The organism is Pseudomonas sp. LPB4.O (assembly GCF_038383825.1).
In the GTDB taxonomy this organism is placed as follows: domain Bacteria; phylum Pseudomonadota; class Gammaproteobacteria; order Pseudomonadales; family Pseudomonadaceae; genus Aquipseudomonas; species Aquipseudomonas putida.
Genome location: NZ_CP151298.1, coordinates 5,688,185 through 5,803,527 on the forward strand (window position 1 = coordinate 5,688,185; position 115,343 = coordinate 5,803,527).

The 115,343-nt window shown below is 63.0% G+C and carries 101 protein-coding genes (2 of these 101 running past the window's edge); 46 read left to right on the plus strand and 55 right to left on the minus strand.

Translation table 11 applies throughout. The features are described 5' to 3' along the window. From ubiB to MRBLPB4O_RS25765, 9 genes are all read left to right on the plus strand, one after another. Positions 1-396, plus strand: partial view of a ubiquinone biosynthesis regulatory protein kinase UbiB gene (ubiB, locus tag MRBLPB4O_RS25725; RefSeq protein ID WP_341796972.1) — the 3' portion only. It extends 1,227 nt beyond the left edge of the window; the window shows 396 of its 1,623 coding nt (coding positions 1,228-1,623); its start codon lies beyond the left edge, outside the window; its stop codon occupies positions 394-396. A gap of 72 nt (positions 397-468) precedes the next feature. Next, the gene (hisI, locus tag MRBLPB4O_RS25730) at positions 469-861 is read left to right on the plus strand and encodes a phosphoribosyl-AMP cyclohydrolase (protein ID WP_019472588.1); all 393 of its coding nucleotides are present in this window, start codon (positions 469-471) and stop codon (positions 859-861) included. A gap of 1 nt (position 862) precedes the next feature. Continuing rightward, complete coding sequence (locus tag MRBLPB4O_RS25735) at positions 863-1,198, plus strand: phosphoribosyl-ATP diphosphatase (RefSeq protein ID WP_016489563.1); 336 nt, start codon at positions 863-865, stop codon at positions 1,196-1,198. A gap of 25 nt (positions 1,199-1,223) precedes the next feature. Next, positions 1,224-1,493, plus strand: coding sequence for a twin-arginine translocase TatA/TatE family subunit (locus tag MRBLPB4O_RS25740; RefSeq protein WP_341796973.1), 270 nt, complete (start codon positions 1,224-1,226; stop codon positions 1,491-1,493). Between the two features lie 3 nt (positions 1,494-1,496). After that, a complete protein-coding gene (gene tatB / locus MRBLPB4O_RS25745; RefSeq protein WP_258654238.1) occupies positions 1,497-1,874 on the plus strand; it encodes a Sec-independent protein translocase protein TatB in 378 nt (125 codons plus the stop codon). Further along, positions 1,871-2,659 carry a twin-arginine translocase subunit TatC gene (tatC, locus tag MRBLPB4O_RS25750; RefSeq protein WP_043198305.1) on the plus strand — a complete coding sequence of 263 codons (789 nt, stop codon included), beginning with the start codon at positions 1,871-1,873 and terminating at the stop codon, positions 2,657-2,659. Before tatB ends, tatC begins: the two co-directional genes overlap by 4 nt. Next, positions 2,656-3,363, plus strand: a complete 708-nt coding sequence (locus MRBLPB4O_RS25755) for a 16S rRNA (uracil(1498)-N(3))-methyltransferase (protein WP_341796974.1) — start codon at positions 2,656-2,658, stop codon at positions 3,361-3,363. Before tatC ends, MRBLPB4O_RS25755 begins: the two co-directional genes overlap by 4 nt. A gap of 101 nt (positions 3,364-3,464) precedes the next feature. Then, the gene (locus MRBLPB4O_RS25760; protein WP_341796975.1) at positions 3,465-5,381 is read left to right on the plus strand and encodes a methyl-accepting chemotaxis protein; all 1,917 of its coding nucleotides are present in this window, start codon (positions 3,465-3,467) and stop codon (positions 5,379-5,381) included. 199 nt (positions 5,382-5,580) lie between these two features. Then, positions 5,581-7,524: a methyl-accepting chemotaxis protein gene (locus MRBLPB4O_RS25765; protein ID WP_341796976.1), complete on the plus strand. Its 1,944-nt coding sequence runs from the start codon at positions 5,581-5,583 to the stop codon at positions 7,522-7,524. Positions 7,525-7,644: 120 nt separating this feature from the next. Here MRBLPB4O_RS25765 and MRBLPB4O_RS25770 read toward each other — a convergent pair whose 3' ends face one another. From MRBLPB4O_RS25770 to hutC, 14 genes are all read right to left on the minus strand, one after another. Beyond that, positions 7,645-8,379, minus strand: a complete 735-nt coding sequence (locus MRBLPB4O_RS25770) for an amino acid ABC transporter ATP-binding protein (protein WP_041168148.1) — start codon at positions 8,377-8,379, stop codon at positions 7,645-7,647. Next, on the minus strand, positions 8,372-9,334 hold the full coding sequence (locus tag MRBLPB4O_RS25775) for an amino acid ABC transporter permease (RefSeq protein WP_016501998.1): 963 nt from the start codon (positions 9,332-9,334) through the stop codon (positions 8,372-8,374). Before MRBLPB4O_RS25775 ends, MRBLPB4O_RS25770 begins: the two co-directional genes overlap by 8 nt. A gap of 77 nt (positions 9,335-9,411) precedes the next feature. Beyond that, positions 9,412-10,209, minus strand: a complete 798-nt coding sequence (locus MRBLPB4O_RS25780) for a transporter substrate-binding domain-containing protein (protein WP_024717349.1) — start codon at positions 10,207-10,209, stop codon at positions 9,412-9,414. A 280-nt stretch (positions 10,210-10,489) separates the two neighbouring features. Next, positions 10,490-13,063, minus strand: a complete 2,574-nt coding sequence (gene mdoH, locus MRBLPB4O_RS25785; RefSeq protein ID WP_341796977.1) for a glucans biosynthesis glucosyltransferase MdoH — start codon at positions 13,061-13,063, stop codon at positions 10,490-10,492. After that, on the minus strand, positions 13,056-14,795 hold the full coding sequence (locus MRBLPB4O_RS25790; RefSeq protein WP_341796978.1) for a glucan biosynthesis protein G: 1,740 nt from the start codon (positions 14,793-14,795) through the stop codon (positions 13,056-13,058). The genes mdoH and MRBLPB4O_RS25790 overlap by 8 nt, the downstream gene beginning before the upstream one ends. A 263-nt stretch (positions 14,796-15,058) precedes the next feature. Next, complete coding sequence (gene dtd, locus MRBLPB4O_RS25795; protein WP_049275031.1) at positions 15,059-15,496, minus strand: D-aminoacyl-tRNA deacylase; 438 nt, start codon at positions 15,494-15,496, stop codon at positions 15,059-15,061. Continuing rightward, a complete protein-coding gene (gene pip / locus MRBLPB4O_RS25800) occupies positions 15,493-16,464 on the minus strand; it encodes a prolyl aminopeptidase (RefSeq protein ID WP_016489576.1) in 972 nt (323 codons plus the stop codon). The genes dtd and pip overlap by 4 nt, the downstream gene beginning before the upstream one ends. A gap of 78 nt (positions 16,465-16,542) precedes the next feature. Further along, positions 16,543-17,346 (minus strand): N-formylglutamate deformylase, encoded by an 804-nt coding sequence (gene hutG, locus MRBLPB4O_RS25805; protein ID WP_341796979.1) that lies wholly within the window; start codon positions 17,344-17,346, stop codon positions 16,543-16,545. 10 nt (positions 17,347-17,356) lie between these two features. Continuing rightward, a complete protein-coding gene (gene hutI, locus MRBLPB4O_RS25810) occupies positions 17,357-18,562 on the minus strand; it encodes an imidazolonepropionase (RefSeq protein WP_341796980.1) in 1,206 nt (401 codons plus the stop codon). A 15-nt stretch (positions 18,563-18,577) separates the two neighbouring features. After that, entirely contained in the window at positions 18,578-19,981 is a 1,404-nt protein-coding gene (locus MRBLPB4O_RS25815; protein WP_016502004.1) for an amino acid permease, read from the minus strand. A 151-nt stretch (positions 19,982-20,132) separates the two neighbouring features. Next, positions 20,133-21,665, minus strand: coding sequence for a histidine ammonia-lyase (hutH, locus tag MRBLPB4O_RS25820; RefSeq protein ID WP_086978649.1), 1,533 nt, complete (start codon positions 21,663-21,665; stop codon positions 20,133-20,135). Positions 21,666-21,773: 108 nt separating this feature from the next. Next, entirely contained in the window at positions 21,774-23,447 is a 1,674-nt protein-coding gene (hutU, locus tag MRBLPB4O_RS25825; protein WP_016502006.1) for a urocanate hydratase, read from the minus strand. A 202-nt stretch (positions 23,448-23,649) separates the two neighbouring features. Then, positions 23,650-24,222, minus strand: coding sequence for a HutD family protein (locus tag MRBLPB4O_RS25830; RefSeq protein ID WP_341796981.1), 573 nt, complete (start codon positions 24,220-24,222; stop codon positions 23,650-23,652). After that, positions 24,219-24,929, minus strand: coding sequence for a histidine utilization repressor (gene hutC / locus MRBLPB4O_RS25835; protein WP_341798931.1), 711 nt, complete (start codon positions 24,927-24,929; stop codon positions 24,219-24,221). Before hutC ends, MRBLPB4O_RS25830 begins: the two co-directional genes overlap by 4 nt. Before the next feature lie 144 nt (positions 24,930-25,073). On the opposite strand from hutC, the gene MRBLPB4O_RS25840 reads away from it, so the two are divergent. Beyond that, entirely contained in the window at positions 25,074-26,438 is a 1,365-nt protein-coding gene (locus tag MRBLPB4O_RS25840; protein ID WP_341796982.1) for a formimidoylglutamate deiminase, read from the plus strand. Positions 26,439-26,554: 116 nt separating this feature from the next. Here MRBLPB4O_RS25840 and MRBLPB4O_RS25845 read toward each other — a convergent pair whose 3' ends face one another. From MRBLPB4O_RS25845 to MRBLPB4O_RS25865, 5 genes are all read right to left on the minus strand, one after another. Beyond that, positions 26,555-27,127 (minus strand): lipocalin family protein, encoded by a 573-nt coding sequence (locus MRBLPB4O_RS25845; protein WP_341796983.1) that lies wholly within the window; start codon positions 27,125-27,127, stop codon positions 26,555-26,557. After that, entirely contained in the window at positions 27,124-27,378 is a 255-nt protein-coding gene (bamE, locus tag MRBLPB4O_RS25850; protein ID WP_341796984.1) for an outer membrane protein assembly factor BamE, read from the minus strand. Before bamE ends, MRBLPB4O_RS25845 begins: the two co-directional genes overlap by 4 nt. Before the next feature lie 227 nt (positions 27,379-27,605). Further along, complete coding sequence (locus MRBLPB4O_RS25855) at positions 27,606-28,202, minus strand: DUF924 family protein (protein ID WP_019472569.1); 597 nt, start codon at positions 28,200-28,202, stop codon at positions 27,606-27,608. Positions 28,203-28,205: 3 nt separating this feature from the next. After that, on the minus strand, positions 28,206-29,216 hold the full coding sequence (locus MRBLPB4O_RS25860; RefSeq protein ID WP_012274595.1) for a class 1 fructose-bisphosphatase: 1,011 nt from the start codon (positions 29,214-29,216) through the stop codon (positions 28,206-28,208). 245 nt (positions 29,217-29,461) lie between these two features. Beyond that, the gene (locus MRBLPB4O_RS25865; RefSeq protein WP_341796985.1) at positions 29,462-31,912 is read right to left on the minus strand and encodes a glycogen/starch/alpha-glucan phosphorylase; all 2,451 of its coding nucleotides are present in this window, start codon (positions 31,910-31,912) and stop codon (positions 29,462-29,464) included. A gap of 184 nt (positions 31,913-32,096) precedes the next feature. Between MRBLPB4O_RS25865 and MRBLPB4O_RS25870 the strand changes: the two genes are divergently transcribed. Next, complete coding sequence (locus MRBLPB4O_RS25870; protein ID WP_003249225.1) at positions 32,097-32,501, plus strand: YkgJ family cysteine cluster protein; 405 nt, start codon at positions 32,097-32,099, stop codon at positions 32,499-32,501. Positions 32,502-32,604: 103 nt separating this feature from the next. Here MRBLPB4O_RS25870 and typA read toward each other — a convergent pair whose 3' ends face one another. Both typA and thiI read right to left on the minus strand, forming a co-directional pair. Beyond that, positions 32,605-34,428, minus strand: coding sequence for a translational GTPase TypA (gene typA / locus MRBLPB4O_RS25875; protein ID WP_016502013.1), 1,824 nt, complete (start codon positions 34,426-34,428; stop codon positions 32,605-32,607). Positions 34,429-34,555: 127 nt separating this feature from the next. Next, positions 34,556-36,010, minus strand: a complete 1,455-nt coding sequence (gene thiI / locus MRBLPB4O_RS25880; RefSeq protein ID WP_341796986.1) for a tRNA uracil 4-sulfurtransferase ThiI — start codon at positions 36,008-36,010, stop codon at positions 34,556-34,558. A 491-nt stretch (positions 36,011-36,501) separates the two neighbouring features. Between thiI and glnA the strand changes: the two genes are divergently transcribed. The 3 genes from glnA (at position 36,502) to ntrC (ending at position 40,782) form a co-directional block, all read left to right on the plus strand. Next, on the plus strand, positions 36,502-37,908 hold the full coding sequence (glnA, locus tag MRBLPB4O_RS25885) for a type I glutamate--ammonia ligase (RefSeq protein ID WP_016489592.1): 1,407 nt from the start codon (positions 36,502-36,504) through the stop codon (positions 37,906-37,908). A 355-nt stretch (positions 37,909-38,263) separates the two neighbouring features. Beyond that, positions 38,264-39,349, plus strand: coding sequence for a nitrogen regulation protein NR(II) (gene glnL, locus MRBLPB4O_RS25890; RefSeq protein ID WP_341796987.1), 1,086 nt, complete (start codon positions 38,264-38,266; stop codon positions 39,347-39,349). Continuing rightward, positions 39,346-40,782, plus strand: a complete 1,437-nt coding sequence (gene ntrC, locus MRBLPB4O_RS25895; RefSeq protein ID WP_341796988.1) for a nitrogen regulation protein NR(I) — start codon at positions 39,346-39,348, stop codon at positions 40,780-40,782. Before glnL ends, ntrC begins: the two co-directional genes overlap by 4 nt. Positions 40,783-41,224: 442 nt before the next feature. Here the strand turns inward: ntrC and MRBLPB4O_RS25900 are convergent, their stop codons facing one another. Then, positions 41,225-41,662 carry a hypothetical protein gene (locus tag MRBLPB4O_RS25900; RefSeq protein ID WP_341796989.1) on the minus strand — a complete coding sequence of 146 codons (438 nt, stop codon included), beginning with the start codon at positions 41,660-41,662 and terminating at the stop codon, positions 41,225-41,227. On the opposite strand from MRBLPB4O_RS25900, the gene trmL reads away from it, so the two are divergent. Then, complete coding sequence (gene trmL, locus MRBLPB4O_RS25905; protein ID WP_013974580.1) at positions 41,661-42,122, plus strand: tRNA (uridine(34)/cytosine(34)/5-carboxymethylaminomethyluridine(34)-2'-O)-methyltransferase TrmL; 462 nt, start codon at positions 41,661-41,663, stop codon at positions 42,120-42,122. The genes MRBLPB4O_RS25900 and trmL overlap by 2 nt on opposite strands. A gap of 74 nt (positions 42,123-42,196) precedes the next feature. On the opposite strand, the gene secB is transcribed toward trmL, so the two are convergent. Genes secB through MRBLPB4O_RS25920 form a run of 3 tightly spaced genes read right to left on the minus strand, consistent with a single transcriptional unit; the run spans position 42,197 to position 43,391 of the window. After that, a complete protein-coding gene (secB, locus tag MRBLPB4O_RS25910; RefSeq protein ID WP_016489596.1) occupies positions 42,197-42,682 on the minus strand; it encodes a protein-export chaperone SecB in 486 nt (161 codons plus the stop codon). A 39-nt stretch (positions 42,683-42,721) separates the two neighbouring features. Beyond that, a complete protein-coding gene (grxC, locus tag MRBLPB4O_RS25915) occupies positions 42,722-42,976 on the minus strand; it encodes a glutaredoxin 3 (protein WP_003249204.1) in 255 nt (84 codons plus the stop codon). Between the two features lies 1 nt (position 42,977). After that, positions 42,978-43,391, minus strand: a complete 414-nt coding sequence (locus tag MRBLPB4O_RS25920; RefSeq protein ID WP_016502017.1) for a rhodanese-like domain-containing protein — start codon at positions 43,389-43,391, stop codon at positions 42,978-42,980. Between the two features lie 206 nt (positions 43,392-43,597). On the opposite strand from MRBLPB4O_RS25920, the gene gpmI reads away from it, so the two are divergent. The 4 genes from gpmI (at position 43,598) to MRBLPB4O_RS25940 (ending at position 48,754) form a co-directional block, all read left to right on the plus strand. Further along, positions 43,598-45,133: a 2,3-bisphosphoglycerate-independent phosphoglycerate mutase gene (gene gpmI / locus MRBLPB4O_RS25925; RefSeq protein WP_341796990.1), complete on the plus strand. Its 1,536-nt coding sequence runs from the start codon at positions 43,598-43,600 to the stop codon at positions 45,131-45,133. A 142-nt stretch (positions 45,134-45,275) separates the two neighbouring features. Next, positions 45,276-46,583: a murein hydrolase activator EnvC gene (locus MRBLPB4O_RS25930; RefSeq protein WP_341796991.1), complete on the plus strand. Its 1,308-nt coding sequence runs from the start codon at positions 45,276-45,278 to the stop codon at positions 46,581-46,583. Positions 46,584-46,661: 78 nt separating this feature from the next. After that, the gene (locus MRBLPB4O_RS25935) at positions 46,662-47,978 is read left to right on the plus strand and encodes a S41 family peptidase (RefSeq protein WP_016502020.1); all 1,317 of its coding nucleotides are present in this window, start codon (positions 46,662-46,664) and stop codon (positions 47,976-47,978) included. Between the two features lie 8 nt (positions 47,979-47,986). Next, positions 47,987-48,754 (plus strand): divergent polysaccharide deacetylase family protein, encoded by a 768-nt coding sequence (locus MRBLPB4O_RS25940; RefSeq protein ID WP_341796992.1) that lies wholly within the window; start codon positions 47,987-47,989, stop codon positions 48,752-48,754. Positions 48,755-48,828: 74 nt separating this feature from the next. Here MRBLPB4O_RS25940 and MRBLPB4O_RS25945 read toward each other — a convergent pair whose 3' ends face one another. After that, entirely contained in the window at positions 48,829-50,775 is a 1,947-nt protein-coding gene (locus MRBLPB4O_RS25945; protein ID WP_341798932.1) for a BCCT family transporter, read from the minus strand. Between the two features lie 535 nt (positions 50,776-51,310). Here MRBLPB4O_RS25945 and betI point away from each other — a divergent pair. The 3 genes from betI (at position 51,311) to betA (ending at position 55,254) form a co-directional block, all read left to right on the plus strand. Beyond that, positions 51,311-51,967 (plus strand): transcriptional regulator BetI, encoded by a 657-nt coding sequence (gene betI / locus MRBLPB4O_RS25950; RefSeq protein WP_016502023.1) that lies wholly within the window; start codon positions 51,311-51,313, stop codon positions 51,965-51,967. A gap of 39 nt (positions 51,968-52,006) precedes the next feature. Continuing rightward, entirely contained in the window at positions 52,007-53,479 is a 1,473-nt protein-coding gene (betB, locus tag MRBLPB4O_RS25955; RefSeq protein ID WP_016502024.1) for a betaine-aldehyde dehydrogenase, read from the plus strand. A gap of 77 nt (positions 53,480-53,556) precedes the next feature. After that, a complete protein-coding gene (gene betA / locus MRBLPB4O_RS25960; protein ID WP_341796993.1) occupies positions 53,557-55,254 on the plus strand; it encodes a choline dehydrogenase in 1,698 nt (565 codons plus the stop codon). Between the two features lie 42 nt (positions 55,255-55,296). Here the strand turns inward: betA and MRBLPB4O_RS25965 are convergent, their stop codons facing one another. After that, the gene (locus MRBLPB4O_RS25965; RefSeq protein ID WP_341796994.1) at positions 55,297-57,447 is read right to left on the minus strand and encodes a DUF6543 domain-containing protein; all 2,151 of its coding nucleotides are present in this window, start codon (positions 57,445-57,447) and stop codon (positions 55,297-55,299) included. Positions 57,448-57,626: 179 nt separating this feature from the next. Here MRBLPB4O_RS25965 and MRBLPB4O_RS25970 point away from each other — a divergent pair, with 179 nt between their 5' ends. The 4 genes from MRBLPB4O_RS25970 (at position 57,627) to trxC (ending at position 64,790) form a co-directional block, all read left to right on the plus strand. Further along, positions 57,627-59,369: a potassium/proton antiporter gene (locus tag MRBLPB4O_RS25970; protein WP_041167927.1), complete on the plus strand. Its 1,743-nt coding sequence runs from the start codon at positions 57,627-57,629 to the stop codon at positions 59,367-59,369. Positions 59,370-59,404: 35 nt separating this feature from the next. Continuing rightward, entirely contained in the window at positions 59,405-62,713 is a 3,309-nt protein-coding gene (mscK, locus tag MRBLPB4O_RS25975; protein WP_341796995.1) for a mechanosensitive channel MscK, read from the plus strand. A gap of 45 nt (positions 62,714-62,758) precedes the next feature. Then, positions 62,759-64,219: a YdiU family protein gene (locus tag MRBLPB4O_RS25980; RefSeq protein WP_341796996.1), complete on the plus strand. Its 1,461-nt coding sequence runs from the start codon at positions 62,759-62,761 to the stop codon at positions 64,217-64,219. A 136-nt stretch (positions 64,220-64,355) separates the two neighbouring features. After that, positions 64,356-64,790 (plus strand): thioredoxin TrxC, encoded by a 435-nt coding sequence (trxC, locus tag MRBLPB4O_RS25985; protein ID WP_341796997.1) that lies wholly within the window; start codon positions 64,356-64,358, stop codon positions 64,788-64,790. Between the two features lie 3 nt (positions 64,791-64,793). Here trxC and MRBLPB4O_RS25990 read toward each other — a convergent pair whose 3' ends face one another. The 4 genes from MRBLPB4O_RS25990 to MRBLPB4O_RS26005 form a co-directional block, all read right to left on the minus strand. After that, complete coding sequence (locus tag MRBLPB4O_RS25990; protein WP_341796998.1) at positions 64,794-65,150, minus strand: transcriptional regulator; 357 nt, start codon at positions 65,148-65,150, stop codon at positions 64,794-64,796. Further along, positions 65,140-65,448 carry a type II toxin-antitoxin system HigB family toxin gene (locus MRBLPB4O_RS25995; RefSeq protein WP_016502032.1) on the minus strand — a complete coding sequence of 103 codons (309 nt, stop codon included), beginning with the start codon at positions 65,446-65,448 and terminating at the stop codon, positions 65,140-65,142. Before MRBLPB4O_RS25995 ends, MRBLPB4O_RS25990 begins: the two co-directional genes overlap by 11 nt. A 68-nt stretch (positions 65,449-65,516) precedes the next feature. Next, positions 65,517-66,290, minus strand: a complete 774-nt coding sequence (locus tag MRBLPB4O_RS26000) for a ParA family protein (RefSeq protein ID WP_016502033.1) — start codon at positions 66,288-66,290, stop codon at positions 65,517-65,519. Between the two features lie 76 nt (positions 66,291-66,366). After that, positions 66,367-67,266: a LysR family transcriptional regulator gene (locus MRBLPB4O_RS26005; RefSeq protein ID WP_016502034.1), complete on the minus strand. Its 900-nt coding sequence runs from the start codon at positions 67,264-67,266 to the stop codon at positions 66,367-66,369. 165 nt (positions 67,267-67,431) lie between these two features. Here MRBLPB4O_RS26005 and MRBLPB4O_RS26010 point away from each other — a divergent pair, with 165 nt between their 5' ends. Continuing rightward, the gene (locus MRBLPB4O_RS26010; protein ID WP_341798933.1) at positions 67,432-68,619 is read left to right on the plus strand and encodes an MFS transporter; all 1,188 of its coding nucleotides are present in this window, start codon (positions 67,432-67,434) and stop codon (positions 68,617-68,619) included. Positions 68,620-68,735: 116 nt separating this feature from the next. On the opposite strand, the gene MRBLPB4O_RS26015 is transcribed toward MRBLPB4O_RS26010, so the two are convergent. The 11 genes from MRBLPB4O_RS26015 to pilM form a co-directional block, all read right to left on the minus strand. Further along, the gene (locus tag MRBLPB4O_RS26015) at positions 68,736-69,083 is read right to left on the minus strand and encodes a NirD/YgiW/YdeI family stress tolerance protein (RefSeq protein ID WP_341796999.1); all 348 of its coding nucleotides are present in this window, start codon (positions 69,081-69,083) and stop codon (positions 68,736-68,738) included. Between the two features lie 117 nt (positions 69,084-69,200). Then, on the minus strand, positions 69,201-70,265 hold the full coding sequence (hemE, locus tag MRBLPB4O_RS26020) for a uroporphyrinogen decarboxylase (RefSeq protein ID WP_174371093.1): 1,065 nt from the start codon (positions 70,263-70,265) through the stop codon (positions 69,201-69,203). A gap of 237 nt (positions 70,266-70,502) precedes the next feature. Continuing rightward, complete coding sequence (locus MRBLPB4O_RS26025; RefSeq protein WP_341797000.1) at positions 70,503-71,921, minus strand: FAD-dependent oxidoreductase; 1,419 nt, start codon at positions 71,919-71,921, stop codon at positions 70,503-70,505. 123 nt (positions 71,922-72,044) lie between these two features. Further along, on the minus strand, positions 72,045-76,490 hold the full coding sequence (gene gltB, locus MRBLPB4O_RS26030) for a glutamate synthase large subunit (RefSeq protein WP_341797001.1): 4,446 nt from the start codon (positions 76,488-76,490) through the stop codon (positions 72,045-72,047). 374 nt (positions 76,491-76,864) lie between these two features. Then, positions 76,865-78,469, minus strand: a complete 1,605-nt coding sequence (locus MRBLPB4O_RS26035) for an AAA family ATPase (RefSeq protein WP_341797002.1) — start codon at positions 78,467-78,469, stop codon at positions 76,865-76,867. 15 nt (positions 78,470-78,484) lie between these two features. Further along, on the minus strand, positions 78,485-79,582 hold the full coding sequence (gene aroB, locus MRBLPB4O_RS26040; RefSeq protein ID WP_234226551.1) for a 3-dehydroquinate synthase: 1,098 nt from the start codon (positions 79,580-79,582) through the stop codon (positions 78,485-78,487). Between the two features lie 97 nt (positions 79,583-79,679). Continuing rightward, complete coding sequence (gene aroK / locus MRBLPB4O_RS26045; protein WP_024717571.1) at positions 79,680-80,198, minus strand: shikimate kinase AroK; 519 nt, start codon at positions 80,196-80,198, stop codon at positions 79,680-79,682. 4 nt (positions 80,199-80,202) lie between these two features. Continuing rightward, on the minus strand, positions 80,203-81,471 hold the full coding sequence (locus MRBLPB4O_RS26050; protein ID WP_341797003.1) for a secretin N-terminal domain-containing protein: 1,269 nt from the start codon (positions 81,469-81,471) through the stop codon (positions 80,203-80,205). Further along, positions 81,395-82,396, minus strand: a complete 1,002-nt coding sequence (locus MRBLPB4O_RS26055) for a pilus assembly protein PilP (RefSeq protein WP_341798934.1) — start codon at positions 82,394-82,396, stop codon at positions 81,395-81,397. The genes MRBLPB4O_RS26050 and MRBLPB4O_RS26055 overlap by 77 nt, the downstream gene beginning before the upstream one ends. Positions 82,397-82,407: 11 nt before the next feature. Beyond that, positions 82,408-82,944, minus strand: a complete 537-nt coding sequence (locus MRBLPB4O_RS26060) for a PilN domain-containing protein (protein WP_341797004.1) — start codon at positions 82,942-82,944, stop codon at positions 82,408-82,410. Next, the gene (gene pilM / locus MRBLPB4O_RS26065; RefSeq protein WP_341797005.1) at positions 82,941-83,822 is read right to left on the minus strand and encodes a pilus assembly protein PilM; all 882 of its coding nucleotides are present in this window, start codon (positions 83,820-83,822) and stop codon (positions 82,941-82,943) included. Before pilM ends, MRBLPB4O_RS26060 begins: the two co-directional genes overlap by 4 nt. Before the next feature lie 190 nt (positions 83,823-84,012). On the opposite strand from pilM, the gene MRBLPB4O_RS26070 reads away from it, so the two are divergent. Continuing rightward, on the plus strand, positions 84,013-86,466 hold the full coding sequence (locus MRBLPB4O_RS26070) for a penicillin-binding protein 1A (protein ID WP_341797006.1): 2,454 nt from the start codon (positions 84,013-84,015) through the stop codon (positions 86,464-86,466). Positions 86,467-86,622: 156 nt separating this feature from the next. Here MRBLPB4O_RS26070 and MRBLPB4O_RS26075 read toward each other — a convergent pair whose 3' ends face one another. From MRBLPB4O_RS26075 to rpmE, 3 genes are all read right to left on the minus strand, one after another. Beyond that, positions 86,623-87,891: a malic enzyme-like NAD(P)-binding protein gene (locus MRBLPB4O_RS26075; protein ID WP_016502048.1), complete on the minus strand. Its 1,269-nt coding sequence runs from the start codon at positions 87,889-87,891 to the stop codon at positions 86,623-86,625. 178 nt (positions 87,892-88,069) lie between these two features. Further along, positions 88,070-88,891 (minus strand): thermonuclease family protein, encoded by an 822-nt coding sequence (locus MRBLPB4O_RS26080; RefSeq protein WP_341797007.1) that lies wholly within the window; start codon positions 88,889-88,891, stop codon positions 88,070-88,072. Between the two features lie 2 nt (positions 88,892-88,893). Next, positions 88,894-89,109 (minus strand): 50S ribosomal protein L31, encoded by a 216-nt coding sequence (rpmE, locus tag MRBLPB4O_RS26085; protein ID WP_016489630.1) that lies wholly within the window; start codon positions 89,107-89,109, stop codon positions 88,894-88,896. Positions 89,110-89,276: 167 nt separating this feature from the next. Here rpmE and MRBLPB4O_RS26090 point away from each other — a divergent pair, with 167 nt between their 5' ends. From MRBLPB4O_RS26090 to MRBLPB4O_RS26100, 3 genes are all read left to right on the plus strand, one after another. Continuing rightward, a complete protein-coding gene (locus MRBLPB4O_RS26090; protein WP_341797008.1) occupies positions 89,277-91,496 on the plus strand; it encodes a primosomal protein N' in 2,220 nt (739 codons plus the stop codon). Positions 91,497-91,616: 120 nt separating this feature from the next. Beyond that, positions 91,617-93,353, plus strand: coding sequence for an arginine--tRNA ligase (gene argS, locus MRBLPB4O_RS26095; protein WP_341797009.1), 1,737 nt, complete (start codon positions 91,617-91,619; stop codon positions 93,351-93,353). Between the two features lies 1 nt (position 93,354). Then, positions 93,355-94,053, plus strand: a complete 699-nt coding sequence (locus MRBLPB4O_RS26100) for an SPOR domain-containing protein (protein ID WP_341797010.1) — start codon at positions 93,355-93,357, stop codon at positions 94,051-94,053. 65 nt (positions 94,054-94,118) lie between these two features. On the opposite strand, the gene MRBLPB4O_RS26105 is transcribed toward MRBLPB4O_RS26100, so the two are convergent. Continuing rightward, positions 94,119-94,535 (minus strand): TM2 domain-containing protein, encoded by a 417-nt coding sequence (locus MRBLPB4O_RS26105; RefSeq protein ID WP_016489634.1) that lies wholly within the window; start codon positions 94,533-94,535, stop codon positions 94,119-94,121. 166 nt (positions 94,536-94,701) lie between these two features. On the opposite strand from MRBLPB4O_RS26105, the gene MRBLPB4O_RS26110 reads away from it, so the two are divergent. Further along, positions 94,702-95,328, plus strand: a complete 627-nt coding sequence (locus tag MRBLPB4O_RS26110; protein ID WP_341797011.1) for a C40 family peptidase — start codon at positions 94,702-94,704, stop codon at positions 95,326-95,328. Positions 95,329-95,439: 111 nt separating this feature from the next. On the opposite strand, the gene MRBLPB4O_RS26115 is transcribed toward MRBLPB4O_RS26110, so the two are convergent. Continuing rightward, positions 95,440-96,438 (minus strand): PilT/PilU family type 4a pilus ATPase, encoded by a 999-nt coding sequence (locus MRBLPB4O_RS26115; protein ID WP_341797012.1) that lies wholly within the window; start codon positions 96,436-96,438, stop codon positions 95,440-95,442. Positions 96,439-96,503: 65 nt separating this feature from the next. Here MRBLPB4O_RS26115 and MRBLPB4O_RS26120 point away from each other — a divergent pair, with 65 nt between their 5' ends. The 9 genes from MRBLPB4O_RS26120 to MRBLPB4O_RS26160 all read left to right on the plus strand — a co-directional run bounded on the left by MRBLPB4O_RS26120 (position 96,504) and on the right by MRBLPB4O_RS26160 (position 103,062). Beyond that, positions 96,504-97,190, plus strand: coding sequence for a YggS family pyridoxal phosphate-dependent enzyme (locus MRBLPB4O_RS26120; RefSeq protein WP_341797013.1), 687 nt, complete (start codon positions 96,504-96,506; stop codon positions 97,188-97,190). Between the two features lie 38 nt (positions 97,191-97,228). Next, on the plus strand, positions 97,229-98,047 hold the full coding sequence (gene proC / locus MRBLPB4O_RS26125; RefSeq protein WP_341797014.1) for a pyrroline-5-carboxylate reductase: 819 nt from the start codon (positions 97,229-97,231) through the stop codon (positions 98,045-98,047). A 10-nt stretch (positions 98,048-98,057) separates the two neighbouring features. Beyond that, positions 98,058-98,648 (plus strand): YggT family protein, encoded by a 591-nt coding sequence (locus tag MRBLPB4O_RS26130; RefSeq protein ID WP_016502058.1) that lies wholly within the window; start codon positions 98,058-98,060, stop codon positions 98,646-98,648. Positions 98,649-98,736: 88 nt separating this feature from the next. Next, positions 98,737-99,876 carry a homoserine O-acetyltransferase gene (locus tag MRBLPB4O_RS26135; protein WP_341797015.1) on the plus strand — a complete coding sequence of 380 codons (1,140 nt, stop codon included), beginning with the start codon at positions 98,737-98,739 and terminating at the stop codon, positions 99,874-99,876. A 7-nt stretch (positions 99,877-99,883) separates the two neighbouring features. After that, a complete protein-coding gene (gene metW / locus MRBLPB4O_RS26140) occupies positions 99,884-100,504 on the plus strand; it encodes a methionine biosynthesis protein MetW (RefSeq protein WP_016502060.1) in 621 nt (206 codons plus the stop codon). Positions 100,505-100,526: 22 nt separating this feature from the next. Further along, positions 100,527-100,961, plus strand: a complete 435-nt coding sequence (locus MRBLPB4O_RS26145) for a DUF4426 domain-containing protein (RefSeq protein WP_341797016.1) — start codon at positions 100,527-100,529, stop codon at positions 100,959-100,961. Beyond that, a complete protein-coding gene (gene rdgB, locus MRBLPB4O_RS26150) occupies positions 100,958-101,554 on the plus strand; it encodes an RdgB/HAM1 family non-canonical purine NTP pyrophosphatase (protein WP_341797017.1) in 597 nt (198 codons plus the stop codon). Before MRBLPB4O_RS26145 ends, rdgB begins: the two co-directional genes overlap by 4 nt. After that, positions 101,551-102,726 (plus strand): radical SAM family heme chaperone HemW, encoded by a 1,176-nt coding sequence (gene hemW, locus MRBLPB4O_RS26155; protein WP_341797018.1) that lies wholly within the window; start codon positions 101,551-101,553, stop codon positions 102,724-102,726. The genes rdgB and hemW overlap by 4 nt, the downstream gene beginning before the upstream one ends. 9 nt (positions 102,727-102,735) lie before the next feature. After that, positions 102,736-103,062 carry a DUF3392 domain-containing protein gene (locus tag MRBLPB4O_RS26160; RefSeq protein WP_016502064.1) on the plus strand — a complete coding sequence of 109 codons (327 nt, stop codon included), beginning with the start codon at positions 102,736-102,738 and terminating at the stop codon, positions 103,060-103,062. Between the two features lie 629 nt (positions 103,063-103,691). Here the strand turns inward: MRBLPB4O_RS26160 and trmB are convergent. The 4 genes from trmB to MRBLPB4O_RS26180 all read right to left on the minus strand — a co-directional run bounded on the left by trmB (position 103,692) and on the right by MRBLPB4O_RS26180 (position 105,965). Continuing rightward, positions 103,692-104,414, minus strand: coding sequence for a tRNA (guanosine(46)-N7)-methyltransferase TrmB (gene trmB / locus MRBLPB4O_RS26165; protein ID WP_060516925.1), 723 nt, complete (start codon positions 104,412-104,414; stop codon positions 103,692-103,694). A gap of 9 nt (positions 104,415-104,423) precedes the next feature. Continuing rightward, a complete protein-coding gene (locus tag MRBLPB4O_RS26170) occupies positions 104,424-105,236 on the minus strand; it encodes a thiazole synthase (protein ID WP_003249091.1) in 813 nt (270 codons plus the stop codon). Between the two features lie 54 nt (positions 105,237-105,290). Further along, positions 105,291-105,491, minus strand: coding sequence for a sulfur carrier protein ThiS (gene thiS, locus MRBLPB4O_RS26175; RefSeq protein ID WP_341797019.1), 201 nt, complete (start codon positions 105,489-105,491; stop codon positions 105,291-105,293). Between the two features lie 102 nt (positions 105,492-105,593). Beyond that, complete coding sequence (locus tag MRBLPB4O_RS26180; protein ID WP_341797020.1) at positions 105,594-105,965, minus strand: DUF423 domain-containing protein; 372 nt, start codon at positions 105,963-105,965, stop codon at positions 105,594-105,596. A gap of 64 nt (positions 105,966-106,029) precedes the next feature. On the opposite strand from MRBLPB4O_RS26180, the gene mtgA reads away from it, so the two are divergent. Then, entirely contained in the window at positions 106,030-106,740 is a 711-nt protein-coding gene (gene mtgA / locus MRBLPB4O_RS26185) for a monofunctional biosynthetic peptidoglycan transglycosylase (RefSeq protein ID WP_341798935.1), read from the plus strand. A 133-nt stretch (positions 106,741-106,873) separates the two neighbouring features. Here mtgA and rpoH read toward each other — a convergent pair whose 3' ends face one another. The 4 genes from rpoH to ftsY all read right to left on the minus strand — a co-directional run bounded on the left by rpoH (position 106,874) and on the right by ftsY (position 111,107). Then, positions 106,874-107,728 carry an RNA polymerase sigma factor RpoH gene (gene rpoH, locus MRBLPB4O_RS26190; RefSeq protein WP_003249083.1) on the minus strand — a complete coding sequence of 285 codons (855 nt, stop codon included), beginning with the start codon at positions 107,726-107,728 and terminating at the stop codon, positions 106,874-106,876. Positions 107,729-107,839: 111 nt separating this feature from the next. Next, positions 107,840-108,865, minus strand: coding sequence for a permease-like cell division protein FtsX (gene ftsX, locus MRBLPB4O_RS26195; protein ID WP_019473971.1), 1,026 nt, complete (start codon positions 108,863-108,865; stop codon positions 107,840-107,842). After that, complete coding sequence (ftsE, locus tag MRBLPB4O_RS26200) at positions 108,862-109,533, minus strand: cell division ATP-binding protein FtsE (protein ID WP_012274659.1); 672 nt, start codon at positions 109,531-109,533, stop codon at positions 108,862-108,864. The genes ftsX and ftsE overlap by 4 nt, the downstream gene beginning before the upstream one ends. Before the next feature lie 2 nt (positions 109,534-109,535). Beyond that, positions 109,536-111,107: a signal recognition particle-docking protein FtsY gene (ftsY, locus tag MRBLPB4O_RS26205; protein WP_341797021.1), complete on the minus strand. Its 1,572-nt coding sequence runs from the start codon at positions 111,105-111,107 to the stop codon at positions 109,536-109,538. Positions 111,108-111,338: 231 nt separating this feature from the next. Between ftsY and MRBLPB4O_RS26210 the strand changes: the two genes are divergently transcribed. From MRBLPB4O_RS26210 to MRBLPB4O_RS26225, 4 genes are all read left to right on the plus strand, one after another. Continuing rightward, positions 111,339-112,694: a pitrilysin family protein gene (locus tag MRBLPB4O_RS26210; RefSeq protein ID WP_341797022.1), complete on the plus strand. Its 1,356-nt coding sequence runs from the start codon at positions 111,339-111,341 to the stop codon at positions 112,692-112,694. Continuing rightward, the gene (locus tag MRBLPB4O_RS26215; protein ID WP_341797023.1) at positions 112,687-114,177 is read left to right on the plus strand and encodes a pitrilysin family protein; all 1,491 of its coding nucleotides are present in this window, start codon (positions 112,687-112,689) and stop codon (positions 114,175-114,177) included. Before MRBLPB4O_RS26210 ends, MRBLPB4O_RS26215 begins: the two co-directional genes overlap by 8 nt. After that, on the plus strand, positions 114,177-114,779 hold the full coding sequence (rsmD, locus tag MRBLPB4O_RS26220) for a 16S rRNA (guanine(966)-N(2))-methyltransferase RsmD (RefSeq protein ID WP_019473221.1): 603 nt from the start codon (positions 114,177-114,179) through the stop codon (positions 114,777-114,779). Before MRBLPB4O_RS26215 ends, rsmD begins: the two co-directional genes overlap by 1 nt. Before the next feature lie 94 nt (positions 114,780-114,873). Further along, a protein-coding gene (locus MRBLPB4O_RS26225) for a pitrilysin family protein (protein ID WP_341797024.1) crosses the window boundary here: on the plus strand, positions 114,874-115,343 show its 5' portion. The gene runs 832 nt beyond the window's last position; 470 of the gene's 1,302 nt are visible here — the first part of the coding sequence; its start codon is at positions 114,874-114,876; the stop codon falls past the right edge of the window.

Here is a 115,343-nt window from a genome sequence, read left to right on the forward strand (position 1 = left end):
CTGCTCAACATCGAGGGCCTGGGCCGCCAGCTGTACCCCGACCTGGACCTGTGGAGCACCGCCAAACCCTACCTCGAACGCTGGATGCGCGACCGCTACAGCCCCAAGGCCGTGCTCGGTAACATTCATGGGCAGGTCGAGCAGTTGCCGCACCTGACCAACATGGCCCGCGACCTGCTCGAACGCCTGTCGCAACCGCACCTGAACGATCCGCAACTGCCGGAACGCCGCCGCCAGGGTGACCGCTGGGCCCTGCGCCTGCTGGGCGCCGGCCTGCTCGGTGGTGGCGCGGTGCTGGCCGCAGGCGCCGCCGAGGCCGCCAGCCTGGCCGCCCCTGCTGCCTGGCCGGCCTGGCTGATGCTGGCCGCAGGCCTTTACCTGATCGTGCGCCAATAGCCAGCCGCGCCTGTGGCTGGCACACTAGCGCAAAGGGCCCGATACAGGAGCGGGCCCGCTTTGGAGTCGACGATGAAAGACTGGCTGGACGAGATCAAGTGGAACAGCGACGGCCTGGTACCGGCAATCGCCCAGGACCACAAGACCGGACGCGTGCTGATGATGGCCTGGATGAACCGCGAATCGCTGGCGCTGACCGCCACCGAACAGCGCGCCATTTACTGGTCGCGTTCGCGGGGCAAGCTGTGGCGTAAAGGCGAAGAATCCGGGCACGTGCAGAAGCTGCATGAGCTGCGTCTGGACTGCGACGCCGACGTGATCATCCTGATGGTCGAGCAACTGGGCCATATCGCCTGTCATACCGGCCGTGAAAGCTGCTTCTACCGCGTCTTTGAAGACGGCCAGTGGAAAATCGTCGACCCGGTCCTGAAGGACCCGGATGCCATCTACAGCGCAGGACACTGACATGAGCGACACCCTCAACCGCCTGGCCGAAGTGCTTGAAGAACGCAAGCAAGCGGCGCCTGACAGCTCCTATGTGGCCAGCCTGTACCACAAGGGCCTGAACAAGATCCTCGAGAAGCTCGGCGAAGAGTCGGTCGAAACGATCATTGCCGCCAAGGATGCTGCCGTCAGCAAGGATTACAGTGATGTCATCTACGAAACCGCCGACCTGTGGTTTCATAGCCTGGTGATGCTCAGCGCGCTGGGCCAGCATCCACAAGCCGTGCTGGATGAGCTGGATCGCCGTTTCGGGCTGTCCGGGCACGATGAAAAGGCCGCTCGACAGCCTTCCGCTTGAGCACAACGAATTCTAGGAGAGCACCATGGGTATTTTTGACTGGAAACACTGGATCGTCCTGCTGGTTGTCGTGGTTTTGGTATTCGGCACCAAGAAGCTGAAAAACTTCGGCAGTGACCTGGGCGAGTCGATCAAGGGCTTTCGCAAGGCCATGAACGAAGAAGAGACCAAGCCGGCAGAGCAAACGCCGCCTGCCCAGCCTGTGCCGCCAGTGCAAAACACTGCCCAGCCGCAACAAGGCCACACCATCGAAGGCCAGGCCCAACCGGTCCAAGAGCCGCAGCGGAAAGACTGACCCATGTTCGGCATCAGTTTCAGCGAGCTGCTGCTCGTAGGTCTGGTCGCCCTGCTGGTGCTCGGCCCCGAGCGCCTGCCCGGTGCCGCGCGCACCGCAGGCCTGTGGATCGGCCGGCTCAAACGCAGCTTCAACAGCATCAAGATGGAAGTGGAGCGCGAAATAGGCGCCGACGACATCCGTCGCCAGTTGCATAACGAGCACATCCTGCAGATGGAAGAGGAAGCCAAGCGCATCCTCAACCCGATGACACCCCCTGCCCAGCCGCCGGTAACCACGGCCAGTGTGCAGCCACCTGCCGGGCTTGAGGCCAGGCCGGTCGAAGCACCTGCAACCCCGGTCGCATCCCCTGAACCGCCTCAACCGCCGCGAGCCCCATGAGCGAGAATCCGGAACACGACCAGCCGATGCCGCTGGTCTCGCACCTGACCGAACTGCGCACCCGCCTGCTGCGCTGTGTTGCCGTCATTTTCCTGATCTTTGCCGGGCTGTTTTCCTTCGCCCAGCAGATCTACACCCTGGTCTCGGCGCCGCTGCGCGACCATTTGCCGGCCAACGCGACGATGATCGCCACCGACGTGGCCTCGCCGTTCCTGACGCCGTTCAAGCTGACCATGATCGTCTCGCTGTTCCTGGCGATCCCGTTCATCCTGCAGCAGATCTGGGGTTTTATCGCACCGGGTCTGTACCGCCATGAAAGGCGCATCGCCATTCCGCTGCTGGTGTCGAGCATTCTGCTGTTCTACGCCGGTATGGCCTTTGCCTATTTCCTGGTGTTCCCGCTGATGTTCAGTTTCTTTGCCGCCGCCACCCCGGCAGGCGTGGCAATGATGACCGACATCGCCAACTACCTCGACTTCGTGATGACGCTGTTCTTCGCCTTTGGCGTCGCCTTCGAAATTCCGGTGGCAGTGGTGCTGCTGGTGTGGATTGGCGTGGTCGACGTGAAGTACCTGAAGAAGATCCGCCCTTACGTGATCATCGGCTGCTTCGTGGTCGGCATGATCCTCACCCCGCCGGACATCTTCTCCCAGACCCTGCTGGCCGTGCCCATGTGGCTGCTGTTCGAGGTCGGCGTGCTGTGCGGTAGCCTGATCCGCAAGCGCAGTGCCCACGACGAGGAAGCCAACGACCACAACGACCAGCCACCAGCGACCCAACCGTGAATCTGTTGCTCCTTGAAGAGGCCGACTTCGTCTCGGCCGACCGCGTCGTTCTTGCTGATCGGCGCTTTACCCACATGCAGGAAATCCACCGCGTCGCAGTGGGCGACAACCTGCGCGTGGGCCGAATCAACGGCCTGATGGGCAAGGCCACGGTGCTGCGCCTGGAACAGCACGAGGCCGAACTTGAAGTGGCCTTCGACCAGCAACCACCAGCCAAGCTGCCGTTGACCCTGGTGCTGGCGGTGCCGCGGCCGAAAATGCTGCGACGTCTGTTCCAGACCGTGGCCACCCTCGGCGTATCGCGGCTGATCCTGGTGAACAGTTACAAGGTCGAGAAAAGCTTCTGGCAAACGCCTTTCCTGCAGCCCGAGAGCATTCGCGACAACCTGATCCTCGGCCTGGAACAGGCGCGTGACACGGTGCTGCCCGAGGTGATCATCGAGAAACGCTTCAAGCCTTTCGTCGAAGACCGCCTACCCGCCATCGCCGCTGGCACCCTGGGCCTGGTCGGCCACCCCGGCCCCTACCCCGCCTGTCCACGCGCCGTGGAGCAATCCGTAACCCTGGCCATCGGCCCCGAAGGCGGCTGGATCCCCTACGAAATTGACCTGCTGGGCAAGGCTGGCCTGGCACCGGTGCAGCTGGGTGATCGCATCCTGCGGGTAGAGACCGCCGTCACTGCGCTGCTTTCGCGTATTTTCTGACGTAAACGCCGTTTTTTCGCCCATCAAGTTTCCCTCTCCGGAGCCGATGGCCTTGGCAACACAACAATTATTTGTGCTGCCAAGCCGCCGGGGAGTCGTACATGTACCAATGGTTAGCCCAATCGCTGGGCAATGTGAGCGTGAATCGCAAACTGGGGCTGGGTTTCGGCCTGGTGCTGCTGTTGACCCTGGCTATTACCCTGGCCGGCTGGCACGGCATGGACAGCATCATCGACCGTGGCGACAAGCTGGGTAACATCTCGGTCATCCAGCAGTACACCCAGGAACTGCGCATTGCCCGCCAGCATTACCAGCGCCGCAGTGATGACGCGTCGGTGGCCGAGCTGGAAAAAGCCTTGGCCAACCTCGACCGCCAGGTGCAGCTGATGCTCGGGCAGATCGAAAACCCCACCGACCGCCAGCGCCTGGAGCAGCAGCGCGAGGCCGTGCGCATTTACCAGCAGGCATTCAACGAGCTGAAGCAGGCCGGCCAGCGCCGCGAGGCCAGCCGTAGCGTGCTCGGCGACAGCGCTGACAAGGCTGCAGAGCTGATCGGCCGCGTGCTGCGGGGCCTGCTGCAAGGTGGCGATATCAACCAGTACCAGCACGCGGTAGACGTCAGCGCCCTGCTGCAACAAGCGCGTTTCCAGGTGCGTGGCTACACCTACAGCGGCAATGCCGAGTTCCAGCAAACGGCGCTGAAAGCCATCGACCAGGCCCTCGCCGAGCTGCGCGCATTGCCGGCCAAAGTGCCGGCCGAACATGCCGCCGGTCTCGACGATGCCGCCACCGCCATGGGCGGCTACCGCGATGCGGTCAGCCAGTTCGGCAATGCCCAGACCGCCAGCGAGCAGGCCCTGCAGCACATGGCCGAGCAAGGTACGCTGCTGCTACAGACCAGCCAGGCGATGACCACTTCGCAAACCGCCGTGCGTGACGCCGGCGCGACCCAGGCCAAGACCCTGCTCGCCGTGGCCACCGGGCTGGCCCTGGCCCTCGGCCTGCTGGCGGCATGGGCAATTACCCGGCAGATCATCATTCCCCTGCGCCAGACCCTGCGCGCCGCCGAGCGGGTAGCCAGTGGCGACCTGACCCAGAACCTGCAGGTAAACCGCCGTGACGAACTGGGCCAGCTGCAAGCGAGCATGCAGCGCATGACCCAAGGCCTGCGCGAACTGATCGGCGGCATCGGTGACGGTGTCACTCAGATTGCCAGTGCCGCAGAGGAGCTGTCGGCGGTAACCGAGCAGACCAGCGCCGGGGTCAACAACCAGAAGGTCGAAACCGACCAGGTAGCGACCGCCATGAACCAGATGACGGCCACCGTGCACGAGGTAGCCCGTAACGCCGAGCAGGCCTCGGAAGCCGCCCTGATGGCCGACCAGCAAGCCCGCGAAGGCGACCGGGTGGTGGGTGAGGCTGTGGCACAGATCGAGCGGCTGGCGGGTGAAGTGATCAACTCCAGCGAAGCGATGAACCAGCTCAAGGCCGAGAGCGACAAGATCGGCAGCGTGCTCGACGTGATCAAATCGGTGGCTCAGCAGACCAACCTGCTGGCCCTGAACGCGGCTATCGAAGCCGCCCGTGCCGGCGAGGCCGGGCGTGGCTTTGCCGTGGTGGCCGATGAAGTACGCAGCCTGGCCCAGCGCACCCAGCAATCGACGGAAGAGATCGAAGAACTGATTGCCGGCCTGCAAAGCGGCACCCAACGGGTGGCCAGCGTGATGGACAACAGCCGCCAGCTGACCGACAGCAGCGTCGAGCTGACCCGCCGCGCCGGCAGCTCGCTGGAGACCATTACCCGCACCGTGTCGTCGATCCAGGCGATGAACCAGCAGATTGCCACGGCAGCCGAGGAACAGACAGCCGTGGCCGAGGAGATCAACCGTAGCGTGATGAATGTGCGGGATATATCCGACCAGACCTCCGCAGCAAGTGAAGAGACGGCCAGTTCCAGTGTGGAGCTGGCTCGGCTGGGGACCCACCTGCAGGGGTTGGTGGGGCGGTTCAAGCTTTGATCTGAGGGATGAATCACCTGTACTGGCCTCTTCGCGGGTTTACCCGCGAAGAGGCCAGTGCGAAGAACTCTCCTACAGTTCGCAGCGAAATTTCCTACTTGGCTTTCAGGTCAAGTCCTACAGCTCCGCTGCCGATTGGCAGAGGTGAGATGCCAGCAATGCGCTTGCATCCCCTTTCTTGAATGGACGGAGACTCATCATGCTCGGATACCTCAACCGCAAGCTCGGCAACATCAGTGTCGCTGCCAAGCTGGCCCTCGGCTTTGCGGTGGTCCTGCTGCTTACCCTGGCCACCACCCTCAGCGGCTGGCGCGCACTGGATGGCGCCATTACCCGCTCGGAACAGCTGAGCGAGATCGGCCTGATCAACGACCTCACCAAAGACCTGCGCGCAGAGCGCATCACGTATCGCGTGCTTAACGACGACGCCAGCAAAGCACAAGTTACCCGCATCCTTGACCAGCTGGACGCCATGCTGTCCACGCTGCAGCAACGCAGCAACGTTGATGAGTCTCGCCAGTTACTGAGCGATAAGCTGGCGATGCTGCAGCGTCTGCGCGACACCTTCAGCGAGCTGCAAAGCAGCGTCATCAACCGAACTGCCCTGCGCGAAACCATGCAGGCACAGGAACATAAGCTAAACGAGGTCATCGAGAATCTACAGACCCAGGCCTTGCTGAACATGTCGGCCGACGGCCAGCGCAGTGCCGTGCTGAGCCTGATGGATAACCTCACCCGGCATGTCGATGGCGCTAACCAGCAAAGCCTGATGCCGGCCTATACCTTCTCCCCCGTCGAGGAATTCACGCGGGTGGGCGAACGTGCGCTGGACGCCGCCGATACCAGCCTTGGGCAATTGCTACAAAACCTCGAGCCGCTGGGCTTGCCACACGCGCTCACCGAGCAACCCGGTACCGAGTTGGCCAAATACCGGGCCAGCCTGGACCAGTACCGCCGCGCGGCCGTGCGGGTTGAGCAACTGCAGAATGCGATGGAGCAAATGGGCGATGAACTGGCCGCAGTGAGCGTGCAACTGGGTGAACGCAAGATCGAACAGCGCGACAGCGAAGCCTTGGCCGCCCGCTCGCTGCTGACCGGCGTAGCGCTGCTGGCACTCGCAATGGGGGTGTTGGCCGCCTGGCTGATCACCTTGCAGATCACCCAGCCATTGCGCCAGACGCTGGCCGTGGCTGCACGCATAGCCAAAGGCGACCTGAGCCAGGTTGACGCGGTGCAACGGCGTGACGAGATGGGCCAGTTGCAAAGCCGCATGCGTGAGATGACCTTGAGCCTGCGCGAGCTTATCGGGGGTATCGACCAAGGCGTCGGCCAGCTGTCACAGGCCGCCACACAGCTGGCAGCCAGCAGCGAGGACACCAAATTGAAGATCAACCAGCAGCGCGAGGAAACCGACCAGGTGGCCACCGCCATGAACCAGATGAGCGCCACCGTTCAGGAAGTGGCACAGAACGCCGAGCAGGCCTCGCTGGCTGCAACCAACGCCGACCAGCAGGCCCAGGTGGGCGACCAGGTCGTATCCGAAGCCATCGGCCGTATCGAGCAACTGGCCGGGCAGATGGACCATTGCCTGGCGGCCATGCAGCACCTGGCTGGCGAGAGCCAGCGTATTGGCAGCATCCTCGATGTGATCAAGTCGGTGTCCGAACAGACCAACTTGCTGGCCCTGAACGCGGCTATCGAGGCGGCACGGGCGGGAGAAGCCGGGCGCGGCTTTGCCGTGGTGGCTGATGAAGTGCGCGGTTTGGCCAAGCGTACCTCGACTGCAACCGAAGAGATTGGCCAGCTAATCGACAGCCTGCACAACGGTACCGACGAGGTGACCCGCTTGCTGGACAGCAGCAAGAACCTGACCGAGCAGAGCGTGGAGCTGAGCCGCAGGGCCGGGCATGCGCTGAGCCAGATCGCCGACACCGTGTCGAGTATTCAGGGCATGAACCAGCAGATCGCCACGGCCAGCGAAGAACAAAGCGTGGTGGCCGAGCAGATCAACCGAAGCGTGATCAATGTGCGGGATGTGTCGGATCAGACCAGTGCGGCCAGCGAACAGACGGCGGCCTCGAGCGGGGAGCTGGAGCAGTTGGGGCAGCAATTGCGGGGGATGGTTGGGCGGTTCAGCATTTAAGATTACCGGGGCTGCTTTGCAGCCCAATCGCCGGCAAGCCAGTTCCCACAAAAAGCAGGCCAGCGCCATACCCGTGGGAGCTGGCTTGCCGGCGATTGGGGCGCAAAGCGCCCCCGCTTTTTACAGCACCTGGCGCAGGAAAGCCTGCGCGCGCGGGTCTTTCGGCGCATCGAAGAACGCCCCAGGCGCGGCATCTTCCAGCAGCTTGCCATGGTCGAAGAACAGCACCCGGTCCGCCACTTCGCGGGCAAAGCCCATTTCATGGGTGACGCAGACCATGGTCATGCCTTCCTGGGCCAGGGTCTTCATCACGTCCAGCACTTCGCCGACCATTTCCGGGTCAAGCGCCGAGGTCGGCTCGTCGAACAGCATCACTTTCGGGTCCATCGCCAGGGCACGGGCAATCGCCACGCGCTGTTGCTGGCCGCCCGACAAGCGCGACGGGTACTCGTTGGCCTTCTGCGAAATACCCACCTTCTCCAGCAACGCCCGGGCCTTGGCTTCACGCTCGGCCTTGTTGCGCTTGCGCACCACCTTCTGCGCCAGGCACAGGTTTTCCAGCACGGTCATGTGCGGGAACAGGTTGAAGTGCTGGAACACCATGCCGACTTCGCGGCGGTAGGCGTTGATGTCGGTCTTCGGGTCGGCCAGTTGCAGGCCGTCGATGGCCACATGGCCTTGGTCGAAATGCTCCAGGCCGTTGAGGCAGCGCAGGAAGGTGGACTTGCCCGAACCCGATGGGCCGAGCACTACCACCACTTCGCCTTTGGCGACCTGGGTGGTGACGTTGTCCACAGCCCGTACCACTTGGCCACGGGTGTCGAAGACTTTCAGCAGGTCACGGACTTCAATCACTTTGCGCAAGCCTCCGCTCGAGCCGGCTGGCCAGGTGCGACAGCGGCAGGTTGATCAGCAGGTACAGGCCTGCCACGCAGAACCAGATCTCGAAGGTCGAGAACGAGGTGGTGATGGCCTCGCGGCCGCTCTTGGTCAGTTCGGTGATGGCGATCACCGAAACCAGCGAGGTGTCCTTGACCAGGCTGATGAACTGGCCAGCCAACGGCGGCAGCACGCGCTTGAAAGCCTGCGGCAGGATCACGTGGCGCATCGACTGGCCAGCGTTCAGGCCCAGCGAGCGCGCGGCTTCGTTCTGGCCCTTGGTGATGGACTGCACGCCAGCACGGACGATTTCAGCCACGTAGGCGCCCGTGAACAGTGCCAGCGCCGCCACCCCGGCGAACTCGCGGGACAGGTTGAGCACGGTGCCGATGAAGAAGTAGAAAATGAAGATCTGCACCAGCAGCGGCGTGCCGCGCACCAGTTCGACATAGACGGTTGAAAGGTCACGCAGGGTCGGGTTGCTGGACAATCGGCACAAGCCCGCGAACAAGCCGATGACCAGGCCCAGCGCGCCGGATACCACCGACAGCCACAACGTGGTCCACAGGCCCCAGGCCAGCGGGCCGGCGGCCCAATGGCGGGTTACGCCAATCTGGTCGCCTTCGGCCACATCGTCGCCGCGGCTCAGTTGCAGGCTGTCCTTGGCCACTTCGAGGACCTGCTCGTCACCTTGCTCGTCCTTCAGCGTGACGCGGGCGTTATCGCCGGCAATGACGATCTCCTGCACGGTGCCATAACCGGCAGCGCGCTGAACGTCTTCGGCCTTGTAGGCAAAGTACTGCGGTACGCGGTTCCAGCGCCACTCGTAGGACATCATCGAGGTGGCCATGTACAGGCTGATCGCCAGGCCAACCAGCACCAGGGCGGTCAGCCCGTGCCAGGGCCACTGGGCTTTCTTGTGTTTGATCACGTGGGGTACTTCCGTAAATGCGAACGCGCAGGGTTTGCCTGCGCGTCGGGGTCAAAGCCGGGCTTGTGGCCTGGGCCTTATTCCATGTCCTTCAGCCAGTCCTTGTTCTTGAACCACTTGTCGTGAATACGATCGTAGGTCCCGTCATGCTTGATCTGGTGCAGGAAGTTGTTGATGAAGTTGATGCTGTCGTAGTCGCCTTTCTTCAGGCCGAAGGCCAGCGGCTCGTAGGTGAAGGGCTCTTCGAGGAACAGCAGCTTGCCGGCACCGGCTTTCTCCACGGCTACCACGTTGTACGGGGCGTCGTAGACGAAGGCATCAGCCTTGCCGTTGACCACGTCCATCACCGCTTCCTGTTCGTTGTCGTAGCCGTGGTACTTGGCTTTGCCGATCAACTTCTTGGAGACCATTTCACCGGTGGTGCCCAGCTTGGAGGTCAGGCGGTACTTCTCGTTGTTCAGGTCTTTGTACGACTTGATCTCGCCCGCCAGTTCCTTGCGGATCAGCAGGGTCTGGCCAACGACGATGAAGGGTTCGCTGAAGTTCAGGCGCAGGTTGCGTTCCTGGGTCAGGGTCATGCCGCTGCCGATCATGTCGAACTTGTCGGTCAGCAGGGCCGGGATGATGCCGTCATAAGCCGTGGAGACCGCTTCGAACTTGACGCCCATGGACTTGGCCATGGCCTTGAGAATGTCGACTTCGAAGCCGATGATCTCGCCACGCTTGTTGGTCATCTGGAACGGCATGTAGGTCGGGTCCATGCCCACCTTGAGGGTGCCGCGCTTGACCGCGTCATCGATGGCGCCTGCCTGGGCCGCAGTTACAGCGACCAGGGCGGTTACACCGACCAGCAGTCGCGAAAGGTATTGCTTGATCATCACCAAGTCCCCTAGCAAGAAAAGTAGCGAATCTTATTGTGTTGGCACGGCCGTACCGGCCGAGGCGTCGTATCGGAATGGGATGCTAACGCATGGCGGCTCGGGGACCTAGCGCCGGGGGGGACTTTGTTGGCCAAAATCCGATTAGGCAGGAAGATTGGGGAGCCTTCATCGCCGGCAAGCCAGCTCCCACAGGATTCACACAGGCCAGAGGCTTGCGCAATACCTGTGGGAGCTGGCTTGCCGGCGAATGGGCCGCAAAGCGGCCCCAGGCCGATCAGGCGCCGACGAGTGCCGGTTGGCCTTCGTTCTCAGGGTGCAGCGGCAACAGCGGCGAGTGCGGGTCGTTCTTGATAGAAGCGCGCCACACATCGATCCACGCCGCGTTGTGCTCTGCCCACACCTGCTCGTGCAGGCGGGCCAGCGCTACCGGGTCGCTGAGCAGCGCCAGGCGGGTGTTGAGGTCCAGCCCTTCAGGCCCGACTTCGATGGCCTTGGCCACGCGCTCGGCACGCAGCGCTTCAATCGGCGCCGCCTGGCCATGACGGGCAGTGGCCATGGCGCAAGCCAGGGCGTTCTGCCGCGGGTCGACCACAGCCCGCACGAAGCCGTCATGCAGGGCATGCCAGCGGTTTTCGTGGGTGTACTGGTCGGTAGCCAGCAGCTCTTGCGGAGTGGCGTATTCCTCAGGGATGAGGAACAGCTTCTCGTCCTTGGCGGCCAGGCCCAGGCGGGTGCGGCTGGAGATCACCGAAACCGGGATCGACAGCATCAGCGAGCCAACGATTGGCGCCAGCCACCACAGGAAGGCCGGGTTCAACCAGGCCACCAGCCCAGCCCAGGCAATGCCCAGCAAGGTTTGCGGGCCATGGCGACGCATAGCCTCGCCCCACGGCGTGGAGTCGTCGTCACGCTGCGGCGAGTTCCAGGTCGCTGCCCAGCCGAGGAACGCGGCCAGCACGAAGCGGGTGTGGAAGATCATGCGCACCGGTGCCAGCAGCATGGAGAACAGCATCTCCATCAGCATCGACAGGGTGACCTTGATCCGCCCGCCAAACTCGACGGCGCCCTTGGCCCAGATCAGGATGATGCTGAGCAGCTTGGGCAGGAACAGCAGCACGATAGTGGTGGAGAACAGCGCCACGGCCTTCTCCGGGTGCCACTGCGGCCACAGCGGGTAGAGCTGGTACGGTTCGATGAAGTACTGCGGCTCCATCAGGGTGTTGGTCGCCAGCAACGCGGTCGACAGCACCAGGAACAGGAACCACAGCGGCGCCGACAGGTACGACATCACCCCGGTAAGGAACACCGCACGGTGTACCGGGTGCATGCCCTTGACCAGGAACAGGCGGAAGTTCATCAGGTTGCCGTGGCACCAGCGGCGGTCGCGCTTGAGCTCGTCGAGCAGGTTGGGCGGCAGCTCTTCGTAGCTGCCCGGCAAGTCGTAGGCGATCCACACGCCCCAGCCGGCACGGCGCATCAGCGCGGCTTCGACGAAGTCGTGGGAAAGGATTGCACCGGCGAACGCGCCCTTGCCCGGCAACGGCGCCAGCGCGCAGTGCTCGATGAACGGCTTCATGCGGATGATCGCGTTGTGGCCCCAATAGTGCGACTCGCCCAGCTGCCAGAAGTGCAGGCCAGCGGTGAACAGCGGGCCGTACACGCGGGTGGCAAACTGCTGCATGCGTGCATAGAGGGTGTCCATGCCCGAGGCTTTCGGCCCGGTCTGGATGATGCCGGCGTCCGGGTTGGCCTCCATCAGGCGCACCAGGCTGCTCAGGCACTCGCCGCTCATGACGCTGTCGGCGTCGAGCACGACCATGTACTTGTACTCGCCACCCCAGCGACGGCAGAAATCGTCGAGGTTGCCGCTCTTGCGCTTCACCCGGCGCCGACGGCGGCGGTAGAAGATGCGGCCGAAGCCTTTGGTTTCACGGCACACGTCCAGCCAGGCTTGTTGTTCGGCCACGGCAATGTCGGTGTCGTTGGTGTCGCTGAGCACGAAGAAGTCGAAACGGTCGAGGTTGCCGCTGGCGGCCACCGACTCGAACGTTGCGCGCAGGCCGGCAAAGACGCGCGGCACGTCTTCGTTGCAGATCGGCATCACCAGCGCGGTACGCGCCTCGGGTGCAATTGGCTCGTTGCCGGCGCTGCTGCCCGAAATCTTGTATTTGTCGCGACCGGTGAGCAGCTCGAGGAAGCCCATCAGTGCGGTCCAGAAGCCCGCCGATACCCAGCAGAACAGGATGCCGAAGAGGACCAGGATGGAGGTTTGCAAGGCATACGGCCACACCTGCACCACGGTATCCCACAGCGGCTGGCTGAGGACTTCGTCAAGGTCGACGAACGACCAGCCCTGGTACGGCAGGATGCCCTTCATGTACCAACCGGCGACGATGGTCTGGCCGATCATCAGGGTCAGCAGGATGTAACGGCGGATCGAGCCAACCGTGCGCCAGCGTGCCGGCGGCAGCTCGCGCTTGGGTGGCTGCGGCGCGTTGGGGCGGCCGGTCATGCGCCTCCACATGCGGATCAGCACGTTGGTGCGCCAAGGCTCAGGCACAACTTTGGTGCGTTTGATCGGTGGGGCGATCTTCAGGCACAGGCGGCCGCTGCCGTCGACGCCGAGCATTTCGGCGTCTTCCAGTTCGGCAGCGCTGCCCACGGTGAGGCGCGGGCCCACCGAGGCCTGCACGGCCTCGGTGGGGCTGGCGGCCGGGTCGGCCGCCAGGCGTTGGTGCAGCTCACTGAACGACTTGCAACTGGCGAGTTCCGCCCGTTGCTCGTCACTCAGTGGCAGGTGAGCCAGGTACTCGCCAAGCGATACTGGCCTTGCGTTTGAGTTACTCATCGGCAGGCAACTGATAGCTCCAGGTCTCGGTCAACACTTTCTCGGTGGTGGCCGGGGTCCCGTTGGTGGGCGCCGCATCGGCGGCAGGTTGTTCGGCCTTGGCAGGTTGCTCAGCCTTGACGGCTTTCTCGGCCTTGGCATGCTTGGCTGCGGCCTTGTCCTGCTTGGCGTCCTGGGCAGGCTTGGCGGGCTCGACCGGCACATCACGCACCAGCGCGGCACGCATTCCGGTGGATTTGTTGGCTTCCTTGACCTTCAGGCGCAGGGTCAGGCGCCAGCCCTTGGTCTCAGGGTTATAGCGCAGATTGTTCTCGACCACCTCGGCGTTGTCGTCAACGCTGATCTGGCTGCGCACCGCGGCGTCTTCCGGCAATGCGGCCAGGGCCGGGCCGGCGAAGTCGACCAGGAAGGCCACGCTGCCGTCTGGCTGGCGGATCAGATTGGACTGCTTGACGTCACCGGTGGAGCGCAGGGTCTGCTTGACCGAGCCCAGCTCAGGCGCCTGGAACTTCGCCTCGTCGATGGTCCAGTGCAGGCGGTAGGCGTACTCGATCGGCTTGCCTGCCTCCGGCAGTTTCTCCGGGCTCCAGAAGGCCACGATGTTGTCGTTGGTCTCGTCCGCAGTCGGGATTTCGACCAGGTCGACGGTGCCCTTGCCCCAGTCACCCTTCGGCTCGATCCAGGCGCTTGGGCGCTTCTGGTAGTTGTCGTCGAGGTCTTCATAATCGCTGAAGGCACGCTGGCGCTGCATCAGGCCGAAACCACGCGGGTTCTCGACGCTGAAGTTGCTCACGGCCAGGTGTTTCGGGTTGTTCAGCGGGCGCCACAGCCACTCGCCATTGCCGGCGTGGATCGACAGGCCTTCGGAGTCGTGCAAGGCCGGACGGTAGTTGAGGACCTTGGACGGCTGGTTGGGGCCGAACAGGAACATGCTGGTCAGCGGGGCAATGCCCAGGCGGCTGACCTGGTCGCGCAGGAACACGCGGGACTGCACGTCGACCACGGTGTCGTTGCCCGGGCGCAGGGTCAGCTTGTAGGCGCCGGTGGAGCGCGGCGAATCCAGCAGGGCGTAGATCACCAGGTGCTTGTCGGCCGGCTTGGGCTTCTCGACCCAGAACTCGGTGAAGCGCGGGAATTCCTCGCCCGACGGCAGCGCGGTGTCAATGGCCAGGCCACGGGCCGACAGGCCATACACATGGCCCTTGCCGACCACGCGGAAGTAGCTGGCGCCCAGCAAGGTCATGATCTCGTCTTGCTTGTCAGCCTTGTTGATCGGGTACAGCACACGGAAACCGGCATAACCCAGGTTCTTGGTGGTTTCCGGGTCGTGTGGCACGTCACCGAACTCGAAGCGGCTCGGGTCGTACTTGATTTCCTCGACCTTGGAAGCGGTGACCTCGTTGATTTTCACCGGGGTGTCGAAGTGCATGCCCTGGTGGTAGAACGACAGCTTGAACGGGGTCTTGTCCTTGGCCCACTCGGCCTTTTCCTGCAGGAAATGGATTTTCTGGTAGTCCGCGAACTTCATGTCGCGGAACACGGCCGGCAGGTTGCTTTTTGGTGCATCGTACTTCTGGCCGGCCAGATCCTTTGCCTTGGCTGCAACATCGTCAAGATTGAATGCCCACAGCTGGCCCGCGCTCATCAGGCCGACCAATGCCACACTGGCCATCAGGGCCTTGCGTAGCCGGATGCCGGGGATTCTTGATGCTTTTTGGGGACTAACAATCACGAGCAACCCTCGCCGAAAACAGATCATGAAACCAACGGCCAGCGACAAATGCCGGGTTGGCGAGCACTGTTCGGACCCCGTGAGGGCGTAATGATTCCCCAAACGGATCCAGACAATGCTCGAGTCAGAGTGAAACGAACCTGCGAACGCAGGTCCATGCAGCGCGCGATTATCCAGCAGGTCGCGTGACAACGCATCAGGCTGGAACAACTATTTATCGTACAAAACCCCTTGTTTTCCTCTAAACAAAGGGTTTTTTGACCTCATATTTGTAACATAAATGTTACGGGGCCATCATTGACCAGATGCACCTGCATGTCTGCCCCGAACTGCCCGCTCGCCACGTCGGCATGCTGGCGCTTCGCTTGCTGCAAAAGATAGTCGAACAATTCAGCCCCGAGGGCCGGCGGCGCTGCCGTCGAGAAGCTCGGGCGCATGCCGTTGCGGGTGTCCGCCGCCAAGGTGAACTGCGACACCAGCAACAAACCACCCCCGACATCCTTGAGCGACAGGTTCATCTTGCCTTGCTCATCGCTGAATACACGGTAGTTCAGCAGCTTGTGCAACAGTTTATCGGCCTGCTCGCGGGAATCTTCAGGCTCGACGGCCACCAGCACCAGCAAACCCTGGTCGATGGCGCCAACCACTTGCCCCGCCACTTCAACCCGCGCACCGCGCACGCGCTGCAGCAAACCCCTCATGCTTCTTCCAGGGGCAGGTCGAGCAGGCGCCGGGCCATCTGGTCGGCTGCCCGCACCAGGGCATCGGTGATGCCCGGCTCGGACGCGGCGTGGCCGGCGTCGCGGATCACCTTCAGTTCGCTGTTCGGCCAGGCCTGGTGCAGGGCCCAGGCGTTGTCCAGCGGACAGATCACATCATAGCGACCGTGCACGATCACCGCTGGCAGGTGGGCGATCTTCGGCAGGTCGCGGATCAGCTGGTCCGGTTCGAGGAAGGCGTTGTTCATGAAGTAGTGGCATTCGATCCGGGCGATCGACAGCGCCCGCTGCGGCTCGGAGAAGCGGTCGACCACCAGCGGGTTCGGGCGCAAGGTGGCGGTACGGCCCTCCCAGGTAGACCACGCCTTGGCGGCGTGCATCTGGGCAATCTGATCGTTACCGGTGAGGCGCTTGTGAAAGGCCTTGACCAGGTCGCCGCGTTCTTCCGGCGGAATCGGCGCGATGTAGTCCTGCCAGTAGTCGGGGAACAGGCGGCTGGCGCCCTCCTGGTAGAACCACTCGATCTCCTGTGGCCGGCACAGGAAGATGCCCCGCAGGATCAGCCCATGCACACGCTCGGGGTGGGTCTGGGCGTAGGCCAGGGCCAGGGTAGAGCCCCACGAGCCGCCGAACAGCACCCATTTGTCGATGCCTAGGTGCTCGCGGATGCGCTCCAGGTCCTCGACCAGGTGCCAGGTGGTGTTGTTCTCCAGGCTCGCATGGGGCGTGGAGCGGCCACAGCCGCGCTGGTCGAAGGTGATGATGCGGTACAGGTTGGGGTCAAAGTAGCAACGGCTCTGGGCGTCGCAGCCAGCACCCGGGCCACCGTGGATGAATACCACGGGCAGACCTTCCGGCGAGCCGCTTTCATCGACATACAGCACATGCGGCGCTTCCACGGCCAGATCGTGCCGGGCGTAGGGTTTGATCTGCGGGTAGAGGGTCTGCATTGCGCACTCCGTGTGAGGATATTGACTGCCGTTGGGCATCATAAACCTGAATTGCGCTTTGAGCACCGCCTCTTCCACTCAACGCTGGTATCGTTCTGCGCCCCAAGCCAGCAGCGCTTGTAAAAGCTGCTTCAGAACCACCTGCGTCGGTTGCGCCAGGTCTTCCCGGTAGGTAAACGGCTCGGTTTCCTCCATGTACGTGCTTTGCGCCAACTCCAGCTGCACCGCATGGATATGCTTCGCGGGGTCACCATAGTGCCGGGTGATGTGTCCGCCTTTGAACCGACCATTCAACACATGACTGTAACCTGTCGCTTCGGCGCACACGCCCTGCAACCGCTCGGCCAGCACCGGATCGCAGCTGGCGCCATTGAAGGTACCCAGGTTGAAGTCCGGCAACTTGCCATCGAACAGGTGCGGTATGTGCGAGCGGATCGAGTGGGCATCCCACAAAAGGGCATAGCCAAACTGCTCGCGCAACCGGTCCAGTTCGCGACGAAGGGTGCCGTGATACGGGCGCCAGATCTGCTCCAGGTAGCGTTGCCGTTCTTCGCCAGACGGCGCCAACCCCTCCTTGAACAGCGGCTCGCCTTCGAACAACGTGGCCGGGTACAGGCCAGTGGTGGCGCCGGCGTACAGCGGCTTGTCGTCATCCGGGCGGTTCAGGTCGATGACGAAACGCGAGTACTCTGCGGCTACCACGCTGGCGCCCAGGTCGCGGGCGAAGTCGTACAACTGCGGGATGTGCCAGTCGGTGTCCGGCAAGCTGCGCGCCTCCTGGACCAGGCCATCACGCACGGCGTCGCTCAGGCGCAGGCCGGCGTGCGGCATGCTGATCAGCAGCGGCAGGCGGCCTTGGTGAAAACTCAGAACCTTGTCCATCGTGCCTCGCTCAGTTGGAGATTTCGTGGCCCTTGCGCACCACGCGCTTGGGCAGGTCGCCACCCAGCCAGTAGGCCAGGTCGGCGGGGCGTTCGATTTGCCAGGCGACGAAGTCGGCTACCTTGCCCACTTCCAGCGAGCCGTGGCTGTCGCCCAGGCCCAACGCCGTGGCAGCATGCACGGTGACGCCGGCCAAGGCCTCTTCCGGCGTCATGCGGAAACACGTGCAGCCCATGTTCAGCATCAGCCGCAGCGACAACCCTGGCGAGGTGCCGGGGTTGAGGTCGCTGGCCAGGGCAATCTTCACCCCGTGGCGGCGCAATGCATCCATCGGTGGCAGCTGGGTTTCACGCAAGAAATAGAAGGCGCCCGGCAGCAGCACGGCGACCGTGCCGGCTGCGGCCATGGCAATGGCGTCTTCCTCGGTCATGAACTCCAGGTGGTCGGCCGACAGCGCCTGGTAGCGGGCCGCCAGGCTCGAGCCATGCAGCGACGACAGCTGTTCGGCGTGCAGCTTGACCGGCAGACCCAGCTCACGCGCCTTGATGAACAGCCGCTCGACCTGGGCCGGGGAGAACGCCAGGTGTTCACAGAACGCATCGACCGCATCCACCAGGCCGTCGGCGGCCAAGGCCGGCAGCATCTCGTCACAGATGTGCGCGATGTAGTCGTCGGCCCGGCCAGCGTACTCCGGCGGCAAGGCGTGCGCGGCCAGGCAGGTGGCGCGCACCGCGACCGGCAGCTCGTCAGCCAGGCGCCGGGCCACGCGCAGCATCTTGCGCTCGTTGACCAGGTCCAGGCCGTAACCGGACTTGATCTCTATGGTGGTCACACCATCGCGCATCAGCGCCTGCACCCGCTGGCGGGCACTGGCGAACAACTCGTCCTCGCTGGCCGCACGGGTAGCCCGCACGGTACTGGCGATACCCCCGCCCTGGGCGGCGATTTCCGCGTAGCTGACGCCTTGCAGGCGCTGCTCGAACTCGCCACTGCGGTTGCCACCGAACACGGCGTGGGTGTGGCAATCGATCAGCCCGGGGGTGACCCAGGCGCCGCCCAGGTCCACCGTGCGGTCAGCGTCGACCGGCGCCAGCTCGGCGCGTGGGCCGATCCATTCGATCAGCCCGGCGCTGGTGACGATGGCCGCGTCTTCGATGGCCGAGTAACGGCCCTCGGCCATGGTTGCCACATGGCAATGCTGCCAGACGGTTCTCATGCACAATCTCCTTTGCTAGCGGTGCAGCTCGACAGGCTCTGCCACTGGTTGGCCCTGCCCTGCGCGCGGCTTGCACCACAGCAGGTAGGACGCCACCAGGAACACCACCCATATCACGCCGACGATCAATGCCGCCTGGGTATCCGGGAAGTAGCCGAGCACGCCAAAGATGAACACCATGAACGCAATGGCCATGGCCGGGCCGTATGGCCAGAACGGTACCGGGAACTTGAGCTGGGCCACTTCTTCACGGCTCATGCTGCGGCGCATGGCCACTTGGGTGAGCAGGATCATCAACCACACCCACACGGTGGCGAAGGTGGCGATCGAAGCGATCAGCAGGAACACGTTCTCAGGGATCAGGTAGTTGAGCAGCACCCCAATCAGCAGCGCGGCGCCCATCACCACCACGGTCATCCATGGCACACCGTGTTTCGACAGCTTGCCGAAACTGCGTGGCGCATGGCCTTGATGGGCCAGGCCATACATCATGCGGCCAGCACCGAAGATGTCACTGTTGATGGCCGAGATCGCAGCGGAAATCACCACCACGTTCAGCACTGCGGCGGCAGAGCCAATCCCCAGGTTGCTGAAAATCTGCACGAACGGGCTACCTTCGCTGCCGATCTGCGGCCACGGGTACAGGCACATCAGTACGAACAGGGTGAGCACATAGAAAAGCAGGATGCGCAGGGGCACGGCGTTGATTGCCTTGGGGATGACCCGCTGCGGGTCCTTGGCTTCACCGGCAGTCACGCCAATGATCTCGATGCCGCCGAAGGCGAACATCACCACGGCAAAGGAGGCGATCAGCCCGCCCACGCCATTGGGCATGAAGCCGCCATGGTCGAACAGGTTGCTCACACCGACGGCATGCCCGGTACCCACCTGGCTGAAACCGAAGGCCATGATGCCGAGGCCGGCCAGGATCATCGCGACGATGGCGCCCACCTTGAGCAGCGACAGCCAGAACTCCATCTCGCCGAACACCTTGACGTTGCACAGGTTGAGGCCGCCGATCAGGAAGACGATGCCCAGCACCCAGATCCAGCGGGCCACTTCCGGGAACCAGAAGCCCATGTAGATACCGAAGGCGGTGACGTCGGCGATGGCGACAATGACCATCTCGAAGGCGTAGGTCCAGCCGAGGATGAAGCCGGCCATGGGGCCGAGGTAGGTACTGGCGTAGTGGCCGAAGGAGCCGGCCACCGGATTGTGCACGGCCATTTCGCCGAGGGCGCGCATGACCATGAACACAGCGGCGCCGCCGATCAGGTAAGCCAGCAGCACGGCCGGGCCTGCCATCTGGATGGCTGAGGCGGAGCCGTAGAACAGCCCGGTTCCGATGGCGGAACCGAGGGCCATGAAACGGATGTGGCGGGCATTTAGCCCGCGCTTGAGACCTTGAGCTTGTTGCATGTCACGTCCTTAAATTGTTTTTGTGGTCGTGAGATCAGGGGGCTGGCATGCAGCCCTTTCGCAGCACAAGGCTGCTCCTACAAGGGAGCGCGTCGCTTTTGCAGGAGCAGCCTTGTGCTGCGAATGGGCCGCACAGCGGCCCCAGGGGGCATTACAGGCTTGGCAGCACACCTGCCGGCAGCAAACCGGTCAAACTACCCTTGGCCAACAGTTCCACAGCCTTTTCGATGTCCGGCGCGAAGAAACGGTCACGGTCGTAGTGCGCCACTTCGCTGCGCAGCGCCTGGCGTGCTTTCTCCAGCTTGGCCGAAGTCTTCAGGCCTTTGCGCAGGTCCAGGCCCTGGCATGCGCCCAGCCATTCGATGGCCAGCACGCCACGGGTGTTTTCGGCCATTTCCCACAGGCGCTTGCCGGCAGCCGGGGCCATCGACACGTGGTCTTCCTGGTTGGCCGAGGTCGGCAGGCTGTCGACACTGTGCGGGTGCGACAGGGCCTTGTTCTCGCTGGCCAGGGCGGCAGCGGTGACCTGGGCGATCATGAAGCCGGAGTTCACCCCACCGTTTTCCACCAGGAACGGCGGCAGCTGGGACATGTGCTTGTCCATCATCAGCGAGATGCGGCGCTCGCTGAGCGAACCGATTTCGGCGATGGCCAGGGCCAGGTTGTCGGCGGCCATGGCCACCGGCTCTGCGTGGAAGTTGCCACCGGAAATCACGTCACCCTCGGCAGCGAACACCAGCGGGTTGTCCGACACGGCGTTGGCTTCGATGCCCAGCACCTCGGCAGCCTGGCGCAGCTGGGTCAGGCACGCGCCCATGACCTGCGGCTGGCAGCGCAGCGAGTACGGGTCCTGGACCTTGTCGCAGTTCTTGTGCGACAGCGACACTTCGCTGGAATCGCCCAGCAGGTCGCGGAAGCACGCGGCAGTGTCGATCTGGCCGCGCTGGCCACGCGCTTCGTGAATACGCGCATCGAACGGCGAACGCGAGCCCAGTACGGCTTCGACGCTCAGGCCGCCGCAGGCGATAGCCGCAGCGTACAAGTCTTCGGCATAGAACAGGCCACGCAGGGCATAGGCGGTGGACGCCTGGGTGCCATTGAGCAGGGCCAGGCCCTCTTTGGCAGCCAGGGTCAGCGGTTCGAGGCCGGCAACCGCCAGGGCTTCGGTGGCCGACAGCCACTGACCCTTGTAGCGGGCTTTGCCTTCGCCCAGCAGCACCAGCGACATGTGCGCCAGCGGCGCCAGGTCGCCGGAAGCACCCACCGAGCCTTTCAGCGGGATGTGCGGGTAGACTTCGGCGTTGACCAGGGCGATCAGCGCATCGATGACTTTGCGGCGAATGCCGGAGAAGCCACGGCTGAGGCTGTTGATTTTGAGCACCATGATCAACCGCACCAGGTCGTCATCCAGCGGCGCGCCAATGCCAGCGGCGTGGGACAGCACCAGCGAGCGCTGCAGGTTTTCCAGGTCGTGGCTGGCGATGCGGGTCGAGGCCAGCAGGCCGAAACCGGTGTTGATGCCGTAGGCAGTGCGGTCTTCGGCAATGATCTGCTCGACACAGGCGACGCTGGCGTCGATGGCCGGCGCGGCGCTGGCATCCAGTTGCAGGCGCACGGGCGCGGCGTAGATCGCGCGCAGCTGGGCCAGGGTCAGGGTGCCGGGCTTGAGGGTGAGTTCGGTCACGTTACTACTCCAAATCGCGTGGAGCCGCAGGCCCGTTCGTGGGTGCCTGCGCGCTCCTTCTTGTTGTTCAGTATCACCCCTGGCGGGGTGCGATCCAAAGCGTGGCAATCAGCCAGTGATCATCGGCAGGTCCAGGCCCTGCTCCTTGGCGCAGTCGATGGCGATGTCATAACCGGCATCGGCGTGGCGCATGACACCAGTCCCTGGGTCGTTGGTCAGTACGCGGGCGATGCGCTCGGCGGCTTCATCGGTGCCGTCGCAGACGATGACCATGCCCGAGTGCTGCGAGAAGCCCATGCCCACGCCACCACCATGGTGCAACGACACCCAGGTAGCGCCGCCTGCGGTGTTCAGCAGGGCGTTGAGCAGCGGCCAGTCGGACACAGCGTCCGAGCCATCACGCATGGCTTCGGTTTCGCGGTTGGGGCTGGAGACCGAACCCGAGTCCAGGTGGTCACGGCCGATCACGACCGGTGCCGACAGCTCGCCGCTGCGGACCATTTCGTTGAAGGCCAGGCCCAGCTTGGCGCGCAGGCCCAGGCCAACCCAGCAGATACGTGCCGGCAGGCCCTGGAAGCTGATGCGCTCGCGGGCCATGTCCAGCCAGCGGTGCAAGTGGGCGTCGTCGGGGATCAGTTCCTTGACCTTGGCGTCGGTCTTGTAGATGTCCTCGGCCTCGCCAGACAGCGCCGCCCAGCGGAACGGGCCTACGCCGCGGCAGAACAGCGGACGGATATAGGCAGGGACGAAGCCCGGGAAGTCGAAGGCATTGGCCACGCCCTCTTCCTTGGCCATCTGGCGGATGTTGTTGCCATAGTCGAAGGTCGGGACGCCCTGCTTCTGGAAGTCCAGCATGGCCTGCACGTGCACGGCCATCGACTGCTTGGCGGCCTTGACCACTGCAGCCGGTTCGGTCTGCGCGCGGTCGCGGTACTGCTCCCAGGTCCAGCCGGCAGGCAGGTAGCCGTTGAGCGGGTCGTGGGCGCTGGTCTGGTCGGTGACCATGTCCGGGCGCACGCCACGCTTGACCAGCTCTGGCAGGATTTCGGCAGCGTTGCCGTGCAGGGCGATGGAGATAGCCTTGCCTTCGGCGGTGTATTTGGCGATGCGCACGAGCGCGTCGTCGAGGTCGGTAGCCTGCTCGTCGACGTAGCGGGTTTCCAGACGGAAGTCGATGCGGCTCTGCTGGCATTCGATGTTCAGGGAGCAGGCGCCAGCCAGGGTAGCAGCCAGTGGCTGGGCGCCGCCCATGCCGCCGAGGCCTGCGGTGAGTACCCACTTGCCTTTCAGGCTGCCGCCGTAGTGCTGGCGACCGGCTTCGACGAAGGTTTCATAAGTGCCCTGGACGATGCCCTGGCTGCCGATGTAGATCCAGCTGCCGGCGGTCATCTGGCCGTACATGGCCAGGCCCTTGGCGTCCAGTTCGTTGAAGTGCTCCCAGTTGGCCCAGTGTGGCACCAGGTTGGAGTTGGCGATCAGCACGCGCGGGGCGTTGCTGTGGGTCTTGAACACGCCGACCGGCTTGCCCGACTGCACCAGCAGGGTTTCGTCGTCTTCCAGGCGGGTCAGGGTTTCGACGATCTTGTCGTAGCATTCCCAGTTGCGGGCGGCGCGGCCGATACCGCCATACACCACCAGTTCTTTCGGGTTTTCCGCAACCTGTGGGTCGAGGTTGTTCATCAGCATGCGCAGTGGCGCTTCGGTCAGCCAGCTTTTGGCGGTCAGCTTGTTGCCACGTGGGGCACGGATTTCAACGTCACGGTATTTGTTGTTGTCGGTCACGGGAAAGGTCCTCTGCGGTCGTCCGCGGGCGGGTATGTCGTGGTCAATATACAAACACACCTTTACTTGTATGTACAAGCATGGACAACCAAAATAATTGGACCTTGCCGTTCCTGGCTTGAGTTTTGTGGCGGCGCATAGATCGAGCGCCGCCCGCGCGGCGGTCGATCTCACAGGCGATGAAAACCTATCGCCGGCCCCATCAACGTGAAACGAGTTCGATCAGGCAGAATCGCCCCTGAACCTCCAGCCCAAGCAACTCATCGTTGCCCTCCAGCCGCAGGCAGTCATACAACCCCAACCGCTGCACCTCACGCCCCGCCATGGTCACTTCCACGTGGCTGCTGGCAGCAAACAACAGCACCGTCGACGCCGAGCTGTACAAACGGCTCGTGCCATCGAACCACTGCAACCGGGCCCGGTATCGCTGCGGTGCATAGATCAGGTTGAAATCGCGGATCGCCCCACCCAGCAGCTTGCAGCTGACCTGGCTTTCGCCGCTGAAGGCAAAGGCATCGAACGGCAGCAACGGCCGGCTGGGCTGGCCATCGACCAACAGGCGCATGCCATCGCCCTGCAGCACGGTGATGATCCGCTGGTAACCGGCGAAGGTGGAAAAGCCGCCAGACTCTTCGATATCGGCAATCGACAGGCGCCAGCCAAAGCCGTCCAGGCCCTCTCCACTGTCGCGGGTGATCTCTTCAGTGAAACCGCCACCGTTCTTCCACGGCATGCGCGGGTAATCCTGTGCGCGCAACAACTGCAGCTGGCTCATTTGCTGAAACGTCCTTCCAGGCGATGACGGGAACCGGGGTGGATCAGCCGCGCCGCGGTTACCGGCTGGCGGCCGGACCAGGTACGACGGCGGATCAGCAGGCAAGGTTCGCCCCGCTCGATCTGCAGCAGGCGGCATTCTTCCGGCTCGGCCAGGATGGCTTCGACCACGTGCTCACCCTCGGTCAGCGGTGCTACCTGGGACAGGTAGGCATATGGCGTCTGCCGGGTGAAATCCTGCTTGAGGTAGTCGGGTGCGATAGCGGCGTTGACGTAGCGGTCCTCGATCTGCACCGGCACGCCGTTCTCGAAATGCACGATCAGCGAGTGGAACACCCGCTGGCCTTCACGCATGTCCAGGGCCAGGGCCCGTTCGGAACCGGCTGCTTCCTCGGTGAGCGTGATCACCTGGCAGCTATGCTGATGGCCGCGTGCGGCAATTTCATCGGCAATGTTGTTGACTTCGAACAACGCCGAACGGCCCTTTGGCTCGGCTACGAACGTGCCGACCCCTTGCATGCGCACCAGCAGGCCGTCGGCCGTGAGTTCGCGCAGGGCACGGTTGATGGTCATGCGGCTGAAGCCCAGCTCGCTGACCAGTTCGCTCTCCGAGGGGACCCGGTGATGCGGCGGCCAGCTGCCGTTGTCGATCTGCTGGATGATCATCTGTTTGACCCGGGCGTACAGCGGCGCCGGGCCCTCGCCCATCTGGGCAACCAGCGCGGAGACAGGAGGTGTCGGCACGGCGTTGGATCCTTGTGCATAGGGAATGAGCGGTAGCTTGCCGCAGTTTACCCGGCAGGCAAACGCCTGTATATGTATATACAAGTTAACAATAACAGGATTTGACCGATGTCCGCCTACTTCGCCGAACGCGCTCTGTTGCCTACGGGCTGGGCCAGCCATGTCCGTATCGAGGTCGCCAGCGATGGCCATGTGACCCGCATCGAGCCGGGCGCTTCTGCCGAAGGCGCCGAGCGCCTGGCCGGCCCGTTGCTGCCCGGCATGCCCAACCTGCACTCGCATGCCTTCCAGCGCGCCATGGCGGGTTTGGCGGAAGTCGCCGGCAACCCCAACGACAGCTTCTGGACCTGGCGCGACCTGATGTACCGCCTGGTCGGGCAGATCACCCCGAAGCAGCTGCAGGTCATCGCCCGCCAGCTGTATATCGAAATGCTCAAGGCTGGCTACACCTCGGTGGCCGAATTCCATTACGTGCATCACGACCAGGCAGGCAAGGCCTACGCCGACCCGGCCGAGCTGTCCCGCCGCATCAGCGCGGCCGCGGCCGACAGTGGCATTGGCCTGACGTTGTTGCCGGTGCTGTACAGCTACGCCGGGTTCGGCGGGCAGGCGCCGAACGACGGCCAGCGGCGCTTCATCAACACCACCGAACAATACCTGCAACTGCAGGCGCAACTGGCCCCGCTGCTGGCCGCGCAACCCGCTCAGCATCTGGGCCTGTGCTTCCACTCGCTGCGTGCGGTGACGCCGGGGCAGATTGCCGAAGTGCTGGCGGCCAGCGACAAGCAATGCCCGGTGCATATCCATATCGCCGAGCAGCAGAAGGAAGTGGACGACTGCCTGGCCTGGAGCGGCCTGCGCCCGCTGCAATGGCTGTACGAGCATGTGGAGGTGGACCGTCGCTGGTGCCTGGTGCATGCCACCCATGCCGAGCCGGATGAAGTCACCGCCATGGCCCGCAGTGGTGCGGTGGCGGGGTTGTGCCTGACCACCGAGGCCAACCTGGGCGACGGGATTTTCCCGGCGGTGGACTTCCTTGCCCAGGGCGGGCGTATGGGCATTGGTTCGGACAGCCATGTGTCGCTGAGCGTGGTGGAAGAACTGCGCTGGCTGGAATATGGCCAGCGGCTGCGTGACCAGCGACGCAACCGCTTGTACCGTGGGGATCAGCCGATGGTCGGGCGCACGCTGTACGACGCCGCGCTCGCGGGCGGTGCACAGGCACTGGGGCAAGCGGTCGGGGAACTGGCCGTGGGCAAGCGCGCCGACTGGCTGGTACTGGATGGACAAGACCCCTACATCGCCCTGGCGGATGGCGATGCCATTCTCAACCGCTGGCTGTTTGCTGGCGGGGATCGCCAGGTGCGCGATGTGATGGTGAACGGGCAATGGGTGGTGCGCCAGGGGCGGCATGCGCAGGAAGAGGAAAGCGCGGGGGCGTTTGCCGGGGTGCTGCGGCAGCTCTTGGGCTGAGCGTATTGGGGCTGCTTTGCAGCCCTTTCGCGGCACAAGGCCGCTCCTACAGGGATACGCGTTCCCCTGTAGGAGCGGCCTTGTGCCGCGAAAGGGCCGCAAAGCGGCCCCAAAAATCAGTGCATTTTTACGATTTGCTGATCGGACGCCCGCCAGATCAGCCGGCTGGTGTCATACCCCTGCTGGCGTGCCTTGGCCAGCAAGTGCTCGCGCTCCCAAGCCGGCAGCGTCGGCGTGCGTGACAGTATCCACAAGTACTTGCGGTCCGGGCTGCCGACCACTGCCGTGCGGTAGCGATCGTCCACGTACAGAATCCAGTATTCGCCCCGAGCCACGCCAGGCACCAGCTTGGTAAACCAGTTATCAAACTCTACCCACAGTTTATCGGTGTGCCCGGGCTCCTGGATGCTTGCGTGCCCCTCGGCACGCAGCCACTCATCACCCATGGTGCGGCAGCGGTTGAGCACACCAAACGTACCATCAGGCTTGAGGTTGTAGTGCGCCTCGGACTGCTCGCAGCCGGTCTGGTAGCGCATGGGCAAGCGCGCCAGTTCGAACCATTTGCCCTGGTAGCGCTTGAGGTCGACGTTGCCAGCGGTCTTCGGCGCCAGCGGGTCCTGCACCGAGCCCGCGCAACCACCCAGCAGCAACGCCAGGCATACCCCCATCAGCAGGTACAGACGCCTCATTTGAGGCCCTGCCCTGAATACATCAGCACCTTGTCAGCCGCGTACTGCACGCTGATAAAACTTTTCTCGTCCCCCCAGGTGCAGCTGCTCATGCCCAGCGCGCCAGAGCACTCGGTCGGCGTACCGAGCAACTGCTCGACCTCGGCCTTGTTCATACCGGCCTTGATCTTGGAATAGTTTTCCTGATTGATCTTGCTGCAGGCAGACAGGACGACGCACAGCGACAACAGGGCGAGGGAACGCAACGACATGAAGGACACTCCTGAAGAGGGGAAACAGGCGAGTGGCCTGCAGTGACCTTCGACGGGAAAATCCCTCCCAGGTTCCCTGCCCTACCCCCTTTGCACCTACACCATTGGTCGGATGGCCATTACTGTGCGATTAATCACAAAGCATTAATCACGCGCAAATAAAAAGGCCGCACCCTTTCAGGTGCGGCCTCGTGTCGCGACGGCCTGCGCAGCAGGCCCCGCGGGCTTCAGAATCTCGACCCGGGCTCCAGCAAAAAGTCCATCTCTTCGCTGGTGCTCGGCCGCTCCAGCACCAGGTTGCGGTGCGGGAAGCGCCCAAACCGGGCAATCACCCGCTGGTGCTGCTCGGCATAGTCCAGGAAGCCTTCGAACAGCCGCCGGCTGGCTTCGGGCTGCTCGTCCAGCAACAGCTGATAACGCTCGACACACAGGTTCTGCCAGTCCAGCACCTCGGCATGCTCCAGCACCAGCAGCACGAACACACGCTGGATCGGCAGCAACTGGTAGTCCCAGCCCTTCTGCAGGCCCTGCATGGCCACCACCTGGGCACGCCGGTCGCCCTCGAAGGCGCGCGGCGTGTCGCGGTAGATCATGCGCGGCAGCTGGTCCAGCAAGATCAGCAGGCCCAGCCAGCCCTGCGGGCTTTGCTGCCACTCTTCGAGCCCACCCGCCAGGGCGTGCTCGACCAGGTCGCCAAACAGCGCATGGGCATCGGCATCGTGATGCTTGCCGAACCACAGCGTGCTCTTCTCGTCAGCCACGGCCTGGGCACTGGTGCCCCAACCGAACCACCATTCCAGCAACGGCTGCCAAGGTGCGAGCATGACTTACTCCTTGTGGTAGGCGGTGACGCGCTCTACCTCTTCCTTCGAGCCAAGGATCACCGACACGCGCTGGTGCAGGCTTTCTGGCTTGATGTCGAGGATGCGATCGTAACCGTTGGTAGAGGCGCCGCCTGCCTGTTCGATGATGAACGACATCGGGTTGGCTTCGTACATCAGGCGCAGCTTGCCCGGCTTGCTTGGCTCGCGGGCGTCACGTGGGTACATGAACAGGCCGCCACGGGTCAGGATGCGGTGCACGTCGGCCACCATCGAGGCGATCCAGCGCATGTTGTAGTTCTTTTTCAACGGGCCGGTTTCGCCGGCCAGCAGTTCGCCCACGTAGCGTTGTACCGGGGCTTCCCAGTGACGCTGGTTGGACATGTTGATGGCGAATTCGGCGGTGGTCGCCGGCACCTGGATGTTTTCGTGGGTCAGGACGAAGCTGCCCAGTTCACGGTCCAGGGTGAAGCCCTTGACGCCGTTGCCCAGGGTCAGGATCAGCATGGTCTGCGGGCCGTAGATGGCGTAACCGGCGGCGACCTGCTCGGTGCCTGGCTGCAGGAAAGCTTCTTCGTTCAGGCTTTCATTCTGGCTCAGGTACTGGTTAGGGCAACGCAGCACCGAGAAGATGGTGCCGACCGAGACGTTGACGTCGATGTTCGACGAACCGTCCAGTGGGTCGAAGACCAGCAGGTACGCGCCTTTCGGGTACTTGCCCGGGATCTGGTAGGCGTTGTCCATTTCTTCGGAAGCCATGCCGGCCAGGTGGCCGCCCCATTCGTTGGCTTCCAGCAGGATATCGTTGGAAATCACGTCCAGTTTCTTCTGGACTTCGCCCTGCACGTTTTCAGTGCCCATGCTGCCCAGCACGCCGCCGAGGGCGCCTTTGGACACGTGATGGCTGATTTCCTTGCACGCACGCGCCACCACTTCGATCAGGAAGCGCAGATCGGCAGGGGTATTGTTGCTGCGGGTCTGCTCAATCAGATAGCGACTCAGGGTAACGCGGGACATGTATGGCTCCGAAAGGATTGGGGGAGTAAAAACCCCCGCAGTTTACAGGGAGAGTGGCGGGCTAGCGAGCAATCAGACTCGCCACGGCTCTCAGACGGCACAATAGGTCGCTAGTTCAGCCTTCGCCAGGCCGGTGGTCCGGTAATGCGCCCGTTCGCGGGCACGCCCGCTCCCACAGGTACAGCGCAAGCCTTGAAGCTTGCGAGACACCTGTGGGAGCGGGCGTGCCCGCGAACGGCCTCACCTCAATCCAACGCCTTCCAGATCTCGGTGGCATATTCGCGAATGGTGCGGTCCGACGAGAACCAGCCCATCCGTGCCGTGTTCAACACGGCCATGCGCCACCACTCCTGCGGCGTGTGCCACAGTTCCTCGACCCGCCGCTGGGCATCCCAGTAGGCGTCGAAGTCGGCACACACCAGGAAGCGGTCGTAGGCCACCAGCCCGTCGATCAAACCGGTGTAGCGTGAGGGGTCGTCTGGCGAGAACACACCGCTGCGAATGGCCTGCAGCACGTCGCTCAAGCGGTTGGAAGCGGCAATGGCGGCATTGGCACCAAAGTCACCGGCACGCTTGCGCGCCTCGACCTGCTGCGCGGTCAGGCCGAAGATGAACATGTTGTCGGCGCCTACCTGTTCGCACATTTCCACGTTGGCACCGTCCAGGGTGCCGATGGTCAGCGCACCGTTCAGGCCGAACTTCATGTTGCTGGTACCGGAGGCTTCATAACCGGCCGTGGAAATCTGCTCGGAAAGGTCTGCCGCCGGGATGATGCTTTCTGCCAGGCTGACGTTGTAGTTGGGCAGGAACACCACCTTCAGCAGGCCGCGCACGGTCGGGTCGTTGTTCACCACCCGGGCGATGTCGTTGGCCAGCTTGATGATCAGCTTGGCCTGGTGGTAACTGGCCGCAGCCTTGCCGGCGAAGATCTTCACCCGTGGCACCCAGTTGGTGCCGGGGTCGTTGCGTATGGCCTGGTACAGCGCCACGGTGTGCAGCAGGTTGAGCAACTGGCGCTTGTACTCGTGGATCCGCTTGACCTGCACATCGAACAGCGCCTCGGGGTTCACAGTGACACCAATGCGGTCCTGGATGATGCTGGCCAGGGCGCGCTTGCTGTGCAGGCGCTGAGCGGCAAACTGCTTGCGGAAACCCGCCTTGTCGGCGAATGGCACAAGGCCAGCCAGAAGCCCTTCAGGGTCATCCTTGAGCCCCGGCCCGAGCGCTTCGACCAGCATCTCGGTCAGCAGTGGGTTGGACTGGTACAGCCAGCGGCGGAAGGTAATGCCGTTGGTCTTGTTGTTGATTCGTTGCGGGTACAGCTTGTGCAGCTCGGAGAACACAGTGCTCTTCATCAGCTTGCTGTGCAGCGCAGATACGCCGTTGACGCTGTGCGAGCCGAGGAACGCCAGGTTACCCATGCGCACCCGGCGGCCGTTGTCTTCCTCGATCAGCGACACCGCGCGCAGCACGTCGAAATCGTGCATGCCTTTGGCCCGCAATGCGTCGATATGGTAGGCGTTGATCAGGTAGATGATTTGCATGTGCCGCGGCAGCATGCGCTCCATCAGTGCTACCGGCCAGGTTTCCAGCGCTTCGGGCAGCAGGGTGTGGTTGGTGTAGGCGAGCGTGCCAACGGTCAGCTCCCAGGCCTTGTCCCACGGCACTTCATGCTGGTCCACCAGTAGCCGCATCAGCTCTGCCACGGCAATCGAAGGGTGCGTGTCGTTGAGCTGGATGGCTGCGGCGTCGGGCAGGTTGAGCAAGTCCTTGTGCATGTTCAGGTGGCGGCGCAGCAAGTCCTGCAGCGAAGCCGACACAAAGAAGTACTCCTGGCGCAGGCGCAGTTCCTGACCCGCCTCGGTGCTGTCAGCCGGGTACAGCACGCGGGAAATGCTTTCGGCCCGCGCCACTTCGGCCACGGCCCCCAGGTGGTCACCGGCATTGAAGCGCTCCAGGTGCAGCTCTTCCAGCGCCCGCGCACGCCACAGGCGCAAGGTGTTGACGCTGGACCCACGCCAGCCCACCACGGGCGTGTCATAGGCCACCGCCCGCACCGTTTCGCCCGGCGACCATACCTGGCGCTGGGTGCCACTGGCATCGTTGACGGTTTCGACACTGCCGCCGAAGCTGATCGGGTAGATCACCTCGGCACGCTCGAACTCCCAAGGGTTACCGAAGTCCAGCCAGTTTTCGGTCTGTTCCTGCTGCCAGCCATCGACCACAGCCTGACGGAACAACCCATGCTCGTAGCGGATACCGTAACCATGGGCGGCAATACCCAGAGTGGACATGCTTTCCATGAAGCACGCAGCCAGCCGGCCTAGGCCACCATTACCCAGCGCGGCGTCGGGCTCAAGCAGGCGGATACGCTCCAGGTCCACATCCAGCCCTTGCAGCGCATCACGGGCGATGTCCAGCAGCCCAAGGTTGCTCAGGCTGTCGTACAGCAAGCGCCCGATGAGGAACTCGAGGGAAAGGTAATAGACCCGCTTCTGGCTACGGCGGTAGGCCAGACGGGTATGGTCCATCCAGTGGTCGACCATGTGATCGCGAGCGGCCAGGGCAATGGCTTCGAACCAGTCGTGGTCGAACGCATGCTCCGGGTCCTTGCCGACCGCGTAGGTCAGCTTGTTCAGTACAGCGGCGCGAAATTCGGCCACCTCGGCGTCACGTGCTTCGGGTTCCTGGGACATGCGGCATCCTCTGGCAAGTTGACGAAAGCGGAGGGAGATTGATGAGACTAGCCCCTTCGACAGGGAGTGACAGTTACTGTTCGCAGTTTTCATGCCCACTTTGCCAATCCGGCAAAAGGTTGTTCATAAATTGAACAATTCCGGTATCATCGCGCGCCCCAAGACCGTGATCCACCCTATAAAGATGAAAACGACCCTGATCGCCGCGGCCGAAGTCGACCGCCTGGAGACCTGGCAGCGCTATACCAGCAACATGTGCCATGGCTGCCATTCGACCTGCTGCACCCTGCCAGTGGAGGTGAAGATCAAGGATCTGATCCGTATCGGCGTGGTAGACGAGTTCGAGAAAGACGAACCCCCGAAGAACGTGGCCAAGCGCCTGCAAAAAGAAGGCATCATCGAGCGCTTCAACCAGAAGTCGGGAATCTTCACCCTGACCCGGATGAGCAACGATGACTGCATGTACCTGGATCGTAAGAGCCGGCTGTGCACCATTTATGACAAGCGCCCGGACACCTGCCGCAACCACCCCAAGGTCGGGCCTCGGCCGGGGTATTGCGCCTATAAGCCCAAGGTAGTCGGGCGCTGATCGTCAACCTCAAGCCCGCGAAGGGGCCAACACAAATCCTGAAGGCATAAAAAAACGCCCCCGGCCTTTCGACCGGGGGCGTTTTCATTCAGCCAAAGCTAACTCAGCTGTTTTTGGCTTTCTTGGCAGCGCGGGTACGCTCGCTTTCGTCCAGGATCTTCTTGCGAAGACGGATGGACTTCGGCGTTACTTCGCACAGCTCGTCTTCCTGGATGTATTCCAGAGCCTGTTCCAGGGTGAAGCGAACTGGCGGAACCAGAGCGATGACTTCGTCTTTACCCGAAGCACGCATGTTGTCGAGCTTCTTGCCCTTGGTAGGGTTGACGCCCAGGTCGTTGTCGCGGCTGTTCTGGCCGATGATCTGACCGTTGTAGATCTCTTGACCGTGCTCGACAAACAGCTTGCCACGCGCCTGCAGGGTTTCCAGCGAGTAGGTCAGCGCCTTGCCGGTTTCGACCGAAACCAGTACGCCGTTCTGACGGCCGGACATGTGACCGGACTTCACCGCGTCGTAGCGGTCGAAGATCGAAGTCAGGATGCCTGCACCGTTGGTCAGGGTCAGGAACTGGTTACGGAAACCGATCAGACCACGCGCCGGGATGTTGTATTCCAGGCGTACACGGCCCTTGCCATCCGGGACCATGTTGGTCAGGTCGCCTTTACGCAGACCCATTTCTTCCATCACCTTGCCCTGTGCTTCTTCAGGGATGTCGATGGTGACGTTTTCGAACGGCTCTTGCTTGACGCCGTCTACTTCACGAATGATTACTTCCGGGCGGCCCAGGGCCAGCTCGAAGCCTTCCCGACGCATGGTTTCGATCAGTACCGACAGGTGCAGCTCGCCACGGCCCGAGACCTTGAACTTGTCCGGGGAATCGGTTTCTTCAACGCGCAGGGCAACGTTGTACAGCAGCTCTTTGTCCAGACGGTCCTTGATGTTACGGCTGGTGACGAACTTGCCTTCCTTGCCGCAGAACGGCGAGTCGTTGACCTGGAAGGTCATCGAAACGGTTGGCTCGTCAACGGTCAGCGGCTTCATCGCCTCAACGGCAGTCGGGTCGCACAGGGTGTCGGAGATGAACAGCTCGTCGAAACCGCTGATGCAGACGATGTCGCCAGCCTGGGCTTCTTCAACGTCAACGCGGTGCAGACCGTGGTGGCCCATCAGCTTGAGGATACGGCCGTTACGCTTCTTGCCGTCAGCGTCGATGGCAACAACCGGGGTGTTCGGCTTGATGCGACCACGGGCAATACGGCCAACGCCGATAACACCCAGGAAGCTGTTGTAGTCCAGTGCGGAGATCTGCATCTGGAACGGGCCGTCACGGTCAACAGCTGGCGCTGGAACGTGGTCGATGACAGCCTGATACAGGGCAGTCATGTCTTCGCCCATTTCGGTGTGGTCCAGACCGGCAATGCCGTTCAGGGCCGAGGCGTAGACCACTTTGAAGTCCAGCTGCTCGTCGGTAGCGCCGAGGTTGTCGAACAGGTCGAAGATCTGGTCCAGAACCCAGTCAGGACGCGCGCCCGGACGGTCAACCTTGTTGATCACGACGATTGGCTTCAGGCCGGCTTCGAAGGCCTTCTTGGTCACGAAGCGGGTTTGCGGCATAGGGCCGTCTTGAGCGTCGACCAGCAGCAGCACGGAGTCGACCATCGACATTACACGCTCAACCTCGCCACCGAAGTCGGCGTGGCCGGGGGTGTCGACGATGTTGATGTGGTAGCCGTTCCAGTTGATGGCGGTGTTTTTCGCCAGAATGGTAATACCGCGCTCTTTTTCCTGGTCGTTGGAGTCCATGACGCGCTCGTCGTTGAGCTCGTTACGCTCCAGAGTGCCGGACTGACGCAGGAGTTTGTCGACCAAGGTGGTTTTACCATGGTCAACGTGGGCGATGATGGCGATGTTACGCAGATTTTCGATCACAAGTGTATCTCGATCAGAGGATTCGGTTGCCGCCAGTGTAGGCGGCCAATATGTACTGTTTAAGGCTCAGCGGGCCCGGCGGTCGGGAGGGCGATGGCGGATACTGCCGCCAAACAGCCCCGGCGTCTTATGTCGGACGATAAACACGCACATTGGCATGTCCCTCACTGAGCAGATGGTGTGCGTGCAAACGGCTCATCACACCCTTGTCGCAATACAGCAAGTACTGGCGCGTCGGATCCAGATGCTTGAACTTGCTGTTGATGGCATAAAACGGCATGGCCTGGACTTCGATACCGTCCAGCACCAGGGGTTCGTCTTCCTGGGCATCGGGGTGACGAATGTCGATGACGATCTGGCCCGACAGTGCCTCGGTCACTTCCTCGATTTCGACATCCTTGCCCAGCTCGTCGATCACATGGTCGATGGAGATCAGCTTGGCGCGCTCCAGGGCGCGCTCCAGCACGGCCATGTCGAACTGCTTTTCTTCATGCTCCATGCGGTGGCGCTTGGCGTGAGTGGTCGGGTTTACCGAAATCACGCCGCAGTATTCTGGCATGTGCTTGGCGAAGTCGGCGGTGCCGATTTCGTTGGCCTGGTCGATGATGTCCTGCTTGTGGCTGGCCAGCAAAGGGCGCAGCACCAGCTTGTCGGTGGCCGAGTCGATGATCGACAGGTTCGGCAGAGTCTGGCTGGACACCTGGGAAATGGCTTCGCCAGTTACCAGGGCGTCGATCTCCAGGCGGTCAGCCATGTGCGCGGCACCGCGCAGCATCATGCGCTTGAGGGTCACGCCCATGTAGCTGTTGTCGACCTTGTTGAGGATCTCGCCGACCACTTCTTCGAACGGCACACTGATGAACAGCACGCGCTGGCTGCTGCCGTACTTCTTCCACAGATAGTGGGCCACTTCCATCACGCCCAGCTCGTGGGCACGGCCGCCGAGGTTGAAGAAGCAGAAGTGGGTCATCAGGCCACGGCGCATCATCTGGTAGGCCGCCACGGTGGAGTCGAAGCCACCGGACATCAGCACCAGGGTCTGCTCCAGGGCGCCCAGCGGGTAGCCGCCGATGCCCTGGTGCTGGTTGTGGATCACGTACAGGCGCTGGTTGCGGATTTCGATGCGCACCAGCACTTCAGGCTTCTTCAGCTCGATGCCGGCGGCGCCACACTGCTGGCGCAGCTGGCTGCCGACGTAACGGTCGACGTCCATCGAGGTGAAGTCATGGTGGCCACCGCGCTTGCAGCGCACGGCGAAGTGCTTGCCGGCCAGCAGGTGGCCGAAGTGGTGCTTGCACTTGGCAACGATGTCGTCGAAGTCACCCAGCGGGTATTCCTCAACCTGCAGGAAGTGGGTGATACCCGGTGTGCAGGTGAGGCGCTCAATGATCTCGCGCTGGACCTTTTCGTCCTCGATGCGGGTGACCACTTCGAGATTGTCCCAGACACCATCGACCGCGAGCTCAGGATCGAGGTCCTTGAGCACGTTGCGGATGTTCTTGGCGAGCTGGCGGATGAAGCGCTTGCGCACCGGCCGGCTCTTGATGGTGATTTCTGGGAAGACTTTGACGATAAGTTTCATTGGTTAACAGCGCGCGCAGGGCCTGCCGAAAATGTGGGGCGCGAATTATAGCGGAAACTGCTCAGGATTTGACCAACTTTTGATCAGAAGCTTTGAGATAAATGCAAGGCTGGGGTTTTGTGGCGCCTGTTCCGGCCCTTTCGCGGGTAAACCCGCTCCTACAAGGGTTTGGACAGTCCTCTAAAACCGTGGGGTCCCTGTGGGAGCGGGTTTACCCGCGAAGAGGCCCTCGAAAAAGGCACAAGACTCACCAGTCGCACCATAATAGTGCGCACCCACCAAAAACCGCATCGTAAGGGTGCACTTTTCCTCGCCAACCCGCCGCCAAATGCCCGCAAACGCCTGCTTTTATCCCACCCTCGCCATTTTCGGGCACTGGCATGCAATTTGCTCCCTTGTGAGGCAGGTAAGCTTGGCCGACTATCCGCGCCCGGCAACACCCTTTTTCCAGGGCAGCGGCCCACCGCGCTCTAGACCCTCCGGAGGACAACATGTCGAAGTCGGTTCAACTCATCAAAGATCATGACGTCAAGTGGATTGATCTGCGTTTCACGGACACCAAAGGCATTCAGCACCACGTGACCATGCCGTCGCGTGATGCGCTGGACGAAGACTTCTTCGAAGTCGGCAAGATGTTCGACGGTTCCTCCATTGCTGGCTGGAAAGGCATCGAAGCTTCCGACATGATCCTGATGCCGGTTGACGACACTGCCGTCCTGGACCCGTTCACCGAAGAACCTACCCTGATCATCACCTGCGACATCGTCGACCCGTCGAGCATGCAGGGCTACGATCGCGACCCACGTGCGATCGCCAAGCGCGCCGAAGAGTACCTGAAGAGCACCGGCATCGGTGACACCGTATTCGCAGGCCCGGAGCCAGAGTTCTTCATCTTCGACGAAGTGAAGTTCCACTCGGACATCTCCGGTTCGATGTTCAAGATCTTCTCCGAGCAAGGCTCGTGGATGACCGGCGCTGACGTGGAAGGCGGCAACAAAGGCCACCGTCCAGGCGTGAAAGGCGGCTACTTCCCGGTTCCGCCGTTCGACCACGACCACGAAATCCGTACTGCCATGTGCAACGCGCTGGAAGAAATGGGCCAGACCGTTGAAGTTCACCACCACGAAGTGGCGACTGCCGGCCAGAACGAAATCGGCGTCAAGTTCAACACCCTGGTGAAGAAAGCTGACGAAGTACAGGCCCTGAAATACGTCGTGCACAACGTTGCCGACGCTTACGGCCGTACCGCTACCTTCATGCCGAAGCCACTGTACGGCGACAACGGCTCGGGCATGCACGTGCACATGTCGATCTGGAAAGACGGCAAGAACACTTTCTCGGGTGAAGGCTATGCCGGCCTGTCCGACACCGCCCTGTACTTCATCGGCGGTATCATCAAGCACGGTAAGGCCCTGAACGGCTTCACCAACCCGTCGACCAACTCCTACAAGCGTCTGGTCCCAGGCTTCGAAGCCCCGGTAATGCTGGCCTACTCGGCTCGCAACCGTTCCGCCTCGATCCGTATTCCTTACGTCGGCAGCCCGAAAGCCCGCCGTATCGAAGCACGCTTCCCGGACCCATCGGCCAACCCGTACCTGGCCTTCGCGGCCCTGCTGATGGCTGGCCTGGACGGCATTCAGAACAAGATCCACCCAGGCGATGCTGCCGACAAGAACCTGTACGACCTGCCACCAGAAGAGGCCAAGGACATTCCGCAAGTGTGCGGCAGCCTGAAAGAAGCCCTGGAAGAGCTGGACAAAGGCCGTGCATTCCTGACCAAGGGCGGCGTGTTCTCCGATGACTTCATCGATGCTTTCATCGAGCTGAAGTCGGAAGAAGAGATCAAGGTCCGTACCTTCGTGCACCCGCTGGAATATGAGCTGTACTACAGCTGCTGATCTGATCGGCGCCTCGCGCCGGTGAAATGATCACGACGGCCTCCTTCGGGAGGCCGTTTTCGTTTGCGCCCCACGCAGAACCCTCGCCGCCCACGCTATGCTCTATCTTGGTGCAAGATTGAGTACAGTGCCCCGATTTGCTCCCCAATCTGGTTCACATTAAACGTTTCATCAAGCCTTTCTGATCCGAATTTGCGCAGATCCAGGCCTTTATCGGCAAATCCCGCTTCTTTTCGGAGCTTTGGTTTGTTTCTTGCATTTTTCTGTAGAGAGACTGGCATCAGCAGATGCACCCCGAGCCCGGACCTGGCCAAATAAGTGCCAGGCAAGCGCCAAAAGAGGTCAACGACGCCTTATGACCATCAGCGATGCGCAGCACCGTCTGCTTCTGGACAACCTGACCACCGCCACGTTGCTGCTCAACGCCGAGCTGCGCCTGGAGTACATGAATCCGGCCGCGGAAATGCTACTGGCCGTTAGTGGTCAACGTAGCCATGGGCAGTTCATCAGCGAACTGTTTACCGAATCGACCGAAGCGCTCAGCTCGTTGCGCCAGGCGGTGGAGCAGGCGCACCCGTTCACCAAGCGCGAAGCGCAGCTCACCTCGCTGACCGGGCAGACCATCACCGTCGACTACGCGGTAACGCCCATCCTGAACCAGGGCCAGACCCTGCTGTTGCTGGAGGTGCACCCACGCGACCGGCTGCTGCGCATCACCAAGGAAGAGGCCCAGCTGAGCAAACAGGAAACCACCAAGATGCTGGTGCGCGGCCTGGCCCACGAAATCAAGAACCCGCTCGGCGGCATTCGCGGCGCGGCCCAGCTGCTGGCCCGCGAGTTACCCGAAGAAGGCCTGCGCGATTACACCAACGTGATCATCGAAGAGGCCGACCGCCTGCGTAACCTGGTCGACCGCATGCTCGGTTCGAACAAGCTGCCATCGCTGGCCATGACCAACATCCACGAAGTGCTGGAGCGGGTCTGCAGCCTTGTCGACGCCGAAAGCCAGGGCTGCATCACTTTGGTGCGCGATTACGACCCAAGCCTGCCGGACGTGCTGATCGACCGCGAGCAGATGATCCAGGCCATGCTCAACATCGTGCGTAACGCCATGCAGGCGATCAGTTCGCAGAACGAACTGCGCCTGGGCCGCATCACCCTGCGCAGCCGCGCCTTGCGCCAGTTCACCATCGGCCATGTTCGCCATCGCCTGGTCGCGCGGGTGGAGATCATCGATAACGGCCCGGGCATTCCGCCGGAACTGCAAGACACCCTCTTCTATCCCATGGTCAGCGGCCGCCCGGACGGTACCGGGCTGGGCCTGGCCATTACCCAGAACATCATCAGCCAGCACCAGGGCCTGATCGAGTGCGAAAGCCACGCAGGCCACACCGCCTTCTCGATCTACCTGCCCCTGGAACAAGGAGCCAACGCCTCATGAGCCGAAGTGAAACCGTATGGATCGTCGACGATGATCGCTCCATCCGCTGGGTCCTGGAAAAAGCCCTGCAACAAGAAGGCATGACCACCCAGAGCTTCGACAGCGCAGATGGCGTGATGGGCCGCCTGGCACGCCAGCAGCCGGACGTGATCATTTCCGATATCCGCATGCCGGGCGCCAGTGGCCTCGACCTGCTGGCACAGATCCGCGAACACCACCCGCGCCTGCCGGTCATCATCATGACCGCCCATTCCGACCTCGACAGCGCCGTGGCGTCGTACCAGGGCGGTGCTTTCGAGTACCTGCCCAAGCCGTTCGATGTGGACGAAGCTGTCTCGCTGGTCAAGCGCGCCAACCAGCACGCCCAGGAACAGCAAGGCCTGGATGTGCCGCAGAACCTGGCGCGCACACCGGAAATCATCGGCGAAGCCCCGGCGATGCAGGAGGTGTTCCGCGCCATCGGCCGCCTCAGCCATTCCAACATCACCGTACTGATCAACGGCGAGTCCGGTACCGGCAAAGAGCTGGTCGCCCACGCCTTGCACCGTCACAGCCCGCGTGCAGCGTCGCCGTTCATTGCCCTGAACATGGCGGCCATCCCGAAGGATTTGATGGAGTCCGAGCTGTTCGGCCATGAGAAAGGTGCTTTCACCGGTGCTGCCAACCTGCGCCGGGGCCGCTTCGAACAGGCGGATGGCGGCACCTTGTTCCTCGACGAAATAGGTGACATGCCCGCCGACACCCAGACCCGCCTGCTGCGGGTGCTGGCCGATGGCGAGTTCTACCGCGTTGGCGGCCATGTGCCGGTCAAGGTCGACGTGCGCATCATCGCTGCGACCCACCAGAACCTGGAGTCGCTGGTGCAGGCGGGCAAGTTCCGTGAGGACTTGTTCCACCGCCTGAACGTGATCCGCATCCACATTCCGCGGCTGGCCGACCGCCGCGAGGACATCCCTGCCCTCGCCCGCCACTTCCTCGCCCGCGCCGCGCAAGAGCTGGCAGTCGAGCCGAAGATCCTCAAGCCGGAAACCGAAGAGTTCATCCGCAACCTGCCGTGGCCAGGCAATGTGCGGCAGATGGAAAACACCTGCCGCTGGATCACCGTGATGGCCTCCAGCCGCGAGGTGCTGATCGGCGACCTGCCGCCCGAGCTGCTGAACCTGCCACAGGATGCCGCACCGGTAACCAACTGGGAGCAGGCCCTGCGCCAGTGGGCCGACCAGGCGCTGGCACGCGGGCAGTCGAGCCTGCTGGACAGCGCGGTGCCGAGTTTTGAACGGATCATGATCGAGACGGCGCTCAAGCACACCGCAGGACGGCGCCGGGATGCGGCGCTGTTGCTGGGTTGGGGGCGTAATACCCTGACGCGCAAGATCAAGGAACTGGGGATGAATGTGGCGGGTGGGGATGACGAGGAAGGTGACGAGCACTGACTTATCGGTAAACCCGTAATCTCCTGGGGCTGCTTTGCAGCCCTTTCGCGGCACAAGGCCGCTCCTACAGGGGTTCGCTTTCTCCTGTAGGAGCGGCCTTGTGCCGCGAAAGGGCCGCAAAGCGGCCCCAGCTATTTCAGCCCCGATGCACCGATCCTGTGCCCAATGCACCTCCGGAAGGCACAAATCCCCTCAAAACCCGGCCAAATCCCCCTCAAAGCCCAACATTTACGGGCTTTGCAAAATTGGCACGCCCCCTGCAATAGCTAATACATACCCAGTTTCGGGGGCCCTGGTACAGGCAGGCCGGGTGAACCCCTCTTTTATTCGCAGCACCGCCCGTTTTGGGGACCTCGGTACAGGCAGGCCGGGTCATCCCCCCTTTATACGCAGTAACCCCTTTTGGGGACCCTGGTACAGGCAGGCCGGGATATCCCCTCTTTTATTCGTGCAGTTTCACCTGCACCCGCCAACGCCCATCGTCCTCTGCACCGGCCCACTCGCCGTGCAGGGGACGCGCGGCAATCACCGTCAGCAGCAACCCTTCGTCACTCTTCTGCACCCGCCAGCTGACCGGTTTGCCTTCCAGGCTCAATTGCCCTTGCTGGCTCTTGCCCTGGGCCTGGAACAGCAGCGCAACCGTGCCTTCCACATTCTCGCCATGCAGCTTGGGTTCTTCGTTGAACCACAACGTCAGGCCATCCTGCACCACCTCCACCTGCTGGAGCTCACGCTCGTCGGGCGCGGTCAGGCGGCCAATCATCAGCCCTACCATCAAACCGACAATCGCCAGTGACAGCATTACCCGAGGGAAGGCCTTCGAACGCACGTCCGGTTCAGGAGTAGAATGCCCGTCATCTTCACGCTTGGAGCCGTGCATGTTTCACGTCATCCTTTTTCAACCAGAAATTCCGCCGAATACCGGCAACATCATTCGCCTGTGCGCCAACAGCGGCTGCGACCTGCACCTGATCGAACCCATCAGCTTCGAACTGGATGACAAGCGCCTGCGTCGCGCTGGGCTGGATTACCATGAGTATGCCACGCTCAAGCGCCATGAGAGCCTGGCCGGATGCCTGGAAAGCCTCGGTAATCCAAGGCTGTTCGCCTTTACCACCAAGGGCTCGCACCCGTTCCATGAAGTGGCCTATCAGCCGGGCGACGCCTTTCTGTTCGGGCCAGAAAGCCGCGGTTTGCCGGCCGAGGTGCTGGACAGCCTGCCGGCCGAACAACGCTTGCGCCTGCCGATGCGGCCGGGGTGCCGCAGCCTGAATCTGTCCAATACTGTGGCAGTGACAGTGTATGAGGCCTGGCGGCAAAACGGGTTTGCCGGTAGCTGATCTTAGCCTGCAAGGGCCCTTTCGCGGGCAACAAAAAAGCGCCCCGAGAGGCGCTTTCTTGATACCGGCAGTGATTACTGCACAGTCGGCACTTCGCCGGCTTCCTGCATGCGCTGCATTTCCTGCGCGTACAGGGCGTCGAAGTTGACCGGCGACAGCATCAGGGCCGGGAACGAACCACGGGTCACCAGGCTGTCCAGGGTCTCGCGGGCGTACGGGAACAGGATGTTCGGGCAGAACGCACCCAGGGTGTGGCTCATCGAAGCCGCATCCAGGTTGGCGATCAGGAAGATACCGGCCTGCTGCACTTCAGCAATGAAAGCCACTTCGTCACCGTTCTTGACGGTTACCGACAGGGTCAGCACCACTTCGTGGAAGTCACCTTCCAGGGCTTTCTGCTTGGTGTTCAGGTCCAGCGCAACGCTCGGCTCCCAGGTCTGACGGAAGATCTGCGGGCTTTTCGGGGCCTCGAACGACAGGTCGCGCACATAGATGCGCTGCAGGGAGAACTGAGGGCTGTTGTCTTCTGCAGCAGCGCCGTTGGTCTGTTGGTCAGTCATGGCAGGTCCTTATCCTAATGTTTTTGAATGCAGTGCAAATCAGGCCGCCAGCAGCGCGTCGAGCTTGCCGGCGCGCTCCAGGGCATAGAGGTCATCGCATCCACCGACATGGGTGCTGCCGATCCAGATCTGCGGCACCGACGTACGGCCGGCCTTCTGGCTCATCTCGGCACGAACCTGCGGCTTGCCGTCGACCTTGATTTCCTCGAAGGCCACGCCCTTGCTCTCGAGCAGGTACTTGGCGCGCATGCAGTAGGGGCAGTAGTCGCTGGAATAGACGATGACGGGCTTCATATCACTTCACCAGGGGCAGGTTATCGGCTTTCCAGCTGGAAACGCCACCGCTCAGTTTGGCGGCGGTGTAACCAGCCTTGAGCAGTTCGCGGCAGTGGGTGCCGGACTGCTGGCCCATCGCGTCGACGACGATCAGGGTCTTCTCTTTGTGCTTGTCCAGCTCGCTCATGCGGGCGGCCAGCTTGTCCTGCGGAATGTTGATGGCACCGACGATGTGGCCGGCGGCGTATTCCTTGGCAGTACGGATGTCGATGACCAGACCCTTGTCGGCGTTGACCAGGGCGGTCAGTTGGCCATTGCTCAGGCTCTGGCCGCCACGGCGGATTTCATTGAGCAGCAGCAGGACCAGCAGAACAACGAAGATCGCAACCAGGATGTAGTGATCTGTCGCGAATTGAATCAGGTGAGCAACCATCAGCGGTGTTCCAGGCGATTGAAAATGCCGGCCAGTATACACAGCCCCCCAGTACCACCAAAGCCCGACGGGCCGGCCGCAAAAGTACCTTCATGTTGCCGCACGGGCCGCGCTGGTCAGGGAACAGGACGATTATTCGCCGCAGCTGGCGTATTTGCCCTAAAATGCGTGTCTTTATCATCTTTGAACAACCGTGAGTTTGATTGATGACGAGTACGCCCAAACCCCTGGTCCTGATCATCCTGGATGGCTTCGGCCACAGCGATATCCCCGAACACAACGCCATCTTTGCCGCCAACACACCGGTCTATGATCGCCTGCGCGCCACCCGGCCGCATGGCCTCATTTCCGGCTCGGGCATGGATGTCGGCCTGCCGGACGGGCAGATGGGCAACTCCGAAGTCGGTCACATGAACCTGGGGGCCGGCCGCGTCGTCTACCAGGACTTCACCCGCGTCACCAAAGCGATCCGCGATGGCGAGTTTTTCGAAAACCCGGTGCTCACCGGCGCCGTGGACCATGCAACCAATGCCGGCAAGGCCGTGCACATCCTCGGCCTGCTGTCTGATGGTGGCGTGCACAGCCACCAGGACCACCTGGTAGCCATGGCCGAACTGGCTGCGCAGCGCGGCGCAGAAAAGATCTACCTGCACGCCTTCCTCGACGGCCGCGACACCCCGCCACGCAGCGCGCAGTCGTCCATCGAACTGCTCGACGGCACCTTCGCCAAGCTGGGCAAGGGCCGCATCGCCACCCTGATCGGCCGCTACTTTGCCATGGACCGCGACAACCGCTGGGACCGCGTCAGCGCCGCCTACAACCTGATCGTCGACAGCGCCGCCGAGTACACCGCCGACACCGCCCAGGCCGGCCTGGAAGCGGCCTACGCCCGTGACGAGAGCGACGAGTTCGTCAAGGCCACGCGCATTGGGGAAGCGGTCAAGGTTGAAGACGGCGATGCCGTGATCTTCATGAACTTCCGCGCCGACCGCGCTCGCGAGCTGTCGCGTGCGTTCGTCGAAACCGATTTCAACGAGTTCCCGCGTGCCCGCCTGCCAAAACTGGCGGCCTATATCGGCCTGACCCAGTACTCGGCCAAGATCCCGGCCCCGGCGGCCTTTGCACCTTCCAGCCTGAACAATGTGCTGGGCGAGTACCTGGCCAAGAACGGCAAGACCCAGCTGCGCATCGCCGAGACCGAGAAGTACGCCCACGTTACCTTCTTCTTCTCGGGCGGGCGTGAAGAGCCGTTCGAAGGCGAAGAACGCATCCTGATCCCGTCGCCCAAGGTCGCCACCTACGACCTGCAGCCGGAAATGAACGCACCGCAGGTGACCGATCGCATTGTCGAAGCTATCGAACAGCAGCGGTACGACGTGATCGTGGTCAACTACGCCAACGGCGACATGGTTGGCCACACAGGCGTGTTCGAGGCTGCGGTCAAGGCAGTCGAAGCGCTGGATACCTGTGTAGGGCGCATTGTCGAAGCGCTGGAGAAGGTAGACGGCGAAGCGCTGATTACCGCCGACCACGGCAACGTCGAGCAGATGGAAGACGAATGCACCGGCCAGGCGCACACCGCGCACACCACCGAGCCGGTGCCGTTCATTTATGTGGGCAAGCGCAACGTCACGGTACGCGATGGTGGTGTGCTGGCCGACGTGGCGCCGACCATGCTGAAGCTGCTGGGGCTGGAAAAGCCGGTGGAAATGACCGGTACGTCGATCCTGGTCGACGCCTGATCCGGTGTATCGGGGCCGCTTCGCGGCCCCGATTGCACATGAATTCCAGACCAACGCCCCCCTGCACCCGCAGCGAGGCGTTTTTTTTGCCTGCCCGGGCGGGCATACTAGGCCAGTCTCCATCCTTGGTACGCCAAACCCCATGCTTCGCGCCCTGATCCTACTCGCCCTGTCTTGCCTGCTCAGCCCGGCCTTCGCCGATGAGCGTGTGCAGACCCAGCAGCAACTGGACGCCACCCGCCAGGATATTGCCGAGCTCAAGAAGACGCTGGGCAAGCTCCAGGAAGAAAAGGCCGGTGTGCAAAAGGACCTCAAAGCCACCGAGACCGACATCGGCAACCTCGAAAAGCAGGTGGAGGCTCTGCAGCAAGAACTAAAAAAGACCGAGGGCGATCTGGAGCGCCTTGAAACCGAGAAAAAAAAACTCCAGAGCGCCCGCGTTGAACAACAGCGACTGATCGCCATTCAGGCCCGGTCGGCCTACCAGAACAACGGCCGCGAGGAATACCTCAAGCTGCTGCTCAACCAGCAGAACCCCGAGAAGTTCGCCCGCACCCTCACCTACTACGATTACCTGAGCAAGGCGCGCCTGGAGCAATTGCGCACCTTCAACGAGACCTTGCGCCAGCTGGCCAACGTCGAACAGGACATTGCCGGCCAGCAGCAACAGTTGCTGGCCCAGCGCGCCGACCTCGACAGCCGCCGCCAGGCCCTGGAAGCCGAGCGAGGCAAGCGCCAGCAGGTGCTGGCCAAGCTCAATGGCGACATGAAGGACCGCGACCAGAAGTTGCAGGCCCGCGAGCAGGACCAGGCCGACCTGGCCAAAGTCCTCAAGACCATTGAGGAAACCCTGGCCCGGCAGGCCCGCGAAGCTGAAGAAGCGCGCAAGAAAGCCTTGCTGGCCCAGCAGGAAGCGGAAAAACGCCGCCAGCAGGAAGCCCTGGCCGCCGCTGCTGCCCGCGAACAGGCAAAGGAACCCGTGGAACCACCGAAAAAGGCCCGCACCACCCTCGGCCCGATGGTTTCCACCGACGGCGCAAGCTACGGCGGCGCATTTTCTTCGGCGCGGGGAAAACTTCCATGGCCTGTGAACGGTCGATTGCTGGCACGCTTCGGTGATGCCCGCGGCAGCGACGCCCGTGCAAAGTGGGACGGGGTGATGATCAGCGCCAACCCGGGCACCCAGGTACGTGCGGTGCACGGCGGGCGCGTGGTGTTCGCCGACTGGTTGCGCGGCGCCGGGCTTCTGGTCATTCTCGACCATGGCAACGGTTACCTGAGCCTGTACGGCCACAACCAGAGCCTGCTCAAGAGCGCCGGTGATATCGTCAAGGCCGGTGAAGCCATTTCCACCGTTGGCGACAGCGGTGGCCAGGACGCGGCAGGCTTGTACTTCGCCATCCGCCAGCAGGGTCGGCCTACCGACCCTTCGCAGTGGTGCCGGGGCTAGTCAAATTTCTACGGCGTAGCCTGAATGCTGCGCCGATGCTCCCCAGGGAGCGCTTACAGGATCAGGAGTTCGTTCGACATGCTGCACTCGCCTCGTCTCACCCAGCTGGCCCTGTCCATCGCCCTGGCGGTCGGCGCGCCCCTGGCCACCGCCGCAGAGCCGGCCAAGGCCGCCGCGGTGCCAGCCACCGAGGTGACCGCCAAGGCGCCGCTGCCGCTGGAAGAGCTGCGCACCTTCGCCGAGGTCATGGACCGCATCAAGGCTGCCTACGTCGAACCGGTGGATGACAAGACCCTGCTGGAAAACGCCATCAAGGGCATGCTCAGCAACCTCGACCCGCACTCCGCCTACCTCGGCCCCGAGGACTTCCAGGAGCTGCAGGAAAGCACCAGCGGCGAGTTCGGCGGGCTGGGCATCGAGGTGGGCCAGGAAGACGGCTTCATCAAGGTGGTCTCGCCAATCGACGACACCCCGGCTTCGCGTGCCGGTGTGCAGGCGGGCGACCTGATCGTCAAGATCAACGGCGCCCCGACCCGTGGCCAGACCATGACCGAAGCGGTCGACAAGATGCGCGGCAAGATCGGCGAGAAGATCACCCTGACCCTGGTGCGCGACGGCGGCAATCCGTTCGACGTGACGCTGGCCCGCGCGGTCATCCAGGTCAAGAGCGTGAAGAGCCAGTTGCTGGAGAACGACTACGGCTACATCCGCATCACCCAGTTCCAGGTCAAGACCGGCGACGAAGTGGGCAAGGCGCTGGCCAAGCTGCGCAAGGACAACGGCAAGAAGTTGCGCGGGGTAGTGCTGGACCTGCGCAACAACCCGGGCGGCGTGCTGCAGTCGGCGGTAGAAGTGGCCGACCACTTCCTGACCAAGGGCCTGATCGTCTACACCAAGGGCCGTATCGCCAACTCCGAATTGCGCTTCTCGGCCGACCCGGCCGACGCCAGCGAAGGCGTGCCACTGGTGGTGCTGATCAACGGCGGCAGTGCCTCGGCCTCCGAGATCGTCGCCGGTGCCCTGCAGGATCAGAAGCGCGCCGTGCTGATGGGTACCGACAGCTTCGGCAAAGGCTCGGTGCAGACCGTGCTGCCGCTGGCCAACGACCGCGCCCTGAAGCTCACCACCGCGCTGTACTACACCCCCAACGGCCGCTCGATCCAGGCCCAAGGCATCGTGCCAGACATCGAAGTGCGCCCGGCCAAGCTCACCGCCGAAGTCGACACCGAAAACTTCAAGGAAGCCGACCTGCAGGGCCACTTGGGCAACGGCAACGGCGGCGCCGACCGACCGACCGGCAGCAGCAAGCGCAAAGAACGCCCGCAGGACGATGACTTCCAGCTGAGCCAGGCCCTGAGCCTGCTCAAAGGGCTGAACATCACCTCGGGCAAATGATCCACACGATGCGTTACCTGCTGTGTCTGTTGTTCTGCCTGTTGGCCGGGGTCGCGCAAGCGGCGCCGGCCGGCAAGGCCTACATGAGCATCATCATCGACGACCTGGGCCAGAGCCCCGACCGTGACAGCCGAACCCTTGCCCTGCCTGGGCCGGTGACCATGGCGATCATGCCCGACACCCCGCACGCCAGCGACTTCGCCCGCCAAGCCCACAAGGCCGGCAAGACGGTGATCCTGCACATGCCCATGGACCCGGCCACCGGGCCCTATGCCTGGCACCCGGGCATCGCCATCGACGAACTGGCCCGCCGCCTGGAGGCTGCCTTGGCGAAGGTGCCCTACGCCGCCGGCATCAACAACCACATGGGCAGCCGCATGACGGCGCAGCGCGAACCGATGGCCTGGTTGATGGGTGAACTGCAGCAACGCCACCTGTTCTTCGTCGACAGCCGCACCAGCGCCGCCACCGTGGCCGCAGCCGAGGCCCAGCGCATTGGCCTGGCCCACGTTTCGCGTGATGTGTTCCTCGACGATGTGCGCACTACCGAGGCGATCACTGGGCAGTTGCAGCAAGGCATCGCCCTGGCACGCAAGCAAGGGTCGGCAGTATTGATCGGGCATCCTTACCCACAAACCCTCGAAGTGCTGGAACGGGCACTGCCACAGCTCAAGGGCCAGGGCATCGAACTGATCAGGCTCAGCCAGATGATCGCCTTGCGCAGCAACCTGGCGATGCCTGGGCATGGCAAGAATGGCCGCTACACCAATCGCTGAGAAGCTGGGGCTGCTTTGCAGCCCCAATAAAAAACCCCGCTCAGTGAGCGGGGTTTTGTTTGCATCAACAGCAATCAGCTGTACACACGCCCCAGCACCTGGCGGTGGCTTTCGAACTGATCCAGCACATCACGCACGATCTGCTCTGGCGCAAAGCCCATCAGGTCATACTCCTGGCTGCCATCGTGCAGGTACACCTCGGCACGGTAGTAGCGCTGACGCACTTCCGGTTCGCCTTCAACCGGCGCCTCGCTCGGCGCGGCCATATAGCCGTCCAGGCTCACTTCGTAAACGAACGGGTTACCCTCGTCCATCATCACCCGCAGGCCCATCATGTTGCGCGACTGGCCAACGCGGGTTTCCACCTCGAAGCCAAGGGTCTGCAACTGCGCGGCCGCTTCTTTCAGCGCCGGGCTGACCTGCTTGTCCATGAAGCGCTGCACCACAGCCTGGGTCGGTTGCAGCTCCAGCTGGGTCAGGCGCTCGCTGAAACCGCGACGGCCACGGGCGGCCAGCTCGGCGCGTTCGCTTTCTACTGCAACGTCCTGCTTCATGGCCTTGTACAGGCCGAACATGAACAGCACCAGCACCACCGAGAACGGCAGGCCCGCCAGCACGACCATGGTCTGCATGGCTTCGAAGTTGCCGGCAAACAGCAGGCCGATGGTGACCAGGGTGATGACCACCGACCAGAACACCACCATCCAGTGCGGGGCGTCTTCGTCGACCTTGCCGCCTTTGCACGACAGGTTGGCCATCATCACCGCACCGGAGTCGGCCGGGGTAAGGAACAGCACAAAGCCGACAAATACCGCCACACCAATCACGATCTTCGCCGCCGGGAAGTATTCCAGCAGCTGGTAGATCGACATTGACGGCTGTTCCAGCGCTGTCTTGCCCAGCTCCACCGCCCCCTGGTTGATCACCAGGTCCAGTGCGGTGTTGCCGAAGATCGACAGCCAGGCCAAGGTGAAGCCCAGCGGGATCAACAGCACGCCGCTGACCAGTTGGCGAACGGTCCGGCCCTTGGAGATACGGGCAATGAACATGCCGACGAACGGGCCCCAGGAGATCCACCAGGCCCAGTAGAACACGGTCCACAGGCCCAGCCAGCGCTCGGACTTGCCGGCTTCGCCTTCGTACACGTACAGGTCGAAGGTTTTCAGCACGATGCCGTTGAGGTAGTCGCCAACGTTCTGCACAAAGCCGTTGAACAGGTGCAGGGTGTTGCCCGCCAGCAGCACGAAGAGCAGCAAGCCGCTGAACAGCAGGATGTTCAGGTTGGACAGCCGGCGAATGCCGTTTTCCACGCCCGATACCGCCGCTACGGTAGCCACGCCCGCCATGACCAGGATCACCACCAACAGGTTGGTCTGGCTGTGCTCCATGCCGAACAGGTATTCAAGGCCCGAGGACACCTGCATCGAGCCGATCCCCAGGTTGGTCACCAGGCCCAGCAGGGTCACGAACATGCCGAAGATGTCCACCGCGTTGCCGGCAGCACCCTTGACCCAACGCTCACCCACCAGCGGGTACAGCGCCGAGCGCAGTGCCAGCGGCTGGTTGTGACGGTAGGCAAAGTAACCCACGGCCAGGCCGACCAGGGCGTAGATCGCCCAGCCATGCAGGCCCCAGTGCAGGAAGGTCAGCTGCAGGCCCTGGCGCGCAGCTTCGAGGCTGGCCGGGGTACCTTCCGGTGGGTTGAAGTAGTGGTCCAGCGGCTCGGAAGCGCCGAAGTACAGCAGCGAGATGCCGATGCCGGAAGAGAACAGCATGCCGGCCCAGGCGCCGTAGCTAAAGTCAGGCTGGTCGTCCTTGCCACCCAGCTTGAGCTTGCCGTAATCGGAGAAGGCCAGGTAGACGACAAACAGCAGGTAACCGCAGATCACCAGCATGTAGTACCAGCCAAAGGTACGCGTCAGCCATTTCTGGGCCACGCCCAGCACCTGGCCGGCGGTATCGGGTACAGCGATCAGCAAGGCAGTCAGAACAAGGATCATCAGCGCGGAGGTGAAGAACACTACGCGGTTGACCCGTACCCTCTCGGCGGGGGGCTTGGTAAGTGAGGCAGAACTCATTGCACGAATGCTCCGGGCAGTACGGCTTTGTGGAGGCTAATCATTCTTTCCCGAGCAATTGGTGGAATATCCCCACTGCGTCAGGTGTTATAAAAGCACCCTGGAAACCGTGATCCCGAATCGATACGTTGCAAAAAAACAGACAGGTGGCCTGCTGAAAATGCCCACGCATCCGCAGAGGTGCGCGCATTCGTCACAGATCACCCCGCCCGCTCCAAGGGCCTGTCGCAGGGCCAGTGGCCGTACGGCAGAATCTGCATTTCGCATCGCTCATGCCCGTCAACGCCTTGTATTCCGGGGGTTACGCGATTTCCTGGGGTGTCAATCCGTGCCTTCTTGACCGCCTGAAAACTGTCAATGGCACAAATTGTCGCAGAGCTTATTCTTTATTGATTGAACGTTCAATCAAAACAAAATAGACTGGCCTTCGCCGAGTCAGCCGCCCGTCGTCTGCTCGCAGGCCTGAGGAGATAGCAAGATGCCCAAGGTCGGTATGCAACCCATCCGCCGCCAGCAGTTGATCGAAGCCACGTTGCAGGCGGTCGATCAGGTCGGTCTGGGGGACGCCAGCATTGCGCTGATTGCCCGTTTGGCCGGTGTGTCGAACGGCATCATCAGTCACTACTTTCGGGACAAGAACGGCCTGATAGCAGCGACGATGGGTTACATCATGAGCATGCTCAACGAAGGCGTCAGAGCACGCCGTCAGGCCCTGACGGACGACAGCCCGCGCGCTCACCTGAAAGTGATCATCGAGGGCAACTTCGATGCCAGCCAGGTGAACGGCCCGGCAATGAAAACCTGGTTGGCCTTCTGGGCTTCCAGCATGCACCAGCCCGATTTGCACAGGTTGCAGCGGATCAACGACCACCGCTTGTATTCCAACCTGTGCTGCCAGTTCCGCCGCGCCCTGCCGCTCTACCATGCGCGTAAGGCAGCCCGCGGCCTGGCAGCCCTGATCGACGGCCTGTGGCTGCGTGGCGCCCTGTCGGGTGATGCATTCGACACCGGCCAGGCGATACGGATTGCTTACGAATACATGGATCTACAACTGGCTAAACAGCACACCCTGGGCACAAACGACCAGGCCGCTGAACAAGCACGCACGGCCCTTGCCAACCCAGCAGGAGCGTGACGCGCAAGCCAAACCACACACTGCACTTGCGAGGACACTATGGCCCGTTTCGGAACGCAAAAACTCTACATTGATGGCGCTTACGTCGACGCTGGCAGCGATGCCACTTTCGAAGCCATCAACCCGGCTACCGGCGAAGTCCTCGCCCACGTGCAACGTGCCACCGAGGCTGACGTCGAGAAAGCTGTCGAAAGCGCCGAGCGTGGCCAGAAAGTCTGGGCTGCGATGACCGCCATGCAGCGTTCGCGCATCCTGCGCCGCGCCGTCGACATCCTGCGCGAGCGCAACGATGAGCTGGCCCAGCTGGAAACCCTGGACACCGGCAAGTCGTACTCCGAAACCCGCTACGTCGACATCGTCACCGGCGCCGACGTGCTGGAATACTATGCAGGCCTGGTACCGGCCATCGAAGGCGAGCAGATCCCGCTGCGCGAATCGTCCTTCGTCTACACCCGCCGCGAGCCGCTGGGCGTGACCGTGGGTATCGGCGCCTGGAACTACCCGATCCAGATCGCCCTGTGGAAATCCGCCCCGGCCCTGGCCGCCGGCAACGCGATGATCTTCAAGCCGTCGGAAGTCACCTCGCTGACCACTCTGAAACTGGCCGAGATCTACACCGAAGCCGGCCTGCCAAATGGCGTATTCAACGTTCTGACCGGCAGCGGCCGCGAAGTCGGCACCTGGCTGACCGAGCACCCGCGCATCGAAAAAGTCTCCTTCACCGGCGGCACCACCACCGGCAAGAAAGTCATGGCCAGCGCCTCCAGCTCCTCGCTGAAGGAAGTCACCATGGAACTGGGTGGCAAGTCGCCACTGATCATCTGCGCCGACGCCGACCTGGACAAGGCCGCCGACATCGCCATGATGGCCAACTTCTACAGCTCGGGCCAGGTGTGCACCAACGGCACCCGCGTGTTCATCCCGGCTGAAATGAAAGCTGCTTTCGAAGCCAAGATCGCCGAGCGCGTTGCCCGCATCCGTGTTGGCAACCCGGAAGACGAAAACACCAACTTCGGCCCGCTGGTCAGCTTCGCCCACATGGAAAACGTGCTGGGCTACATCGCCAAGGGTAAAGAAGAAGGCGCCCGCGTACTGTGCGGCGGCGAGCGTCTGACCGAAGGTGACTTCGCCAAGGGCGCCTTCGTGGCCCCGACCGTGTTCACCGACTGCACCGACGACATGACCATCGTCAAGGAAGAGATCTTCGGCCCGGTCATGAGCATTCTGTCCTACGAGACCGAAGAAGAAGTGATCCGTCGTGCCAACGACACCGAGTACGGCCTGGCCGCCGGTGTGTGCACCAACGACATCACCCGCGCACACCGCATCATCCACAAGCTGGAAGCCGGCATCTGCTGGATCAACGCCTGGGGTGAATCGCCGGCCGAAATGCCGGTCGGTGGCTACAAGCAGTCGGGCGTCGGCCGTGAGAACGGCGTCAGCTCGCTGGCTCAATACACTCGCATCAAGTCGGTCCAGGTAGAGCTGGGCGGCTACAACTCGGTTTTCTAAGCCCTGTCTAGCCACGCCCGTGCCGCTGTGCACGGGCGTTCCCGCTCCCTGATCACCGCCAACACGAGGGTACTTTCATGTCCCAAGAATTCGATTACATCATCGTCGGTGCCGGTTCGGCCGGTAACACCCTGGCTACCCGCCTGACCGAAGACGCCGGCGTCACCGTACTGCTGCTGGAAGCCGGTGGCCCCGACTACCGCTTCGACTTCCGTACCCAGATGCCAGCCGCCCTGGCCTTCCCGCTGCAGGGCCGCCGCTACAACTGGGCCTACGAGACCGACCCGGAGCCGCACATGGACGGCCGCCGCATGGAATGTGGCCGTGGCAAGGGCCTGGGTGGCTCGTCGCTGATCAACGGCATGTGCTACATCCGCGGCAACGCCATGGACTTCGACGGCTGGGCAGAGCTGCCAGGCCTGGAAGACTGGACTTACCTGGATTGCCTGCCGTACTTCCGTAAAGCCGAAACCCGCGACATCGGCCCGAACGATTACCACGGTGGCGAAGGCCCGGTCAGCGTTGCCACGCCAAAGGCCGGCAACAACCCGCTGTTCCACGCCATGGTCGAGGCCGGCGTGCAGGCTGGTTACCCGCGCACCGAAGACCTCAACGGCTACCAGCAGGAAGGCTTCGGCCCGATGGACCGTTCGGTCACCAAGAACGGCCGCCGCTCCAGCACCGCCCGTGGCTACCTGGACCAGGCCAAGAAGCGCCCGAACCTGACCATCGTCACCCATGCCCTGAGCGACCGTATCCTGTTCGACGGCAAGCGCGCCGTTGGCGTGACCTACCTGGTTGGCGACAGCGAAGAGCGTGTTGAAGCCCGTGCCCGCAAGGAAGTGATCGTCAGCTCCGGCGCCATCGCTTCGCCGCAGCTGCTGCAGCGCTCCGGCGTCGGCCCGCGTCACCTGCTGGAAAGCCTCGACATCCCGGTTGTACACGACCTGCCGGGTGTTGGTGAAAACCTGCAGGACCACCTTGAGCTGTACCTGCAGTACGCCTGCACCCAGCCGGTATCGCTGTACCCATCGCTGCTGTGGTGGAACCAGCCGGCCATCGGTGCCGAGTGGCTGTTCAACGGCACCGGCATCGGCGCCAGCAACCAGTTCGAGGCTGGCGGTTTCATCCGTACCCGCCCTGAATTCAAGTGGCCGAACATTCAGTACCACTTCCTGCCGGTGGCCATTAACTACAACGGCTCCAACGGCGTGAAGGAACACGGCTTCCAGGCGCACATGGGTTCCATGCGTTCGCCTGCCCGTGGTCGCATCCAGGCCAAGTCGAAAGACCCGCGCCAGCACCCGAGCATCCTGTTCAACTACATGTCCACCGAGCAGGACTGGCAGGAATTCCGCGACGGCATCCGCCTGACCCGCGAGATCATGGCCCAGCCGGCGCTGGACCCGTACCGTGGCCGCGAGATCAGCCCGGGCGCCGACGTGCAAACCGACGAGCAACTGGACAAGTTCATCCGCGAGCACGCCGAAACCGCCTTCCACCCGTCCTGCTCGTGCAAGATGGGCACCGACGACATGGCAGTGGTCGACGGCGAAGGCCGCGTGCATGGCATGAAAGGCCTGCGTGTGGTCGATGCCTCGATCATGCCGCTGATCATCACCGGCAACCTCAACGCCACCACGATCATGATTGCCGAAAAGATCTCGGACAAGATCCGTGGCCGCAAGCCGCTGCCGCGCAGCACTGCCAAGTACTATGTGGCAGGTGATGCGCCGGTGAAAGGCAAGCCGATGCGTGAAGTGAAGCAGGGTTGAAACCTTGATCAGGGGCCGCACAGCGGCCCCTTTCACTTTTGCTCAGGTGGGCACCGCAAAGAAGGTGCGCATCAACGAGTCATCCCCACTGCCCAGTCGCACAGCCAGTGCCTGGCGGTCGAACAACATTCCGGTGCGCATCTCACGCACGGTATTCCCGCTTGGCGCCTGCGCCAGTGCCTTCAGGCACACCTCCGTAAAGTGATAGTTGTGCCCTTGAACGGCCGTCACCTTTTCCACTTGCAGGTAGCGCCCGGGCATCATCAAAGACTCTGCCTCATCTGGCCGCCTTGAAAAGGGCCCGATCGGCGTCGCCTGCATGTCCTCGCCCGGTTCCAATACATACACCAACGCATTTTCATCAAAAGCACTCCGGCCACTGACCTGGGTCTGAGGGTCGTTGAAAACCTCCCAGAGGGCATAGGGGTTTTCCGTGAATGACGTGAAGTCGGTGGTCACCAGCACATCACCCACTTCAATGGCACCCTCACCGGATACCTGACCCCCCCCGCCCCGCAGGCTGGAAGCCGCCCGGTACAGCCTCACCTGATTACTGACGCCAATTTGCCCCAGTGCGCGGGCAAGGTCGTGGCTGCGCTGGATATTTTCGGCGCGACTGCCCTCTAGCGGCATGCCCCGCCACAGGTTGTTGTAGCGCTCCGGCGAGCTGGTGTACTCGGCAATGGCGGGCGAACCAAAGCCCTGCTCATCGCGATAGACGGGGTACGGCTCACTGAATGCATCCAGATACTCGCCATTGGCCCCCACGGCATCGAGATCAGCGCACGGCACCGCGCCCAACAGGGCTTCCTGCCGCGCCAGCGCCTTATCCGACGTAGCCAGCATTTCGTCTGCCGCCGGGGCCATGTAAGTCCCCCAGTCGACCTTGGCGGCAGAGGCTTGCGCCTGACCTGCCACACGCGGGGGGACGTGGCCATCGGTGAACAGCTCGCTGGCACGCATCATGGCTATATCAAGCAGAATGAACAGAATATCCGTCAGTACTGACCACCATGCTGCTGTGCGCCAGGCCTGCTTGCCATTGATTGCCCGGTCCAGGTGCAGAGCCAGACTTGCGGTGCCCAGACCGAGCGATGCCAATATCACTGGCCAGCCAAGCGGCGTCATCGGCGCGATTATAAAACTCGCTGCTTGCAAGCCCGCCAGCCAATCGGCCTTGCGCAGTTGGGCGTTGGTGGTCAGCCGCTCATGAGCATCGCTGGCCAGATCATCCATGACCGCATCGCGCAGATGGACGAAAAGGTCCCCTGCAATGGCCGACCCGGAAAGCATGGTGTCGCCCCGCGACTGCGCGAGCAACTTGAAGTAATTGCGTAAACGCGGGCGCAACGACTGCGCCAGTACCCCGTCCCCGACGAACAACCTGACCAGCCGCTCTCGCCCCGCATCCGTGGCTGCCTGGTCAGCCATCCATTCCTGAAACGCGTGGCGATCGTCGAATACCTGCACGACATCCTGTGCATCGGCAAGATAGAGGCACAACCTGCCAGTCTTCAGCTTATGCAGGAACAGCATCCTGGCGCTGATATCGCCGATGGCCAGTGCGCTCCATCCATGTTGGGCATTCGCTTGCTGGTCCTGTCGCAAGCCTTGCACGGTACTCGGCAAACCGGGTACAGCGACCGTTGCCACTACCAGCTCCTGGCGCTCAGGTTCGCTCAACGTAGATCGGCCCACAGCGGCAAGGAAGCGGGCGCGGGCCAAGACACAATAGTCTTCGCCATGGCGCGAGCGAAACTGGCGCAGTGCCTCGGTGTAGCGCCCCGCGAAATCCAACCGCCAGAACGCCGCCAAGACCTCCTGTGGGTCGAGCCGCACCTCGTTGCGCTCGTCATAGACCCTGTGGCTGGCATCGACCCGGTAGAAGCCACCGTAAATACTCAGCTCGTCAGCACTGGCCTGCTGCTGCGGGCTGAATCGCTGGATGACCAGCTCGGTCAGGCTCAAGGACCGCAGTGGCGGCCCGTTGTGGCACCAGCCAGTGAAGCTCGACGAACTGCTGGCCGCCGACTGGAACTCGTGCCAGTAAAGCCCGTCCGGATCCAGCCAGTAACCTAGCTGGCGGCGAAGCACATGGCCCGCCGCCTGGCGCGCCAAGTTGTGCAAATCAGGAAATTGCCCGAGCAGGCGCTGGGCCACCTGGGCGAGAGAAATGGGTGCTTTGACGTTCATGTTACGCGGCTGCCTCATAGTGGGCGCACCATTGCAGCCGCAAGCTGCAGCGACGATGCGGTATCGCTTTACAGCCTGCGCTGGCCTCGGGTTAGAATCGATTGGCACGCGACCTGCTAGCTTTTGCTGAAAAACGCGCTACCACGTCCCTTCCCGCCGCTGTCTCGGAGTACCTGCCTTTGGATGCAAGCACCATCAACAGCCTGTTCTTGATCGGCGCATTGCTGGTGGGTGCAAGTATCCTGGTCAGCTCGCTGTCGTCGCGGCTGGGCATCCCCATTCTGGTCATCATCCTCGCCGTCGGCATGGTCGCCGGTGTCGATGGTGGCGGCATCATCTTCAACAACTACCCGACCGCCTACCTGGTGGGCAACCTGGCACTGGCCGTGATACTGCTCGACGGTGGCTTGCGCACGCGGGTAGCAAGCTTCCGCGTGGCGCTGTGGCCAGCGCTGTCGCTGGCCACGGTAGGGGTAATGATCACCACCGCCCTCACCGGCCTGGTCGCCGCCTGGCTGTTCAACCTGAGCCTGATCCAGGGCCTGCTGATCGGCGCCATCGTCGGCTCAACCGACGCCGCTGCGGTGTTCTCGCTGCTGGGCGGCAAAGGCCTGAACGAGCGGGTTACCGCCACCCTGGAGATCGAGTCGGGCAGCAATGACCCGATGGCGGTTTTCCTCACGGTCACCCTGATCGACATGATCGCCAGCGGCCAGACCGGCCTGCACTGGAGCTTGCTGGGCCACCTGTTGCGCGAGTTCGGCATTGGCGGGCTGCTGGGCCTGGGTGGCGGCTGGGTGATGCTGCAGCTGGTCAACCGCATTAACCTGGCCGGTGGCCTGTACCCGATCCTGGTGGTAGCCGGCGGGCTGGTGGTGTTTTCGCTGACCAACGCCCTGCACGGTAGCGGCTTCCTCGCCGTGTACCTGTGCGGCCTGGTGCTGGGCAACAAGCCTATCCGCAGCCGCCACGGTATCCTGCACATGCTCGACGGCATGGCGTGGCTGGCCCAGATCGGCATGTTCCTGGTGCTGGGGCTGCTGGTCACGCCCCACGACCTGCTGCCCATCGCCTTGCCGGCGCTAGGCCTGGCATTGTGGATGATTCTGGTGGCGCGGCCGCTGTCGGTGGTCGCTGCACTGCTGCCGTTCAAGGCCTTCCATGGCCGCGAAAAGGGCTTTATCTCCTGGGTAGGCCTGCGCGGCGCGGTACCGATCATTCTGGCGGTGTTCCCGCTGATGGCCGGCCTGCCAGACGCCCAGCTGTTCTTCAATCTGGCGTTCTTCATCGTGCTGGTGTCGCTGTTGGTGCAAGGCACCAGCCTGCCGTGGATGGCCAAACTGCTGAAAGTGACCGTGCCGCCAGACCCGGCACCGATCTCCCGCTCAGCCCTGGAAGTGCACATCACCAGCGAGTGGGAAATGTTCGTCTACCGCCTGGGCGCCGAAAAATGGTGCATCGGTGCCGCCCTGCGCGAGCTGAAGATGCCCGAAGGCACGCGGATTGCCGCCCTGTTCCGTGGCGAGCAACTGCTGCACCCATCAGGCAGTACCGTGCTGGAAGTAGGCGACATGCTCTGCGTGATCGGCCACGAGCACAACCTGCCGGCCCTGGGCAAGCTGTTCAGCCAGGCGCCACAGCGTGGCCTGGACCTGCGGTTCTTTGGCGACTTCGTGCTCGAAGGCGATGCCGAACTGGGTGCCGTGGCAGCGCTTTACGGCCTGAAACTCGATGGCCTGGACGCGAAAATGCCGCTGGCGCAGTTCATCCGACAGAAGGTCGGAGGCGCTCCAGTAGTAGGTGACCAGGTCGATTGGCATGGCACGATCTGGACCGTGGCAACCATGGACGGGAACAAGATCCAGAAAGTAGGCGTCAGATTCCCCGAAGGAACGCGACCCGGACCAGGATTGTTCCTCTAAACTTCGTTTCTGCCGGATCCACAAGTAGTCTGCCTATGTCCCTGCGCGTGTACCTTCGCACAGCCCTGCTCGGGCTGTGCCTGTCCCTTTCCTTTGCGGCCAACGCGGCAGAGGCCCCGACCACCGCCAGCATCCAGAACAGCCTCGACAAGATCGCCGAGCGCAAACTGCCCGAGGCTGACCAGAAGGCCCTGCAGCAAGTGCTCGAACAGACATTGAGCCTGCTTGCCAGCAAGGAAGACAACGAAAGGAAGCTCGCCGCACTCAAGCAGCAGCTGACCAGTGCCCCCAAGGAAACCAGTGACAGCCAGAAGGAGCTCGCCAGGCTCAAGGAAAGCAAGGCGCAGCCTGTCGCTCAACGCTACGCCGCCCTCAGCGTGCCACAGCTCGAGCAAATGCTCAGCGAACGCAACACCCTGCAGGGCGAGCTGCAGAAAGCGCTGTCCGAAGCCAACAGCCTGATCATCAACTCGCAAACCCGCCCGGAACGCGCCCAGGCCGAAATCAGCAACAGCCAGGCCCGTACCCAGCAGATCAACAGCATCCTCAAAACCGGCAAGGATGGCGGCAAATCGATCAACGCCGACCAGCGCAACCAGCTGAACGCCGAACTGGCCTCGCTCAACGCGCTTACCCTGCTGCGCCGCCAGGAACTGGCTGGCAACAGCCTGCTGCAAGACCTGGGCAACGCCCGCCACGACCTGCTGATCGAGCGTGCCGCGCGCCTGGAGCAGGAAATCCAGGACCTGCAGACGCTGATCAACGATAAACGGCTGGCCCAGTCGCAAGAGGCGGTCACCCAGCAATCAATCGAGGCCCAGAAAGCCGGCGGCAGCAGCCTGCTGGCCAGCGAGAGCGCGGCCAACCTCAAGCTTTCCGACTACCTGCTCAAAAGCACCGACCGCCTCAACGAGCTGACCCAACAGAACTTGCGCACCAAGCAGCAACTCGACAGCCTGACCCAGGCCGATCAGGCGCTGGACGAGCAGATCAGCGTACTCAAGGGCAGCCTGTTGCTGTCGAAGATCCTCTACAAACAGAAGCAGGCGCTACCGCACCTCAAGCTCGACCGTGACCTGGCCGATCAGATCGCCGATATCCGCCTGTACCAGTTCGAGATCAACCAGCAACGCGAACAAATGAGCAGCCCGGTCACCTACGTCGACAAACTGCTGGCCACCCAGCCGCAGGCAGACGTCACCCCGGCCTTGCGCAAAGCCCTGCTGGAGGTGGCGATCACCCGCAGCGATCTGCTCGAGCGCCTGAACCGCGAACTGTCGGCACTGCTCAACGAGTCGATCACCCTGCAACTCAACCAGAAGCAGCTGCTGGGCACCGCGCAGAGCCTGCGCACCACCCTCGACGAACAGATGTTCTGGATCCCCAGCAACAAGCCGCTGGACTGGGACTGGCTGAGCTATGTACCCCAGCGCCTGGCCGACCAGGTCGCCAACCTGCCGTGGGGTTCGGGCCTGAAAGAGCTGGCCGACGGCCTGAGCCAGCGCCCGCTGCTGTTCCTGCCGCTGTTGCTGGTAATCGGCGCCCTGTTGTGGCGGCGCAAGTACCTGTACCAACGGCTGGGCAAGGTGCACCAGGACATCGGCCACTTCCGCCGTGACAGCCAGTGGCACACGCCCCAGGCGATCCTTATCAACATCCTCCTGGCGATGCCGGTCAGCCTTGGCCTGGCGCTGTGCAGCTACGCCCTGCAGATCGACGCCCGCGGGCAAAACGCCAACCTCGGCGCCGCCCTCTGGCAACTGGCCCAGGCCTGGCTGGTGTTCTACACCGCCTACCGCATCCTGGCCCCCGGTGGCGTGGCCGAAATCCACTTCCGCTGGCACAAGCCGCAGGTCGAGTTCCTGCGTGGCTGGGTACGCCGCCTGGGCACCGTGGTGCTGGCGCTGGTGGGCGTGGTGGCGGTGGCCGAGCACCAGCCTTCGGCGCTGGCCGACGATGTGCTGGGTATCGGCGTGGTGCTGACCTGCTACGCACTGATGGCCTGGCTGCTCAGCCGCCTGCTGCTCAGCAGCCCCGCGCACCGCGACACCTCGCTGTTCCGCAGGGCCGTGGGCGTAGCGTTCACCGCACTGCCCATCGCCCTGTTCGTCGCCGTGTGTTTCGGCTACTACTACACCGCCTTGAAGCTCACCGACCGACTGATCTACACCCTGTACCTGCTGCTGTTCTGGCTGGTGATCGAGGCGGCGTTCGTGCGCGGGCTGTCGGTGGCGGCACGGCGCCTGGCTTACCAGCGCGCGCTCAGCAAACGGGCAGCGGCCAAGGAAGGGCTGGATGGCGAAGTCATCACCGAAGAGCCGACGCTGGACATCGAGCAGGTCAACCAGCAGTCGCTGCGCCTGATCCGCCTGGCCCTGCTCGGCGGCTTCATCGCCGGCCTGTACTGGGTGTGGGCAGACCTGATCTCGGTGTTCGCCTACCTCAACAACTTCGTCCTGTACGAATACACCAGCGGCACCGGCGCCGCCGCCAGCATGGTGCCGATAAGCCTTGGCGACCTGCTGGGTGCGCTGGTGATCGTCGGCATCACCTTCGCCCTGGCCGGTAACTTGCCGGGCCTGCTGGAAGTGCTGGTGCTGTCACGCCTGAACCTGGCCCAGGGCAGCGCCTATGCCACCACCACGCTGCTGTCGTACACCATTGTCGGCATCGGTATCGTCAGCACCCTGTCGACCCTGGGGGTGAGCTGGGACAAGCTGCAATGGCTGGTGGCCGCGTTGTCGGTGGGCCTGGGCTTCGGCATGCAGGAAATCTTCGCCAACTTCATCTCCGGCATCATGATCCTGTTCGAGCGCCCGGTACGCATTGGCGACACCATCACCATCGGCAACCTGTCGGGCACGGTGAGCAAGATCCGCATCCGCGCCACCACCATCACCGACTTCGACCGCAAGGACATCATCGTCCCCAACAAGACCTTCATCACCGGCCAACTGATCAACTGGTCGCTGACCGACACGGTCACCCGGGTAACGCTGAAGCTGGGCATCGACTACGGCTCGGACCTGGACCTTGTACGCGACCTGCTGCTCAAGGGCGCACACGAAAACCCGCGCGTGCTCAAGGACCCGGAACCGATCGTGTACTTCCTCAACTTTGGTGAAAGCTCGCTGGACCACGAGTTGCGCATGCACGTGCGCGACCTGGGCGACCGCAACCCGACGCTGGACGAGATCAACCGCTACATCAACCGCGAGTTCAAGGCCCACAACATCAAGATCTCGGTACGCCAGGTCGAGGTGTTCCTGATGGACCAAAAGGGCGGCAAGCAGCAGCTGATTCCGCTGGAGCAACCTAAACCGGATGGCACTGCACAGGCCTGAGTGGGCTCGAATGCTTTATTCTGTGCTGAATCTCAGGAGCAGCCCGTGAAAGCCCTCGACCAACTCACCTTCGACAACCGCTTCGCCCGCCTGGGCGATGCGTTCTCCACCCAGGTGCTGCCCGAGCCCATTGCAGACCCACGCCTGGTGGTAGCCAGCGAGTCCGCCATGGCCTTGCTTGAGCTCGACCCCGCCCAGGCCGACCAGCCGGTGTTCGCCGAGCTGTTCAGCGGCCACAAGCTGTGGGAAGAAGCCGACCCACGGGCGATGGTCTATTCCGGCCACCAGTTCGGCTCGTACAACCCACGGCTGGGCGATGGCCGCGGCCTGCTGCTGGCCGAAGTACTCAACGACAAAGGCGAGCACTGGGACCTGCACCTCAAGGGCGCCGGCCAGACCCCTTACTCACGCATGGGCGATGGCCGCGCCGTGCTGCGCTCGTCGATACGCGAATTCCTTGCCTCGGAAGCCTTGCACGCACTGGGCATCCCAAGCAGCCGGGCGCTGTGCGTGATCGGCTCCAGCACCGCGGTGTGGCGTGAAACCCGCGAAAGCGCCGCCATGCTCACGCGCCTGGCGCAGAGCCATGTGCGTTTCGGCCATTTCGAGTATTTCTACTACACCAAGCAGCCCGAGCAGCAGCGCGTGCTGATCGACCATGTACTGGAGCAACACTACCCCGAATGCCGTGACGCCGAACAACCGTACCTGGCCATGTTTCACACCATCGTCGAGCGCAACGCCGAACTGATTGCCCGCTGGCAGGCCTATGGCTTCTGCCACGGGGTGATGAACACCGACAACATGTCGATCCTGGGCATCACCTTCGACTTCGGCCCGTACGCCTTCCTCGACGACTTCGACGCCAACTTCATCTGCAACCACTCCGACGACCGTGGCCGCTACAGCTACGCCAACCAGGTTCCCATCGCCCACTGGAACCTCAGCGCGCTGGCCCAGGCCCTGACCACCGTGATCGAAGTTGAGCCGTTGAAGGAAGCGTTGGGGCTGTTCCTGCCGCTGTACCAGGCCCATTATCTGGACCTGATGCGCCGGCGTCTGGGCCTGACCACTGCCGATGACGACGACATGGCGCTGGTCGAACGCCTGCTGCAGTGCATGCAGCGTGGCGGCGTGGACTACAACCTGTTCTTCCGAAAACTCGGTGAGCAGCCGGTGGCCGATGCGCTGAAAGTGGTGCGCGACGACTTCATCGACCTGGCCGGCTTCGATGCCTGGGGTGCAGATTACCTGGCCCGCTGTGAACGTGAACCCGGCAATGCCGAAGGCCGCCGTGAACGGATGCATGCGGTGAACCCGCTGTATGTGCTGCGCAACTACCTGGCGCAAAAAGCCATCGAAGCGGCTGAAGCGGGGGACTACAGTGAAGTGCGGCGATTGCACCAGGTACTGACCAGACCCTTCGAGGAACAGCCCGGGATGCAGGCCTACGCCGAGCGGCCGCCGGAATGGGGCAAGCACCTGGAAATCAGCTGCTCTTCCTGATTGATGATTGCTCTACCGGCCCTATCGCCGGCAAGCCAGCGCCCACAGGTAAAGTGCCAGACTTGAGGCAAGCGGTCCCCCTGTGGGAGCTGGCTTTCCGGCGATAGGGCCCGAACAAACAACACAAGGAATTGATATGTCCGACCCACTGGTAATCCCCTGCCCCCACTGCAACGGCCTCAACCGCCTGCCCGCCGAGCGCCTGGGCGATGCCCCGAAATGCGGCCGCTGCAAACAGGAGGTGCTGTTGAGCACCCCCTTCGAGCTCACCGAAACCAGCTACGCCAGCCAGATCAAAGGCGACCTGCCGCTGCTGGTCGACATCTGGGCCGACTGGTGCGGCCCGTGCAAATCCTTCGCCCCCACCTTCGAACAGGCTGCCCGCCAACTTGCCGGCCGCTGCCGCCTGGCCAAGCTCGACAGCGAAGCCAACCGCAACCTCGCCGGGCAACTGGGCATCCGCTCGATCCCCAGCCTGCTGCTGTTCAAGAACGGGCGCGAAATCAGCCGCCAGGCCGGGGCGTTTCCACTCCAGTCGTTGCTGGAGTGGGTGCGTAGCCAAGGGGTCTAATTCTCAGGCATTTGCCAGTAGCGACTCATAGGGAATACGAAGGCCATCATGCAGGCGCTTGATCATCGAAAGGCTTAGCCCACGCTTCCCATTCAATACTTCCGATACTCGGCCGCTTGGGCCGATATATGGCTCAAGATCACGTGGGGTAAGGCCCTGCTGATCCATGCAGAACTTGATGGCCTCGATGGGATTGGCGGGATGAATGGGATAGTGCTTGTTTTCGTACACTTCAATCAGTGTCACAAGCACCTCCATTTCATCAGCTTCTGGCGTGCCCGCTTTTGCCTGGAAAATGGCCTCGAGCCGCTGGAACGCGGCTCGAAGGTCGTCATCATTGCGGATCGGCTTAATATTCACAGACTGTCTCCACGTCAATCTCGTCGTAGCGCTTGTGCGTACCTACGAACTTCACCCAGGCAATACCGGCTCGATACTGCATCTCGACCACAAGCCGATACTTGTTCCCCCCGATGTTGAAAACCACGCGGTTCTTGCCGCAGATGCTGGCGTTGCCAATCTGATCTTTTACATCCTGTGGCGTTCGCCAGATAGCTTTGAGCGCCATATCGTGCCAGCTTTCCAAGGCCGCTTTGGCATCTTCATGCCCAGGCAATTCCCAGAACTTCACCAAGCTGCTTTTGGCAATGACGCGCATCCAAGCAAATCTCCCGTTTTGGGAGATTATGCTTGGGACTTGGATACAGTGCAAGCGTCAGGCAGGCGCTATTCGCTGCGCTCAAGCAAATCGTGCAACTCGACAAACTGCTGGGTCAGCTTGTGCCGCGGTTCCAGGTGAATCAGCGGCAGGCTGGCGTGGTGCGATTCGCGCATCTTCACCGAGCTGCCCAGGTACACCGGAAGCACCGGCAGGCCTTCGGCCAGCAGTTCGTCGAGCATCTGCTGCGGCAGGCTGGCACGCGACTGGAACTGGTTGACCACAATGCCTTCGACCATCAGGTCTTCGTTATGGTCTTCCTTGAGGTCTTCGATCTCGGCCAGCAGGCCGTACAGGGCCTGGCGCGAGAAGCTGTCGCAGTCAAAGGGGATCAGCACACGATCAGCGGCGATCAACGCGGAAACCGCGTAGAAGTTAAGCGCCGGCGGGGTATCGATGTAGATACGCTCGTAGTCCTCGTCCAGCTCGTCGAGCAACTTACGCAGCTTGTTGATTTTGTGCTTGGCCTCAAGCTTGGGCTGCAGGTCAGCCAACTCGGCAGTGGCCGTGACCACGTGCAGGTTGTCGAACGGGGTTTCGTAGATATCGACCTTGTTCTTCTTGCTGAACGGCCCGCTGGACAGGCTTTGCTTGAAGAAGTCGGCGATACCCATGGGGATGTCCTCGCCGGTCAGGCCGGTGAGGTACTGGGTCGAGTTGGCCTGGGCATCCAGGTCGATCAACAAGGTCCGATAGCCTTCATTGGCACTGACCGCCGCCAGGTTGCAGGCGATGCTCGACTTGCCCACGCCACCTTTCTGATTGAACACCACGCGCCGCATGATTGACCTCCGTGTTTCAACGAATGCCCGAGTATGTGGCGGCACTGCGGCAATGGCCAGCGCCATTTGGCCTGCATTACCCCTGGCCGACCACCTGCCCCGTCAACAGCTCGGCAAACGCCTTGGCCATCACCGAATTGCCGCGCTCGCGCTGCACCAGCCACACCGCCGACATCGCCCCCTCATCCAGCAGCGTGCGGTACACCACGCCTTCGATGCGCATACGCTGGAACGACGCCGGCAACACCGACACCCCCAGCCCCGCCGACACCAGGCCGATGATGGTCATCGCCTCCCCGGCCTCCTGGGCAAAGTGCGGGCTGAAGCCTGCCTGCCGCGCCAGGCTGAGCAACTGGGCATGCAGGCCGCTGCCATAACTGCGCGGGAAGAATACGAACGGCTCGTGGGCCAGCGCCGCCATGTGCACCCCTTGCTCAGTGCTTTCAGCCAGCGGATGCGATGCGTTGATGACCGCCACCAGCGGCTCGCGGAACAACTCGGTGGCCACCAACCCTTCCGGCAACGGCATCGGCCGCATCAGCCCCACTTCGATGGACTCGTCGAACACCCCTTCGGCCACATCGCGGCTGCTCATTTCCTTGAGGTTCAGGTGCACCGCCGGGAAGCGCTGGCGGAAGGCATGAATGGCCTTGGGAATCTTCGAGGTGAACGGGGCCGACGAGGTAAAGCCGATCTTCATCTCGCCCAGCTCACCCAACTGCGCGCGCCGAGCCACGTCGGCGGCCTTCTCCACCTGCGCCAGCACCTGACGGGCCTCTTCGAGGAACAGCCGCCCTGCCTCGCTCAGTTCCACCCGACGGTTGGTACGCTCGAACAGCCTGGCACCCAGTTCCTGTTCCAGGGCCTGGATCTGCTGGCTCAGGGGCGGCTGGGAAATACCAAGTTGCTGGGCGGCACGACCAAAGTGCAGTTCTTCGGCCACGGCGATGAAGTAACGCAGATGACGCAGCTCCATGATCAGCTCCGAATGATTCGAAAAAAGTCTTAAATAGGTCGAACAATATATTGGATCTAATCATTAGCCAGCTATATGCTTTTTTCATTGCGCCAGAGGTACTCGCCCGTGAAAACTGCTGTAGCCCCCCTTCCCGCCGAGCCAGAACCTGCTCTACTGAACGAAATGTGGATCGAAAAAGGCACCCCCGCCTTCATGAAGACCGTGCTGGCCCTGTTCAGCGGCGGCTTCGCCACCTTCGCCCTGCTGTACTGCGTGCAGCCGATGATGCCGCTGCTGTCAAAGGAGTTTTCCATCAACGCGGCCCAGAGCAGCCTGGTACTGTCGGTGTCCACCGCCATGCTGGCGTTCGGCCTGTTGATCACCGGCCCCATTTCTGACCGCATCGGGCGCAAGCCGGTGATGGTCTTTGCCCTGGTTTGCGCCGCCCTCTCCACTCTGGCCAGCGCGGTGATGCCAAGCTGGGAACTGGTACTGGCCACCCGCGCCCTGGTTGGCCTGTCACTGAGCGGCCTGGCTGCTGTGGCCATGACCTACCTGAGCGAAGAAATCCACCCACAGCACATCGGCCTGGCCATGGGCCTGTACATCGGCGGCAACGCCATTGGCGGCATGAGCGGCCGGCTGATTACCGGTGTGCTGATCGACTTCGTCAGCTGGCACACGGCCATGCTGACCATCGGTGGCCTGGCCTTGGTCGCCGCACTGGTGTTCTGGAAGGTGCTGCCCGAATCGCGCAACTTCCGCCCGCGGATGATGAGCCCGCGCAGCCTGCTGGACGATTTTGTCATGCACTTCAAGGATGCAGGGCTGCCTTGGCTGTTCCTTGAAGCCTTCCTGCTGATGGGCGCCTTCGTCACCCTGTTCAACTACATCGGCTACCGCTTGCTGGCCGAGCCTTACCACATGAACCAGGCGCTGGTGGGCTTGCTGTCGGTGGTCTACCTGTCCGGTATCTACAGCTCGGCACAAGTCGGCGCGCTGGCGGACAAGCTGGGCCGGCGCAAGGTGTTCTGGGCCAGTATCGTGGTGATGGCGGGTGGCTTGCTGATGACCCTGGCCAGCCCGCTGGCGATGGTGATCGTGGGCATGCTGGTGTTCACGTTCGGCTTCTTTGGCGCGCACTCGGTGGCCAGCAGCTGGATTGGCCGCCGGGCGTTGAAGGCCAAGGGGCAGGCATCGTCGCTGTACCTGTTCAGCTATTACGCAGGGTCCAGCGTGGCGGGTACGGCGGGCGGGGTGTTCTGGCATCAATGGGGGTGGAACGGGATCGGGCTGTTCATTGGCAGCTTGTTGGCCGTAGCGTTGCTGGTGGCGTTGCACCTGAGCAAGTTACCACCCAAGACAGCCTGAGCATGGGGCTGCTTTGCAGCCCAAACGCCGGCAAGCCAGCTCCCACAGGAACCCACAAGGCTCATGACCTGTGGAGTACCTGTGGGAGCTGGCTTGCCGGCGATTGGGCCCTCAGATCAGTTGATGATCTCGACAATATCCACATCCACTTCCCGGCTCATCAGGTGCTTTTCCACCTCACCGGTCAGCTTCACCTTGGTCTTGTCGTTGAAGGGCGTCGGTGGCAGGTCTTCGTCGTCGATTTCAACGGTGATGGTGCCGGTGTTGTCCTTGAACTCGTACTTGTCGTCGTTGTTGATCTTCTTGGTCACATACCCCTGCAGCACCACAGGCGTGTCATCGGCAGCGTCGTTGGCAGCTGCCACGGTGGTGACCGACTGGGCGCCGGGGCCGGTATAGCTTGCGGCCAGTGCAGCGGTGCTGAACAGAGGGGCGAGGATCAGGGCGAAGTAATGTGCTTTCATGAGGATCGGGTCCTGTTTCGGTTTCGATGGGACCAGATTAACGACGTTCGCTGAATCAAAACTTAATGCAACAAAAAGCCCGGCACAGGGCCGGGCTTTTTGTTTTCAGCATTCAACTCACTGGTGGTACTGCGCCGACAGCTCGTGAACGGCATTGATAAACACGCCAGCATGCTCCGGGTCGACTTCCGGGGTAATGCCGTGGCCAAGGTTGAACACATGACCGGTGCCATGGCCGTAGCTGGCCAGGATGCGCGCCACTTCCTGGCGGATGGCTTCCGGCTTGGCGTATAGAACGGTCGGGTCCATGTTGCCTTGCAAGGCTACTTTGTCGCCCACGCGGCGGCGGGCATCGCCGATTTCGCAAGTCCAGTCCAGGCCCAGTGCGTCGGCACCGGCTTCAGCAATACTTTCCAGCCACAGGCCGCCGTTCTTGGTGAACAGGATCACCGGCACCTTGCGCCCTTCGTGCTCGCGGATCAGGCCGCTGACGATCTTGCGCATGTAGGCGAGGGAGAATTCCTGATAGGCCGCCGCAGACAGGTTGCCGCCCCAGGTGTCGAAGATCTGCACAGCCTGGGCGCCGGCGAGGATCTGGCCGTTGAGGTAGCTGGTGACCGACTGGGCCAGTTTGTCCAGCAGCAGGTGCAGGGCTTGCGGGTTGTCGTAGGCCATGGCCTTGGTCTTGCGGAAGTCCTTCGACGAGCCACCTTCGACCATGTAGGTGGCCAAGGTCCACGGGCTGCCGGAGAAGCCGATCAACGGCACGCGGCCATTGAGCTCACGGCGGATGGTGCTGACCGCGTCCATCACATAGCCCAGATCTTTCTGCGGGTCGGGGATCGGCAACGCTTCGATGTCGGCCGGGGTGCTGATGACCTTCTTGAAACGCGGGCCTTCGCCGGTTTCGAAGTACAGGCCCAGGCCCATGGCATCGGGGATGGTGAGGATGTCCGAGAACAGGATCGCCGCGTCCAGCGGGTAGCGCTCCAGCGGCTGCAGGGTGACCTCGCAGGCAAACTGCGGGTTCATGCACAGGCTCATGAAGTCACCGGCCTTGGCGCGGCTGGCGCGGTACTCCGGCAGGTAGCGCCCGGCCTGGCGCATCATCCACACCGGGGTGACGTCTACAGGTTGCTTGAGCAGTGCACGCAGGAAACGGTCGTTCTTCAGGGCAGTCATGTCGGCATCCGGAAAAATAGTGCGGGCATTTTCTCAGACGCCAGCGCAAAAGGCACGGCCATGGCCATGCGTTTTGTCTATTGGATGCCACAGATCAAGCGTTTTTGTATACAAAAATGCCCTGGGGCTGCTTTGCAGCCCTATTCGCGGCACAAGGCCGCTCCTACAGGGAATCGCATATCTCCTGTAGGAGCGGCCTTGTGCCGCGATGGGCCGCAAAGCGGCCCCAACAATGGATCAGACTTCGAGATAGTCCAGGATACCTTCGGCAGCCGTACGCCCTTCGAAGATGGCGGTTACCACCAGGTCCGAACCGCGCACCATGTCGCCACCGGCAAACACTTTCGGGTTACTGGTCTGGTGCTTGAACTTGCCCTTCTCCGGGGCTACCACGCGGCCCTGGCTGTCCAGCTGGATGCCATGCTGCTCGAACCACGGCGCCGGGCTTGGGCGGAAGCCGAAGGCGATCACCACGGCATCGGCCGGCAGGATCTCCTCGGAACCCGGTATCGGCTCAGGGCTGCGGCGGCCACGGGCATCCGGCTCGCCGAGACGGGTCTCGACCACCTTCACGCCTTCCACCTTGTCCTCACCGACGATAGCGATGGGCTGGCGGTTGTAGAGGAACTTCACGCCCTCTTCCTTGGCGTTTTTCACCTCTTTGCGCGAACCCGGCATGTTGGCCTCGTCACGGCGATAGGCGCAGGTGACCGCTTGCGCGCCCTGGCGGATCGACGTGCGGTTGCAGTCCATTGCGGTGTCACCACCGCCCAGCACCACAACCTTCTTGCCCCGCATGTCGACGAAGTCTTCCGGCGACTTCTCGAAGCCCAGGTTGCGGTTGACGTTGGCGATCAGGAAGTCCAGCGCGTCATGCACGCCCGGCAGGTCCTCCCCCGGAAAGCCGCCCTTCATGTAGGTGTAGGTACCCATGCCCATGAAGACTGCGTCGTACTCGGCGAGCAGCTGCTCCATGGTGATGTCGGTGCCCACCTCGGTGTTCAGGCGGAACTCGATGCCCATGCCGGTGAACACTTCACGGCGGTTGCTGAGCACGGTCTTTTCCAGCTTGAACTCAGGGATGCCAAAGGTCAGCAGGCCGCCGATTTCCGGGTTCTTGTCGAAGACCACCGGGGTTACCCCAGCGCGTACCAGCACGTCGGCGCAGCCCAGGCCAGCCGGGCCGGCACCGATGATGGCGACGCGCTTGCCGGTTGGCTTGACCTTGGACATGTCCGGGCGCCAGCCCATGGCGAAGGCGGTGTCGGTGATGTATTTCTCCACCGAACCAATGGTCACCGCGCCGAAGCCGTCGTTCAGGGTGCAGGCACCTTCACACAGACGGTCTTGCGGGCACACGCGGCCACACACTTCCGGCAGGGTGTTGGTCTGGTGCGACAGCTCGGCCGCAGCCAGGATGTTGCCTTCGGACACCAGCTTCAACCAGTTGGGGATGAAGTTGTGCACCGGGCACTTCCATTCGCAATACGGGTTACCGCAACCCAGGCAGCGGTGCGCCTGCTCTACGGACTGCTGCGGCTTGAACGGTTCGTAGATTTCCACGAACTCCTTCTTGCGCTGGCGCAGCAGCTTTTTCTTCGGGTCCTTGCGGCCCACTTCGATGAACTGGAAGTCGTTATTCAGACGTTCAGCCATTTTTCAAAACCTCTTTACAGCAGCTGCAAGCTACACGCTGCAAGCCGCAAGACGATCACTTAAGCCGGGCAAACCTCGTACTGCCTTTACGTGCAGCTTGAGGCTTGCCACTTGCAGCTGTTTTTACTGCGGGTTGGCACGGGTGCTGGACAACAGTTGCTTCAGGTTGGCTGCCTTCGGCTTCACCAGCCAGAAGCGCCGCACGTAGTCGTCCAGGTTCTCCGAGAGCTCACGCCCCCACTCGCTGCCGGTTTCTTCCACATACTCGCCAAGGACGCGCGCCAGGTGGCTGCGGTAGGCCTCCATCGCTTCACCACTGATACGCTGGATTTCCACCAGCTCGTGGTTGAGCTTGTCGACGAAGCTATTGTCCATGTCGAGCACGTAGGCGAAGCCGCCAGTCATGCCAGAACCGAAGTTGTAACCGGTCTTGCCCAGGACGCAGACAAAGCCGCCGGTCATGTACTCACAGCAGTGATCGCCAGTGCCCTCGACAACAGCGTGGGCGCCGGAGTTACGCACAGCGAAGCGCTCGCCCGCAGTGCCCGCGGCAAACAGCTTGCCGCCAGTGGCACCGTACAGGCAGGTGTTGCCGACGATGGCGCTGTGCTGGGTTTCGAACGGGCTGCCGGCTGGCGGCACAATGGTGACCTTGCCACCGGTCATGCCCTTGCCCACGTAGTCGTTGGCATCGCCTTGCAGGTGCAGGTTCAAGCCACCGGCGTTCCACACGCCGAAGCTCTGGCCCGCAGTACCCTTGAAGCGGAAGGTGATCGGGTTGGCGGCCATGCCCTGGTTGCCGTACAGCTTGGCGATTTCGCCAGAGATACGGGCGCCGATGGAGCGGTCGCAGTTGCAGATGTCGAGGCTGAACTCGCCACCGGCCTGATCGCGGATCGCCGGCAGGGCCATTTCCACCATCTTCTCGGCCAGCTCGCCCTTGTCGAACGGTGGGTTCTTGTCGACTTCACAGAATTGCGGCTTGTCTGCCGGAATGTGCGAACTGCCCAGCAGCGGCGACAGGTCCAGGTACTGCTGGCGCTCGGTATCGCCTGGCAGCATTTCGAGCAGGTCGGTACGGCCGATCAGCTCGCCCAGGCTGCGTACGCCCAGCTTGGCCAGCCACTCACGGGTTTCTTCAGCGACGAAGGTGAAGAAGTTGATCACCATGTCGACGGTGCCGATGTAGTGGTCCTTGCGCAGCTTGTCGTTCTGGGTGGCCACGCCGGTGGCGCAGTTGTTCAGGTGGCAGATGCGCAGGTACTTGCAGCCCAGGGCGATCATTGGCGCGGTACCGAAGCCGAAGCTTTCGGCGCCGAGGATGGCCGCCTTGATCACGTCCAGGCCGGTTTTCAGGCCGCCGTCGGTCTGTACCCGTACCTTGCCGCGCAGGTCGTTGCCGCGCAGGGTCTGGTGGGTTTCGGCCAGGCCCAGTTCCCACGGGGCGCCGGCGTACTTGATCGAGGTCAGCGGCGAAGCACCGGTACCACCGTCATAACCGGAGATGGTGATCAGGTCGGCATAGGCCTTGGCAACGCCAGCGGCAATGGTGCCGACGCCGGCTTCCGCCACCAGCTTGACCGATACCAGCGCCTGCGGGTTGACCTGCTTGAGGTCGTAGATCAGCTGCGCCAGGTCTTCGATCGAGTAGATATCGTGGTGCGGCGGCGGCGAGATCAGGGTCACGCCCGGTACCGCATAACGCAGCTTGGCGATCAGGCCGTTGACCTTGCCGCCCGGCAGCTGGCCGCCTTCACCCGGCTTGGCGCCCTGGGCAACCTTGATCTGCAGCACTTCGGCGTTGACCAGGTATTCCGGGGTCACACCAAAGCGGCCAGTGGCCACCTGCTTGATCTTGGAGCTCTTGATGGTGCCGTAGCGCGACGGGTCTTCACCGCCTTCACCGGAGTTGGAACGCGCGCCCAGGCGGTTCATGGCCTCGGCCAGCGCTTCGTGAGCCTCTGGCGACAGTGCGCCCAGCGAGATACCAGCGGAGTCGAAGCGCTTGAGGATGGCCTCCAGCGGCTCGATCTGCTCCAGCGCCAGTGGCTGGTCGGCCACTTTCACCTTGAGCAGGTCACGGATCATCGACACCGGGCGCTGGTCGACCAGCGTGGTGTATTCCTTGAACTTGGAGTAGTCGCCCTGCTGCACGGCGGCTTGCAGGGTGTTGACCACGTCCGGGTTGTAGGCGTGGTACTCGCCACCGTGGACGAACTTCAGCAGGCCACCTTGCTGGATCGGCTTGCGCGCGCTCCAGGCTTCGGCCGCCAGCAGCTTCTGGTCGCTTTCCAGGTCTACGAAGCGCGCGCCCTTGATGCGGCTGGACACGCCCTTGAAGCTCAGGCCGACCACTTCCTCGGCCAGGCCGATGGCTTCGAACAGTTGCGCACCGCGGTAAGAGGCGATGGTGGAGATACCCATCTTCGACAGGATCTTCAGCAGGCCCTTGGAGATGCCCTTGCGGTAGTACTTGAACACTTCGTCCAGGTCGCCCAGCACTTCGCCGGTACGAATCAGGTCAGCCAGTACTTCATACGCCAGGTACGGGTAAACGGCCGAGGCACCGAAGCCCAGCAGCACGGCGAAGTGGTGCGGGTCGCGGGCAGTAGCGGTTTCTACCAGGATGTTGCTGTCGCAACGCAGGCCCTGTTCGGTCAGGCGGTGGTGTACCGCGCCAACGGCCAGCGAAGCGTGCACCGGCAGCTTGCCCGGGGCGATGTAGCGGTCGCTCAGCACCAGCTGGGTCTTGCCAGCGCGCACGGCTTCTTCAGCCTGGTCGGCAATGTTGCGAATGGCCGCTTCCAGGCCGACGCTCTGCTCATAGTTGAGGTCGATCAGCTGACGGTCAAAACCTTCGCGCTCCAGGTTCATCAGCGAACGCCACTTGGCGGGCGAGATGACCGGCGAGCTGAGGATGACCCGCGAAGCGTGCTCCGGGGACTCCTGGAAGATGTTGCGCTCGGCGCCCAGGCAGATCTCCAGCGACATCACGATGGCTTCGCGCAGCGGGTCGATCGGTGGGTTGGTCACTTGGGCGAACTGCTGGCGGAAGAAGTCGAAAGGCGAACGCACACGCTGCGACAGCACGGCCATCGGCGTGTCGTCACCCATCGAGCCAACGGCTTCCTGGCCCTGCTCACCCAGCGGGCGCAGCACCTGGTCACGCTCTTCGAAGGTGACCTGGAACATCTTCATGTATTGCTTGAGCTGGTCAGCGTCGTAGCTGGCCGCGCCCTGGTCGTCGGTCAGCGTCGCCTGAATGCGGGTAGCGTGCTGACGCAGCCAGCGCTTGTAAGGGTGGCGCGACTTCAGGCGGTTGTCGATGGCGTCGGTGTCGAGGATCTGGCCGGTTTCAGTGTCCACGGCGAGGATCTGACCCGGGCCGACACGGCCCTTGGCCAGCACTTCCTCAGGCTGGTAACCCCATACGCCGATTTCCGAGGCGATGGTGATGTAGCCATTGGTGGTAGTCACCCAGCGCGCCGGGCGCAGGCCGTTACGGTCGAGCAGGCACACCGCGTGGCGGCCTTCGGTCATGACGATACCGGCCGGGCCATCCCACGGCTCCATGTGCATGGAGTTGTATTCGTAGAAGGCGCGCAGGTCGGCGTCCATGGTCTCGACGTTCTGCCAGGCTGGCGGCACCAGCATGCGCACGCCGCGGAACAGGTCGATGCCACCGGTCACCATCAGCTCCAGCATGTTGTCCATGCTCGACGAGTCGGAACCGACGCGGTTGACCAGCGGGCCGAGCTCCTCGAGGTCGGGGATCTGGTCATTGGCGAACTTGGTGCGACGGGCCATGGCCCAGTTGCGGTTGCCGGTGATGGTGTTGATCTCGCCGTTGTGGGCGAGGAAGCGGAATGGCTGAGCCAGCGGCCATTTCGGCAGGGTGTTGGTGGAGAAGCGCTGGTGGAACACGCAGATCGCGGTTTGCAGACGCTCGTCACCCAGGTCTGGATAAAACGCCGCGAGATCGCGCGGCATCATCAGGCCTTTGTAGATGATGGTCTTGTGCGAGAAGCTGCAGATGTAGTGGTCGCTGTCGTGGGCGTTAGCCACCGACGAACGGCGACGGGCACTGAACAGCTTGATAGCAAATTCCTGGTCGCTCAGGCCTTCACCGCCGATGAACACCTGCTCGATCTGCGGCAGGCGCTCCAGGGCCAGGCGGCCGAGTACGCTGGTGTCGATCGGTACCTTGCGCCAGCCGACCAGTTTCAGGCCAGCGGCGAGGATTTCGCGGTCCATGTTGGCGCGGGCAGCTTCGGCTTTGACCGGGTCCTGGTTGAAGAACACCATGCCGACGGCGTACTGCTTGGGCAGTTCGACGGCGAAGTGTTGCTGGGCCACGGCTCGCAGGAATTGATCGGGCTTCTGCATGAGCAGACCGCAACCGTCGCCGGTCTTGCCGTCGGCGTTGATACCGCCGCGGTGAGTCATGCAAGTCAGCGCCTGCATGGCGGTTTGCAGAAGGTGGTGGCTCGGTACGCCCGTCATATGGGCGATCAGGCCAAAACCACAGTTGTCCTTGAATTCTTCGGGATGGTACAGACCTGTTTTCATAGACACATTCTCACCAGGTTCACCTCTCAACGGAGGCAAATCTCTTTTTTTAACAACCACTTACCATCCACGCCGATCAAACGCCAGCTTTTTTGCGGTGGTCATGGAAAACCATTGTTGCACAGCGACAGCGATGCCCACAAATTTTCATGTCTCACCATTGAAAATTTATGTCGCAATTTTGAATGTTTTTGCGCCATGCGCCGTGATAACGGCTTGGCTCGAGTCTGAAGCGTTTCAGCCATGACTGCAACTAGGGGCTTGTGGCCGGCAGTCTGGGACAGAAAAGCCTGCCGCGTTCAAACGCAGCAGGCTATTCGAAAGTCAGTAATCGCTCAGCAACTGGGCGGCGGGGTGATGCCGCCCGGAAGGTATCAGCGGGCCGTGGCCAGCTCTTGTTGGACGCTGCCGACGGTACGTGGCCAAGGTTTACCAGCCTGGACCTTCTCTGGCAAGTTCTTGATTGCCGCAACCGCTGCATCGCGGTTGGCGAAGCTGCCATAGGTGACTACGTACAGCGGCTTGCCCTGCAGGTTTTTCTTGAAGTAGCGATAGTCGCCACCCTGGCTCTTGACGAACGCCTGGGCCGAGGCCTCGGAGCTGGTGCCCAGGATCTGCACCACGTAATTGCCCGGTTTCTGCGCGGAGTACCAGCCGCTGTTGCCGCTGCCACTGGCGGCAGGTTTTTCGGCAGGCTTGGCGGCCGGCTTGGCCACGGCGACCTGGGTAGGCGCGGGTGCAGGCTTGGCAGGTGCAACCGGCTTCGCAGGCTGGGTTGCAACAGGCTTGGGCGCAGGCGCAACCGGCTGTACCGGCGCAGTAGCCACAGGCTGTGCAGGCACAGGTGCCGGGCCAGCGGGCACGCCTTGCGGCGGCGCAATGGTGGTCACGGTTGGCGGCGGGTTGCCAGGCTGCAGGGCAGTGTCACCCGCCGGGCTGCCTTCTTCACCCTCACCCATGCCCGCGGCCTGGGCCAGCGGTTCGCGCATTACAGGCTGGGACTGGCCAACCAGTGGCAACGGCATCGGCTGGGAAGAGCCGGAGAACTCGATATTGGCACCCTGCTTGCCGTCGCCAAGCGGCAACTGGGCCTGGGCGGCTGGCGCCTCAGCGGGTGGCTTGTCGCCTTTCTTGGGCATCAACACTGCGGCCGCAACAGCGACCACGACCACAGCGGACAGCGCGAGCACATGTTTTTTAGGCATCTTGAACCCCATGGATGGTCGCTTGACCGTCGAACGGCTGGCGATCATGGCTTCGATCAAAGTGTCACGGGCGACCTGGTTGATGTTGCCAGGCCAGCCGTCGGAGTGTTCATGGATATCGACGATCTGTTCACGGCTGAACACCTCGATGCCCCGGCCAGCCCCTTCCAGGCGCTGCTCCAGGTACTCGCGGGTTTCTTCTTCACTGTAGGGGGCAAGCTCGATGATGTGGAAGCGTTCTTCCTCGACATTGAGCTCGTCCAGCCCGGCAATCAGTGAAGGCTCACCGAACAGGAACACGTGCGGGCGCCCTTCCGGTACCCCCGCCGCCAACTCCAGCAACGCTTGGAGTGCCGACTCGTCGAGTTGTTCCGCATCGTCCACCAGCAAATACACTTCCTGCCCGGTCAGTGCCAGCTGCACCACCTTGGACAGGATCGCCTGCACTTCGGGCTGGGCCACACCCAGGTCCTGCGCGACCTGGGCAAGCATGCTGGAAGCATCGCTGGCACTGCGGGCAGACACCACCACACTCTGCACAGCCTGCTTGTTGGTGCTGGCCACCAGGGCCTGGCGCAGCAGCGACTTGCCGCTGCCCAGCGGGCCGCTGACCACCAGCATCAGCTGGCTGTAGCGCGCCAGGTGGTGCAGTTGGCCAAGCACGGGCTTGCGCTGGGCCGGGAAGAACTTGAAGCCGGGCACACGGGGCGCGAACGGATCGTGGCTCAACTGGTAATGGTCGAGAAAGGCCTCATCGGCATGCAAACTGGTCATTGCGCTGTCACAACCTCAAAGCTGGGCCACGATCGCGCGGTAATCCGCCGACAGCGTGGCCTGAAGAATCTCTTTCGGATAGTCGTCGGTCACAACGGCCTCGCCCATCTGGCGCAACAGCACCAGACGCAAGCGGCCGTCGATCACTTTCTTGTCGACCGCCATGTGCTCCATGAAATGCGCCGGGGTCATTTCCTGTGGTGGCACCACCGGCAAACCTGCGTCCTGCAACAGGCGGATTCCGCGATCGCGCTCGGCCTGGTCGATCCAGCCAAGGCGCATGGACATTTCCAGGGCCATCACCGTGCCCGCCGACACGGCTTCGCCGTGCAGCCACACGCCGTAGCCCATGTGGGTCTCGATGGCATGCCCGAAGGTATGCCCCAGGTTCAGGGTGGCCCGTACCCCGGACTCGCGCTCGTCGGCACCGACCACTGCGGCCTTGGCCGCGCAGGAGCGGCGGATGGCTTCGGTCAATGCAGCCGAATCGAGGGTGCGCAAGGCCTGCATGTTGTCTTCAAGCCAGCCGAGAAACGGCTTGTCGCAAATCAGGCCGTACTTGATCACTTCGGCCAGGCCAGCAGACAGTTCGCGCGCCGGCAGGGTCTTCAGGCTGGTGGTATCGATCAGCACCGCATTGGGCTGATAGAAGGCACCGACCATGTTCTTGCCCAGCGGGTGGTTGATACCGGTCTTGCCGCCCACCGACGAGTCGACCTGGGAAAGCAGGGTAGTCGGCACCTGGATGAAGTCGACACCGCGCTGGTAGCAGGCGGCAGCGAAGCCGGCCATGTCACCGATCACGCCGCCGCCCAGGGCAACCACAGTAGTGCGACGATCATGGCGGGCTGTCAGCAGGCCGTCGAAGATCAGCTGCAGCGTTTCCCAGTTCTTGTGGGCTTCGCCATCGGGCAATACCACCGGCAGCACCGAGTAGGCACCCAGGGTCTTGCTCAGGCGTTCGAGATACAGGGGCGCGACGGTCTCGTTGGAAACGATGGCGACCTGCCGGCCGGCAATGTGCGGCGCCAGCAGCTCGGGCTGGTCCAGCAGGCCTTCGCCAATGTAGATCGGGTAGCTGCGCTCGCCCAGGTCGACCTTAAGTGTCTGCATGTATCCCCACAATGTACTTGGGCGCGGCGCCATTCGGGCAACCCACGCGCTATCGTTGAACCTCGCCTCGGCGCTGGTGGCCGAGAATAGTCCCGGGTTAACGGGGCGGCAACTGCTGCAAGCGTTCGAGAATATCGATCACCACCATGCGCGGCGGCCGCTCGTCGGTTTCCACCACCACGTCGGCGATCTCGCGGTAGAGCGGGTCGCGGGCTTCCAGCAGGGCGCGCAGGGTCGCCTCGGGGTTGGCGGTGCGCAGCAGCGGGCGATTGCGATCACGCGCGGTACGGCCAACCTGCTGTTCCACCGAGGCATGCAGGTAGATCACCCGGCCGCCCCGGCGCAATGCCTGGCGGTTGGCTTCGCGCATTACCGCGCCACCGCCGGTGGCCAGGACCACGCCGTCAAGTGCGCACAGTTCGGCGATCATCGCCTGCTCGCGCTCACGGAAACCTGGCTCGCCTTCCTTGTCGAAAATCCACGGGATGTTGGCGCCGCATCGCAGTTCGATTTCCTTGTCGGAATCCTTGAACAGCAGGCGCAGCTCTTTGGCCAATAGGCGTCCGATGGTGCTTTTACCAGCGCCCATGGGCCCCACAAGTATCAAATTTCGCACAGAATCAACGACTCACAGCAATCGCCTGGTCACTCATGATACGCGGAGTCAGGAAGACCAGCAGCTCGGATTTTTTCTCTTGTAATGCATCGCGTCGAAACAGCCGCCCAACATACGGCAGATCGCCTAAAAATGGCACCTTGTCGACCACATTGTTTTGCGAAGTCGAGTACACGCCACCGATCACGATCGTTTCGCCGTCCGCCACGCGAACCTTGGCATTGACCTCGTTCTTGCGGATCGGCGGTACGTTGTTCAAGGCATTGACGTAATCCGGCTCGTCCTTGGTCACCCGGACCGCCATGATCACCTTGTTGTCCGGGGTAATCTGCGGGGTCACCTCCAGCGACAGCGAGGCTTCGCGAAAGGCGACCGAGGTGGCGCCGCTCTGGCTGGTTTCCTGGTAGGGCACTTCGGTGCCTTTGAGGATTTTGGCCGTTTCCTTGTCGGCCGTGACCACCTTGGGCTGCGAGATGATTTCGCCGTTACCGCTTTTTTCCATGGCGCTGAGTTCCAGGTCGAGCAGCACGCCGCCGCGCAGCAGGCCCAGGCCGACACTGCTGCCCGCCCGCTCCACGCCGAGGTCGATGAACAGCTCCTTGCCCGGCCGCAGGTTTTCACCGTACAGCGGCCCGCCCCAGCGCACCCCCAGGCTTTTCTCGTAGTCGACATTGGCCTCGACGATACGTGCCTCGATCGCCACCTGGCGCACCGGCACATCCAGCTGCGCGACCAGTTGTCGCAACTCGGCCAGGCGTTCGGCGGGCTGGTGCGCCACCAAGGTATTGGTGCGCTCATCGACACCCAGGCTGCCACGAACGGCGAGTGTGCTGTCATCCGCCAGACTGGTCATCAACAGCTCGACCAGTTCGGCGGCGTTGGCATGCTGGATCGGTATCAATTCACGGCGTAACGGCTGCAATGGTGCATCCGGCAACAGGCCGACATGAGCATCAAACGGCTGCGGGGCAAAAGCTGCCGCAGGCGCCACCAGCAGCACATTGCCCTCTTGCTGCCGGGCAAGGCCCTTGCTGCGAAGCACCAGGTCAAGCGCCTGGTCCCAGGGCACGTCCTGCAACCTCAAGGTCACGCTGCCCTGCACGTCATCGCTGGCAACCAGGTTGACGCCCGCATAATCGGCCAGCACCTGCAGCACCGAACGCACCTCCACATCCTGGAAGTTCAACGACAGGGGTTCACCCTGGTAAGGCGTCGCCGACACCAGCGGGATCGGCAGCAGGGCTGCCAACATCCATTTCATCACTCTCTTCATTCTGGTTCGAGGCCTCCTTGCCCACGCGGTTTGCAAGGGTGATGAACGCTGTGCGCTCGTGCCACACCCCTGCCATGAATAGCCGTTCGTGCACTTCGACCTGGCCTTGATCAATCCGCGCCACCACACCGTGGTTACGCCCCAAGCGCTCACCTGCCCGCACGCGATAGAGCCTGCCAGCCGCCATCAACAGAGCCTCATGCGCCGCACCTCGCGACAGGCTGCCGACCATTTCCAGTTGCGCCAGCGGCACGCTGGCCAGCCCGGAGCCAGCCGTTCGCGTCGCCCCTGGCGCGAAGGGGTCGACCGCAGGCACTGGCGTCGCGGCCATGGCCGGCATATGCGCAAGCACGTCAGGTGCCGGTACGGGCGCGGTGGCCTGGAAGGCATCGACCCGCAGTTGCAGACGCAATAGGCCGGGCTGACCCTCGACTGCGGCCAGGCTCATGTCACCGCTGCGCAGCAGGCGTGCCTGGCCCAGCCAGTCGCCCAGCCACTGACGCAAGTCCACGTAACGCCCCACCACTTGTATTTCCAGCGGTACTTTCCAATAGCCTGCCTGTTGCTCGGCTTCTTGTACGTCGAACCGCTCGACCAGCAACCCGTGCACATGCCCCGAAGCCGCCAGGCGCTCAAGCAGATCGCTCATGCCCTCCCCTGCGGCCAGGTGCCAGTGGGCCTCCAGCAACCGCCGCTCGGCAAAAACCAGAGACGCCTGCAATCGCTCCAGCTCGACCAGCTGCGCCGCACTGGCTGCCTGCTGCTCGTTCAATGTGGCGTGCCTGGCCGCCTCCTGCGCCTGCTGCTGTAAACCTGCCGGCAGGCGAAACGCACAACCCAGGCCGAACACCAGCACAGCGACCAGCACTGGCGCGATACGCCTGATGCTTCTGGAACGCTCGGCTACCGCCAGCCAGGCAAGGATCGGTGCTGCATTCACGACCAGAACGCCGAAACGCGCGCAACGAGCAGAAATTCATCGCCACCCGGCATGCTCCTGACGCGCTTGAGCGCCAGATCGAGCAGAACACCCGACCGATCCAGATCGCGCATGAACTGCGCAACCACGGCGCCGGACGTAGCCAGCCCGGTCATCTGCAGATGGCCGTTTTCCAAGCTGAGGTCGAGTAGCTGGACCCCAACCGGTAGCGCCCTTTCGAGGTCAGCGAATACATCGCCCAGAACACCCTGCTGGGCACGCAAGCCCTCTAGCGCTGCCGAGCGTGAGATGAGCGCGTCATGCTGTGCACGCACATCGGCCAGCGGCTGCAGTTGCTCGACCAGCACCTCAAGGGCGGCATGGTGTTGGGCATTGGCCACCGCCTGTTGCTGCCCGCGCTGACGGGCCAACTGGTCGACCAGCGTCACGGCGCACAGCGCCAGCAGTGCGCCGGCCATCAGCTGGGTGCGAAAGCGCCGAAGCGCCGCCTCGCGCTGCCGCTCACGCCAGGGCATCAGGTTAAGCCGCATCATGGGCGCAACCCTCCAAGCGCCAGGGCGCACGCCAGGAGCATCGTGCCGTCAACGTGTTCCAGCCCCTTCAGGCCAGGTAAAGGCCTGCACGGCGTAGTCAGCTGGTGGCCAAGGTTTTGCAACCAGGTTGGGTCCACCGATGAGCTGCTGGTAATCCACAGGCCACCAGGCAAATGCTCATCGGCAAGCAGCGCGTGCAGTTGCTCCGACAACTGCCCCATGTTGTTCAGCCCCTGCACCTGAAGCTCACGACGCTGGTAAGGCCGGCCGGGCTGCCAGTCATAAAGCACTGCGCTGTGCGCTTCGACCCGCAGCAGTGCCGAACCTTCGAGGCAGCCCTGAGGCAACATGCGGCACAAGGCAATGTTGTCGACCTCGATAGCCTCCAGTTGCAACCCGGCCTCTTCGACGATGGCATCAAGAGACGCCAACGCACTTTGCCGACACGCGGCCACCATCACCTCGGCGCACCCCGGTTGCGTGCGGGATGCCCCCAAGACTTGAAAGTCCAGGGCCAGGTCCTCCAACGGAAACGGAAACAGCCGCTCGGCATCGGCCAGCAACTGCGTCTCCAGTTCTGCCCCGGCCTGCTCCATCGGCAAATGGCACCGCTTGCAGATCACCTGGCTGGCCGGTAACGCCAACGCTACCCGACGCTGCCTGAGGCCGCTGCGCTGGTAGGCACGGCGCAGGGCTGCCACCACGGTAGCAGGCTCCGCGACCCAATCCTTGCCTGCCAGTAATTCGAACGGCTCTTGTGCCGATGCAAGCACCCGGCAGCGCCGATTGCGCCGCTGAAGTTGCACAACACGAACAGCGTCAGGGGCAATTTCCACCCCCACGAGTGAACTGGCATCCTTGCCAAAGCGTCCTAACATGCGGCTTCCTTGCTGCCTGCTGCAGCGGTCGGTCGCAACCCCGCGTCAACACTAGGCCCGGCCTGCCCATCGAGGCGACGGGCAGCCTGGCCGGTAACCCGGAGAGGCGAAAAAATGCTTATAATGCCCAGCGCTTTCTGGTCCGCCGGGCCTGCGTGCAACCCACTCTCAACCTGGACACCGAAAAGCCTTGATACGTCTGCTGAAGTTCTTCTGGTGGTCTTCCGTCGCAGTCATTTGCGCGCTCGTACTCGGTGTGAGCGGTGCGTTTCTGTATCTTAGCCCCAGCCTGCCCTCGGTCGAGTCCCTCAGAAGCATCCAGTTGCAGATCCCCCTCAGGGTGTACAGCAGCGACGGCAAACTGATTGCCGAATTCGGCGAAATGCGCCGCTCGCCGATCCGTTTCGCGGAAATTCCGCCACAGTTCATTCAGGCGCTTCTGTCAGCCGAGGACGACAATTTCCTCAATCACTACGGTGTCGACCCCAGCAGCCTGATGCGTGCAGCGACCCAGCTGGTGAAAACCGGGCACATCCAGACCGGCGGCAGCACCATCACCATGCAGGTGGCGAAGAACTTCTTCCTCACCAGCGAACGCAGCTTCTCGCGCAAGACCAACGAGATCCTGCTGGCCCTGCAGATCGAGCGTGAACTGACCAAGGACGAGATCCTTGAGCTGTACGTGAACAAGATCTACCTGGGCAACCGCGCCTACGGCATCGATGCCGCCGCGCAGGTGTACTACGGCAAATCGATCCGCGACGTGAGCCTGGCGCAGATGGCGATGATCGCCGGCCTGCCCAAGGCACCGTCACGCTTCAACCCGCTGGCCAACCCGGTGCGTGCCAAGGAGCGCCGCGACTGGATCCTCGGCCGCATGTACAAGCTGGGCAAGATCGACCAGGCCAGCTACCAGACCGCCCTGGCCGAGCCGCTCAATGCCAGCTACCACGTGCCGACGCCTGAGGTGAATGCGCCTTACATCGCCGAAATGGCCCGCGCCGAAATGGTCGGCCGCTACGGCAGCGACGCCTACACCGAAGGCTTCCGCGTCACCACCACGGTGCCCAGCGACATGCAGGACATGGCCAACAAGGCCATCCTCAAAGGCCTGTCTGATTACGACGAACGCCACGGCTACCGTGGCCCCGAAGCACGCTTCCCGGGCCGCACACAGGCAGCCTGGCTGCAGGAGCTGGGCAAGCAGCGCATCCTTGGCGGCCTGGAGCCGGCCATCGTCACCCATGTCGACAAAACCGGCCTCCAGGTACTGACCCGGGACGGCCAGCAAGCCGAAGTTGCCTGGGACACCATGAAATGGGCGCGCCCGTTCATCAACAGTAACGCCCAGGGCCGCTCACCACAGTCGCCGGCAGACGTGGCGCAGGTCGGTGACCTGGTGCGCCTGCAGCGCCTGGAAGATGGCAAGCTCAAGTTCAGCCAGGTGCCTGGTGCGCAAAGCGCCCTGGTCACCCTCGACCCTTACAACGGTGCCATCCGCGCGCTGGTTGGCGGCTTCTCGTTCGAGCAGAGCAACTACAACCGCGCCATGCAGGCCAAGCGCCAGCCGGGTTCGAGCTTCAAACCGTTCATCTACAGTGCTGCGCTGGACAGCGGCTACACCGCATCCACCCTGGTCAACGATGCGCCGATCGTGTTCGTCGACGAATCCGTGGACAAAGTGTGGCGTCCGAAGAACGACACCAACACCTTCCTCGGCCCGATCCGCCTGCGCGAAGCGCTGTACAAGTCGCGCAACCTGGTGTCGATCCGCTTGCTGCAGGCCATGGGTGTAGACCGCACCATCGACTACATCGCCAAGTTCGGCTTCAACAAGCAGGACCTGCCGCGCAACCTGTCGCTGGCCCTGGGCACCGCCACCCTGACCCCTATGGAAATCGCCACAGGCTGGAGCACCTTTGCCAACGGCGGCTACAAGGTCACCCCGTACCTGATCGACCGCATCGAAAGCCGCAACGGCGAAACCCTGTTCACCGCCAACCCGCCCCGCGTACCGCAAGGTGCCGAGGACCAGGCTGGCCTGGCGGCACCCGAACAGCCGATCAGCACTGCTGCCATGCCAGGTGAGGCGCCATCCGCCTTCAGCCAGGTGGCCGCTGCACCGCAAACGCCGGCTGTGGCTGAGCAGATCGTCGACGGGCGCACCACCTACATCCTCACCAGCATGCTGCAGGACGTGATCAAGCGCGGTACCGGCCGCCGGGCGCTGGCCTTGGGCCGCACCGACCTGGCGGGCAAGACCGGTACTACCAACGAGTCCAAGGACGCCTGGTTCTCCGGCTACAACGCCGATTACGTGACCACCGTATGGGTCGGTTTCGACCAGCCGGAAACCCTCGGCCGCCGCGAGTACGGCGGCACGGCGGCGCTGCCGATCTGGATGAGCTTCATGGGCGCGGCGCTCAAGGACAAGCCGGCGCACGCGCCAGCAGAGCCGGAAGGCATCCTCAGCCTGCGCGTCGACCCGATCAGCGGCCGCGCTGCCTCCCCGAGCACGCCGAATGCCTTCTTCGAGCTGTTCAAGGCCGAAGATTCGCCACCCTCGGTGGATGAACTGGGCAATGGCACAGCACCGGGCAGCCCGCTGCCGGCCGATGAAGCAGCGCCGATGGATCTGTTTTAAGGCAGGGCGCCTGACTCAGGTTTTGCGTGGGCGCTCGATCTCATAGGCGCCACAAGTACCCTGACGAACACCTGGCAGCCCTGACGCATTCCAACGCCCCAACAAAAAGCCCCGGCTCATGCGAGCCGGGGCTTTTTTGTGTCGCTACAGCGGCAATCAGCCGTTGAATACTTCATCCACGCTGGTCAGCGGGTAGTGCTTCGGATACGGCAGGGTAGCCACGCCGGATTCGATGGCGGCCTTGGCCACTGCGTCGGAAACGACGGTGATCAGGCGTGCGTCCAGCGGCTTCGGAATGATGTACTCACGACCGAACTCCAGGCCTTCGACACCGTAGGCTTCGCACACTTCTTTCGGCACTGGCAGCTTGGCCAGGTCCTTCAGGGCGATGGCGGCGGCGATCTTCATTTCTTCGTTGATACGCTTGGCACGAACGTCCAGGGCACCACGGAAGATGAACGGGAAGCCCAGTACGTTGTTGACCTGGTTCGGGTAGTCGGAACGACCGGTGGCCATGATCACGTCGTTGCGAGTGGCGTGCGCCAGCTCAGGCGAGATTTCCGGATCCGGGTTCGAGCAGGCGAACACGATCGGGTTGGCAGCCATCGACTTCAGGCCTTCAGGGCTCAGCAGGTTCGGGCCGGACAGGCCTACGAACACGTCAGCACCGTCGAGCGCGTCGGCCAGGGTGCGCTTGTCGGTAGCGTGGGCGAACTGGGCCTTGTACTGGTTCAGGTCGTCACGGCCAGCGTGGATGACACCGCTGCGGTCGATCATGTAGATGTTTTCGACCTTGCCACCCATGCTCACCAGCAGCTTCATGCAGGAGATGGCAGCAGCCCCGGCACCCAGGCAGACGATCTTGGCGTCTTCGAGCTTCTTGCCGGCGATTTCCAGGGCGTTGATCATGCCGGCCGCGGTAACGATGGCGGTACCGTGCTGGTCATCGTGGAACACCGGGATGTCGCACTGTTCGATCAGGGTGCGCTCGATTTCGAAGCACTCAGGTGCCTTGATGTCTTCGAGGTTGATGCCACCGAAGGTGATCGAGATACGGCGAACGGTGTCGATGAACGCTTGCGGGCTTTCCGATTCGACTTCGATGTCGAACACGTCAATACCAGCGAAACGCTTGAACAGAACGCCCTTGCCTTCCATGACCGGCTTGGAAGCCAGTGGGCCGAGGTCACCCAGACCGAGGATGGCGGTGCCATCGGAAATCACCGCAACCAGGTTGCCTTTGCCGGTGTATTTGTAAGCCAGCTCTGGATCACGGCCGATTTCACGCACGGGCTCAGCAACACCTGGGCTGTAGGCCAGGGCGAGGTCACGGGCGGTGGCAGTGGGCTTGGAGAGTTCGACGCTCAGTTTCCCCGGACGAGGTTGAGCGTGGTATTCGAGAGCGGCGGTTTTCAGGTCTGACATGGTGGGCATTCCGCTATTTACTGTTCTGACGGACCGCCGAGGATACGCAAAGAGCCGGGGAGTCACAAGACTGGTCGGTCACTTGTGTCAAGGCCTTTAGCCTACGACTTTACGCTATAACCCACGGGGGCATACGGCTAACAGTGTGTACAATCCAATAGCGAAATGTCTACATCTTTTAGCCTGAAAAACGCTCCAACATGCTCGGATCGGTCAATGGCAACACCCAGCGTCGCTGCCCAGGCTTCAGGCCGCCCTTGCGGGAACGGTCCAGCACCCAGCCTCGCGCTTCGACCTGGCGTCCCTTGAGGTTATCGAAGAAGCTGGCGGGGAAGTTGCGTTGCAGACGAGCGGGAACCTGCAGCACCACAGTGTCGTCCAGGGTGAGCCAGACCCCACCACGGTTGCGCTCGATACCCTTGATGCGGCCACCGACCACAACGAAACCCGACTGCCTGACATTGCCTGCAGGCACCACGGGCGAGCGTCGCCACACACCGATACCGCCCTTGCGCGCCGCTTGCTCGGCAACCTGCAGGCAGCCGCTGAGGCTTACATTGGGGGCAACTGCAACGCGGTAGCCCAAACCCTCGCTGAGCAACCGTGCTTCCATATTGTCGCCATTCAGGCCATAGATATGCGCCAGTGTGCGGCCATATTTGTCTTTTCCCTCAACGCCCGGCACCAGGCCGACGCGGCCGTCACTGGCATTGACCAACGCTTGAAGACGTCGCCTGGCGGCCTCGGCATAGGGCTCGCTGGTGCGCCCTTTGCGGCCGACTTCCGGGGTATTGATGCCGATCAGGCGCACGCTGCGGCCATCGACCAGGCGCAAGGTATCGCCATCCACCACCTGGCGTACCTGCACTTGCTGTGGCTGCTCCGGCAGCGGGCAGAACGCCAGGGCCGGGAAATGCCAGATGACGCCCATAAAAAAAGCGCCCACAAGGGGCGCTTTTTTTTGCAGCAATGCGAAACCCGAGGGGTTCGCCATGCGCATGATTACTTCTTGGCACCGAACATGCCGAAGCGATCGGCGAACTTCTGTACGCGACCACCGGTGTCCAGGACTTTCTGCTTACCGGTGTAGAACGGGTGGCACAGGTTGCAAACGTCGATCGACAGGGTGTTGCCCAGGGTCGAACGGCTTTCGAACTTGTTGCCGCAGCTGCAGGTGACTGCAACTACTTCATAGTTCGGGTGGATACCTTCTTTCATGGTCGCTTCCTCGAGCTGCGTGCCGCCATCCAACACCAATTGTTGAATACCGCACGTAATTAGGCGGCAAATAATACCAGAGCGCTGCGCTAGTGCAAGTTGTCGCTTGCACCGACCGTCGTCTGCTAGGCTCGCCAGTCTTTGATACGCCCTCCGAGACCTTCCGCGTGCCCGACGTCATCCTGCGCCTTGCCCTGCCCTCCCCGCTGCGTCGCCTGTTCGACTACAAGGCACCCGCGAGCATGGCGCGCCAGGCCTTGACCCCAGGCATGCGCATTCGCGTGCCATTCGGCCGCCGCGAGATGATAGGCGTGCTGGTGGAGGTGTGCGCACAGAGCGAGGTGCCCGCCGACAAGCTCAAGCCGGCCAGCGCCCTGCTCGATCCGGTATCGCCGATCCCGCCATCGCTATTCAAACTGTGCCTGTGGACCGCCCAGTACTACCAGCACAGCCTGGGCGATACCCTGAGCTGGGCCCTGCCGACGCTATTGCGCCAGGGCGAACCTGCCGAGATGCGCCAGGAGCGCTTCTGGCATATTGCCCCCGGCGCCCGCCTGGAAGACCCCCGGATCGCCCGCGCGCCGCGCCAGCGCGACGCCCTCAAGACCCTGGCCCAGCACCCGCACGGCGTGGCCCACAGCCTGCTGGCCAAGCTCAACCTGAACAAGGACAGCCTCGACCTGCTGCTGGCCAAGGAGCTGGTGCAGATTGAACTCCGCCGGCACTTGCCGGCGCTACGCCACGAACACTGGCTGGCGCAGCCGGAATTGCCGCTCAACGATGAGCAGCGCGACGCCTTTGACGCCGTGCGCGAAGGCTTTGGGGGCTTTGGCGCGTTCCTGCTGGCCGGCGTCACCGGCAGCGGCAAGACCGAGGTCTACCTGCAGCTGATTCGTGAAACCCTGGAAGCCGGGAAGCAGGCGCTGGTGCTGATCCCGGAGATCAACCTCGGCCCACAGACCCTGGCGCGCTTCGAGCAACGCTTCAACGCCCGCATCGCGCTGCTGCATTCGGCGGTGAACGACCGCGAGCGCCTGGACGCCTGGCTGGCTGCCCGGGACGGCGAGGCCGACATCATCATCGGCACCCGCTCGGCATTGTTCACGCCGATGAAAAACCCCGGCCTGATCATCATCGACGAGGAGCACGACGGCTCCTATAAACAGCAGGAGGGGCTGCGCTATCACGCCCGCGACCTGGCACTGGTGCGCGCCCACCAGGAGAACATCCCGATCCTGCTAGGTTCTGCCACGCCGTCGCTGGAAACCCTGCACAACGCCCTGACCGGTCGCTACCGCCTGCTGCGCATGAACCAGCGCGCCGGTGGCGCCCGCCCGCCGCGCATGCTGCGCCTGGATGTAAAGAGCCTGCCACTGGACAGCGGTATCAGCGGCCCGCTGCAGCAAGCCATCCGCCAGACCCTGGAGGCAGGCCAGCAAGTGCTGGTGTTCCTCAACCGCCGCGGCTTCGCCCCGACCTTGCTGTGCCACGATTGTGGCTGGCTGTCCGAGTGCCCGCGCTGTGATGCACGCATGACCGTGCACCAGCGTTCTGGCGTGCTGCGCTGCCACCACTGTGGCTACGACGAACGCCTGCCGCACCAGTGCCCGCAGTGCAACCACGTGGACCTGCGCCCGGTCGGCGCGGGCACCGAGCGCGCCGAAGAACGCCTGAAGGTGCTGTTTCCGGACTACCCGATCCTGCGGGTGGACCGCGACAGCACGGCGCGCAAGGACGCCATGCACAACCTGTTCACTACCATACAGCGCGGCCAGCCGAGCATCCTGGTCGGTACGCAGATGCTTGCCAAGGGCCACCACTTCCCCCGGGTGACTCTGGTGGCCATCCTCGACGCCGATGGTGGGCTGTTCTCGGGTGATTTTCGCGCCAGTGAGCGCATGGCGCAGCTGATCGTGCAGGTGGCCGGGCGCGCCGGGCGGGCCGAAGAGCCAGGCAAGGTCATCATCCAGACCCACCTGGCCGACCACCCGCTGTTGGTGCAGCTTACCGAGCAGGGCTACTTCGCCTTTGCCGAACAGGCCCTGGACGAACGCCGCGCCGCCGGGCTGCCGCCCTACTCCCACCTGGCCCTGCTGCGTGCCGAAGCGCACAAGCCGGGGCAGGCCGAAGGTTTCCTCGACGAAGCCTGCGCCGCCGCCGAACGCCTGGTGGCCGAGCAGCGCCTGCCGGGCATCGAACTGCTGGGCCCGGTGCCGGCGCCCATGGAACGCCGCGCCGGGCGCTTCCGCGCGCAACTGTTGATACAGGCCAATACCCGGGCGCCATTGCATCGACTGATCAGCGCCTGGTTGCTAGTGTTGGAGCAGATGCCGAGCGGGCGCCAGGTACGCTGGTCGCTGGACGTCGACCCGGTCGACCTGTACTGACCTCTGGCGCTGCTTTGCAGCCCCAAAGGTTGGCAACCCGCTCCCGGCAACGGATAATGCCCAGTTTTTCCACCTGCGCATCCAGGCGCTCACCGCGCTTGCGGTCGAAAAGAGATCCCCATGAAAGACACCATTCGCCAGCTGATCCAGCAAGCCCTCACCCAACTCGTCACCGACGGTGTGCTGCCTGACGGGCTGTCGCCGGCGATCCAGGTGGAAAACGCCCGGGACAAGACCCACGGCGACTTCGCCAGCAACATCGCCATGATGCTGGCCAAGCAGGCAGGCATGAAGCCACGCGACCTGGCTGAAAAACTGATCGCCGCCCTGCCCGCCAGCGCCGACATCAGCAAGGTGGAAATCGCTGGCCCCGGCTTCCTCAACTTCTTCCAGAACACCGAAGCCCTGGCCAACCGCCTGGATGCCGCCCTGGCCGATGACCATCTGGGCGTGCGCAAGGCCGGCCCGCGCGAAAAGGTCGTCATCGACATGTCGGCGCCGAACCTGGCCAAAGAAATGCACGTCGGTCACCTGCGCTCGACCATCATCGGTGACAGCGTCGCACGCGTGCTGGAATTTTTGGGTGACAACGTCATCCGCCAGAACCACGTCGGCGACTGGGGTACCCAGTTCGGCATGCTGATGGCCTACCTGCAGGAAAACCCGATCACCAGTGACGAGCTGTCAGACCTGGAAAACTTCTACCGGGCGGCGAAGAAACGCTTCGACGAATCCGAAGAGTTCGCCACGCGCGCCCGTGGCCTGGTGGTCAAGCTGCAGGCCGGCGACCCCGAGTGCCTGGCCTTGTGGACACGCTTCAAGGACATCTCGCTGTCGCACTGCCAGAAGACCTACGAGCTGCTCAACGTCAAGCTGACCATGGCCGACGTGATGGGCGAAAGCGCGTACAACGACGACCTGGCCAACGTGGTGGCTGACCTCAAGGCCAAGGGCCTGTTGGTGGAGGACCAAGGCGCCCAGTGCGTGTTCCTCGAGGAATTCAAGAACAGCGAAGGCGAACCACTGCCGGTGATCGTGCAGAAAGCCGACGGCGGCTACCTGTACGCCACCACCGACCTGGCCGCCGTGCGTTACCGCAGCAACGTGCTCCACGCTGACCGCGCCCTGTACTTTGTCGACCAGCGCCAGGCCCTGCACTTCAACCAGGTGTTCGAAGTAGCGCGCCGCGCAGGCTTTGTCGGCCACCCGATGCAGATGGAGCACATGGGCTTCGGCACCATGAACGGCGCCGACGGCCGCCCGTTCAAGACCCGCGACGGCGGCACCGTCAAGCTGATCGACCTGCTCACCGAAGCCAAGGAGCGTGCCTACGCGCTGGTCAAGGAGAAGAACCCGAGCCTGGCTGACGAAGATCTGCGACACATCGGCGAAGTGGTGGGCATTGGCGCGGTGAAATACGCCGACCTGTCCAAGCACCGCACCAGCGACTACAGCTTCAACTTCGAGCTGATGCTCAACTTCGAAGGCAACACCGCCCCTTACCTGCTGTACGCCTACACCCGCGTAGCCGGCGTATTCCGCAAGCTGGGCAAAAGCTTTGACGAAGTCGACGGCAAGATCGTGCTGCAGGCCGCCCATGAGCAGGACCTGGCCGCGCGCCTGGCGCAGTTTGGCGAAACCCTCAATAGCGTCGCCGACAAAGGCACGCCGCACGTGCTGTGCAGCTACCTGTACGACCTGGCCGGCCTGTTCTCCAGCTTCTACGAGAACTGCCCGATCCTCGCCGCCGACACCCCGGAGCAACAGCAAAGCCGCCTGCGCCTGGCCGCCCTGACCGGCCGTACCCTCAAACAAGGTCTGGAACTGCTCGGCCTGGAAACCCTGGAGCGCATGTAAGTTGGCTGCCAAGAAAAAACCCGCCCCAAAACGCGGCGCCAGCCGCCAGACGGCACCGGCCAAACAGCCGATCCCTGGTTGGGTATGGATGGCCGTTGGCCTCACCGTCGGCGCGTTCATCGTGTTCCTGATGAAGCTCGAGCCCGGTGGCGATGACATCAAGCGCGCCAAGCCCGATCAGCAGAAGCCGGAGAAAGTGGCCGAAGCGAGCAAGCCTGCGCAGGCCACCCCACAGCAGCCGGTGAAGCCGAAGTACGACTTCTACACCCTGCTGCCGGAGTCCGAGGTGATCGTGCCGCCGGAGGCCGTGCCCGAGAAGACACCACCGGTACCCGCCCAGCCGGTGACCCCGGTGACGCCGGCAGAAGCTGCGAAAATCGACACCGCCCGCGCCCAGGCGGCGTTGCTGGGCCAGACCCCGCCACCGCCACCGCCGGTGATCAAGCCGGCTGCGACCACCCAGTACTTCCTGCAGGCTGGCTCGTTCCGCAAGCAGGCCGATGCCGACAAGGTCCGCGCGCAGATCATCCTGCTGGGCCAGTCGGTGAAGGTGGAGTCGGGTACGGTCAAGGACGAGACGTGGTACCGCGTACTGGTCGGGCCGTTCACCAACCGTGAACAGCTGACCGGTGCGCAGAAGCAACTGGCCGGGGCCGGGTTCAGCAACCTGCTGCTGCAACAACGGCAGACGCGGCAGTAACCCAGCAACAAAAAAGGCCTTGCCGCTTCGGTGCGACAAGGCCTTTTCATTACCCGCGAAGCATTTCAACGCAAGGCGTTACGCTCGGAGACCTGGCTGTTCAACGTCCAGAAATCGTACAGCACCCCCACCAGGAACAAGCCGCCGGTAAAGAAGTAGATGATCGCGGTGATCCACTTGCCCTGATACAGCCGGTGCAGGCCAAACACCCCTAGGAAGGTCAGCAGAACCCAGGCGATGTTGTAGTCGATACGGCCAGACTGGAACCTCAGATCGGCTTCACGGTCCATGGACGGGATCAGAAACAGGTCGATCAGCCAACCGATGCCCAGCAGGCCGAAGGTAAAGAACCAGAGGGTCCCGGTAATCGGCTTGCCGTAATAGAAACGATGCGACCCGGTGAAGCCAAAAATCCACAGCAGGTAACCAATGGTCTTGCTGTGGGTGTCGTGAAAAGGCGCCCCCTGTTGATAACTGTTCATGCGTAGCCCTCGTGGGTTATCCGAAAATTTTCTAAAAAAAAATGTGACTTTCTCGTCGCAGGCCGACGTACGGCACCTGGGCAATCGACCAACGGATCAAAGATTGATCAAAAAGCTGTTATAAAGTTGCGCGCCCAACACATAACTATTCATAAGAGCTTCATCTATGCCGCCTTTGATCAAGACATGGCTGACCCTCTGCCTATTATTGCCCCTGGCCGCCCACGCCACCAATCGTGAGCAACGTCTTCCCAATGGTTTCACCGGCTATACCACCAATGCCTCGGTGAAACACGCGCCGGTCAAGCAGACCGCACTACGCGCACGCCCGAGCAATGCCGCCAGCAACCGCGGCTTGCCAGTGGCTGCCATGTCGCCGAAGCAGAGCAGCGATGTGCTCAGCCGTGCCGTGAATGTGCTCGGTACCCCTTACGTTTGGGGTGGCAGCAGCCCGAAAAAAGGCTTTGACTGCAGCGGGCTGGTGAAATACGCCTTCAACGATGTCGCCGACGTCGACCTGCCGCGCACCTCCAATGCCATGGCCCAAGGCCACGGCGTCAAGGTGGCCAAGGGTGACCTCAAGCCTGGCGACCTGATTTTCTTCAACATCAAGAGCCGCCGGGTGAACCATGTTGCCATCTACCTGGGCAACGACCGCTTCATCCACGCACCACGGCGTGGCAAGCGGGTAAGCATCGACAACCTGAGCAAGCCCTACTGGCAAAAACACTACGTAGTGGCCAAGCGGGTGCTGCCGAAGGAACAGCAGCAGCTGAACCTGGCCAAGCGCTAACAGGTCCGGCCTCTTCGCGGGCACGCCCGCTCCCACAGGTACAGCACAGCCTTCGAACCCTGTGCCGTACCTGTGGGAGCGGGCGTGCCCGCGAAGAGGCCTGAGCAGGCACTATAACCCTCTGATCAGTCCGCTCTCCTTAAGCTCCCGCATCGCCCCCTCCATCGTCCGCATCCCCTGCGCCGCCCCGCCCTGCATCACCGAACACAACTGCGCCATTCGCCCCTCCCGCACCAGGTTGCGCACCGCCGGCGTCGCCACCAGCACTTCCCGCGCCGCCACCCGCCCACCGCCCACACGCCTGACCAGTACCTGCGCCACTACAAGGCGCAACGACTCGGCCAACATCGCTCGCACCAAGGGCTTTTCCTCGGCAGCAAACACCTCCACCAACCGGTCAACGCTGCTGGCCGCCGATCGCGTATGCACGGTCGCCAGCACCAGGTGCCCGGTCTCGGCTGCGCGCAAGGCCAGGCGAACGCTTTCCAGGTCACGTAGCTCACCGATCATGATCACATCCGGGTCCTGGCGCAGCGCACTGCGCAGCCCCTGGGCGAAGCCGCAGCTATGGCGGCCAATCTCACGCTGGTTGATCAGGCTGCGCTGGCTGCTGTGGATAACTTCGACCGGGTCTTCTAGGGTGATGATGTGCAGCGCCCGTTCGCGGTTCAGCTGGTCGATCAACGTCGCCAGGGTGCTGGACTTGCCACTGCCGGTAGGCCCACCGACCAGAATCAGGCCATCAGTGCATTGCGCAACAGCTTGATACACATCCCCCAAGTCGAGCTCATCCAGCGTGGCGATCCGCCCCGGAATCAGCCGGAAGGTAGCCCCGGGGCCGTTCAGTTGGCGAAACAGGTTCAGCCGAAAGCGGCCAAGCGCAGGCAACTCCAGCGCCAGGTCCAGCTCATCGCCCTGGGCCCATTGCCGCCGTTGGTGTTCAGCCAGCAAGGGCGCCATGCCTTCGGCCAGGTCTGCCGGCACCAGAGCCGGCAAATTCATGCGTTGCAAGTCACCCTCAAGGCGCAGCATCGGGATCTGGCCCGCCGCCAGGTGCAGGTCCGAAGCCCCCGCATCCACGGCCCGGGCCAACAGGTCGGTCACATCCATGAGACTCCCCAAAGGCCTTCAAGTAGGTAGAATGCCGCAGACCCTACAGCCGCCGGCATCCGTCCATGTCCACCCTAGCAGACAACCTTTCCGCTATTTCCGCCCGTATCGCCAGCGCTGCCCAGGCTGCCGGGCGCGATCCGGCCAGCGTTCAGTTGCTGGCCGTGAGCAAGACCAAGCCCGCCAGTGCCATTCGCGAAATCCACGCCGCTGGCGTGCGCGATGTCGGGGAAAACTACCTACAGGAAGCGCTGACAAAGCAGCAGGAGCTAAGCGACCTGCCCTTGATCTGGCACTTCATCGGCCCCATTCAGTCGAACAAGACCAAAGCCATCGCCGAGCATTTCGACTGGGTGCATTCCGTGGACCGCCTGAAAATTGCCCAACGCCTGTCCGAGCAGCGCCCTGCCGGCCTGGCGCCACTGAACCTCTGCCTGCAAGTGAACGTGAGCGGCGAAGACAGCAAGTCTGGCTGCGCCCCCGCCGACCTTCCGGCCCTGGCCAAGGCCGTGGCCGGGCTGCCCAACCTGCGCTTGCGCGGGTTGATGGCAATCCCCGAGCCCACCGACGACCGCGCCGCCCAGGAAGCTTCCTTCGCCCGCTTGCGCCAGTTGCAGGAAAGCCTGGGCCTTGGCCTGGACACCCTGTCCATGGGCATGAGCCACGACCTGGAAGCGGCTATCGCACAGGGTGCGACCTGGGTACGCATCGGCACCGCCCTGTTCGGTGCCCGCGACTACGGCCAAAACTGACTCCATGCTTTACTCACTCTTCCCCACAAGGACCTGACATGAGCAAGACACGTATTGCCTTTATCGGCGCCGGCAACATGGCCGCCAGCCTGATCGGTGGTTTGCGTGCCCAGGGCCTGGACGCCTCGCAGATCCGCGCCAGCGACCCGGGCGCCGAGACCCGCACCCGCATCCAGGCCGAGCACGGCATCGAAACGTTCGAGAACAACGCCCAGGCCATCGACGGCGCCGACGTCATCGTCCTGGCGGTCAAGCCGCAGGTCATGAAAGCCGTGTGCCAGGCCCTGCAACCCAACCTGCAGGATGGCCAACTGATCGTTTCCATCGCCGCCGGCATCACCTGTGCCAGCCTGCAAAGCTGGCTGGGCGCTCGCCCGGTGGTGCGCTGCATGCCCAATACCCCTGCGCTGCTGCGCCAGGGCGTAAGCGGCCTGTACGCAACCGCAGAAGTGTCCGACACGCAGCGCCAGCAGGCCGAACAACTGCTGTCGGCTGTCGGCACGGCCCTGTGGCTGGATCAGGAACAACAACTGGACGCCGTGACCGCAGTGTCCGGCAGCGGCCCTGCGTACTTCTTCCTGCTGATCGAGGCCATGACCGCAGCAGGCGAAAAGCTCGGCCTGCCACGTGAAACCGCTTCCCGGCTGACCTTGCAGACCGCCCTTGGCGCTGCCCGCATGGCGGTTGCCAGCGATGTCGATGCCGCCGAGCTGCGCCGCCGCGTCACCTCGCCCGCCGGCACCACCGAAGCTGCGATCAAATCGTTCCAGGCTAGCGGCTTCGAAGCCATCGTCGAGCAGGCGCTGCAGGCTGCGGCCACGCGCTCCGCCGAACTGGCCGAACAACTGGGCAAATAAGGAGCTTTAGATGAATGCACTGTCCGGCGCCGCGATCTTCGTGGTGCAAACCCTGGTCAGCCTCTACTTGGTGATCGTCCTGCTGCGTTTTGTCCTGCAACTGGTCAAAGCCAACTTCTATAACCCGCTGTGCCAGTTCGCAGTGCGCGCCACGCAGCCGCTGCTCAAGCCAATCCGCCGGATCATCCCCAGCATCGGTGGGCTGGACACCTCGTCGCTGCTGCTGGCGGTCATCATCCAGGCCCTGCTGATGGGCTTCGTGCTGATGGTCACCTACGGCACCTTCGGTGACGTCCTGCACCTGCTGATGTGGGCGATCATCGGCATCACCTCGCTGTTCCTGAAGATTTTCTGGGTGGCGATGATTGTCATGGTCATCGTCTCCTGGGTTGCCCCCAACAGCCACAACCCGGCCGCCGAGCTGGCCTATCAGATCAGCGAGCCGGTGCTGGCACCGTTCCGCCGCCTCGTGCCCAACCTGGGCGGCATGGACATCTCGCCGATCTTCGCCTTCCTGGCGATCCAGGTGATCCAATCGTTCGTCATGCCCCCGCTGGCCGCCTACGCAGGCATGCCACAAGAACTGTGGCGCATGATCTGACCCTGGTTGCTTCCAGCGGCAAGCCTTTGCTTGCCGCTGGGGGTAGCGCTCTTTAGACTTACGCCTCCGTCAAGCGTGAGCAGGGTCGATGTCCACTGTCTTTCCCGAAGATTCCGTCGGTCTGGTAGTACCGCAAACCGCCCGGTTCGATGAACCGCTGGCACTGGCTTGTGGCCGCTCCCTGGCCAGTTACGAGCTGGTCTACGAGACCTATGGCACCCTGAACGCCAGCGCGAGCAACGCCGTGCTGATCTGCCATGCCCTGTCCGGCCACCACCATGCCGCCGGCTACCATGCCGCCACCGACCGCAAACCGGGATGGTGGGACAGCTGCATCGGCCCTGGCAAACCGATCGACACCAACCGCTTCTTCGTGGTCAGCCTGAACAACCTCGGCGGCTGCAACGGCAGCACCGGCCCCAGCAGCGTCAACCCGGCCACGGGCAAGCCTTACGGCGCCGACTTTCCGGTACTGACCGTAGAGGACTGGGTGCACAGCCAAGTGCGCCTGGGCGAGCGCCTGGGCATCCAGCAATGGGCCGCTGTCGTCGGCGGCAGCCTGGGCGGCATGCAGGCCCTGCAATGGACCATCAGCTACCCGGAGCGTGTGCGCCATTGCGTCGACATCGCCTCGGCACCCAAGCTGTCGGCGCAGAACATCGCCTTCAACGAAGTAGCTCGCCAGGCAATCCTCACCGACCCCGAATTCCATGGGGGTTCGTTCCAGGATCAGGGTGTGATTCCCAAGCGCGGCCTGATGCTGGCACGCATGGTCGGTCACATCACCTACCTGTCCGACGACTCGATGGGTGAGAAATTTGGCCGTGAACTGAAAAGCGACAAGCTCAACTACGACTTCCACAGCGTCGAGTTCCAGGTCGAAAGCTACCTGCGCTACCAGGGCGAGGAGTTTTCTGGCCGTTTCGACGCCAACACCTACTTGCTGATGACCAAGGCGCTGGACTACTTCGACCCGGCCGCAGCTCAAGGCGGTGACCTGGCTGCCACCCTGGCTCACGTGAAGGCGGATTACTGCATCATGTCGTTCACCACCGACTGGCGCTTCTCGCCGGCCCGCTCGCGCGAGATCGTCGACGCCCTGATGGCTGCGCGCAAGAACGTCTGCTACCTGGAGATCGAATCGCCTTACGGGCACGATGCCTTCCTGATCCCCACGCCTCGCTACATCCAGGGTTTCTCGAACTACATGAACCGCATTGCCATCTGAGGACAGCATGAGAGCCGATCTGGAAATCATCCACGACTGGATCCCCGCCGGCAGCCGGGTACTCGACCTGGGCTGCGGCAGCGGCGAACTGCTGGCCTCGCTGCGTGACCGCAAGCAGGTCACCGGCTATGGCCTGGAGATCGACGCCGACAACATCGCCGCCTGCGTGGCCAAGGGCGTCAACGTCATCGAGCAGGACCTGGACAAGGGCCTGGGCAACTTCGCCAGCAACAGTTTCGACGTAGTGATCATGACCCAGGCCCTGCAGGCCGTGGAGTACCCCGACCGCATCCTCGACGAGATGCTGCGTGTGGGCCGCCAGTGCATCATCACCTTCCCCAACTTCGGCCACTGGCGCTGCCGCTGGTACCTGGCGACCAAAGGCCGCATGCCAGTATCGGACTTCATGCCGTATACCTGGTACAACACGCCGAACATCCACTTCTGCACCTTCGCCGACTTCGAGGAGCTGGTGCACGAACGCAGGGCCAAGGTGCTTGACCGCCTGGCCGTCGACCACTTGCACCGCAACGGGTGGGGTGGCCGGCTTTGGCCTAATCTTCTAGGTGAGATCGGCATCTACCGCGTCAGCAGCCCGGGCCTGCCAGAGCACCAGCTCGCTGTCTGACGCCCACCGGAGGAATTGCCCCATGCGTCGCCTAGCCCTGTTCCTGATCAGCCTGTGCCTGGCATTGCCGGTACTGGCTGCCGATGCCGCCCGGCCCGAGCGCAAGGAAGTGTTTGGCGACGTGACGGTGCATTACAGCGCATTCACGTCGAGCATGCTTACACCCAAGGTGGCCGCAGCCACCGGGCTGATACGCAGCAAGAATCAGGGCGTGCTCAACATTACCGTGCTCAAGGCCGACAAACCTGCCATGGCGGTGGTCAGCGGCACCGTCAAGGACCTGACCGGGCGCAGCAGCCCGCTGTCGTTCAAGCAGGTTACCGAACAGGGCGCGGTGTACTACATCGCCCAGTTCAAGATCGACCAGCCAGAAACCGTCACCTTCGACCTGAACATCGAAACAGGCGGCATCAGTAACTCCCTCAGCTTCAACCAGGAAGTGTTCCCAGGCGAATGATGAATTTCCAGCAACTCGTATTGGCCAGCCATAACGCCGGCAAACTCAAGGAACTCCAGGCCATGCTCGGCCAGTCCGTGCAGCTGCGCTCGATTGGCGAGTTCAGCCAGGTCGAGCCGGAAGAAACCGGCCTGTCGTTTGTCGAGAACGCCATCCTCAAGGCACGCAACGCCGCGCGTATTTCCGGGCTGCCCGCCTTGGCCGACGATTCCGGCCTGGCCGTGGACTTCCTCGGTGGTGCGCCGGGTATCTACTCGGCACGCTATGCCGACGGCCAGGGTGACGCAGCGAACAACGCCAAGCTGCTCGAGGCCCTGAAAGACGTGCCCGAAGGCGAGCGCGGCGCGCAGTTCGTCTGCGTCCTGGCGCTGGTGCGCCATGCCGACGACCCGTTGCCGATCCTGTGCGAAGGCCTGTGGCACGGCAGCATCCTGTTCGAAGCCAGCGGCGAGCACGGTTTCGGCTACGACCCGCTGTTCTGGGTACCGGAGCGCAACTGCTCCAGCGCCGACCTGGCCCCGGCAGATAAAAACCAGCTCAGCCACCGCGCCCGTGCCATGGCCCTGCTGCGCCAACGTCTGGGCCTGGCATGATCGAAATGCTGTCCTCTCCCGGCGCGGCGGCCTTTACCAGCCTGCCGCCGCTGGCGCTGTACATCCACATCCCGTGGTGCGTACGCAAATGCCCTTACTGCGACTTCAACTCCCACGCTGCCGGGCCTGAACTGCCGGAAGACGCCTACGTCTCGGCCCTGCTGGACGACCTTGACCAGGAGCTGGCCGCCGTACAGGGCCGCCCGATCAGCTCGATCTTCTTTGGTGGCGGTACACCCAGCCTGTTCAGTGCCAACGCCCTGGGGCGGCTGCTGCGCGGCGTGGAACGACGCATCCCGTTCGCGCCAGACATCGAAATCACCCTGGAGGCCAACCCGGGTACCTTCGAGCAGGACAAGTTCAAGGCCTACCGGCAAACCGGCATCAACCGCCTGTCCATCGGCGTACAGAGCTTCCAGCCAGCCAAGCTGGAGGCGCTGGGACGCATCCACAATGGTGACGAAGCGGTCCGTGCTGCCGGCATGGCGCGTGCTGCCGGCTTCGACAACTTCAACATGGACCTGATGCACGGCCTGCCCGACCAGTCGCTGGATGACGCGCTGGGTGACCTGCGCCAGGCCATCGACCTGGGGCCGACGCACCTGTCGTGGTACCAGCTGACAGTGGAACCGAACACGGTGTTCTGGAACCAGCCGCCAGAGCTGCCCGAGGACGACATCCTCTGGGACATCCAGGAGGCGGGCCAGGCACTGATGGCCGAGCACGGGTTCCGCCAGTATGAAGTTTCGGCCTATGCCCAGGCGGACCGCGCCGCGCGGCACAACCTCAACTACTGGCGCTTTGGCGACTTCATCGGCATTGGTGCCGGTGCACACGGCAAGCTGACCTTCGCCGACGGCCGCATCCTGCGCACCTGGAAAACCCGCCTGCCCAAGGACTACCTGAACCTGGCCAAGCCGTTCAAGGCCGGCGAGAAGCTGCTGCCGGTCGACGAGCTGCCGTTCGAGTTCCTGATGAACGCCTTGCGCCTGACCGATGGCGTGGAAGCCGAACTGTTCACCCAGCGCACTGGTTTGCCGCTTGCACAACTGCGCGAGGCACGCCGCGCCGCCGAACAAAAAGGCCTTTTACAGGTCGAACCGGATCGACTGGTAGCCACGCCAAGGGGCCAGTTGTTCCTCAACGACCTGCTGCAGTATTTCTTGACCTAAGGATGACCCATGGATCTGGTACTTGATCTACTCGCGACGGTTTCCCGCTGGAGCCGCGGCAATCTGTCGGAGATTTCACTGGCCTTGGTAGGCTGCCTGCTGGTGCTGTTCGGCAGCGATGTCAAAGCCTGGGCCGAACAACGCCTCGGTGGCCTGGCGGGTGCACTGCGGGTGCCGTTCATGGCGCTGATGGTGATGGTGGGCAGCGGTGCGGCACTGATCTACGCCACGCCGTGGGTGGTGAAGGGGCTGGGCCAGTTCAACAACTACGCGCTGGCGCCGGTGTTGCTGGTGGTGCTGGTGTTGATTGGTGTGGTGGCTGATCGCCGAGGGTAAGGGTTGCAAAAAGCTGCCCCGGGAAACCAGGGCAGCCCTACCACCTGACTAGCCCTTAACGGGCATCATCGAAGTGGTCACGCATGAAGTCCCGAACGGTCTTGAGCACAATCAAGATCCGAATGAGCTTCCAGACGCGGCTCAGCGCATCAAGCAAACGCTTCATATGCCTTGGCCTCCGTGTTGGCGGGCCAATCTTCCAGCATCTAACCGGCACTTCGATGCCTTCGAAAACTCTGGGGACGTGTTCGGTGAAGTGGCCAGGTTAATGGCCCTTCGAAGTCAGTTACCGGCACGGTTCTCAGGCCGTGTCGAAGGGGCCGGAAAGCAGAATTCTTCTCCTACCCGACCCATCACCGAATTTTTCCCCACAGGAGCAACACGATGATAATTGGGATGCGCAATCAAAGCTGTTAACCGCGCAGACACACGTGATGCTGGATATTTCTGATCGTTGACGCGCCCTTTTTGGCTGCTTATGATCCCCTGACTGTGGGGACGTTTTCGGTGAAGTCCCAGAGCGAAGGATACTCAGTCCTGTCGCTCACAAAAAAACCGCCTTTCTCAAGGCGGTTTTTTTCGCCCGCATTTCTGCAAGCACCAGCACATCGAAAGGCCAGATCAGCCGATCAATCCGCCTTCTCGAACTTCAAGTCCCATACCCCATGCCCCAGCCGCTCGCCGCGGCGTTCGAACTTGGTGATCGGGCGCTCTTCCGGGCGTGGCACGTAGGTGCCGTCGGCTGCACGGTTGCGATAGCCCGGGGCGGCGCTCATCACTTCCAGCATGTACTCGGCATACGGCTCCCAGTCGGTGGCCATGTGGAACACGCCACCAGGCTTGAGCTTGCGACGTACCAGCTCGGCAAACTCCAGCTGGACGATGCGGCGCTTGTGGTGGCGCGCCTTGTGCCAAGGGTCTGGGAAGAACAGCATCAGGCGGTCGAGGCTGTTGTCCGCCACACAGCGGTTCAGCACTTCGATGGCATCGCAGTCGTACACCCGCAGGTTCTTCAGGCCCTGAGTCAGTACGCCGTTCAGCAGCGCGCCGACACCCGGGCGGTGCACTTCCACACCGATAAAATCCTGCTCAGGCGCGGCAGCCGCCATTTCCAGCAGGGAATGGCCCATGCCGAAGCCGATCTCCAGGGTGCGCGGCGCCGAACGGCCGAACACCTGGTCATAGTCCACCGGGCTGTCGGCCAGCGGCAGGATGTACAGCGGGCCGCCCTGGTCCAAGCCGCGTTGCTGGCCTTCGGTCATGCGCCCGGCGCGCATCACGAAGCTTTTGATGCGGCGGTGTGGGCGGGCTTCGCCGTCGGGGGTGATCGGCGTATCGTGCGATTCAGTCATCAGGAGCTCTTACTTGATCAGACCATCCAGCGGCGAAGAGGCGCTGGCATAGAGTTTCTTCGGCATACGGCCGGCCAGGTAGGCCATGCGACCGGCGACGATGGCGTGCTTCATGGCTTCGGCCATCAGCACCGGCTGCTGGGCGTGGGCGATGGCCGAGTTCATCAGCACTGCCTCGCAGCCCATTTCCATGGCGATGGTGGCGTCAGAAGCGGTACCTACGCCGGCATCGACCAGCACCGGCACCTTGGATTCTTCCAGGATGATCTGCAGGTTGTAGGGGTTGCAGATGCCCAGGCCGGTGCCAATCAGGCCAGCCAGCGGCATGACCGCGATGCAGCCGACTTCGGCCAGCTGACGGGCGATGATCGGGTCGTCGCTGGTGTACACCATTACGTCGAAACCTTCCTTGACCAGCACTTCGGCGGCCTTGAGGGTTTCGATCACGTTGGGGAACAGGGTTTTCTGGTCGGCCAGCACTTCCAGTTTCACCAGCGTGCGGGATTCGTGCGACTTGCGCCCGTCCAGCAGTTCACGAGCCAGACGGCAGGTGCGCACCGCTTCCACCGCGTCAAAGCAGCCTGCGGTGTTCGGCAGGATGGTGTACTTGTCGGGCGACAGTACGTCGAGCAGGTTCGGCTCGCCCGCATTCTGGCCAAGGTTGGTGCGGCGTACGGCGACGGTGACGATTTCGGCACCCGAGGCCTCGGTGGCCAGGCGGGTTTCTTCCATGTCACGGTACTTGCCGGTGCCGACCAGCAGGCGCGACTGGAAAGTACGCCCGGCCAGGGTGAAGGGCTTGTCGCTACGAACGTTGCTCATCGTTGTTCCTCGGGAATAGGTTGCTGGGCTTGCTTGTAAACCGCCGGGCTGCTGTCAGCCACCACCGATGGCGTGGACCACTTCGACCTGGTCGCCGTCGTTCAGCACCGTGCTGTCGTGCTGGCTACGCGGCACGATATCCAGGTTCAGCTCTACTGCCACACGGCGCCCGGTCAGTTCCAGGCGCGTCAGCAGGGCTGCAACGCTTTCGCCAGCAGGCAGTTCGTAAGGTTCACCGTTCAGTTGAATGCGCATGCGCACGGCCACCATTGTTCTTTGGGGCCCGCATTCTAGCGCCGAACCCACCTGCAACCCAAGGCCGGTGCACGCCATTAGTCGCGATTGTGGACCACTCGGTCAGCCCAGCCGCCAGGCTGCCAGGCCCAGGCACAGCCAGCCGGCCAGGAAGCACAGGCCGCCGATCGGCGTGATGATGCCCAGCTTGCCGAGGCCGCTGAGGGTCAGCAGGTACAGGCTGCCGGAGAACAGCACGATGCCTAAGGCAAACAGGCCGCCAGCCCAGCCGACCAGGCGCCCGGGCAGGTGTACCGAGAGCACGGCGACGGCGAAGATCGCCAAGGCATGCACCAGCTGGTAGGTCACGCCCGTGTGGAAGATCGCCAGGTAGTCTGCCGTCAGCCGGCTTTTCAGGCCGTGGGCAGCGAAGGCACCCAGGGCGACCCCGGTAAAGCCGAAAAAGGCGGCAAGCATCAGGAAGCTGCGAAGCATGGGACGACTCCTTGTATCGGGTCTGTATAATGGCCCCTTCCACCCGTACGGCCAAGCCATCGCCATGCTGCCAACCCTTCTCCGCCGCCTCTCCCGTGCCCTGCTATGGTTTGCTGCCGGCAGCATTGTGCTGGTACTGGTGTTCCGCTGGGTGCCACCACCCGGCACGGCCCTGATGGTCGAGCGCAAGGTGCAGTCTTGGGTGAATGGAGAATCCATCGATCTGCAGCGCGACTGGGAGCCGTGGGAGAACATCTCCGATGAGCTGAAGGTTGCCGTCATCGCCGGCGAGGACCAGAAGTTCGCCAGCCACTGGGGGTTCGACATCCCGGCTATCCAGGCGGCGCTGGCCTACAACGAGCGCGGCGGCAATGTTCGCGGTGCCAGCACCCTGACCCAGCAAGTGGCCAAGAACCTGTTCCTGTGGTCCGGGCGCAGCTGGTTCCGTAAAGGGCTGGAGGCCTGGTTCACGGCCCTGATCGAGCTGTTCTGGTCCAAGGAGCGGATTCTTGAGGTTTACCTGAACAGTGCCGAATGGGGCAAAGGCGTATTTGGCGCCCAGGCAGCGGCGCGTTATCACTTTGGTGTCGATGCCAGTCGGCTCAGCCGCCAGCAGGCCGCACAACTGGCCGCAGTGCTGCCAAGCCCGATCAAGTGGAGTGCCAGCCGGCCAAGTGCCTATGTGGCTAGCCGGGCGGGGTGGATTCGCCGGCAGATGAGCCAGTTGGGTGGGCCCGGTTACCTGATGCAGCTCGATACTTCGCGCAAGCTTTGAATTTTGCGGTGATGCGCAAATCGAGCGCCGCGCGGGCGGCGCTCGATCTCTCGGGCGTCACAACATTCACGCCGTGCACAAAAAAGCCGCTCGCCCCATCGGGGCCAGCGGCTTCTCTACAACCAAGGCTCGATCAGGCTGCGATCAATGCCTTGACCTTGTTCATCGCATTTTTCTCCAGCTGGCGAATCCGCTCAGCCGATACGCTGTACTTGTCTGCCAGCTCATGCAGCGTGGCCTTCTCTTCCGCCAACCAGCGCTGATAGAGAATATCGCGGCTACGCTCGTCCAGCCCTTGCAGCGCTTCGTGCAGGTTGCTGGTGGAGTTATCGCTCCAGTCGGCATCCTCCAACTGCACCGCCGGGTCGTAACGGTGGTCTTCCAGATAATGCGCAGGCGACTGGAAGGCGCTGTCGTCGTCAGCTTCCGCTGCCGGGTCGAAGGCCATGTCCTGGCCACTCAGACGGCTTTCCATCTCACGCACTTCACGCGGTTCGACGCCAAGGCTTTCTGCCACGCGATGCACTTCGTCGTTGTTCAGCCACGCCAAGCGCTTCTTCTGGCTGCGCAGGTTGAAGAACAGCTTGCGCTGGGCCTTGGTGGTGGCCACCTTGACGATGCGCCAGTTGCGCAGAATGAACTCGTGGATCTCTGCCTTGATCCAGTGTACGGCGAACGACACCAGGCGCACGCCCATTTCCGGGTTGAAGCGCTTGACGGCCTTCATCAGGCCGACGTTGCCTTCCTGGATCAGGTCAGCCTGGGCCAGCCCGTAGCCGGCATAGCTGCGGGCGATATGTACGACGAAACGCAGGTGGGCCATCACCATTTGACGAGCGGCCTCGACATCCTGCTCATAATAGAGACGCTCGCCCAGATCACGCTCCTGCTCGACCGTCAGCAGCGGGATGCTGTTGACCGTGTGCACATAGGCTTCCAGGTTTGCACCGGGTACCAGGGCATAGGCAGGTTGCAACGATGTGGTCATTCAAGAACCTCCGACTTACTAAACTCGCGCCTTGTGGGCGCTGCCAACATTGACCTGGGACGACGGTACAAGTTCCGCAGTGAAGAAAATGTCAATGCTGGCACGTAAAAACTATCGCGGCGCCAGCTCGTTCAGATGACGAGCGACGGCAATCCATGCACCGATATACCCCAACAGCACCGCTCCGATCAAGAGCGACAGACCATCGGACGCCGGCACCCCGCCCAGGGCGAAGTCACTGCCGTACAGCCCGGAAAGCCCTACCACCGCGTCGTTGAGCCAGTTCAGGCCAAACGCCAGGATACCCCACGCCAGCAAGCCCGCACCCAGGCCATACAGGGCGCCCATGTACAGGAAAGGCCGGCGCACGTAGGCGTCAGTGCCGCCTACCAGCTTGATCACTTCGATCTCGACACGGCGGTTTTCAATGTGTAGACGAATTGTGTTACCGATTACTAACAGCAGGGCAGAAATCAGCATCACGGCCAGGCCGAAGACGAAGCGGTCACCCAGTTTGAGGATGGCCGCCAGGCGCTCGACCCACACCAGGTCCAGTTGCGCCACCTCCACCCGTGGCAGCTCCGACAGGCGCTGACGCAAGGCGTCCAGGGCCGGCTTGTCGACCTCGGTCGGGGTCACTACCACCACGCCAGGCAGCGGGTTGTCGGGCAGTTCGCGCAGGGCCTCGCCCAGCCCGGACTGCTGCTGGAATTCCTCCAGCGCCTGCTCGCGGCTGACAAATTGCGCGTCCGCCACCCCAGGCATGCCCTTGATCTCGTCGCGCAGCGCTTCACCATCGCGGCTGCCGGCATCGAGCTTGAGGTACAGCGAAATCTGCGCAGCGCGCTGCCACGAACCGCCCAGCTGCTCGACGTTCTTCAGCAGCAACGACAGGCCCATGGGCATGCTCAGCGCCACCGCCATCACCAGGCAGGTGAAAAAGCTGCCGATCGGCTGCTTGCCCAGGCGGCGCAGGCTGTCGGCCATGCTGGCACGGTGGCTTTCCAGCCAGGCATGCAGCAGTGTGCGGAAATCCGGGCCGTCATCGTCCTCGCCGCGCTTTTTCTTCTCCGGTTGCGGGTCGGCCGGCTTTGGCGCAACCCGCTCGGAAACCTTCGGCGTACGTATAGTGCTCATTGCCCGGCCTCCCCATCGCCGATCAAGCGGCCGCGCTGCAAGGTCAGCATGCGGTGGCGCATGCGCGCAATCAGTGCCAGGTCATGGCTGGCGATCAATACCGTGGTGCCCAGGCGGTTGATGTCCTCGAACACGCCCATGATCTCTGCTGCCAGGCGCGGGTCGAGGTTACCGGTGGGTTCGTCGGCCAGCAGCAGGGCCGGCTGGTGCACGATGGCGCGGGCGATACCCACCCGCTGCTGCTGCCCGGTGGACAGGTCGGCCGGGAACAGTTCGCCCTTGTCGGACAGCGACACACGCTCCAGCGCCGAATCCACGCGCTTGGCGATCTCGGCCTTGGACAAGCCGAGAATCTGCAGTGGCAAGGCGATGTTGTTGAACACCGTGCGGTCGAACAACAGCTGGTGGTTCTGGAACACCACGCCGATCTGCCGACGCAGGAACGGGATCTGCGCGTTGCTGATCTGGCCCAGGTCCTGACCGGCCAGCATGAGCTTGCCGCTGGTCGGGCGTTCCATGGCCAGCAACAAGCGCAGCAAGGTGCTCTTGCCGGCGCCCGAATGGCCGGTGACGAACAGGAATTCGCCCCGGCGCGCCCGGAAACTCAGCTCATGCAAACCCACATGACCATTGGGATAGCGCTTGGCAACCTGTTCGAATCGGATCATGGTCAGTCTCGCTCGGCGAACAGAGCCTTGACGAACGGCTCGGCTTCGAAGGTACGCAGGTCGTCGATGCCTTCACCAACACCGATGAAGCGGATCGGGATGTTGAACTGCTTGGCCAGGGCAAAGATCACCCCGCCTTTGGCGGTGCCGTCCAGCTTGGTCAGGGCCAGGCCGGTCAGTTCGACACTCTGGTTGAAGTACTTGGCCTGGCTGATGGCGTTCTGGCCGGTGCCGGCGTCGAGTACCAGCAGCACCTCGTGTGGCGCATCGGCGTCGAGCTTGCCGATCACCCGACGGACCTTCTTCAGCTCTTCCATCAAGTTGTCTTTGGTGTGCAGGCGGCCGGCAGTGTCGGCGATCAGCACGTCGGCGCCACGGGCCTTGGCGGCCTGCACGGCGTCGAAGATCACCGACGCGGAGTCGGCGCCGGTGTGCTGGGCGATCACCGGAATCTGGTTACGCTCGCCCCACACCTGCAGCTGCTCGACCGCGGCGGCACGGAAGGTGTCACCGGCAGCAAGCATGACTTTCTTGCCTTCCACCTGCAGCTTTTTCGCCAGCTTGCCGATGGTGGTGGTCTTGCCGGCGCCGTTCACGCCAACCACCAGGATCACATAGGGCTTGGTCTGCGCCTGCACTTTCAGCGGTTGCTCGACCGGGCGCAGCAGCGCGGCCAGTTCTTCCTGCAGCGACTTGTAAAGCGCGTCGGCGTCGGCCAGCTGCTTGCGGGCAACCTTTTGGGTCAGGTTCTGGACGATGGCCGAGGTGGCTTCCACACCGACGTCGGCGGTCAGCAGGCGCGTCTCGATTTCGTCGAGCAGGTCGTCGTCGATGACCTTCTTGCCGAGGAACAGGCTGGCCATGCCCTCGCCGATACTGGCGCTGGTCTTCGAGAGGCCCTGCTTGAGGCGGGCGAAGAAGCCGGGTTTGGCTTGTTCGGTAACGGTTGCGACGGCTGCGGGAGCTGGCTCGGGCTCTGGTGCGACGGGCTCTGCCACCTGACGCTCGGGGATCGCTGGGGGGGCCTTTGGCTCCAGGTCTGGGACGAGAGCGACAGGTTCCTCGGCAACGGGCAGGACCAGGTTGCTGACAGGGGGTTCAACGGCTTGAGCAGCTACCGGCGCAGGGGTTTCGACCTGCGGAGCCGCAGGCTGCGCATTCGCGGGCACGCCCGCTCCCACAGGGGCCGGGGCAGGCTGAAGGGTCGGGACAACCTCTGCAGCCGGCGCAGGCTCGGGGGCCGGGACTGGGGCGGGTGCAGGCTCGAAGACCGGGGCGGCCACTGGGGTGGGCGCGGGCTCAAGGACCGGGGTAACCACTGGGGCAGTTGCCGGCTCGGCGGCCCGAGGCGCCTCGGTTGCAGGTACGGGGGTTTCTGCAACCACCGGCTCGACCGGAGCAGCTTCAGGGCGCTCGACGGCGGGCTGCGGCGCTACAGGCTCTGCAGCCTGCGGCTCTGGGGCTTGTGGCTGTTCGGCGACAGGTTGCTGCGGCTTCTTGCGAAACCAGCTGAACAGGCCTTTCTTCTCGCCAGCCTCGGCCGGCGCTTTCTTGTCGTCGTTGGAACCAAACATGGAGGACGGCTATCTCAGGGTAGCGATGAGCCAGCAATGGCCCATCGGGAATTCTCTCTACGCAGAACAGACTATCTTGAAGCCTGCTGGTTCATGCGCAACGTTTTGTCTTAGTGTCCTGCGGGCCAGAACGGCGACAGGCATGGTCGCCAGGCAACCGGATCAGTATCCTAGCACCTCCTGGCCCGCCGACGCTAAACCCAGCGGGCCGCCGAACAGGTTAAACACCTTATGAATGCTCTAGCCCGCCGCGCCGCTGGCCTGTTGCTCGGCACGCTCTGCTTGCCGCTCGTGGCCTTCGCCGCCGATGTGCAACCCACCCACGAATTCATCCTCGACAATGGCCTGAAGGTGGTCGTGCGCGAAGACCATCGCGCCCCGGTGGTGGTCTCGCAGATCTGGTACAAGGTCGGTTCCAGCTACGAAACCCCGGGCCAGACCGGTTTGTCCCATGCGCTGGAACACATGATGTTCAAGGGCAGCGCCAAGGTCGGCCCCGGCGAAGCTTCGCGCATCCTGCGTGACTTGGGTGCCGAAGAAAACGCCTTCACCAGCGACGACTACACCGCCTATTACCAGGTGCTGGCCCGCGACCGCCTGCCGGTCGCCCTGGAGCTGGAGGCCGACCGCCTGGCCAGCCTGCGCCTGCCGGCCGACGAGTTCAGCCGCGAAATCGAGGTAATCAAGGAAGAACGCCGCCTGCGCACCGACGATCAGCCCAACTCCAAGGCGTTCGAGCTGTTCCGCGCCATGGCCTACCCGGCCAGCGGCTACCACACGCCGACCATCGGCTGGATGGCGGACCTGGAGCGCATGAAGGTCGAAGAACTGCGCCACTGGTACGAGTCCTGGTACGTACCCAACAATGCCACCCTGGTGGTGGTCGGCGATGTCACCGCCGACGAGGTCAAGGGCCTGGCACAGAAGTATTTCGGCAGCATTCCAAAGCGCGCCGTACCGCCGGCCAAGCTGCCACTGGAGCTGGCCGAGCCTGGCCAGCGCCAGCTGACCCTGCACGTACGCACCCAGCTGCCCAGCCTGATCTATGGTTTCAACGTGCCCGGCCTGCCCACCGCCAAGGACCCGCGCACCGTGCATGCCCTGCGCCTGATCTCGGCACTGCTCGACGGCGGCTACAGCGCCCGCATGCCGGCACGCCTGGAGCGTGGCCAGGAGTTGGTGGCCGGCGCCTCGTCCAGCTACAACGCCTTCACCCGCGGCGACAGCCTGTTCCTGATCTCGGCCACGCCGAACGTGCAAAAGCAGAAAACCCTCGACGATGTGGAGAAAGGCATCTGGCAGTTGCTTGAAGAACTCAAGACCACCCCGCCCAGCGCCGAAGAGCTCGAACGCGTACGCGCCCAGGTCATTGCCGGCCTGGTCTACGACCGCGACTCCATCAGCAGCCAGGCCACCACCATCGGCCAGCTGGAAACCGTCGGCCTGTCCTGGAAACTGATCGACAGCGAGCTGGACGAGCTCAAGCGCGTCACCCCGCAGGACATCCAGGACGCCGCGCGCACCTACTTCACTCGCGAACGCCTGAGCGTTGCCCATGTACTGCCCGAGGAGTCCGCTCATGAGTGATCGTCGCGCACCGCGCCCAACCCTGCTGGCCACGGGCGTCCGCGCCCTGGCGCTGGCGGCAGTGCTGGCCGCCCCGGCCATGGCCGACAACGCCGCCAAGGCGGACACCAGCGCCGCCCGCCCGGCCAACACCTTGCAGTCGCTGGCCGAGCTGGATGGCAAGGCACCCAGCCGGCGCCAGCTGAACATCCAGCACTGGAGCACCGCTGAAGGCGCCCGTGTGCTGTTCGTGGAAGCCCGTGAACTGCCGATGTTCGACCTGCGCGTCACCTTTGCCGCCGGCAGCAGCCAGGACGCCGGAACACCTGGTTTGGCGGCGCTGACCAACGCCATGCTCAACGAGGGTGTGGCCGGCAAGGACGTCACCGCCATCGCCGAAGGTTTCGAAGGCCTGGGCGCAGACTTTGGCAACGGCTCCTACCGTGACATGGCCGTGGCGTCGCTGCGCAGCCTAAGCATCAAGGACAAGCGCGAACCTGCGCTCAAGCTGTTCACCGAAGTGGCCGGCAAGCCGACCTTCCCCGAGGACGCCCTCAAGCGCATCAAGAACCAGATGCTGGCCGGCTTCGAATACGAGAAGCAGAACCCCGGCAAGATCGCGGGCAAAGCGCTGTTCGGCAACCTCTATGGCGACCACCCCTACGCCCACCCAAGCGATGGCACCGCAGAGACCATCAACGGCATTACCCTGGCACAACTGCGCGCCTTCCACGCCAAGGCTTATACCGGCGGCAACGCAGTAATCGCTCTGGTCGGCGACCTCAGCCGTGCCGAGGCCGAAGCCATTGCCGCCCAGGTTTCGGCGGGCCTGCCCAAGGGCCCGGCGCTTGCCGCGCCAGCCCAGCCCAGCGAAGCCAAGGCCGGCCTGACCCACATCGACTTCCCGTCCAAACAGACTCACCTCATGCTGGCTGAGCTTGGTATCGACCGCCAAGACCCAGATTGGCCAGCCTTGTCGCTGGGTAACCAGATCCTCGGTGGTGGCGCCTTCGGTACCCGGCTGATGAGCGAAGTGCGTGAAAAGCGTGGCCTGACCTACGGCGTGTACTCGGTGTTCAGCCCCATGCAGGTGCGCGGCCCGTTCATGATCAACCTGCAGACCCGTGCCGAGCTCAGTGAAGGCACGCTCAAGCTGGTACAGGATATTCTTGCCGACTACCTGAAGACAGGCCCCACCCAGCAAGAGCTGGACGATGCCAAGCGCGAACTGGCCGGCAGCTTCCCGCTGTCCAATGCAAGCAACGCCAGCATCGTCGGCCAGTTGGGCGCAATCGGCTTCTACAATCTGCCGCTGACCTGGCTGGAGGACTTCATGCAGCAGTCCCAGGCCCTCACCGTCGAGCAGGTCAAGGCGGCCATGAACAAACACCTGTCAGCCGATAAACTGGTGATCGTCACCGTAGGCCCGAAAGTGCCACAAAAACCGCTGCCAGCCCCCACTGACAAGCCCTCCGAGCAAGCGCTCGGGGTACCGGAGCACTAATGCCAAGATCCACCCCTCCCGCCCGCCCGCAATCGGGCCAAAGCAAGGGCCAGGGCCACCTGCGCATCATCGCCGGCGAGTGGCGTAGCCGCCGCCTGGCGGTACCGGAAGGCGAAGGCCTGCGGCCAACGCCTGACCGCGTGCGCGAAACCCTGTTCAACTGGCTGGCGCCGCACATCGAGGGTGCCCGCGTTCTGGATGCCTTCACCGGCAGCGGTGCCCTGGTGCTCGAAGCCCTGTCTCGCGGCGCCAAGGATGCCGTGGCACTGGACAGCAACCCGGCGGCGATCGGCAACCTGAAGAACAACCTCGAAATCCTGCGTTGCCCGCGCGGGCAAATCCTGCAAACCGATGCCCTGCGCTACTTGCAAGGCCCGGCCAAGCAACAGTTCGACGTGGTGTTCCTCGACCCGCCGTTCCACCAGGACCTGCTGGCCAACACCTGCAACCTGCTGGAGCAAAACCAGTGGCTGGGCGAACAGGCGCTGATCTACACCGAAAGCGAAGCGGCGCCGTCAACACTGCCGATGCCCGGCAACTGGCGCCTGCACCGCGAGAAGAAAACCGGCCAGGTGCATTACGCGCTCTGGCAGCGAGGATGACCCGGTAAGCCGGGTTTGGCTTACTTAGTTACCGCATTCCCGTCGCCTGCGTGGCTGAAGCTGCTCCTTTGTTTCTTGAAGGAGCACTTCAACCATGACCGACCGCCCCTCCCCGCCCACACCGGCTAGCCGGGTAAGTGCTTTTACCCTCGCCAATGGCTTGCGCGTCTTTCTGCGCGAAGACCACCGCGCCCCGCTGGTCAGCGCACAGCTGTGGTATCACGTGGGTTCCAGCTACGAGCCCGAAGGCCATACCGGCCTTTCGCATGCCCTTGAGCATTTGCTGTTCGAAGGCAGCAGCAAACTGGCTGGGGGGCAATACTCCTCCCTCATGACCCACTTGGGTGGTGAGGCAAATGCATTCACCCTCCCCGATGCCACGGCCTTTCCGCTGACGTTGCCCGCCAGCCGCCTGGAGATCGCCCTGGAAGCCATGGCCGATATCATGGCCAGCGCCACCCTCAGCGATGCACATTTTGCCCGCGAACTGGCGGTTGTCATGGCTGAACGACGCGAAGACGTTGATAACGACCCGTGGTCGCAGGCCCTGGAACATCACCTGCT

Bases quoted from the DNA above. Each gene is read 5' to 3' on its own strand.
- ftsE (WP_012274659.1), bottom strand. From the start codon at position 109,533: ATGATCCGATTCGAACAGGTTGCCAAGCGCTATCCCAATGGTCATGTG.
- ftsX (WP_019473971.1), bottom strand. From the start codon at position 108,865: ATGAGCACTATACGTACGCCGAAGGTTTCCGAGCGGGTTGCGCCAAAG.
- tatB (WP_258654238.1), top strand. From the start codon at position 1,497: ATGTTCGGCATCAGTTTCAGCGAGCTGCTGCTCGTAGGTCTGGTCGCC.
- betA (WP_341796993.1), top strand. From the start codon at position 53,557: ATGTCCCAAGAATTCGATTACATCATCGTCGGTGCCGGTTCGGCCGGT.
- MRBLPB4O_RS26080 (WP_341797007.1), bottom strand. From the start codon at position 88,891: ATGCGCATGGCGAACCCCTCGGGTTTCGCATTGCTGCAAAAAAAAGCG.
- mtgA (WP_341798935.1), top strand. From the start codon at position 106,030: ATGCTGCCAACCCTTCTCCGCCGCCTCTCCCGTGCCCTGCTATGGTTT.
- MRBLPB4O_RS26025 (WP_341797000.1), bottom strand. From the start codon at position 71,921: ATGGCTGAACGTCTGAATAACGACTTCCAGTTCATCGAAGTGGGCCGC.
- MRBLPB4O_RS26120 (WP_341797013.1), top strand. From the start codon at position 96,504: ATGTCCACCCTAGCAGACAACCTTTCCGCTATTTCCGCCCGTATCGCC.
- MRBLPB4O_RS25860 (WP_012274595.1), bottom strand. From the start codon at position 29,216: ATGTCCCGCGTTACCCTGAGTCGCTATCTGATTGAGCAGACCCGCAGC.
- MRBLPB4O_RS26010 (WP_341798933.1), top strand. From the start codon at position 67,432: ATGTGGATCGAAAAAGGCACCCCCGCCTTCATGAAGACCGTGCTGGCC.
- hutG (WP_341796979.1), bottom strand. From the start codon at position 17,346: ATGGACAAGGTTCTGAGTTTTCACCAAGGCCGCCTGCCGCTGCTGATC.
- argS (WP_341797009.1), top strand. From the start codon at position 91,617: ATGAAAGACACCATTCGCCAGCTGATCCAGCAAGCCCTCACCCAACTC.
- trmB (WP_060516925.1), bottom strand. From the start codon at position 104,414: ATGACTGAATCGCACGATACGCCGATCACCCCCGACGGCGAAGCCCGC.
- MRBLPB4O_RS25930 (WP_341796991.1), top strand. From the start codon at position 45,276: ATGCTTCGCGCCCTGATCCTACTCGCCCTGTCTTGCCTGCTCAGCCCG.
- gpmI (WP_341796990.1), top strand. From the start codon at position 43,598: ATGACGAGTACGCCCAAACCCCTGGTCCTGATCATCCTGGATGGCTTC.
- MRBLPB4O_RS26060 (WP_341797004.1), bottom strand. From the start codon at position 82,944: ATGATGCGGCTTAACCTGATGCCCTGGCGTGAGCGGCAGCGCGAGGCG.
- pip (WP_016489576.1), bottom strand. From the start codon at position 16,464: ATGCAGACCCTCTACCCGCAGATCAAACCCTACGCCCGGCACGATCTG.
- MRBLPB4O_RS26000 (WP_016502033.1), bottom strand. From the start codon at position 66,290: ATGCGGCGCGTGGTGTTCAATCAGAAAGGTGGCGTGGGCAAGTCGAGC.
- MRBLPB4O_RS25935 (WP_016502020.1), top strand. From the start codon at position 46,662: ATGCTGCACTCGCCTCGTCTCACCCAGCTGGCCCTGTCCATCGCCCTG.
- pilM (WP_341797005.1), bottom strand. From the start codon at position 83,822: ATGTTAGGACGCTTTGGCAAGGATGCCAGTTCACTCGTGGGGGTGGAA.
- MRBLPB4O_RS25940 (WP_341796992.1), top strand. From the start codon at position 47,987: ATGCGTTACCTGCTGTGTCTGTTGTTCTGCCTGTTGGCCGGGGTCGCG.
- MRBLPB4O_RS25900 (WP_341796989.1), bottom strand. From the start codon at position 41,662: ATGCACGGCTCCAAGCGTGAAGATGACGGGCATTCTACTCCTGAACCG.
- MRBLPB4O_RS26035 (WP_341797002.1), bottom strand. From the start codon at position 78,469: ATGACCAGTTTGCATGCCGATGAGGCCTTTCTCGACCATTACCAGTTG.
- MRBLPB4O_RS26015 (WP_341796999.1), bottom strand. From the start codon at position 69,083: ATGAAAGCACATTACTTCGCCCTGATCCTCGCCCCTCTGTTCAGCACC.
- trmL (WP_013974580.1), top strand. From the start codon at position 41,661: ATGTTTCACGTCATCCTTTTTCAACCAGAAATTCCGCCGAATACCGGC.
- MRBLPB4O_RS25735 (WP_016489563.1), top strand. From the start codon at position 863: ATGAGCGACACCCTCAACCGCCTGGCCGAAGTGCTTGAAGAACGCAAG.
- hutC (WP_341798931.1), bottom strand. From the start codon at position 24,929: ATGGGCGAGGGCCCGGCGCCGCTGTACGCCCGGGTCAAACAGATGATC.
- MRBLPB4O_RS26075 (WP_016502048.1), bottom strand. From the start codon at position 87,891: ATGTCAGACCTGAAAACCGCCGCTCTCGAATACCACGCTCAACCTCGT.
- MRBLPB4O_RS25815 (WP_016502004.1), bottom strand. From the start codon at position 19,981: ATGCAACAAGCTCAAGGTCTCAAGCGCGGGCTAAATGCCCGCCACATC.
- hemE (WP_174371093.1), bottom strand. From the start codon at position 70,265: ATGACTGCCCTGAAGAACGACCGTTTCCTGCGTGCACTGCTCAAGCAA.
- MRBLPB4O_RS26145 (WP_341797016.1), top strand. From the start codon at position 100,527: ATGCGTCGCCTAGCCCTGTTCCTGATCAGCCTGTGCCTGGCATTGCCG.
- MRBLPB4O_RS25765 (WP_341796976.1), top strand. From the start codon at position 5,581: ATGCTCGGATACCTCAACCGCAAGCTCGGCAACATCAGTGTCGCTGCC.
- MRBLPB4O_RS25760 (WP_341796975.1), top strand. From the start codon at position 3,465: ATGTACCAATGGTTAGCCCAATCGCTGGGCAATGTGAGCGTGAATCGC.
- hutI (WP_341796980.1), bottom strand. From the start codon at position 18,562: ATGAGAACCGTCTGGCAGCATTGCCATGTGGCAACCATGGCCGAGGGC.
- MRBLPB4O_RS25740 (WP_341796973.1), top strand. From the start codon at position 1,224: ATGGGTATTTTTGACTGGAAACACTGGATCGTCCTGCTGGTTGTCGTG.
- rpmE (WP_016489630.1), bottom strand. From the start codon at position 89,109: ATGAAAGAAGGTATCCACCCGAACTATGAAGTAGTTGCAGTCACCTGC.
- trxC (WP_341796997.1), top strand. From the start codon at position 64,356: ATGTCCGACCCACTGGTAATCCCCTGCCCCCACTGCAACGGCCTCAAC.
- grxC (WP_003249204.1), bottom strand. From the start codon at position 42,976: ATGAAGCCCGTCATCGTCTATTCCAGCGACTACTGCCCCTACTGCATG.
- tatC (WP_043198305.1), top strand. From the start codon at position 1,871: ATGAGCGAGAATCCGGAACACGACCAGCCGATGCCGCTGGTCTCGCAC.
- MRBLPB4O_RS26115 (WP_341797012.1), bottom strand. From the start codon at position 96,438: ATGGATGTGACCGACCTGTTGGCCCGGGCCGTGGATGCGGGGGCTTCG.
- MRBLPB4O_RS26210 (WP_341797022.1), top strand. From the start codon at position 111,339: ATGAATGCTCTAGCCCGCCGCGCCGCTGGCCTGTTGCTCGGCACGCTC.
- MRBLPB4O_RS26135 (WP_341797015.1), top strand. From the start codon at position 98,737: ATGTCCACTGTCTTTCCCGAAGATTCCGTCGGTCTGGTAGTACCGCAA.
- thiS (WP_341797019.1), bottom strand. From the start codon at position 105,491: ATGCGCATTCAACTGAACGGTGAACCTTACGAACTGCCTGCTGGCGAA.
- MRBLPB4O_RS26050 (WP_341797003.1), bottom strand. From the start codon at position 81,471: ATGAAGAGAGTGATGAAATGGATGTTGGCAGCCCTGCTGCCGATCCCG.
- MRBLPB4O_RS25920 (WP_016502017.1), bottom strand. From the start codon at position 43,391: ATGGTTGCTCACCTGATTCAATTCGCGACAGATCACTACATCCTGGTT.
- metW (WP_016502060.1), top strand. From the start codon at position 99,884: ATGAGAGCCGATCTGGAAATCATCCACGACTGGATCCCCGCCGGCAGC.
- rpoH (WP_003249083.1), bottom strand. From the start codon at position 107,728: ATGACCACATCGTTGCAACCTGCCTATGCCCTGGTACCCGGTGCAAAC.
- MRBLPB4O_RS26170 (WP_003249091.1), bottom strand. From the start codon at position 105,236: ATGAGCAACGTTCGTAGCGACAAGCCCTTCACCCTGGCCGGGCGTACT.
- MRBLPB4O_RS25840 (WP_341796982.1), top strand. From the start codon at position 25,074: ATGTCCGCCTACTTCGCCGAACGCGCTCTGTTGCCTACGGGCTGGGCC.
- hemW (WP_341797018.1), top strand. From the start codon at position 101,551: ATGATCGAAATGCTGTCCTCTCCCGGCGCGGCGGCCTTTACCAGCCTG.
- mdoH (WP_341796977.1), bottom strand. From the start codon at position 13,063: ATGAGTAACTCAAACGCAAGGCCAGTATCGCTTGGCGAGTACCTGGCT.
- hisI (WP_019472588.1), top strand. From the start codon at position 469: ATGAAAGACTGGCTGGACGAGATCAAGTGGAACAGCGACGGCCTGGTA.
- aroB (WP_234226551.1), bottom strand. From the start codon at position 79,582: ATGCAGACACTTAAGGTCGACCTGGGCGAGCGCAGCTACCCGATCTAC.
- MRBLPB4O_RS26110 (WP_341797011.1), top strand. From the start codon at position 94,702: ATGCCGCCTTTGATCAAGACATGGCTGACCCTCTGCCTATTATTGCCC.
- MRBLPB4O_RS25855 (WP_019472569.1), bottom strand. From the start codon at position 28,202: ATGCTCGCACCTTGGCAGCCGTTGCTGGAATGGTGGTTCGGTTGGGGC.
- mscK (WP_341796995.1), top strand. From the start codon at position 59,405: ATGTCCCTGCGCGTGTACCTTCGCACAGCCCTGCTCGGGCTGTGCCTG.
- MRBLPB4O_RS26160 (WP_016502064.1), top strand. From the start codon at position 102,736: ATGGATCTGGTACTTGATCTACTCGCGACGGTTTCCCGCTGGAGCCGC.
- secB (WP_016489596.1), bottom strand. From the start codon at position 42,682: ATGACTGACCAACAGACCAACGGCGCTGCTGCAGAAGACAACAGCCCT.
- ftsY (WP_341797021.1), bottom strand. From the start codon at position 111,107: ATGTTTGGTTCCAACGACGACAAGAAAGCGCCGGCCGAGGCTGGCGAG.
- MRBLPB4O_RS25865 (WP_341796985.1), bottom strand. From the start codon at position 31,912: ATGTCCCAGGAACCCGAAGCACGTGACGCCGAGGTGGCCGAATTTCGC.
- ntrC (WP_341796988.1), top strand. From the start codon at position 39,346: ATGAGCCGAAGTGAAACCGTATGGATCGTCGACGATGATCGCTCCATC.
- MRBLPB4O_RS26005 (WP_016502034.1), bottom strand. From the start codon at position 67,266: ATGGAGCTGCGTCATCTGCGTTACTTCATCGCCGTGGCCGAAGAACTG.
- bamE (WP_341796984.1), bottom strand. From the start codon at position 27,378: ATGTCGTTGCGTTCCCTCGCCCTGTTGTCGCTGTGCGTCGTCCTGTCT.
- gltB (WP_341797001.1), bottom strand. From the start codon at position 76,490: ATGAAAACAGGTCTGTACCATCCCGAAGAATTCAAGGACAACTGTGGT.
- MRBLPB4O_RS25870 (WP_003249225.1), top strand. From the start codon at position 32,097: ATGAAAACGACCCTGATCGCCGCGGCCGAAGTCGACCGCCTGGAGACC.
- MRBLPB4O_RS25995 (WP_016502032.1), bottom strand. From the start codon at position 65,448: ATGCGCGTCATTGCCAAAAGCAGCTTGGTGAAGTTCTGGGAATTGCCT.
- betI (WP_016502023.1), top strand. From the start codon at position 51,311: ATGCCCAAGGTCGGTATGCAACCCATCCGCCGCCAGCAGTTGATCGAA.
- proC (WP_341797014.1), top strand. From the start codon at position 97,229: ATGAGCAAGACACGTATTGCCTTTATCGGCGCCGGCAACATGGCCGCC.
- glnA (WP_016489592.1), top strand. From the start codon at position 36,502: ATGTCGAAGTCGGTTCAACTCATCAAAGATCATGACGTCAAGTGGATT.
- rsmD (WP_019473221.1), top strand. From the start codon at position 114,177: ATGCCAAGATCCACCCCTCCCGCCCGCCCGCAATCGGGCCAAAGCAAG.
- rdgB (WP_341797017.1), top strand. From the start codon at position 100,958: ATGATGAATTTCCAGCAACTCGTATTGGCCAGCCATAACGCCGGCAAA.
- MRBLPB4O_RS25965 (WP_341796994.1), bottom strand. From the start codon at position 57,447: ATGAACGTCAAAGCACCCATTTCTCTCGCCCAGGTGGCCCAGCGCCTG.
- MRBLPB4O_RS26130 (WP_016502058.1), top strand. From the start codon at position 98,058: ATGAATGCACTGTCCGGCGCCGCGATCTTCGTGGTGCAAACCCTGGTC.
- dtd (WP_049275031.1), bottom strand. From the start codon at position 15,496: ATGAGGGGTTTGCTGCAGCGCGTGCGCGGTGCGCGGGTTGAAGTGGCG.
- MRBLPB4O_RS26180 (WP_341797020.1), bottom strand. From the start codon at position 105,965: ATGCTTCGCAGCTTCCTGATGCTTGCCGCCTTTTTCGGCTTTACCGGG.
- betB (WP_016502024.1), top strand. From the start codon at position 52,007: ATGGCCCGTTTCGGAACGCAAAAACTCTACATTGATGGCGCTTACGTC.
- MRBLPB4O_RS25845 (WP_341796983.1), bottom strand. From the start codon at position 27,127: ATGAGGCGTCTGTACCTGCTGATGGGGGTATGCCTGGCGTTGCTGCTG.
- MRBLPB4O_RS25830 (WP_341796981.1), bottom strand. From the start codon at position 24,222: ATGAGCCAGCTGCAGTTGTTGCGCGCACAGGATTACCCGCGCATGCCG.
- MRBLPB4O_RS26215 (WP_341797023.1), top strand. From the start codon at position 112,687: ATGAGTGATCGTCGCGCACCGCGCCCAACCCTGCTGGCCACGGGCGTC.
- glnL (WP_341796987.1), top strand. From the start codon at position 38,264: ATGACCATCAGCGATGCGCAGCACCGTCTGCTTCTGGACAACCTGACC.
- thiI (WP_341796986.1), bottom strand. From the start codon at position 36,010: ATGAAACTTATCGTCAAAGTCTTCCCAGAAATCACCATCAAGAGCCGG.
- MRBLPB4O_RS26105 (WP_016489634.1), bottom strand. From the start codon at position 94,535: ATGAACAGTTATCAACAGGGGGCGCCTTTTCACGACACCCACAGCAAG.